Annotated in this window: 95 protein-coding genes, 1 pseudogene and 3 riboswitches (1 of these 99 running past the window's edge); of the genes and pseudogenes, 13 read left to right on the top strand and 83 right to left on the bottom strand. The window is 47.9% G+C overall.

Going from position 1 to position 115,343, the window contains the following annotated elements:
* Positions 1-615: 615 nt before the first annotated feature.
* Positions 616-1,470 (bottom strand): manganese catalase family protein, encoded by an 855-nt coding sequence (locus B1728_RS17150; protein ID WP_079911489.1) that lies wholly within the window; start codon positions 1,468-1,470, stop codon positions 616-618.
* A 623-nt stretch (positions 1,471-2,093) separates the two neighbouring features.
* Between B1728_RS17150 and B1728_RS17155 the strand changes: the two genes are divergently transcribed.
* The gene (locus B1728_RS17155) at positions 2,094-2,435 is read left to right on the top strand and encodes a DUF4367 domain-containing protein (protein WP_256865392.1); all 342 of its coding nucleotides are present in this window, start codon (positions 2,094-2,096) and stop codon (positions 2,433-2,435) included.
* Between the two features lie 213 nt (positions 2,436-2,648).
* Here B1728_RS17155 and B1728_RS17160 read toward each other — a convergent pair whose 3' ends face one another.
* From B1728_RS17160 to B1728_RS17200, 9 genes are all read right to left on the bottom strand, one after another.
* Positions 2,649-3,413 (bottom strand): SDR family oxidoreductase, encoded by a 765-nt coding sequence (locus tag B1728_RS17160; protein WP_079911907.1) that lies wholly within the window; start codon positions 3,411-3,413, stop codon positions 2,649-2,651.
* Between the two features lie 111 nt (positions 3,414-3,524).
* Complete coding sequence (locus B1728_RS17165; protein ID WP_079911490.1) at positions 3,525-4,376, bottom strand: MerR family transcriptional regulator; 852 nt, start codon at positions 4,374-4,376, stop codon at positions 3,525-3,527.
* 36 nt (positions 4,377-4,412) lie between these two features.
* Entirely contained in the window at positions 4,413-4,850 is a 438-nt protein-coding gene (locus tag B1728_RS17170; RefSeq protein ID WP_079911491.1) for a DUF5946 family protein, read from the bottom strand.
* A 251-nt stretch (positions 4,851-5,101) separates the two neighbouring features.
* Positions 5,102-6,478, bottom strand: a complete 1,377-nt coding sequence (locus tag B1728_RS17175; protein ID WP_079911492.1) for an amidase — start codon at positions 6,476-6,478, stop codon at positions 5,102-5,104.
* Between the two features lie 295 nt (positions 6,479-6,773).
* A complete protein-coding gene (locus B1728_RS17180; RefSeq protein WP_079911493.1) occupies positions 6,774-8,171 on the bottom strand; it encodes an NAD-dependent malic enzyme in 1,398 nt (465 codons plus the stop codon).
* 23 nt (positions 8,172-8,194) lie between these two features.
* Positions 8,195-9,115, bottom strand: coding sequence for a DMT family transporter (locus tag B1728_RS17185; protein ID WP_079911495.1), 921 nt, complete (start codon positions 9,113-9,115; stop codon positions 8,195-8,197).
* Between the two features lie 29 nt (positions 9,116-9,144).
* Positions 9,145-10,545, bottom strand: coding sequence for a M20 family metallopeptidase (locus B1728_RS17190; protein ID WP_079911497.1), 1,401 nt, complete (start codon positions 10,543-10,545; stop codon positions 9,145-9,147).
* Positions 10,546-10,550: 5 nt separating this feature from the next.
* The gene (gene aspA / locus B1728_RS17195) at positions 10,551-11,975 is read right to left on the bottom strand and encodes an aspartate ammonia-lyase (protein WP_079911498.1); all 1,425 of its coding nucleotides are present in this window, start codon (positions 11,973-11,975) and stop codon (positions 10,551-10,553) included.
* Positions 11,968-13,206: an MFS transporter gene (locus tag B1728_RS17200; RefSeq protein ID WP_144027905.1), complete on the bottom strand. Its 1,239-nt coding sequence runs from the start codon at positions 13,204-13,206 to the stop codon at positions 11,968-11,970. The genes aspA and B1728_RS17200 overlap by 8 nt, the downstream gene beginning before the upstream one ends.
* Positions 13,207-13,466: 260 nt before the next feature.
* Between B1728_RS17200 and B1728_RS17205 the strand changes: the two genes are divergently transcribed.
* Together B1728_RS17205 and B1728_RS17210 are read left to right on the top strand one after the other, a co-directional pair.
* A complete protein-coding gene (locus B1728_RS17205) occupies positions 13,467-15,548 on the top strand; it encodes a helix-turn-helix domain-containing protein (RefSeq protein WP_079911500.1) in 2,082 nt (693 codons plus the stop codon).
* 150 nt (positions 15,549-15,698) lie between these two features.
* Positions 15,699-16,775: a permease gene (locus B1728_RS17210; RefSeq protein ID WP_079911502.1), complete on the top strand. Its 1,077-nt coding sequence runs from the start codon at positions 15,699-15,701 to the stop codon at positions 16,773-16,775.
* Positions 16,776-16,956: 181 nt separating this feature from the next.
* On the opposite strand, the gene dhaK is transcribed toward B1728_RS17210, so the two are convergent.
* The 11 genes from dhaK to B1728_RS17265 all read right to left on the bottom strand — a co-directional run bounded on the left by dhaK (position 16,957) and on the right by B1728_RS17265 (position 28,731).
* Positions 16,957-18,717: a dihydroxyacetone kinase subunit DhaK gene (gene dhaK / locus B1728_RS17215; RefSeq protein WP_079911503.1), complete on the bottom strand. Its 1,761-nt coding sequence runs from the start codon at positions 18,715-18,717 to the stop codon at positions 16,957-16,959.
* 129 nt (positions 18,718-18,846) lie between these two features.
* Positions 18,847-20,037 (bottom strand): staphylopine family metallophore export MFS transporter CntE, encoded by a 1,191-nt coding sequence (cntE, locus tag B1728_RS17220; RefSeq protein ID WP_079911505.1) that lies wholly within the window; start codon positions 20,035-20,037, stop codon positions 18,847-18,849.
* A 28-nt stretch (positions 20,038-20,065) separates the two neighbouring features.
* Positions 20,066-20,809: an ABC transporter ATP-binding protein gene (locus B1728_RS17225; RefSeq protein ID WP_079911506.1), complete on the bottom strand. Its 744-nt coding sequence runs from the start codon at positions 20,807-20,809 to the stop codon at positions 20,066-20,068.
* The gene (cntD, locus tag B1728_RS17230) at positions 20,796-21,617 is read right to left on the bottom strand and encodes a staphylopine uptake ABC transporter ATP-binding protein CntD (protein ID WP_079911508.1); all 822 of its coding nucleotides are present in this window, start codon (positions 21,615-21,617) and stop codon (positions 20,796-20,798) included. The genes B1728_RS17225 and cntD overlap by 14 nt, the downstream gene beginning before the upstream one ends.
* Positions 21,604-22,518, bottom strand: coding sequence for a staphylopine uptake ABC transporter permease subunit CntC (cntC, locus tag B1728_RS17235; protein ID WP_079911509.1), 915 nt, complete (start codon positions 22,516-22,518; stop codon positions 21,604-21,606). Before cntC ends, cntD begins: the two co-directional genes overlap by 14 nt.
* A complete protein-coding gene (gene opp1B, locus B1728_RS17240; protein ID WP_079911510.1) occupies positions 22,519-23,451 on the bottom strand; it encodes a nickel/cobalt ABC transporter permease in 933 nt (310 codons plus the stop codon).
* 51 nt (positions 23,452-23,502) lie between these two features.
* The gene (gene cntA, locus B1728_RS17245) at positions 23,503-25,113 is read right to left on the bottom strand and encodes a staphylopine-dependent metal ABC transporter substrate-binding lipoprotein (RefSeq protein ID WP_079911511.1); all 1,611 of its coding nucleotides are present in this window, start codon (positions 25,111-25,113) and stop codon (positions 23,503-23,505) included.
* 374 nt (positions 25,114-25,487) lie between these two features.
* A complete protein-coding gene (locus B1728_RS17250) occupies positions 25,488-25,850 on the bottom strand; it encodes a (2Fe-2S) ferredoxin domain-containing protein (protein ID WP_079911512.1) in 363 nt (120 codons plus the stop codon).
* A 126-nt stretch (positions 25,851-25,976) separates the two neighbouring features.
* A complete protein-coding gene (locus B1728_RS17255; protein WP_079911513.1) occupies positions 25,977-26,429 on the bottom strand; it encodes a GyrI-like domain-containing protein in 453 nt (150 codons plus the stop codon).
* Positions 26,430-26,539: 110 nt separating this feature from the next.
* On the bottom strand, positions 26,540-26,944 hold the full coding sequence (locus B1728_RS17260) for a hypothetical protein (protein WP_079911514.1): 405 nt from the start codon (positions 26,942-26,944) through the stop codon (positions 26,540-26,542).
* Between the two features lie 122 nt (positions 26,945-27,066).
* Positions 27,067-28,731 (bottom strand): thiamine pyrophosphate-binding protein, encoded by a 1,665-nt coding sequence (locus B1728_RS17265; protein ID WP_079911515.1) that lies wholly within the window; start codon positions 28,729-28,731, stop codon positions 27,067-27,069.
* Positions 28,732-28,917: 186 nt separating this feature from the next.
* Here B1728_RS17265 and B1728_RS17270 point away from each other — a divergent pair, with 186 nt between their 5' ends.
* Genes B1728_RS17270 through B1728_RS17280 form a run of 3 tightly spaced genes read left to right on the top strand, consistent with a single transcriptional unit; the run spans position 28,918 to position 31,254 of the window.
* Positions 28,918-29,880, top strand: coding sequence for a hypothetical protein (locus B1728_RS17270; protein WP_079911516.1), 963 nt, complete (start codon positions 28,918-28,920; stop codon positions 29,878-29,880).
* A gap of 38 nt (positions 29,881-29,918) precedes the next feature.
* Positions 29,919-30,647 (top strand): YqeB family protein, encoded by a 729-nt coding sequence (locus tag B1728_RS17275; protein WP_079911517.1) that lies wholly within the window; start codon positions 29,919-29,921, stop codon positions 30,645-30,647.
* On the top strand, positions 30,637-31,254 hold the full coding sequence (locus B1728_RS17280) for a TetR family transcriptional regulator (protein WP_079911518.1): 618 nt from the start codon (positions 30,637-30,639) through the stop codon (positions 31,252-31,254). The genes B1728_RS17275 and B1728_RS17280 overlap by 11 nt, the downstream gene beginning before the upstream one ends.
* A 425-nt stretch (positions 31,255-31,679) precedes the next feature.
* Here B1728_RS17280 and B1728_RS17285 read toward each other — a convergent pair whose 3' ends face one another.
* On the bottom strand, positions 31,680-32,621 hold the full coding sequence (locus B1728_RS17285; RefSeq protein WP_079911519.1) for a helix-turn-helix transcriptional regulator: 942 nt from the start codon (positions 32,619-32,621) through the stop codon (positions 31,680-31,682).
* A 105-nt stretch (positions 32,622-32,726) separates the two neighbouring features.
* Between B1728_RS17285 and B1728_RS17290 the strand changes: the two genes are divergently transcribed.
* Positions 32,727-33,899 carry an MFS transporter gene (locus B1728_RS17290; protein ID WP_306293534.1) on the top strand — a complete coding sequence of 391 codons (1,173 nt, stop codon included), beginning with the start codon at positions 32,727-32,729 and terminating at the stop codon, positions 33,897-33,899.
* A gap of 206 nt (positions 33,900-34,105) precedes the next feature.
* Here the strand turns inward: B1728_RS17290 and B1728_RS17295 are convergent, their stop codons facing one another.
* Complete coding sequence (locus B1728_RS17295) at positions 34,106-35,026, bottom strand: LysR family transcriptional regulator (protein ID WP_079911523.1); 921 nt, start codon at positions 35,024-35,026, stop codon at positions 34,106-34,108.
* 116 nt (positions 35,027-35,142) lie between these two features.
* Here B1728_RS17295 and B1728_RS17300 point away from each other — a divergent pair, with 116 nt between their 5' ends.
* Positions 35,143-36,525 carry an MFS transporter gene (locus B1728_RS17300; RefSeq protein ID WP_079911524.1) on the top strand — a complete coding sequence of 461 codons (1,383 nt, stop codon included), beginning with the start codon at positions 35,143-35,145 and terminating at the stop codon, positions 36,523-36,525.
* Positions 36,526-36,611: 86 nt separating this feature from the next.
* On the opposite strand, the gene B1728_RS17305 is transcribed toward B1728_RS17300, so the two are convergent.
* The 12 genes from B1728_RS17305 to B1728_RS17355 form a co-directional block, all read right to left on the bottom strand.
* A complete protein-coding gene (locus B1728_RS17305; protein WP_079911526.1) occupies positions 36,612-37,313 on the bottom strand; it encodes a class I SAM-dependent methyltransferase in 702 nt (233 codons plus the stop codon).
* Between the two features lie 13 nt (positions 37,314-37,326).
* The gene (locus B1728_RS17310; protein WP_079911527.1) at positions 37,327-38,112 is read right to left on the bottom strand and encodes an ABC transporter ATP-binding protein; all 786 of its coding nucleotides are present in this window, start codon (positions 38,110-38,112) and stop codon (positions 37,327-37,329) included.
* Positions 38,060-39,094 (bottom strand): ABC transporter ATP-binding protein, encoded by a 1,035-nt coding sequence (locus B1728_RS17315; RefSeq protein ID WP_079911529.1) that lies wholly within the window; start codon positions 39,092-39,094, stop codon positions 38,060-38,062. Before B1728_RS17315 ends, B1728_RS17310 begins: the two co-directional genes overlap by 53 nt.
* Positions 39,095-39,114: 20 nt before the next feature.
* Entirely contained in the window at positions 39,115-39,981 is an 867-nt protein-coding gene (locus B1728_RS17320) for an ABC transporter permease (protein WP_256865393.1), read from the bottom strand.
* The gene (nikB, locus tag B1728_RS17325; protein WP_079911531.1) at positions 39,978-40,919 is read right to left on the bottom strand and encodes a nickel ABC transporter permease; all 942 of its coding nucleotides are present in this window, start codon (positions 40,917-40,919) and stop codon (positions 39,978-39,980) included. The genes B1728_RS17320 and nikB overlap by 4 nt, the downstream gene beginning before the upstream one ends.
* 1 nt (position 40,920) lies before the next feature.
* Complete coding sequence (locus B1728_RS17330) at positions 40,921-42,516, bottom strand: ABC transporter substrate-binding protein (RefSeq protein WP_079911533.1); 1,596 nt, start codon at positions 42,514-42,516, stop codon at positions 40,921-40,923.
* 147 nt (positions 42,517-42,663) lie between these two features.
* Positions 42,664-42,856, bottom strand: a riboswitch (cobalamin riboswitch).
* A 73-nt stretch (positions 42,857-42,929) separates the two neighbouring features.
* Positions 42,930-43,895: a class 1b ribonucleoside-diphosphate reductase subunit beta gene (gene nrdF / locus B1728_RS17335; protein ID WP_079911535.1), complete on the bottom strand. Its 966-nt coding sequence runs from the start codon at positions 43,893-43,895 to the stop codon at positions 42,930-42,932.
* 26 nt (positions 43,896-43,921) lie between these two features.
* Entirely contained in the window at positions 43,922-46,006 is a 2,085-nt protein-coding gene (gene nrdE, locus B1728_RS17340) for a class 1b ribonucleoside-diphosphate reductase subunit alpha (protein WP_079911537.1), read from the bottom strand.
* A complete protein-coding gene (gene nrdI, locus B1728_RS17345; protein WP_079911539.1) occupies positions 45,993-46,352 on the bottom strand; it encodes a class Ib ribonucleoside-diphosphate reductase assembly flavoprotein NrdI in 360 nt (119 codons plus the stop codon). The genes nrdE and nrdI overlap by 14 nt, the downstream gene beginning before the upstream one ends.
* Positions 46,353-46,491: 139 nt before the next feature.
* Positions 46,492-46,698: riboswitch (cobalamin riboswitch) on the bottom strand.
* A gap of 367 nt (positions 46,699-47,065) precedes the next feature.
* Positions 47,066-49,357 carry a 5-methyltetrahydropteroyltriglutamate--homocysteine S-methyltransferase gene (metE, locus tag B1728_RS17350; RefSeq protein WP_079911541.1) on the bottom strand — a complete coding sequence of 764 codons (2,292 nt, stop codon included), beginning with the start codon at positions 49,355-49,357 and terminating at the stop codon, positions 47,066-47,068.
* A gap of 97 nt (positions 49,358-49,454) precedes the next feature.
* A complete protein-coding gene (locus B1728_RS36840) occupies positions 49,455-49,580 on the bottom strand; it encodes a hypothetical protein (RefSeq protein ID WP_256865394.1) in 126 nt (41 codons plus the stop codon).
* A gap of 157 nt (positions 49,581-49,737) precedes the next feature.
* Entirely contained in the window at positions 49,738-50,346 is a 609-nt protein-coding gene (locus tag B1728_RS17355) for a TetR/AcrR family transcriptional regulator (RefSeq protein WP_079911543.1), read from the bottom strand.
* A gap of 102 nt (positions 50,347-50,448) precedes the next feature.
* Between B1728_RS17355 and cyoE the strand changes: the two genes are divergently transcribed.
* On the top strand, positions 50,449-51,366 hold the full coding sequence (gene cyoE / locus B1728_RS17360; RefSeq protein ID WP_079911545.1) for a heme o synthase: 918 nt from the start codon (positions 50,449-50,451) through the stop codon (positions 51,364-51,366).
* 133 nt (positions 51,367-51,499) lie between these two features.
* On the opposite strand, the gene B1728_RS17365 is transcribed toward cyoE, so the two are convergent.
* From B1728_RS17365 to B1728_RS17410, 10 genes are all read right to left on the bottom strand, one after another.
* Positions 51,500-53,263, bottom strand: coding sequence for a glycoside hydrolase family 2 protein (locus tag B1728_RS17365; RefSeq protein ID WP_079911547.1), 1,764 nt, complete (start codon positions 53,261-53,263; stop codon positions 51,500-51,502).
* A gap of 36 nt (positions 53,264-53,299) precedes the next feature.
* Complete coding sequence (locus B1728_RS17370) at positions 53,300-55,672, bottom strand: glycoside hydrolase family 43 protein (RefSeq protein ID WP_256865395.1); 2,373 nt, start codon at positions 55,670-55,672, stop codon at positions 53,300-53,302.
* Positions 55,673-55,685: 13 nt separating this feature from the next.
* Entirely contained in the window at positions 55,686-57,701 is a 2,016-nt protein-coding gene (locus B1728_RS17375; RefSeq protein WP_256865396.1) for an alpha-L-arabinofuranosidase C-terminal domain-containing protein, read from the bottom strand.
* 25 nt (positions 57,702-57,726) lie between these two features.
* On the bottom strand, positions 57,727-58,620 hold the full coding sequence (locus B1728_RS17380; RefSeq protein ID WP_079911548.1) for a carbohydrate ABC transporter permease: 894 nt from the start codon (positions 58,618-58,620) through the stop codon (positions 57,727-57,729).
* Between the two features lie 13 nt (positions 58,621-58,633).
* Positions 58,634-59,590: an ABC transporter permease gene (locus tag B1728_RS17385; protein ID WP_079911550.1), complete on the bottom strand. Its 957-nt coding sequence runs from the start codon at positions 59,588-59,590 to the stop codon at positions 58,634-58,636.
* Between the two features lie 27 nt (positions 59,591-59,617).
* Positions 59,618-61,201: an extracellular solute-binding protein gene (locus B1728_RS17390; protein ID WP_079911552.1), complete on the bottom strand. Its 1,584-nt coding sequence runs from the start codon at positions 61,199-61,201 to the stop codon at positions 59,618-59,620.
* Between the two features lie 115 nt (positions 61,202-61,316).
* Positions 61,317-62,927 (bottom strand): response regulator transcription factor, encoded by a 1,611-nt coding sequence (locus B1728_RS17395; protein ID WP_079911553.1) that lies wholly within the window; start codon positions 62,925-62,927, stop codon positions 61,317-61,319.
* Positions 62,920-64,716, bottom strand: a complete 1,797-nt coding sequence (locus B1728_RS17400) for a cache domain-containing sensor histidine kinase (RefSeq protein WP_256865397.1) — start codon at positions 64,714-64,716, stop codon at positions 62,920-62,922. The genes B1728_RS17395 and B1728_RS17400 overlap by 8 nt, the downstream gene beginning before the upstream one ends.
* 106 nt (positions 64,717-64,822) lie before the next feature.
* Positions 64,823-66,610, bottom strand: a complete 1,788-nt coding sequence (locus tag B1728_RS17405; protein WP_079911555.1) for a family 43 glycosylhydrolase — start codon at positions 66,608-66,610, stop codon at positions 64,823-64,825.
* Positions 66,611-66,647: 37 nt separating this feature from the next.
* Entirely contained in the window at positions 66,648-68,090 is a 1,443-nt protein-coding gene (locus B1728_RS17410) for a LamG-like jellyroll fold domain-containing protein (RefSeq protein WP_079911556.1), read from the bottom strand.
* Positions 68,091-68,341: 251 nt separating this feature from the next.
* On the opposite strand from B1728_RS17410, the gene B1728_RS17415 reads away from it, so the two are divergent.
* Entirely contained in the window at positions 68,342-69,181 is an 840-nt protein-coding gene (locus B1728_RS17415) for a helix-turn-helix domain-containing protein (protein WP_179136059.1), read from the top strand.
* A gap of 45 nt (positions 69,182-69,226) precedes the next feature.
* On the opposite strand, the gene B1728_RS17420 is transcribed toward B1728_RS17415, so the two are convergent.
* Entirely contained in the window at positions 69,227-70,513 is a 1,287-nt protein-coding gene (locus B1728_RS17420) for an ABC transporter substrate-binding protein (RefSeq protein WP_079911559.1), read from the bottom strand.
* Between the two features lie 186 nt (positions 70,514-70,699).
* Positions 70,700-71,938, bottom strand: a complete 1,239-nt coding sequence (locus tag B1728_RS17425) for an oligogalacturonate lyase family protein (RefSeq protein WP_079911561.1) — start codon at positions 71,936-71,938, stop codon at positions 70,700-70,702.
* A 200-nt stretch (positions 71,939-72,138) separates the two neighbouring features.
* Here B1728_RS17425 and B1728_RS17430 point away from each other — a divergent pair, with 200 nt between their 5' ends.
* Positions 72,139-73,005 (top strand): helix-turn-helix transcriptional regulator, encoded by an 867-nt coding sequence (locus tag B1728_RS17430; RefSeq protein ID WP_079911562.1) that lies wholly within the window; start codon positions 72,139-72,141, stop codon positions 73,003-73,005.
* A 152-nt stretch (positions 73,006-73,157) separates the two neighbouring features.
* Here B1728_RS17430 and garD read toward each other — a convergent pair whose 3' ends face one another.
* A complete protein-coding gene (garD, locus tag B1728_RS17435) occupies positions 73,158-74,693 on the bottom strand; it encodes a galactarate dehydratase (RefSeq protein ID WP_079911564.1) in 1,536 nt (511 codons plus the stop codon).
* 129 nt (positions 74,694-74,822) lie between these two features.
* Here garD and B1728_RS17440 point away from each other — a divergent pair, with 129 nt between their 5' ends.
* Entirely contained in the window at positions 74,823-75,770 is a 948-nt protein-coding gene (locus B1728_RS17440; protein ID WP_079911565.1) for a LysR substrate-binding domain-containing protein, read from the top strand.
* A gap of 80 nt (positions 75,771-75,850) precedes the next feature.
* On the opposite strand, the gene B1728_RS17445 is transcribed toward B1728_RS17440, so the two are convergent.
* The 10 genes from B1728_RS17445 to queC form a co-directional block, all read right to left on the bottom strand.
* Positions 75,851-76,825, bottom strand: coding sequence for a phosphotransferase enzyme family protein (locus tag B1728_RS17445; RefSeq protein ID WP_179136060.1), 975 nt, complete (start codon positions 76,823-76,825; stop codon positions 75,851-75,853).
* Positions 76,826-77,036: 211 nt separating this feature from the next.
* Positions 77,037-77,780, bottom strand: coding sequence for a DUF3892 domain-containing protein (locus B1728_RS36845; protein ID WP_256865398.1), 744 nt, complete (start codon positions 77,778-77,780; stop codon positions 77,037-77,039).
* Positions 77,781-77,921: 141 nt separating this feature from the next.
* A complete protein-coding gene (locus B1728_RS17455) occupies positions 77,922-78,392 on the bottom strand; it encodes a GyrI-like domain-containing protein (protein ID WP_079911568.1) in 471 nt (156 codons plus the stop codon).
* 138 nt (positions 78,393-78,530) lie between these two features.
* A complete protein-coding gene (locus tag B1728_RS17460; RefSeq protein ID WP_179136061.1) occupies positions 78,531-79,706 on the bottom strand; it encodes a Ger(x)C family spore germination protein in 1,176 nt (391 codons plus the stop codon).
* Entirely contained in the window at positions 79,703-80,794 is a 1,092-nt protein-coding gene (locus B1728_RS17465) for a GerAB/ArcD/ProY family transporter (RefSeq protein WP_079911571.1), read from the bottom strand. Before B1728_RS17465 ends, B1728_RS17460 begins: the two co-directional genes overlap by 4 nt.
* Before the next feature lie 22 nt (positions 80,795-80,816).
* Entirely contained in the window at positions 80,817-82,298 is a 1,482-nt protein-coding gene (locus tag B1728_RS17470) for a spore germination protein (RefSeq protein WP_256865399.1), read from the bottom strand.
* A 284-nt stretch (positions 82,299-82,582) separates the two neighbouring features.
* Entirely contained in the window at positions 82,583-83,080 is a 498-nt protein-coding gene (queF, locus tag B1728_RS17475; RefSeq protein WP_079911573.1) for a preQ(1) synthase, read from the bottom strand.
* Positions 83,081-83,117: 37 nt separating this feature from the next.
* Positions 83,118-83,846 (bottom strand): 7-carboxy-7-deazaguanine synthase QueE, encoded by a 729-nt coding sequence (gene queE, locus B1728_RS17480; protein WP_079911574.1) that lies wholly within the window; start codon positions 83,844-83,846, stop codon positions 83,118-83,120.
* On the bottom strand, positions 83,843-84,289 hold the full coding sequence (locus B1728_RS17485; protein WP_079911576.1) for a 6-pyruvoyl trahydropterin synthase family protein: 447 nt from the start codon (positions 84,287-84,289) through the stop codon (positions 83,843-83,845). The genes queE and B1728_RS17485 overlap by 4 nt, the downstream gene beginning before the upstream one ends.
* Positions 84,289-84,957: a 7-cyano-7-deazaguanine synthase QueC gene (gene queC / locus B1728_RS17490; RefSeq protein ID WP_079911577.1), complete on the bottom strand. Its 669-nt coding sequence runs from the start codon at positions 84,955-84,957 to the stop codon at positions 84,289-84,291. Before queC ends, B1728_RS17485 begins: the two co-directional genes overlap by 1 nt.
* Positions 84,958-85,082: 125 nt before the next feature.
* Positions 85,083-85,126, bottom strand: a riboswitch (PreQ1 riboswitch).
* A gap of 210 nt (positions 85,127-85,336) precedes the next feature.
* Here queC and B1728_RS17495 point away from each other — a divergent pair.
* Positions 85,337-85,855 carry a DUF3231 family protein gene (locus tag B1728_RS17495; RefSeq protein ID WP_079911579.1) on the top strand — a complete coding sequence of 173 codons (519 nt, stop codon included), beginning with the start codon at positions 85,337-85,339 and terminating at the stop codon, positions 85,853-85,855.
* A gap of 158 nt (positions 85,856-86,013) precedes the next feature.
* On the opposite strand, the gene B1728_RS17500 is transcribed toward B1728_RS17495, so the two are convergent.
* From B1728_RS17500 to B1728_RS17620, 25 genes and pseudogenes are all read right to left on the bottom strand, one after another.
* Positions 86,014-86,538: a hypothetical protein gene (locus B1728_RS17500; protein ID WP_144027906.1), complete on the bottom strand. Its 525-nt coding sequence runs from the start codon at positions 86,536-86,538 to the stop codon at positions 86,014-86,016.
* Positions 86,539-86,631: 93 nt separating this feature from the next.
* Complete coding sequence (locus B1728_RS17505; protein ID WP_079911581.1) at positions 86,632-87,291, bottom strand: methionine ABC transporter permease; 660 nt, start codon at positions 87,289-87,291, stop codon at positions 86,632-86,634.
* On the bottom strand, positions 87,281-88,303 hold the full coding sequence (locus B1728_RS17510; RefSeq protein ID WP_079911582.1) for a methionine ABC transporter ATP-binding protein: 1,023 nt from the start codon (positions 88,301-88,303) through the stop codon (positions 87,281-87,283). The genes B1728_RS17505 and B1728_RS17510 overlap by 11 nt, the downstream gene beginning before the upstream one ends.
* A gap of 82 nt (positions 88,304-88,385) precedes the next feature.
* Positions 88,386-89,273: a MetQ/NlpA family ABC transporter substrate-binding protein gene (locus B1728_RS17515; protein WP_218672307.1), complete on the bottom strand. Its 888-nt coding sequence runs from the start codon at positions 89,271-89,273 to the stop codon at positions 88,386-88,388.
* Between the two features lie 160 nt (positions 89,274-89,433).
* Positions 89,434-91,371, bottom strand: coding sequence for a polysaccharide lyase family protein (locus tag B1728_RS17520; RefSeq protein ID WP_079911583.1), 1,938 nt, complete (start codon positions 91,369-91,371; stop codon positions 89,434-89,436).
* 153 nt (positions 91,372-91,524) lie between these two features.
* Positions 91,525-92,364 (bottom strand): NHL repeat-containing protein, encoded by an 840-nt coding sequence (locus B1728_RS17525; RefSeq protein ID WP_079911584.1) that lies wholly within the window; start codon positions 92,362-92,364, stop codon positions 91,525-91,527.
* 510 nt (positions 92,365-92,874) lie between these two features.
* Entirely contained in the window at positions 92,875-94,161 is a 1,287-nt protein-coding gene (locus tag B1728_RS17530) for an erythromycin esterase family protein (RefSeq protein ID WP_079911585.1), read from the bottom strand.
* A gap of 162 nt (positions 94,162-94,323) precedes the next feature.
* Complete coding sequence (locus B1728_RS17535) at positions 94,324-94,803, bottom strand: DUF6530 family protein (protein ID WP_079911586.1); 480 nt, start codon at positions 94,801-94,803, stop codon at positions 94,324-94,326.
* A gap of 268 nt (positions 94,804-95,071) precedes the next feature.
* Positions 95,072-95,431 (bottom strand): GIY-YIG nuclease family protein, encoded by a 360-nt coding sequence (locus B1728_RS17540; RefSeq protein ID WP_079911588.1) that lies wholly within the window; start codon positions 95,429-95,431, stop codon positions 95,072-95,074.
* 37 nt (positions 95,432-95,468) lie between these two features.
* Entirely contained in the window at positions 95,469-96,539 is a 1,071-nt protein-coding gene (locus B1728_RS17545; protein WP_079911590.1) for a vWA domain-containing protein, read from the bottom strand.
* Positions 96,540-96,559: 20 nt separating this feature from the next.
* Complete coding sequence (locus B1728_RS17550) at positions 96,560-97,678, bottom strand: AAA family ATPase (RefSeq protein ID WP_079911592.1); 1,119 nt, start codon at positions 97,676-97,678, stop codon at positions 96,560-96,562.
* Between the two features lie 13 nt (positions 97,679-97,691).
* Positions 97,692-98,906, bottom strand: coding sequence for an MFS transporter (locus B1728_RS17555; protein ID WP_079911594.1), 1,215 nt, complete (start codon positions 98,904-98,906; stop codon positions 97,692-97,694).
* Positions 98,907-98,908: 2 nt separating this feature from the next.
* Positions 98,909-99,388 carry a DUF6530 family protein gene (locus B1728_RS17560; protein WP_079911595.1) on the bottom strand — a complete coding sequence of 160 codons (480 nt, stop codon included), beginning with the start codon at positions 99,386-99,388 and terminating at the stop codon, positions 98,909-98,911.
* A 322-nt stretch (positions 99,389-99,710) separates the two neighbouring features.
* Positions 99,711-100,802 carry a hypothetical protein gene (locus B1728_RS17565; RefSeq protein ID WP_079911597.1) on the bottom strand — a complete coding sequence of 364 codons (1,092 nt, stop codon included), beginning with the start codon at positions 100,800-100,802 and terminating at the stop codon, positions 99,711-99,713.
* An 87-nt stretch (positions 100,803-100,889) separates the two neighbouring features.
* The gene (locus B1728_RS17570) at positions 100,890-101,330 is read right to left on the bottom strand and encodes a hypothetical protein (protein ID WP_079911598.1); all 441 of its coding nucleotides are present in this window, start codon (positions 101,328-101,330) and stop codon (positions 100,890-100,892) included.
* 270 nt (positions 101,331-101,600) lie between these two features.
* The gene (locus tag B1728_RS17575) at positions 101,601-102,161 is read right to left on the bottom strand and encodes a cupin domain-containing protein (RefSeq protein ID WP_079911600.1); all 561 of its coding nucleotides are present in this window, start codon (positions 102,159-102,161) and stop codon (positions 101,601-101,603) included.
* A gap of 360 nt (positions 102,162-102,521) precedes the next feature.
* Complete coding sequence (locus tag B1728_RS17580) at positions 102,522-102,986, bottom strand: GNAT family N-acetyltransferase (RefSeq protein ID WP_079911601.1); 465 nt, start codon at positions 102,984-102,986, stop codon at positions 102,522-102,524.
* Positions 102,987-103,068: 82 nt separating this feature from the next.
* Positions 103,069-104,035: pseudogene (locus B1728_RS17585) on the bottom strand (IS1595 family transposase).
* A gap of 170 nt (positions 104,036-104,205) precedes the next feature.
* Positions 104,206-104,769, bottom strand: a complete 564-nt coding sequence (locus B1728_RS17590; protein WP_079911603.1) for a DMP19 family protein — start codon at positions 104,767-104,769, stop codon at positions 104,206-104,208.
* An 88-nt stretch (positions 104,770-104,857) separates the two neighbouring features.
* Positions 104,858-105,358, bottom strand: a complete 501-nt coding sequence (locus B1728_RS17595) for an NUDIX domain-containing protein (protein ID WP_256865400.1) — start codon at positions 105,356-105,358, stop codon at positions 104,858-104,860.
* Between the two features lie 154 nt (positions 105,359-105,512).
* Positions 105,513-106,499 (bottom strand): acetylxylan esterase, encoded by a 987-nt coding sequence (locus B1728_RS17600; RefSeq protein WP_079911604.1) that lies wholly within the window; start codon positions 106,497-106,499, stop codon positions 105,513-105,515.
* A gap of 33 nt (positions 106,500-106,532) precedes the next feature.
* Positions 106,533-111,527 carry an Ig-like domain-containing protein gene (locus B1728_RS17605; RefSeq protein WP_079911605.1) on the bottom strand — a complete coding sequence of 1,665 codons (4,995 nt, stop codon included), beginning with the start codon at positions 111,525-111,527 and terminating at the stop codon, positions 106,533-106,535.
* 98 nt (positions 111,528-111,625) lie between these two features.
* Positions 111,626-112,897, bottom strand: coding sequence for an alpha-L-fucosidase (locus B1728_RS17610; RefSeq protein WP_079911606.1), 1,272 nt, complete (start codon positions 112,895-112,897; stop codon positions 111,626-111,628).
* An 83-nt stretch (positions 112,898-112,980) separates the two neighbouring features.
* Positions 112,981-114,630, bottom strand: coding sequence for an extracellular solute-binding protein (locus B1728_RS17615; RefSeq protein WP_079911607.1), 1,650 nt, complete (start codon positions 114,628-114,630; stop codon positions 112,981-112,983).
* 66 nt (positions 114,631-114,696) lie between these two features.
* On the bottom strand, positions 114,697-115,343 hold the 3' portion of the coding sequence (locus tag B1728_RS17620) for a carbohydrate ABC transporter permease (RefSeq protein ID WP_079911608.1). Its footprint extends 229 nt past the window's final position; 647 of the gene's 876 nt are visible here — the last part of the coding sequence; its start codon lies beyond the right edge, outside the window; the stop codon is at positions 114,697-114,699.

Raw genomic sequence — 115,343 nt, forward strand, 5'->3', positions numbered from 1 at the left:
GTCCTGAGCCAGGATCAAACTCTCCAATAAAGTGTTCCTCCCCAAAAAGTGAAGCGAAGCTGCCGAAGCATATTCCGATTACTTTTCGGGGAACCCCATAACGACTATGAGGCAAATTATCAGAGCTTGTCTTAAGCTCAAAATTCAATGCTAGCGAGAATTTTCATTCTCTGTTAAAACATTCACTCGTTGTTCAGTTTTCAAAGGACAATGTTTCATCTACGCCCTGCACTTCGTTAGGCGGATATTTAATTTAACATAATATCTAATTACTTTGCAAGAACAATTATTTCCATGCTCAGGTTTAACATGTTGCACAGAACATCTCTTCATTCCTGTTCCCCAGCACTTCCATACGGACAACCGGGAGAGATAATATATCATAGTTACTATCGATATAGCAAGAACAGTTTTTTCCATGCTCAGGTATATCACTCAGGCACAGAGCATCTCTTCATTCTTGTTCCTTAGGTCATCTATGTTGAGCACCGGGAGAAGTAATATATCATAATATCCCCCATGCCATCCAGTGGTATTTTGTGGTAATTTAATATCACCTGCTAAAGGCTCCATACATATACCTCCAGCAGGTAATAATAGAAAATGAACTAATCATCAAGCATTTAGATCATATAATCCGGGGCTGTGTTCGTTAGGCAATTCAGGCATGAATGGCAGCGGTGAACCTGCAGGCGGAGGTACGACTTCCAAATTGCCTCCATTTCTGCTCGGTGTCGGGCCGTTAAAAATTTCCCCAATACGGGTATTATCCAACCGGAAATTAAACTGTGCGTTATGGAAGCCTATGTCTACATATTTCCGGCATTCCGGATACTTATTAATATCGTAATTGGGTACAGGAAATAATTTGCCCCAATTGACGCCAAGGGTCTCCAATGCTTTGGCAAACGCGTTTTGATGAGCATTATCTCTTACGATGAGGAAAGCCAGTGTCTCACGAAACGTTTTGTTGGAGCTCATTTCATATATACGGCACTTCTGAAGAACTCCGGTTGATTCAAGGACCAGGTTGTCCAACAGGTCGCTGATCAGGTTTCCATGGTTGTAAACATAGTTCCCCATCCACGGATTCCCTGCCGCATCGACAGGCAAAGAGCTTTGAGCACCTATGATAAAATGATGCGGGTTTGCGTTTTTGACGGCATCATCAAGAGGCGCGCCATCCAGGCCGGCATTACCAGGCATCGGTTCCCCTGAACCGGTTAATAATTGATTGATGGTATGCTGAACCAACTCTACATGGCTTAATTCTTCTAAAAAAACACCGCGAATGAGGTCACGATATTGTGTAGCATTTCCGCGAAAGTTGTTACTCTGGAAGAAAAATTGCATCATGGTCCGCATCTCACCAAATCGGCCGCCTAGAATCTCCTGAATGACTTTAGCTGCCTCCGGGTCAGGCCGATCCGGTACAATCATGTTAATAAGATCTTCTTTGTAGAAATACATGTAAACCCTCCGGCTAACATTTTTTTGTACAACTTAATATCATTCTAACTAGTTGATTTTATTCCCGCCTTCCGCGTAATGGTTTATGATTATTGTTTTCCCATGTGCGTCGGTAAGAAGCGAACCCCGCCTTTTCCTACACAGCACGTAGTTCAGCAGGGGCATGCTTAAGAAACAGTGCTCGAGTCCAGACCGGCAGCGCCTGCGTTTACCCTAGTCTCATCTATAATATTAGGAATGGATCCAAACGCTTTTTGGAACATGGCATTCCCTCCTCTTTTTGATCCTGGTTGATCGGATGGGTTATCTTACAGCGTTTTAATGCAGACATTGCATATCCATAATAGGTGTTATTATCCCTTCTATATATGAAGACTTCGTCAAGTCCACAAATCGCATCCCTCTTCCGTAACAAAATCATCTATACTTATTAAAAAGCAAAACGGACAGAGGCTCCGCTGTTTATCCCTCCCGTTCATCTGCCGGACGGTTATCAGTTCGACTTCGGATATGTCTATCCGGTCTCGCCTTACCCGGGCACTATGGATCGATCAGCCTACGAGAAGCTGACCGACGAACTGATCGGCTAGGCTGAGACCGCTCCGGAAGACGAAACACTGGTCATGAAAAAGCTGAGCTGGGACAGATCTAATTTGACTTTTGCCCGATATGCTAAAGGAAAGGACTATCTTAATATTGAAGCAGTCAAATACGACCCGGCGACCACAAACATAATGGTCATGCAGAATGGCCAGGATACAACTGAAAAGCTGACCATCAATGGAATTGAAGCCTACTACATCCAAGCGGGTGAAGGAGGCCGACCTTTGGCAGGAAAAAATCGGCTCGGATGGCTGGATGAACAGCGTGGTTTGCATTACACGATATCGGATAATCCCAACAGCCCGCTGACCAAGGAAGACTTGGTCCGAATCGCCGAGGATCTGGTAGTGCCGAAGCCGTAATTGGTTCCATTCCATACGGACGTCCCCGGGATGACAGCGGTCATCGGCCGGGGACGCTTACGTTCTCATCATTACATATATACTTGATTAGCTCGCGATTTTCTTGACAAACACTTCGTTCCGCGATGACAGCACTCCGTGAGCCACAGTTTCGATCAATAGAAGGATTCGCTTTATGTTGACAGCATTCGTAATGTTCCAAAAACGCCCCATTCACAAATGTGAGCCGCCGGTGGCGTCAAGCATCTGCCCGGTTATCCAACGTCCATCCGGTGATGCCGCGAACGCGACAATATCAGCGATGTCCGAAGGCTCGCCAACGCGGCCGAGTACCGACATCTCTTCGGCATGCTTGCGACCGTCCGGAGTGTGGAGCCATGACGCATTCACATCCGTGTCGACGATACCGGGCATAACCGCATTCACGGTGATTCCCCGCGGTCCCAACAACTGGGCCAAATGCAGGGTGAATGTATTGATCGCGCCTTTGGTTAAGTTATAGGCCATGAGATGAGGATAAGCAATACGTGTAACCCCAGATGAGATATTAATGATACGCCCGCCATCTCGCAGACGGTCCAGCGACTTCTGAACGAGGAAGAACGGGGCTTTAACGTTAACCTCGAACACTTGATCGAAATCCGCCTCGTTCGTATCTTGAAACGACGAAGAAGTGCCAATGCCCGCATTATTGACAAGAATATCAAACTGATTGCTGCCGGTTCGGCGAATAAGTTCCTCGTCCATACCCTTCAACAGCTGGTAAACTCCATCCAGGGAGTCCAGCTCGGCACCGACGGCGAAGGCTTTGCCGCCTGCCGCTTCGATTGTATGGACCGTTTCGTCTGCAGCATCCCGCCGTCTGCCGTAATGTACGGCAACTAACGCCCCCTCGGAAGCAAGCCGGACCGCTATGGCTCTTCCTATCCCCCTGCTTGCTCCTGTGACGACTGCGATACGGTTTTCCAAACGTTTCATACTCATTACAAATCACTCCTTATTGAATGGTTAACGCCATTCTAAACCCTCCCCTAAAGGGTAGAGTCAAGCCGATTTGTAAAATCATTTTTTTCTAATCGAAAATGGGATTCACACGTCGGACGGCAAAGGCTCCACAGGCACAATAGCCTCTGCAAGACGTAAACGGCCATAGATATCCTTATCCGACGTCAGGAAAACCTCCCGGGTCGGTTCCGCCTCAAGCCGCCGATAGACTTCGGCTTTTATCCAACCTTGCAGTTCTTCCTCTGCTCTGCAATCGTCAAGGTACGGATCACAGAGATGCTTGAGTGAAGCAGCCATCTCTAAGCCTGGCAAAATGCCAACCTTGACCCTATGGCCGTACGGGATAGGCTTTGATAAAGGGATAGCAACCTCTATATCTGAAAGTGAGCTGTTGCCGTCAGCTCGTCGGTGCCAAACAATCATCACCTTATGATCCGCTTGCTCCCCGTACCCTCTGACGTATTGCTTCAGTTCATCGAGCAGTAAGCACAAATGGTCTTTCGGAACCTGCTCACGTATGGAAGCCACGAGAATCGGCTCTACACGGTGCAATGCGAATCCCTCCTCCTCTTCTTTGACCAGCTCCGTCGTTTCGGATATTCGATCAAGCTGCACGAGCCGCTCGTCAATCTCTACGACCTGCCGCTCCATGGCTTGTATTAGACGCTTCAGTTCTTCCCGTTTCTCCTTCAGCATAGATTCCGCATCAGACAGTGCGGCTGAATCGGCCATGAGGGGCCGCATTTGCTCAAGGGTCAGGCCTTGCTCTTTAAAACTCGCAATGCGGCGGACAGTTAGCAGTTGTTCCGCTGTATAGTAGCGGTACTTCGATTCCTCATCTATATGTATGGGCTTTAATAGTCCCAACTGGTCGTAGTGTCTCAGCGTCTTCACCGTCACGCCCGCAAGCTTGGAGAACTCCCCGATCTTGAACATCCCATATCCTCCTTTTTCACCTGTTGATCCCTTTATCTATCCTTTATTCAATATGAGCGGTCCCATTTCTTTCAGTGTGATATGTGCCCATCTCTCAATGAGCTGGCAATAGCTTTCTGCGTCATCCATCTGCGCAGCCACGTCAGCAATGGTCATGGTCCACTCTACCTTGGGCAGAGTCGGATCAGCCTGATTCCGCAGGATATCCTTGGTGCTTCCTGGTCCTTGGGCGGCATCCTGAAGAATCCATTCTATAGTATAGGCTTTCTCCAGGTAGTTCCGTAATGCTGATTGTATCCAGACATACGCAGCATCACTGTAGCGCTCATGTTGAACCATGTAGCAGGCGACAGTGAGAAAGTGGACCCGCCCGTAACCGGGGTCCATGAATTCAAACGCCATAAATTCGTTAAATATCGTTTCGCACGTCTTCCCCTCGAGAAGGACAGCACCGCATACAGTACAGGTCGACATCGCATTGTTCCTCCATTCAATTCAATAAATGATAGACGCAAAGGAGTTGATATGGTTTCGGTTCAGCATGTAAATGAATTATAGCTGTATTCCACCATACTTCGTCAATGACTGTCCATTTTGCTAATCTTAAAAGTCACTCCAGTACCTGATGGATCCGGTGTGTTATTCGCTGCATGCAAAAAAGAGGAACCGCCGGTTCCCCTTTTGGAAGGCTAGATAGCCCTGCTCCGTTCGACTTGTCAAGCATGTTACCCGGCGCAAATTTCGTCCCGAATTCGGTAGAAGTCAGCCAGTTGGTTTTGTTCGTATGCATAACCCGTGCGAATCAGCCGGTCTTCCCTTCCCCAGGCGGCTACCAGCTGCAAACCGACAGGCAGTCCTTCGCTTGTTATGCCGCATGGGATGGAAAGCGCAGGAGTTTCTACGGCATTGAATATTTCGGTATAGCGGGTCATTGCGTCAAAGAGGCTCTCGGTATAAGAGCCGAATTGGACCTGTTCGACCCCGATTTTTCTCGCTGCAATCGGAATCGTCGGAGTTGCTAACACCTGGATTTGTTCGCGGAACAGCCTACCGAATTGCTTCATATAGTCCTCCTTCGCCTTCAAAGCATCAATATATTGTCGGGAGGTGATCATAAGCGAAGATTCCAGCAGCGCTCTTGCATCCGCTCCGTACTGGGACAAGCAACATTCCATCCGCTCGCGATGAACATAACCCGCTTCGGAAGCGGCGATGTTCAATATTTTTTGCTGATAGCCATGGATGAACGAGACGTCCACTTCGATCAAGAGCGCGCCGAGCTGCTCCAGCGCATGTAAGGCAGCGAGATACAGCTGATACGTCTCCGCTTCGATATGCTCGTTGAAAAAGCTCGTTGGGACACCGACGCGCAGCCCGCGTATATCCTGTTTCAGATAAGGCAGGTAGCTCTGATTCGTCAGCGCCTCCATCATGATGGCCAAATCCGTCATATTGGCAGTTAACGGACCGACATGGTCGAGCGTCCAGGAAACGTAAAATACCCCTTGTGTCGGAATTTTGTTATAGGTAGGTTTAAGTCCGACAACGCCGCATGACGCAGCCGGGATACGTACAGACCCGCCCGTATCGGTCCCGATCGACGCCACACTCAGATCTGCAGCTACGGCAGCAGCCGATCCCCCGCTAGAGCCGCCCGGTGTATACTCCAAATTCCATGGATTATGAACCGGCCCGTAATGAGGGTTGTTCGAGGTAATGCCGAGGGCGTATTCATGCATGTTATTTTTCCCCAGAGTAATTGCATCCTCTTGAAGCAGCTTGCGGACTACGGCCGCGTCTTTGTCCGGAACGTTGTTCGCATCGATGGAGGAGCCGTAGGTAGTACGGATTCCCTTGGTATCGATATTGTCCTTGTACGAAAGCGGAATTCCGTACAAAATCCCCGTCTGATCCCCAGCCTTCTCTATAGCTTCAACAATTTTGGCTTCCTTGACCGCTCTTTCCTTCGATACGGTAATAAAGGCGTTAAGTGCCGCTTCTTTTCGTTTGATGCGCTTCAAATAATGCCTGGTTATTTCTAGAGGCGTAAACAGATGATTCGCATAACCATTCTTAAGCTCCTGAATCGATTTACGTGCCATGCTTCCCTCTCCTTTGCTTATACTTGAAGCAAGACTGGTTCCTAGGAATCTAGCAACTGTATGCCCTTGCTTCAATGTGCTATTTTATGCAAAAGTGATAGTTTCCGTATGGGAAAGAAATACGATGGCCGAAAAATAGACTTCCGCTGCCGATTAAGAAGTTAAAGATTAAAAAAAGAGCTAACCCCAAAGGTCAGCTCCTTCATCTTCCAACTGTTTATTGCTAATGCATGGCCGGCAACTGTTTCATGAATCCATCCTCCGATAAAGAAGAATGGCTTTCCCTTTTACGATATTATCTGAATTCAGGCGGGGTCCGCCGTGCAACTCCCGTAATAATCGCCGCTTCGATAACGGCATGTCTCACCTTCGTAACGACTTGCTCGTTAAAGATGCTTGGAATGATATACTGCTCGTTTAACTCTGATTTCGACACGACAGCTGCGATAGCCCTTGCCGCTGCAAGCTTCATCGGTTCGTTAATTGTACTTGCTTGACAATCAAGCGCTCCTCTAAAAATACCTGGAAACACAAGGACATTATTGATCTGGTTAGGATAGTCGCTGCGGCCTGTTGCATAAACCTTCACATAAGGCAGAGCTTCCTCCGGAGTAATCTCTGGATTAGGATTGGCCATAGCGAACACAATGCTTTGGGGCGCCATGCGCTTAATATCAGCTGCTGAGAGCAAGCCGCCTCTGGATACTCCGATAAATACATCCGCGTCAGCTATTAGCTCCTTCAAGCTCCCTTCCTGATTCTCCACCTCAGGCTGATCTGCAAGCCATTGCCACATTGCCTGCGAGTAGCGGCCTCCTCGTACAATAGCCCCTTCGGCATCAATAGGAACAAGACGCTTAACTCCGGCACCCAGCAGCATTTTGCAGATGGAGACGCCAGCCGCTCCAATACCGTTCACAATCACCCGGACTTGGTCCATTCTTTTCCCGACAACCTTCAGTGCATTAATTAAACCCGCTACGACAACAACGGCCGTACCGTGCTGGTCATCATGAAATACAGGAATATCTAGATGCTCCGCCAGCTTTGCTTCAATTTCAAAGCATCTTGGAGAACCGATATCTTCGAGGTTGATCCCGCCAAATATAGGGCTGATTGCCTTTATCGTACGGATTATTTCCTCCGTGTCCGTTGTATTCAAGCAAATGGGAAAAGCATCCACCCCGCCAAACTGTTTGAACAGCATCGCTTTGCCTTCCATTACAGGTGCCGCCGCATAAGGCCCTATGTCCCCTAAACCAAGAACGGCCGTCCCGTCTGTGACCACGGCTACCATATTTCTTTTAATGGTTAACGAGTACGCTTTGGACTCATCCTCATGAATAGCGGAGCATATTCGGGCAACGCCCGGCGTATATACTCTGGATAAATCGTCCCTATTTTTCACGGGGATTTTGGATTCCACTGAGATTTTGCCGCCGATATGGGTAAGGAAGGTACGATCCGAAACATTAATGATTCGGATCCCTTCTATCGCTTTTAACGAATCGATAACTTGAGTTTCCTGTGAATCCCGCACCTCAAAAGTGATGTCCCGGATGGATGACGCTTCGCCTGAACGAATGACATCAATGGACACGATATCTCCGCCGGCTCTGCCTATTGCCGTTGCCACATCTCCGAAGGATACACCTGTTAATTCTAACCGGACCACGATATTGTTATAGGCCATGTCTTTACTCCTGTTCATATGACTCAGTCTAATTTGTTAAAAATCTTATGTTTCCCTGATTTTAACGGGGACGATTTGGGTTTAAGATTGACCATGCCGATACTGATCCCGATAAAAATCAATCCTAGCAATAAATACACGGTAAAGGATTCATGTAAAAACAGCATCCCTGTCAAAACCGATACTATGGGTACTAGAAATGTATACGAAGTCACCACACTGGCTTCGCCGGAATTGACAAGGGTAAAGTACAGAATCCAGGAACCTGTTACCCCAAAGATGCTGCTAAATCCCAGCCCGGACCAAAATATCGGGTTCCATTGAATTGCACTCCATGGCTCTGCCAATGTCCCTGCGATGATGAGAATGATGCCGCCAATCAAACATTGCAATGCGGCTAACCACATGAAATGGACAACAGAGCTGACCTTCTTTACATAAACGGTACCCAATGCCCAGCTGATCGAAGTGCCTATTCCCAACATCACTCCAATAGTGGAAATATGCCCTGCCTCTCCTCTAGTACTTATTGCCGCAACACCTAGAATGCCAAATGTAAGCCCAATTCCCTTCAAAACCGACATATGCTCCCTGAGCCAAATCCAGGCAAATAAAGCAACCAGAACAGGCTGCAAATAAACAAGAACCGAGAAAAGTCCTGAAGACATCATTTTCAATCCGTAGGTCTGCAGTCCAAAAAATAAGACAACGTTAAGTAAGGAAGATAGGATATAAACATGCTTGTGCTGCTTCCATTGGATTTGCTTACGCTTAGGAAGCATTAGCAGCACGAGAAGAATAGCACCTGCCAACGTTCGCATGCCTGCAAACAGCAGGGGCGGTGTGTATTGCAGCATCATTTTATTAATAGGAAACGACACGCCCCATAGGATAACAAGTGCTGCGATCAATCCAGTCTGCCGAATCGGTGATAGCTGCTTCAAAACGAATATTCCTTCCCTGATCAAACGTATTATGCGCGCCGGATCGGAGCCGGTACGGCTTCAGCCGGAATCATGGACTGGTAAGTCTCGCCTGCCAGCTGTTCTTGATGCTCTGCCTTCGCTTGCTCTATAATTTCCGGATGCAGCATAGCCTCAATGGCGGATGAAGCGATAACTTTACCGGCCAGAAGCATTCCCTTGTGAGCAATGGACGAAGTGCCCTGTGCAACCATCTGCCAGCTGTGTGGCGGTGTACCGTATGCGCAGGTCGTTACGTAGACTTGACCTGTTGGAACAATCCAGCTGACATCACCAACGTCTGTAGAGCCGGCAAGGAAACCAGGCTCCGGATTATAAGGATTCACATCGACCGATAGCACCTTTCCATTGGCTTTGTGTACGGGCTTCATCTCTACCTCCGAAAAGCTCGCCTGAATCGATTTGGCAAAGCTGATTTCTTCTTCGGAATAGCTCTCGCCTCCGATTTGCACAAACTGCTTGTGCATCATCGAACCTAGCGTGATGTTAGGAATTAAATCCGCCGAAGCCGCATCGAACTGCATTTCCATCTGCGTACCGGTCATTAGAGCAGCTCCGCGGGCGATATCGATAACTCGCGTGAGAATTTCGCGAACTTGATCCATTTTGGGTGCGCGAATTTTATATAGGACCTCCGCTTCTGATTGAACCACGTTTGGAGCATAACCACCGGTATTGGTAATGGCATAATGAAGTCTTGCGTCCTGAATGATATGCTCTCGCAGGAAGTTTGCCCCTACATTCATCAATTCCACGGCATCTAGTGCACTGCGGCCTAATTCCGGGCTTGCCGATGCATGAGAGCTGATGCCCTTGAATTTAAAATACACTTGGCATGTAGCAAGCATTCTTGCGTTATAGGCAAGGTTCTCATCCCATGGGTGCCAGGTGAAAGCCACATCGACATCCTGGAATAGACCGGCGCGAGCCATGAACGCTTTGCCGCCCCCGCCTTCTTCTGCAGGACAGCCGTAGTAGCGTACTGTTCCTTTTAGTCCTTGCTGCTCCATGTAATGACGTACTGCAATCGCTGCCGCAAGCGAGCCTGTGCCCAGCAGATTATGTCCGCAGCCATGGCCGTTCCCGCCTTCCTGTATGGGCTGTTTAACCGCTGCATTCGCTTGTTGGCTCAATCCTGACAATGCGTCGAATTCTCCTAAAATAGCGACAACTGGTTTACCCGTGCCATACGTACCGACTACAGCGGTCTGAATTCCACCAGCGCTGCGCTCAACCGTGAATCCCTCTTCTTCAAGAGCTCGGGCCATCATCTCCGCAGACTGATGTTCTTCGTATCGGGTTTCACTAAATCCCCATATGCTATCGCTAACCTCAATAAGCTTCCGTTTCTTCTGTTCAATGATCGCTGAGATCTGTTCATGGAAATTCATGCAGTTCACTCCATATCAAGTAATATTTTTCCGGCTATTCCCGGTTCCGTCATTTGGTAAGGGTCCAAAATGAGTTCCAATTCTTCTTCCGTGAGTACGTTGTGAAGCAGGCAAAGCTCGCGTACGGATTTTCCTGTGAGGATGGCTTCCCGTGCAATACGCGCTGCCGTTTCGTAGCCAAGATGGGGATTCAGTGCGGTCAATACGCCTACACTTTTGTCCACATACTCCTTACATATTTGTTCATTGGCTTCGATTCCTTCCAGGCAATGCGTACGGAACACTTGGAACACCTGGTTCATCATGCTTAACGATTGCAGCAGATTGAATATTAATACCGGTTCCATCACATTCAGCTCCAATTGCCCGGCTTCCGATGCCAGCGAAATCGTCAGATCGTTGCCGATGACTTGAAAAGCAACCTGATTCACGACCTCGCACATGACAGGATTGACCTTGCCGGGCATGATGGACGAGCCTGGCTGCCTAGCTGGCAGTATAATTTCCCCCAAGCCTGCTCTCGGTCCGGATGCCATCAACCGCAAATCATTGGCTGCTTTGGACATGTTCAACATGCATACTTTTAAAGCGGAGGAGACTTCCGTGTACACATCCGTATTTTGGGTTGCATCCGGCAAATGCTCGGCATTTACAAGTGGAAACCCGCTAATTTCGGCCAATGCCTCGACGGCCTTGCGAATATAGTGAGGATCTGCATTGAGGCCTGTACCGACGGCTGTAGCACCCAAGTTTACCTCGTACAAATCCTCGCGGGTCCGTTGAATACGCTTTATATCTCTTCCGAGCATTCGGCCGTACGCTTCGAATTCCTGCCCAAGCCGAATCGGAACCGCATCCTGCAAGTGGGTTCGCCCCATCTTGATGACGGCGTCAAACTGGCGTGCTTTTGATAAAAACGTCCCGTGAAGTTCTTTCATGGTAACTACAAGCTTCTCGATCAAGGACAAGACGGCAAGATGAAGCGCTGTCGGAAACGTATCATTGGTTGATTGAGACATGTTTACATGCGTATTAGGGCTTAAAGTGAAGTAATCTCCTTTGGACCCGCCCAAAATTTCGATCGCCCGATTGGCAATGACTTCATTGGTGTTCATATTAATGGAGGTGCCGGCGCCTCCCTGAATCGGATCTACTATAAACTCATCATGCCATTTTCCCGAAATGATTTCTGAAGCAGCTTCCACAATCGCGTTCCCCAGACGAGGATTCAGCTGTTTCATCTCCATATTTGCGATGGCGGCCGCCTTTTTGACCATAGCCATAGCAGCGATCAGCTCTTTGTGAAGCGTATAGCCGGTAATCGGAAAATTTTCAACCGCTCTCATGGTTTGTATTCCATAATAAGCGTGCAGCGGCACGGCCTTCTCGCCGAGAAAATCCTTTTCCATTCTCACCTGTTCATTAAACATGCGGCGTCTCCTTGTTCAATTGCAGACTTTTTTTCGTGTTGATTGTGAACCCGGCCAAGAGCATCACAATGCAGGAAATAACAAGAAACATGAAAGCAACATTGTAGTTGTTGCCTGTTGAACCTATCAGATAGCCCATGATGGTTGGCGATAAAATGGAACCCACCTGAGCGCCTGCGTTAATGATCCCCGTCGCCGTACCGACAGAGTCTTTGGCCATATGCTTTAGCGGTAATATAAATACCGTAATGCTGACTGGATTCAGGAACACATTCGTTAATGTCAAATACGTGAAAGCGAGAGGCACAGAGCTGGCATTAAACATCAAGTAGATGAAAACGGCTGATAGCAAGGCTCCGCCAATGATAATGAACTTCTCTTTTCCAAGCATATACTTGTCCAGCACCCAACCGCTGACTAGAAAAGATACAAAGCCTAGAATCGCCGGGATTGAAGAGTAGACGCCCATTGAAACCATGCTCAAGCCCTTTACTTTGACCCAGTAGGAAGGCAGCCAGCTTTGCAGCCCCCAGAATACGACATTGGCAAAAAAGTAAACGATGAGCAGCTTCCAAACCATGGAGGTTTTTAAGATGGTTTTGACCGGAACTTTATTCACTTGCTTTTCAGACTGCTCTTGCTCTGTCCCTGCTCTATTCTCAGAGGATCTGAGAACGAACCAGACCAGAATCGCGATTAAAAACCCTATGACGGCAAGCGCATAAAACATGATTCTCCAGCCAAGTGACGCTGTCATCGTTGCAACGACAATAGATCCTATGGCAATGCCTACCGAGCTGCCGGACTGAACAACAGACTTGGCACGTGCCCGCTGTTCCTTTGGAAATGTATTCGCTATAGCCACGGAGCTTGCTGTAGGAAAAGAGCCTTCCCCAGCTCCAACCATAATACGGGAAGCAATTAAACTTGCGAAAGAGTTTGCAAACCCCGTGATTCCAGTGAAAATCGACCAGGTGAATATGGCCCCGGACAATACTTTGGTCGCGCCGAATTTATCGGCCAGATAACCGCCCACAAGCTGCATAAGGGCATAGCTCAGGAAAAAGCTGCTTAGGATGAGACCCGCTTTATCAGGCGTTAGCTGAAGGTCCTTTGTAATCGGAATGATGGCAACATTAATGGAAACCTTATCAAAATAACCTACAATCCAAGCAAAAAATAAAACAAGCAGAATGGCGTATTTCTTCTTATTGGTAATATCCTGCCTCATCCTTATCACTCCATTTTTGAATTGTGCAAACCTTCTCATTGCCATTATGATGCTTTCTTAACAATATTTTCGTTCGTCTCGTCAGCCTCCTTATCCCCCTTGTTACTTTTCATGACACAAGCGTAGAAAAATTTAAGGAAAATCGATATATTCAACGCTTAATAAATATTTTATACTATAGTAAAATAATAGCTATGTAGCTTATTAACGAGAAATAAGATGAATAATGTAGGTTTACACTATATAAGGAGCAAACTGTCATGAAATACCTTACATCACTGGAGTCATTCATCTTTCATAAGCTTGGCCGAATCGCATATCAAGTTTGGTATGGACAGCACAACGCATTGGATTTGGTACTGTCGGGCGACAAAGAACTCGAGATGCAAACGCATCCATTTCCTGTTAGTAAAGAGCAGCAGTATCAGTTTACCTATCAACCTGATATTTCTTACATGAATATTACATTTGATGATGAGGTACAAATGGTTGTTTATTTCGCAAATAGCGACACACGGCTGGACGAGCTCGAACTACAGCAGCTGCATCTTCTTTGTCGGGATTATCATCATCAAATGCTCTTAACAACGAAGGACCTGGAATTGGACAAAATGATTGAAGGGATCGGAGCGCTGACTTCTACGCTGGATCTGAATAAGCTTCTCCAACAAATCATCCGAAGCGCTCTGACGGTTATATCCGCGGGCGATGCGGGGATTTTTCGATTGTATGACAGCCAAAGCTCCCTGCTGAATCCTCTGGCTGCCATTGGCTTTGATGATTCCATTGCCCAATATAAAACGAGGAGCGGCGAGGCTATTTCAGGGAAAGTATTCTCCGACGGGATTCCGCGAATTTATCATTCCAGACAAGAAATGGAGGCGGATTATACCAACATTTCCTCGCAAAATGCTAATTTTGTACAAACAAGCGACAAGGCCAACGCCCTTATCATTGTTCCCGTTTCCTCGGGCGATACGCGAATAGGAACCTTAACGCTGCTGCAATTTCACAAGAAAAGAAACTTTACCCATCGGGATATCAAGCTATTACAAGGCTTTGCCTCCCAGGTTGCCATTGCCATTCATAATGCAAAGCTGTATGAGGAAACCCATTTGCGCTTGCAACAGGTGACGGCGCTGAGTAAGAAGTTAGAAGACAACAATCTTTTGTTGCAAAAGAGAATCAATGTTCACGATACGTTAACACAGCTATCTCTTAAAAATAAAGGGATACAGAAAATGATTCACGAGATCAACCTGATCTTGGGTATGCCGGTTGCCTATATTGATTTCCTGGATAATGCAATTTATAAAGAGCATGAGAGCAAAGTGCCGGTCAGCTTTGATATGATATCCGAGTTATTTGCGAACCAGCAGCAGCTCTCGCCTTTGTCTATAAAAATAATGAACCAGGATTATTTCTTATACCCAATCACTGTCGGCAAAGTGCTGCTGGGCTGCATTCTCGTAACCGTTTCTCATCCTCTTTCTCCGATGGATATTATTACAGTGGAACAGAGCGGCTCCGTTCTGGCGCTTGAAATCGTCAAAAAAATATCCGTGACCGAGCTGCAGTACAAAAAAGCGGATGATTTTTTCAACCAAATCTTGAACATGCAAAATCATGAGCAGATTATTGCAAAAGGAAGACAGTTCAACCTTACCTTCTCCTCCTATTCTTTTATCGTGATATGTGAAATTCCCGAGCTGACTGAGCCCTACGAGGTAGAAGCTAAGATCCAACGCTTCATTTCCCGGCTGAATAAAGAGCTTGTCCAAGTTAATAAGTTAATTTATGGGGATTATAATAAAGTGAAATTCCTGGTATCCGTTCATGATCCGGCTGAAGTTGACAAAACCATTCATCTGATCTCAAACGTCATTAAAGAGTGGGAGAAAACGGACCAACTTTTATTACGCGGAGGAATCGGTTCAGCCTACCAAGACTTGGAGGATATTAGTAAGAGCTACAATGAAGCGAATAAGACGGTAGCCTTTGCGAGGAGCAAAAATAATTACGGCCTGATGCGCTATGAAGAAATCGGGATTAACCGTTTTTTTCTTAATCAGCCTATTCAAGAAATCGAGAAATATATTAATGAGATTTTTGCGCCGCTAAGAACAGACAAAAATCAAAGCAAGGAATTGGAAAAAACCTTGATGCTGTACATTTCTTTGAATCAATCTGCGGTTGAAACCGCCAGGAAGCTTCATATACATGTCAACTCCTTTTATCAGCGGATGAAAAGGATTGAAGAATTGCTTGATCTTAGTCTGGACGATCCTGAAGATATGCTAAAGATTCAGCTTGCCTGCCATTTGAAAAATACATTTGTATAGAAGTAACCAGCAGTGTTCATTAGGCATGCAGGATCAGACAGGGCAAGCGGCGATGTCGAAATGAGCTTTTCCTTCTTCGCACTCATGATATAATGGAATCCGAAACTTCTCGTTAATCAATCCATTATTCAAATTCACTTGGAGGAATATATGTCCCAGTATAGTAGTGCATCTGATCACGAACCGGCACATAGCAAAGTGAGACTCGCCCTTTATATCGCGATCTTCATAGCCATAGCTGTGGCTGGATTAACTTACGTCAAATGGCTTCCGTATTATCATAAAGCGTTAGATGCCGCCGTCAAGCATACGATAGGAGCATCTATCATCTCTGGCACCAAACCCATAGCTCCTGATCCCTCATGGACCAGTGCGTGGGAGTATGCCAAAGCTTATTATGCCTCCGTATGGAAGGCCGCCGTCTTGGGTATAGTGCTCGGCTCCTTGCTGCAGGTGTTAATTCCTTCCGGCTGGCTGCTTCGCATGCTGGGGAAAAGCAATTTTAAAAGCACCGCTCTGGCGGGCATGGCATCTCTGCCAGGTATGATGTGCACCTGCTGCGCGGCGCCGATGGCCGTCGGCTTGCGCAGGAAGAATACTTCGGTCGGAGCAAGCCTCGCCTTCTGGCTCGGAAATCCGACGCTGAACCCGGCAACGCTCGTATTCATGACCTTTGTACTCTCGTGGAAATTTACGCTGCTTCGCCTAGTATTCGGATTGGTCCTGACCTTTGGCGTCAGCCATTTTGCCAACCGGTTCGCTGACAGCTCCAATCCGCCGGAGGAAATAAACCGGCTTGCTCAAGAGCAGAACAAAGAGCCCTCCGGCTCCCTGCTCACCCGTTGGCTGCGCAGCGCATGGCACATGATCCTGCATATTGTTCCGGCTTATGTTATAGCCGTGCTGCTGCTCGGCGCCGTCAGAGCCTGGCTGTTCCCGGCAGCCGGTGAAGCGGGAGGCGGCCTGCTGGCCATTATCGGATTCGCCATCGCGGGCACGCTGTTCGTCATTCCGACAGCAGGGGAAATTCCCATCGTTCAGACCATGATGTCCTTCGGGTTGGGAGCAGGTCCCGCTTCGGCGCTGCTGCTAACGCTGCCGGCGGTCAGCCTGCCTTCGCTTCTGATGATTTCCAAATCATTTCCAACCCGGGTCCTGGTCTTCGTCGGCTGTGCGGTCGTTCTTCTCGGAATCGCCTGCGGTGTTGCAGGCATGCTGCTGCTGTAAAGAGGGACCTAATGAACGAATGCTCTCTTGCCTGCAGCGACGATTGTTGCGAAGCGCATATAAAATGCCGCATGTTCAGTCATAGAACATGCGGCATTTTTGTTACCATTATAATACTGCCAACAAAGCAGCTGATTCAGCCCCGAAGCCAAGGCCCTAACTTGTGACGGCGGGCAGCAGCTTACGCTTTGAGCGAGATGGCGAGTCCGCTAAATATCACGCCAAGCGCATAGGCCCCGGCATCCGGATAGCCTATGCTTCGATTGCCTACCGTCCCCGCTCTTCCCATTCGGGCTGCGATGGATTCGGTCTTCCTAGCGCCTTCTACTGCCGCATCGGCTGCCCTTATTCCTGCCGTTATCAAATCGGTTCCGTCTTCGGCCGCCTTCGACCAAGCTTGAGCATAAGGAACAAGAGCATCAATAAGAGTCTTATCACCGACTACCGCCCCCCGGCCAAAGGAGCGTTCTCCCGTAGCCTGGATTCCTTGTACCGCCGCGTTCATCATCCCGGCTATTTCCGGTACTGTCAGTTCCTTTTTCCCTTTCGCGTATTTACCTGCCGCACGGAATCCCGATCCCCAGATCGGTCCGGATGCTCCGCCGCAGTGCTCCATAATAATGAGAGAGCATGCGTCCAGGAAAGCTCCTATATCATTCGCTTGGGAAATGACTTCGTCCCATTCCGATTTCAGCTGCCTGAAGCCCTTGGCCACGCTCATCCCAAAGTCGCCGTCGCCGGCATGGGAATCCAGCTCACAGAACGGTACCTCGTTCTTAATGACAATCTCGCTCATCTTATCGATCAAATAAATCAGGTTGTTAAGGGACAGCTTCCCATCCCGCACCACCGCATGCTCCTCACCGGTTACCATGCCGAAATCTTTGGGACTACGGTGCTCTTTCTCATTAGATAGACTGCTGAACTGCACCGGTTCAATGGGGCCTCTTACGACCAAGGCAGGGGTATCACACTCTTCAGCCAATAGCCGCTTTAGCTGAGCGTCCAGCTTCATGATGCTCAGTGAAGCCCCCGCCATATCGATGCTCGTCATGTAATTGCCGACAAACACCCTATGAACCTTCACCTTTCGTGATTCCAGCTCCCTCATCACCGCGTTGTTAAGCAGATACAGCTCCTGCAGCGGGGTACCGCCGAACCCATTGACCAGCACAGCCACCTCATTGCCGTTATTGCCGCTGATTTCCAAGCTATGCAGCAGCTCAGTCACCATGCGTGCCGCAATCTCGTCCGCCGGGAGAAGCTTTTCCCGCCGAATACCGGGTTCCCCATGAATGCCGACGCCATACTCCATTTCTTGCTCGTCAAGCGCGAAGGTCGGACTCCCTTTAGCCGGTACGGTGCAGGAGGTAAGCGCAAAACCTATGCTTTTGACATTGTCGATGGCGTTCTGGGCCGCTGCCTTCACTTGCTCCAGGGACATGCCTTCTTCCGCCGCCGCTCCTGCGATTTTATGAACCAGCACGGTTCCGGCCACACCTCTTCTTCCGACAGTGTACAGACTGTCCTCAACTGCAATATCGTCGTCCACCTTCACATAGTCGACCTGGATGCCGTCTTCGGAAGCCAGATGAGCCGCATTGTTAAAATTCATCATATCGCCGCTGTAGTTTTTGATAATGAGCAGCGTGCCTTTGCTGCTTGCCGACGCTTTGATCGCCTGATACACCTGAATCTGGGACGGTGAAGCGAAAACATCGCCGCATACGGCGACATCCAGCATGCCCTTGCCCACGAATCCGGCATGTGCCGGTTCATGACCGCTTCCCCCGCCGCTGATCAGGGTGACTTTGTTCGGATGAATCGTCTCTTTCTTGATAAATGTATATTTGCTGTTATACTCCAAGCCCGGATGTGCCATAACGAAGCCGTTTAACATTTCTCTCACGAGCGTTTCCGGCCGATTCATGATTTTCTTCATAGAATCCCATCCTTTTCATTGATTATCGACTCTATCTGAAAGTATGTAAGGCAGTAGTGAAAATATGGATCGGATTCATTGTAACATCAAATATGATGTACAACCAGTTTGACTTCGTTTACGTAAATGTCATGTTCCGTGCTTACTAGACCGCCGCTCGTAAGCAACCCATATCATCGCCGCACCAAGTACCGCGCAGAGCATATACATCATGGAGTAGCTGGACAGGTCTGCCACTGGCCCCATCACAATGCCGCCAAGTGCCACACCCAGATCTGCCATTGCGATAAACAAGCCCATCAATACATTCCGGTTCTCCTTCGGTAATACAAAGCTCAAGTAAGTCGTCAGTGTCGGATAAAGCAGAGCTTGGGCGATACCCATCAAAATCGCGCCTGCATAAAACAGAACAGCCCCGCCTGAAGCAGCTAGACTGACGCTAAGCGAAGCCGCTGCGACCAGCAGCATGGTAGCAGTGATAAAGAATGAATGCCATTTACCGTCAGAAGGGATTTTTTTCCTCAGCGTATAGCGTGCCGAAACGACTACAGCTGCCTGCAGCATGAGATAAAAAGCCGCACTTCCGCCGGTAATCTGCTCGGCATATAACGGAATAAAGGTGGTTACTGTGCCGAAGATCAGGGAAGCACTTAACATCAGGACACTGCTTTTGAACAATAGCCGATTCTTCACCAATTGAGTAAAGGATTGCAGCATCTCTGTTCCCTGATTCGGCACATCCGAATTTCCTGCAGTCTTGACGGACGGATTGTCCAATGTCGCTGTAAAGCCCGCCACCCCAGACAGCACGGCAATAGCGATCATGACGGATGCGAATACATTCGTATCCCCTGACTGCCAAATGCCAATGGCAAGCAAAGGGCCGATTACACCGGGTAGATAGGAGCAAAGGGAATACATGGATATACCTTGTGAACGTTCCTTGTCTGGGAGCGCATCAATAATGCCGAGCTGCAGGGCCATCGAGAAAAAAGCGGTGCATCCTCCCTGCAGTACTCGCGCGACGAAATAGCCACCAAGTCCGGTAAATGCATACGTTACAAGGGCGGCTCCATTGACGATCAAGATGAGACGCAGCAGCTTAACTGGTCCGTAGCGCTGAATCAGCCCGCCGGCCCAAGGGCGGAAAATCATAGTGGTAAACAGATAGGCCCCCATAATAATGCCTATCGCAGTATTGGATGCGCCAAGAGCTTCGCCTCTCAAAGGAATAATGACATTAATAATTGAATTGCCGCTAAAATAAAATAGCGTGAGCAAATACAGCCGTATAAACGGCCAGGATAAGGCTCCCTTCATTCCTTCCGCTCCTCCCCCAATAGCAGCGTTATAGCATGACTTTCCTCAGCAGCTCCCTAGTGTAAGGTGATTGGACGCTATTCAAGTACTTCGCCTCGATAATCTCTTCTATTCGACCGCTTCTAACTATCATGATCCTGTCACATAGATAGGCAGCCGCCTGGATATCGTGAGTGATAAAAATATAGCCCATGTCATAAATCGATCTTAAGCTTTTCAGCAATTCAAGTACTTGCATTTGATTCGACCCGTCTAGCGAGCTGATTGCTTCATCCAGTACAATGCATGCAGGGTGTGTGGAAATCGCTCTCGCGATACATACCCGCTGAGCTTGCCCGCCTGATAGCTCATGGGGATATTTCGTAAGATAGGATGCATCCAAGCCGACTTGCCTCAGCAGGAGTTCGATTGTACTATCGCGCATCTTCGGCTCCGTCTTCGCCAGCCTCAAGGGCTCAAGCATCGCTTGTTTCACCGTATAGAACGGATTGATGGAGGAGGTATAGTCTTGGAAAACGGCGCTGATTCCTCCCCTTCTTGTACTGCGGTCTGATATTGGTTTGCCATTGAATGTAACGGTTCCCCGATCCGGCTTTTCGATACCCAGCAATAGGCGTCCCAACGTCGATTTGCCGCTTCCGCTTTCGCCTATAATGCCAAGGCATTCCCCCTGCTTCCATTCAAAGCTGATGTTATGCAGCACTTGCTGCCGTGCTTTGCCAAACCAGAAGCCTTTTTTGTAGGTTTTGCAAACGCCCTCAACCTTTAGCAACGTGGTTGCCTCCCATCAACTTCATGAAATTGTGATTCAACGCCATTTTGGTTGACACGAGATAACGAGTATACGGATGCCGGGCTTGAGTGAGTATATCCCCCGTCGCCCATCGCTCTACTATTTCTCCGTCTTTCATGACCAACATCTCATCAGCAATTCGTTGGACAACGCCGAGATCATGAGTTACAAAAATCATCGAGCTTCCAATGCGTCTTCGCAATTGCAGGAACTGTTCCACAACTTCATATTGCGTAACGGTATCCAGCGCTGTCGTTGGCTCATCAGCAATGATAATGTCAGGCTCCAGAACGATGGCGAGAGCAATCATGATCCGCTGCAGCATGCCGCCGGACAATTCGTGCGGATAACGGCTCATCACTGCCCCAGGGTCGTTGAGACCAACGCTTTCCAGCGCTTGCATTAATTTTTCTGCCGCCTCTTCCCTTTTCCAATCATAGTGCACACTGAGCGTCTCCCGCAGATGGGCACCTACAGGCCGGGACGGATCGAATGCGCGCATGCCGTTCTGCATAATCATACAGAGCTGCTTTCCTCTCACCTTGCGCATGTCTTTCTCGGAAAGCTCCGACAGATTAACTCCTTTCAGAATAATACTGCCGGATTGGTGCAGCCTCGTTGCATTAAGACGCATCACCGCCCGGCAGGTCAGCGATTTTCCGCTGCCGCTTTCTCCCACAATAGCAAGACATTCTCCTTGTCTAAGGCAGAAGGAGCTGCCTGGAACAAGGACGCTGCCCGTCAGGCTGTCCCATATTTTCAATTGGTCGACTTCAAGCACATTCATGACCTGTATTGGAAGCCTCCTTCCCACGCTGCTTTGGCAGGATTACGCCTGCGTGCGCCTGCGTCCTCGTACTAGCGGTCATCAATTTCGGATCCAATGCGGTTTGAAGCGAGTCAGATAGAAAATTGACTGCGGATACTACTATTATGATCGCAAAGCCGGGAGCCAGCATCAGCTCCGGCCGGGAGAACATGACCGGTCTCGCTTCATTCAGCATCATGCCCCACTCGGCGTGCGGCGCCTGAATGCCCAGACCGAGAAAAGACAAGCCGGATATTTGCAAAATCATGGACCCAAAGGTACTGCTGAAAATGACCGCAATTTCAGGCAGCGCCACCGGTAAAATATGCTTTGTCATAATGCCGAAATGACCGGAGCCAAGCGTTTTGGCGAATCTCACATAATCAGCGTCTGAATACTGCAGGACGGCAGTACGAATGACGCGGGCGAACCATGCCCATTTCATCAGAACAAATGCGATCAATATATTTCCGAGACCCGTCCCCAGCATACCAATGATCGCCAGCGTCATCACGTATCCCGGGAAAGAAAGCATGCAGTCGCAAATCCGCATTAGCAGCGCATCCCATTTACCCTTAAAGTATCCGGCCATAAAGCCAAGTATGGCTCCCATACATCCAGACGCGGCAAGCGCTGCAAGTACCCACAATACGCTGGGACGAATGCCGTAAATAAGCCGGGATAACACACAACGGCCGAGATGGTCGTTGCCTAACCAATAGGGCCAGGATGATCCTGCAAAACGAAGTTCCATATGTACCTCATTCGGATCATGCGGCGCAATGAGCGGCGCGCATATGCCGATTAACAATATGACTGCAACGACGGCCAGCGATGCGGCGCCTAGTTTATCCTTCATCAGTTGCAATAACAGCCTCATCTAAAGCTCCTTCCTTAACTTAGGATTAAGTATCGCGTTGATGATGTCGGACATGGTATTAAACAATACGAAAGCGACAGCCAGCACTAAGACATACGCCTGTATAATTGGAAAATCCCTGCTGAGTATCGATTTGACAGTCAATGTACCCAGACCAGGCCATGCAAAGATGTTCTCCACTACAACCGTGCTGCCCAATAAGATGGGAATCGCGAGGCCGAACACGGAGACTGCGACCTGCATGGAATTACGCAATATGTGCAGCGTAATGCTTCTCTCCGGTAAGCCGCAGGCTCTGGCATACAACACGTAATCTTCATGAAGATTACTCAGCATGGAATTGCGGATCACCCGAAAATATATACCCGCGTAGCCGACAACAATAATAGTAACCGGCAGCACGTAGCTGCTGTATGAATCCATTCCGCTCGTTGGAAACCAGTCCAGCTTAACGGAGAAATACCAAACCATTAACGCTGCAAGCCAGTATGGCGGCATTGAGGCTAGAATAAAGGAGACGCCCCGAACCGAAAGATCAAGTACATTTCCTTCTCTCTTAGCGCAGACGATACCCAGTCCAATCGATACAATTATAATGAATGCCGACGAAACCAGTGTTAGCTTGAAAGTATTAAGCAATGCAGGACCGAGCAGCGACCAAACCGGCTTTCCCGTCACATAAGACCTTCCGAAATCGAGCTGCAGGCAGGATGTTAACCAATCCATATACCGGATGAGCAGCGGCTTATCCATCCCCAGCGAGATTCGCGTCTCTGCGATCAGTTCTTCGGTTACAACCGGCACATCCTGAGCACGCAGGATTACCTCGACCGGGTCCGTCGGTGATAAATGGTTCAACACAAAGGTTATAAATGAAATAACAACAAGCAGCGGCAGCGCAATAAGTATGCGTTTGACGATGTAACTCCCCATAACCGCTTCCCTCACACCTCTCCACCGATAAAATTGTTTTTTGCACCCGCCTTACTCGAAATGCATTCGTTCAAATGGAAGCTCGAATTGGGTCTGCTTGAATGAAATGCCCTTTAGAGATGCCGGCGCCACAACGGTAACGGTCCCGTTCGTCAGCGGAATAAAGACAGCTTCATCGTGGACAATCGTCAAAATGTCAGCATACAGTGCTTGCCGCGTTTTTTCATCCGCAGATACCATCACTTCATCAATTTTGCGATACAGCTCCTTTGCTTGGGGGATTCCACTTGTCGTATAACGATAGGAAGATTCGGCGGCAAAGGCGGTAATGGTACTTTGCGGGTCATAGGCAAGACCCCAAGTTTGGTTGAATAACAGATCGTAGTCACCCTTCGATCTCCGATTTGCAATGGAGCTCGATTGTTCGCCCGCCAATTCCAGCTTCATTCCGATCTTAAGAACCTCATTTTGAATCAGCTCCGCCTGCGCCTTCTGTGAAGATGAGTTAACATCGTAATACAGCTTCATCGTTAACGGGCGGCCGCCCTTCATCCGGATCTCGCCGTCTTTCTCCGCTATCCAGCCTGACTGCTCCAGTAGACGCTTGGCGGCTTGCGGATCGTAGTCCCGCTTCTTTAATCCTATATTGGCGTAGTTCACATTGGAGGAAAAAAGTGTTTCCGCCGCCGTTTCCGTCCCGTTGAAGATCCTTTGACTAACCGACTTGCGGTCAATGGAATGCCAGATCGCTTCACGCACTGCCTTCTCGCTGATGGGACTGTCGGACTTGCTGCTGTTGGCTGCGATCATCTTCGTATTCATCGGCTCGCTGCGGACAACCTGGTATGTACCTGATTGTGTCAGCCGATTTATCATTTCTACATCGATGCTGTCGGCGCCGCGATCGTCGGTGAAGATAAAATTAACCTCGCCTTTTTGCAGCGCCAGCAGGGTCGTCTCACCGGCCGGCAATACTTTGGCTGTAATCCGTTTTACCTCGGGTGCACCGCCCCAGTAACTTTCGTTTGCTTCAAACCGGGCATATTGATCGGTCACATGTTCGACCATTTTATAGGGCCCGGTCCCGCTGTATCCCCTGACCCCGTTCTTCGTTTCCCCATTGAGAAAATCATTTGGCGACACGAATACATAGGGGCGGGTCATCGACAGCTCCAATAAGGTTGGGTAGTACGGCTCTGTCAGAGTTAGTCGAACCGTATACTCATCAATTATGCTAACATCCTTTATCATTGAGGATAGTTTGATCCATGCGTGCTTGCTCGCATTGCGCTGTACGGCATCGATATTTTGTTTAACCGCTTCAGCGTTAAATGGTGCTCCGTCGTGGAAGGAAACGTTTTTCCGCAAATGAAAGGTGTATACCTTCCCTTCGTCGGAGATATCCCAGGATTCCGCGAGCAGCGGCTTAATGCCGTCCTTGGTGTTTTCAACTAACGATTCGTACACCATTCCTTGTGCCGCCATTGAACCGGGATACAAATGAGGATTCATATCGTTAATGTCTTTCGCCGTCGCATATATGAGCTCCCGGGCTCCATTCGTTTTACTCGCAGCATCGTTCTTGCTGCCACTGCATCCGGTTATCAGCAATACGATGGTTAATACCACTGCTAACAGTCCAGTTGTAATTGTTCTGTTCATGTTTTTTTGACACCTTCCCTTAAATAGTAATTATTACTATATATAACTACTGATTAATAGTAATTATTACTATAATTGATGTCAATCTTTTTTTGTTTTCTGTCGTTCCACTTTCCGATTAGTGCGGCTACAAAAAAACGGCGGCACCAAAAGGAGCACATATGTGAAATGCGTCTTCTTTCTTACGGTTTGCAGCTTGGTAAACGTAAACGCTTTTGCTTATAAAAAAACGACAGCCCTGAAATAAATCTCCTAGGCTGCCGCTGTTGCCATTCTATCCATTATCTTGAAAGTTAATCCTAATGGTGCTGTATTGATACGTAAGATTGGTGATATTAATGCTTCGTTGTCAAAATAAGGCCCCATTCCATGTACTAGCACGATAGCTTATCGGTTCCTGTAACGGAACGGCCGGAAGCGATGAAGCTTTGGTCGTACGAGTACACGATATTCTCCTCCAGCCGTTCTCCCGAAAGGTGCATACGAACAAGTAGCCTTCCAAGCTCCGGAGTAATGTCCTTATACCAAACTCCGTCTGGATAGACAATTACGACACAGGCATCCTCGCATCGGCCATTACAGCGGGTGCGTGTTGTATGTATCTGTTTATCCGCTCCGAGCACTTTAATTTCATCCCGGATGGCTTGTGTTACTTCATCGGCCTGCCGCCTCATACAGCTGCCTCCATTACAAATGAGCAGATGGCATCGGGTTTCTTGCAAATTCCATGTCGTCATGGACTGGCTCCTTTCCAGTGACCATTTACAGCCATGGCGGATGACATCGCACGCTATAAATGTAATTATTACCATTATAGTCACAAACCGTGATGTCTTCAATCTTATTTTTCTAGCAGCCCTTTATCATCCGCTAAACGTTTTAATTTGAATAAACATCTTGATTTCACTTCCGCTATCTTCACCCTTAAATCGGTCGTCGTATACCTCGTAACAAACAATATCAAATTGTTCATAATGATTTGTACCGAGCCAATTCATGAGTTTTTCAAACGTTTCGTTTATTTTACTTAAAGGTCCTTGGTGAGTTGCTGCTGCATATTGACCTGCAGGAATTATATACGAAGACATTCCTGCAGGCACCCTGCTTGCTGTTGCAGCTTCAACTCCGGCAAGATAGCCATGTTCATTACGCTTGATTAACCCAATGGTTTCAGATGGATTCATCCTTTCATCTATCTCATCTAACCTGTTGAATAAGGCGTGCCAGACCTCTTTAGGGTCGGCAGGCTGACCGATGGTACCTATGCCGATAATCTTACGTTCCGGAAATTCAACCAATCTCGGTGCAAGGCTCAATGCAAATCATCTCCTCTAATCATCTATCAAAATGGAATCAGACCATAAACGGCTAGCTCCCTGCCACAAGCATCATGCTTCATTGGGAAACTGATTCCTATCGAGCCAGGTTAATTCTTTGATCTTAACAGCTGCTCTATTTGTGCTTTCATTTCATCGTTGTGAATATAATAATGACCGCCAATGCTATTGGGCGTAAATCCAAGCTTCAGTTCTTTATTTTCAAATAATGACACCGCATATAGGAAGCCGCTGCGATCTTCTTGATTTGGGTCAGGAATCAATTCTATATGACGAACGCTATCTATCCATGCCTGTACTTGTTCCCTGTCCGTAAAGGATTTGCGTTTACCGCTTGATCCGTCAGTAATCTCAATGGTATCCACTTTGGAAATGTCACCGTTATAAAATTCAGATAGCTTTTTGACCGATAGATGTTCCTTTTTTCCGCATCCTGCAGCGATAACAGAAAATGAAAGAAGGATCACTACGGTTATTAAACGTATTCTCTTCATAGTACGCCACCCCTTTACATATAAGGACGTTCAAAAGGTAAAATTCGTTTCGAATCTTTCGGCTGCGGGATAAAATAAAAAACCAGTAGAAGATGAATACATTCCTCTCCTGGTTTTCTATATCAAAGCTTTGTATGAGGGACTACCGCTGCTTGAATCTGAACATCGAGAATGCAAGGCTTACGCTGCTCCAATGCGGAACGCAGCTCCTGCTCTAACTGCTGTGAAGTCTGCACTTGCCGTCCCATACCGCCGCAAGCCTCGGCAATCTTCGCAAAATCAGGGTTAACCAGCACGCTGCCTAGCGTCTGGAGTCCCGCTGTCTCCATCCTGTTCTTTTCCATCGCATAGGAACCATTATTCATGATCAAAACAACGATTGGCAGCCCCAGCTGAACCGCGGTTTGGAACTCCATTAACGTCTGTACGACTCCGCCATCCCCCACAACCGCAATAACCTGCCGGTCCGGATACTCTAACTGAGCTGCAATGGCCGCGGGAAGTCCAAAGCCTAATGTACGCCATCGACCGGAAATGAGAAACTCCTGCTGCTTCGCTTGAAACACCCGGTTCAACCAGAGCGTATGGTCGCCGGTATCTACAGCAATGATCGCATTTGGAGCTGCCAGGTTGGAAAGGGTATGAATCACACGCTGCGGAGCCATCGGAGCAGTCTCCTGCTGCGTCTCTTGAACGATTGTTGCTTTCCAGCTTTCCGTTACTTCTTTTATCCGCAGCTTCCATGCGTCACGCGCAGCGCCGGTTGGTACAGCCATCTGCAGCAGTTTGGGCACGATTTGTTTTAGATCTCCTACAAGCCCCATCGCTATTTCATGACCGATTCCCATCTGGACAGGTGACTTGTCAATCTGCAGAATACGCGGCTGCTTGGGAGTATAGCCCTCCGGCCACCAGGTTCCGCCTAATATGACTATCAAATCACTTTCATCCAGAAGTATAGTCGATGCTTCACTGCCTGCCTGTCCCAGCCCTCCGGAGTAGAGCTCATGATTATTTGGAAAAAAGGAGCGCGCTGTGTAGGTGGTGACAACGGCCGCTTGAACTGCCTCGGCAAGCTGTTGGATTTGAGCCGCGGAGTCCTGTGCACCACGGCCAAGCAGGAAAAGAGGACGCTGAGCCCCTTGTAGCATGTCAGCAGCTTCCTTGATCTTCCCTTCAGGTGTCAGAAGCTCTTGATGCAGGTGTTCGGGATAGCCCTTTACCTTCCCTTGAACCTTCAAGGTATACAGATCCTTAGGAATAGATAGATGGGTTACTGCTCCAAACATCTTCGCTCTTATCAAACATTCCTGCAAGATTTCCGGCAGTGCATCGGGATGGGCAAGCAGCTCGGATTTCTCAGCAATTGGACTTATGAGCTGCTGTTGATTGATGTATTGCTTGGTATGCGTACCTATGTGCGGTTCATCGACCTGTCCTGTCAGCACCAGTACACCTGCATGATCCATTGCGGCGTCTGCAAGACCATTGATCAGGTTGGCTATGCCGGGGCCGCTGGTGGCCAGACACACAGCCACTCTTCCCGTCAGCTTGGCTTCTGCGGATGCCATCAGAGCCGCACTTCCCTCGTGCTTGCAAGCAATGTATTGGATCTTGCTCTGCTTGGCCAGAGCATCCAATAAATACAAATTTGCATCACCGATAACCCCGAAGATTCGTTTTACGCCCCATACGGCAAGCTGCTCTAGTATATATTGAGCAACTGTCAGCACGTTGGCAGACAGGGTCTTATTTTGATTTGCAGGATCCAAGACGGATAGAGACATGGAATCACCCCTTCACGATTGTAATTGCAATCGCTTTGTAGGTTTTCCCAACCTGCACACCCCCATTCAATGCTTAGATGGACAAGACAACGGAGTATTTACAGAATTCGTTCAAAAAGCTATAATTTGATCAATTGATCAATATTTTGTACGATTAATCAGTATTTATTTGAAGGAGGATTGGTTTTGTCCAGAATTCGGCGATTTGCTCCTGTGCTTGGTTTACTTTTGTTAGCTCCATGGGTAGGAGAATTTTTACTTGGGACCAGTCCAATTCAAAACATGGCAGCCGCTTTGGTACTGCTTTTGCCAATGTATGGCGGAGGCGCATTACTAATTCGGGAAACGGCTCGCCGATTAGGCCGCGGCTGGCCTACAATGCTCTTTTTTGGCGCAGCATATGGTATTATTCAAGCTTGTCTAATTGATCAATCCCTTTTTAACATCACATATTTCGATACTCAATTGAACAGAATTGCTGCCCCTATTCCCTTAGTTGGGATCAGCGCCTATGACTTACTATCTTATGTCGGAGGCCATGTAATTTGGAGCATGGGCGTGCCTATCGCAATTATAGAGATGTTGACTCCTTCAAGAAGAGTAACACCTTGGTTAGGAAATAAAGGTCTGTTCAGCATCGGTATTTTGTATTTGTTTGGTTGTGCAATTGTATTTTCCTTTACCTACATGGAGCAGAGGTTTATCGCTTCAGTGTTACAGCTGGCAGGTGCTGCCATGGGTGCATTCCTAATTATCTTGATCGGTGTTTTTCTCAAGAAAAACAAAAGAACAGCTTATGAGTCGAAAGCTTTAATAAAGCCACTTCACCTGGGAATTGGGTCATTTGCGGCTTCCAGCCTATTTTTCTCCAAACCGGAAAATTGGGGCGGTGTAATATGGGGTGTTTGCATTCTCTTACTTTCGTGGATACTCATAAGCCGTTGGTCAAGTCATCGGGAATGGAGCATTCAACACCACTTCGCAATAATTACGGGTGCTTTGCTCACCTATGCATGGGGCGGCTTTGCCATGACTTTACTTTTATGGCCGGATAACACTTGGGCTTGGATCGGTAATGTGATCTTTGCTCTGATGGCCATTGCACTACTGACTGTAACGATAAAAAGAATACACAATCCAATCCACTAAATTCAAAAATGCTTCTTAAAAAAGGGGGTAAGAAACTCTTGTTCAAATCTCAACAGAGCAACAAGCATATTACGATTATTGGATTAACGCCGTTTGAACGCATTTTTCTGCTGATTGCTCCACCTGCTGCAGGACTTATTGTGGGGTATTTCTTACCATCAATCGCTGATTGGGCTGCGGGATTGCCTTGGTTTCCCTTTCAGGGGCCTTTGAAGCTGGTCGCTTCAATTCAAGAGATCTGGCTTACCGCAGTAACGACTATTTTAGGTTTTATTGCAGGTATGTGGCTTTCTGCTGAGGCGATTAAAGACAGCCTTATCATCACTGTTTCTGATGAAGAAGTAATTTTGAACATTGCGGATTCGACTCACCGCTATTCCAGATCTGATATCGCTTCGATGTTTATTGACGGCAAGGAGCTTGTCCTTCTTGGAAATGCCGGTCAAGAACTAGCACGAGAACGTTATGAATCGACGCCTGCCAAAATAGCAGATGCATTCGTCAAGCACCGTTATTCATGGTCGTTTGATGGGGACCCATATGAGGCAGAATATCGTCTTTGGGTGGATCATACGCCAGATTTATCGCCAGCCTTGAACGCTCTACTAAGGGCTCGTAATCAAGCATTGCAAAAGAAAGACATGGAATCTGCTAAAGAAATGCAATGCGAAGCTAGTAAACTTGGTATAATAGTAAAAGATAAAGGGAAGTTTCAATACTGGAGAAACCCAGGCAAGACCCACGAGGTGAGGTACGATGAGAAATAACAAAAAAGATGAAAAAAAATCTTTCATTTCCGAGGCCAGGCGCGAGCAAATCTTTGATGCGGTCATTATGACACTGGATGAGATCGGTTATATCCACGCCAGCATGGCCCAGATAGCAAAAAAAGCTGGGATTAGCACCGCATTAATTTCATACCATTTTCGAGACAAAAACGATTTGATGGACTATACCTTGATGAAGCTTCTCTCCGATATGTCTTCCTATGTTCTGGAACGTACGAACGCATCATCGACCCCTAGCGATAAGCTCCGCGCCTATATCGAAGCAAGTATTGCTTATCATATAGAAAAGCCAAAATACAATATTGCTCTGATTGAGATTATATTCCATGCCCGGACGCTCGATAACATACCCTATTATAAGCTGGACGACGATGAAGAGAATCCTTTGGATAGAGAACTGCAACAGATACTACTTGATGGTCAGGAGACAAAGGATTTTGGCAAGTTCAATGTTATGGTGACGGCAAGCGCAATTCGTGGCTCCATTGACGAATATATATTTAATAAGAAGCTGATCGGCACTATCGATCCGCAATCCTACAGTACCGAGCTCGTGAATCTGTTCAACCGTGCGGTCATGAGATGAAGACAGATAGATGTAGACCAACATCACTTCCATACTCCACATGAGTCCATAAGCGTTTAGCGTGGGAACCCCCGAACAGGCCGCGGCTGCCATATACAATAAAAGTAACTTCGCCGTTTGGCAAAACGGCAGCATCTTAGACTATGGCGGCCGCATCGAGGCCCAGACTGAGCTTTAGGTTACTATAAATGGTCAACGATATATTGAAGGATACATGTGAATTTCGAATACTTTGAATCTAGCTCGAAAGGTGGAGCGTAGAATTGAAAGCTTTTTTTATAAAATTGTACTCTGAATATTTACTAATCCCCCGAGCGGTCCGTTTATTGTTTTTATGGGGGTGGATTATTTTATTTATATTTGCTGGTTATACATTCCATTGGTTTATTTTTTAAGTTTCATTCATTATCTGAGGTCCTACTCGTTCATTGGTATCGGGCAAGCAGTTCTGTAAGCTTCTCCTTTATAGCATCCTTTAATTCTGCGGGCTCCTTCAGAACAGCCTCATTCCCAAGCGCAATGAAGAATTCTGTGTAAAAGCCAATATCGCCGCGGGATACCTGCGAATCGAGCACCCCGCTTCCATCCTCCAGCACACGAAGCATGGGAGCGGCCCAAAGCTCACCTTCGCATCGCTGGACACCTGCACGGCTTAACTCCGCATACAAGCGGATCGGCTCTCTAGGTTGGGCATACTCCCGCCGGCTTAGCCGGACTTCACCTAGATCGAGCGGCTCCGTGGTTTCGTCGTGGACTGCTTCGCTAATCCGATCACATCGAAATACACGGAAGCCTTGCCGGAGAAAGCAGTATGCCGTACAGTACCAAAAGCCGTTGTTTGCATAAATACAAACCGGTTGGATCCGGCGGCTGCTCTCGCCCTCTTCCTTCGACTTGTACACAACAAGCAGCACCTTCCGATGAATCGCAGCGTCCAGAAGACTTGCCAAGCAAGGAGCCTCACCTCGCCTTGTCGGCGTAATGAAGTCTACACGGTCCTTCATGCTGTCGATACGGTCTCTGACATCCCCTGGCATATAGTGGTAGAACTTACTTAGTGCCGAAGCCGATTCCGCTTCGAATGGAAGCGAGGAATAATGGCGCAGGGCATGTACGGCAAAAAACATGGCTACCGCCTCCCCTTCCGTAAAGGCGATCGGCGGCAGTACCCTCTCCCTTACCACTTGATAACCTCCGTGCGGCCCTACTTCCGAATAGAGCGGAACCCCAAGCTCGCTCAACTCCTGCAAATCCCTCAAAATCGTACGCTTCGATACGCCGAATTCGTCGGCCAGCTCCTGAACCTTGAATCTCCGCTTTCGGTTCACGGTTAGCATCAATTCCATCAATCTTTTGGATTTGGGCATCCTAACCATCCTTTTTTTCAAATCAAAAAAGTTTATGACATGTATTGTCACTATTATGCCTTAAGATGAACTCAGCATACAACATAAAATCTTTAGGAGTGATAGATGATGCGCAAGTTTACAATGTTATTCTTTTTAATTATGTTCATGATCGGAACCGACACGTTCCTGATCTCTCCCTTGCTTCCGACGCTGCAGAAGGAATTCTCCGTCTCGACGGGCGTCGCCGGCTGGATGATTGGCTCTTATACTCTCGGCTCGGCCATATTTGCCTTGATCGCCGGACCCTTGTCCGACGGCTGGAACCGTCGAACCGTCTTGTTAAGCGGCCTGCTTGGATTCTCCCTCACAACGATTCTGTGCGGCTTTGCTGACAGCTTCTGGATGATGTGCCTGTTTCGCTTCCTGGCTGGCGTCAGTGCAGCCTTCACAGCCCCGCAAGTGTGGGCTTCCATCCCTGCGGTGATGCCGGCATCCAGCATATCGAGAACGATGGGAGTGGCTTTCTCGGGACTGGCTGCTTCTCAGGCTCTAGGAGTACCGATCGGAAGTTGGCTGGCGGTGACCCACTGGTCGGTGCCGTTTTGGACGATTGGGATCGCTTCACTGCTGCTGGCTGCTGCCGCTTTCTTCTTGCTGCCTGCTATGAAGCCAAGTGCGCACCATGGCAGTACCTCCATTCTCGCCCGATATGTCCCTCTAATTACAAGCAGTAAGGCGAGAAGCGGCTTCCTGGCCTACCTGCTCCTTCATTTGGGCAGCGGGACTGCATTCGCCTTCGTTGGAAAATGGATGGCCGATCGGTTCTCACTGCCAGTAGGACAGATCGGTACCGTAATGATGTTTCTTGGCCTCGGCACGTTGGTGGGCAGCTTGGTTAGTTCGGCGGTAACTCGAAAGCTGGGCCATGTAAGGATCGTTATCACGGGCATGCTCTTGCTCGTGATCCTTTACACGGCGGCACCCCATTTAACAAACGTGCCGGTAGTAGCAAGCGTATATCTAGTCATCTTTGCGACGCTCGGAGTTATTTTCCCAATTGTGATGGAAGCTCTCACCTCACTTAACGCCTCGATTCGGGGTACGATCTCGAGCCTCGCCAACTCGACCATGAATGGAGCGAACACGCTCGGGTCTTGGGTGGCCGGCATCCTCTACGTCCAGTACGGCGGATATTCGTCTATCGGTATCTTCGCAGCCGTATGCCTTATTCTATCCCTTGGAACGTTCATGATCGGCGGCTTATTATGGAGGAATGCGGAGAGGGCTGTACAGTAACCGTAATTGTTTAAAAATCGGGGGCGGGATAAAGTTGTTGTCGGTAGTCTTACATGGCAGCAACTTTATCCCTCCTGTCGCTATAAGTTTAAATATCGTAAAGTTCAAGTCCACGAAATGCCCTTGCGACCATCTTCAACTTGAAGTCTAACACCAAATTTAACCCATGACCCCACTTTGTAGGAGAGTTAAAGAGGCACCTTTCTCTATCCCTGAGTTGGTTTCGCCTCTATAGGTGAGCCTGTAGTCTGTTTGGATATCGTATCGAAATACTCTACTACAACCTCACGAAATTCCTGAGCGGCACGTGAAATATACCGCCCCTTGTGCCATAATAAAGCAATTTCCCTTACCAATCCGCAATCCTCCACTTGGAGATAGTGGATGTCCTCCCGCGAATTCCTTACTGTGCTTGGCATGAAGGCAATACCAATTCCGGCTTCCACAAGAGTGCTCAGCCTCGCAGGCTCATTGCCTTCATATACATATTTGGGTTCGAATCCAACCGATTGGCATACAGAGTCCACTAAATCGCGAGTACCGTGGCCCTCCTTTACACCGACAAACCATTCATCCTTTAATTCTTTCAAAGAAACGCTGCTTCGTTCTGCCAGCCGATGCCCCTTTGGAACAGCAATGAGTATGGGATCGTTGTACACCATTTGACATTCAATATCATCTTCTTGTATTGGAGGTGAGGATAGACATAAATCAACCTCTCCTCGATGAAGAAGGGTAACCATTTCCTGTGTGGTCAGCATTTGAACATGAAATTGGATATGAGGCCGCCTTTTCCGAAACTCTCGCAGGATCTGGGGCAGCGTGCCCGCAGTGGTTACCGCCAATTTGAGCGTGCCGTGCTCCGGGCTGGACAAATCGACAATTTCCTGTCTCCCCTGCTCCAATTCAAACAAAGCCCTTTCCGCACGGCGAAGGAAGCGGCTTCCGAATTCATTGAGACGCAGATTCCTTCCTGTTCGATCAAATAGCGGAGCTCCAAGATCCTCTTCCAGGCGTTGAATCGTTTTACTCAGTGATGATTGCGTAACGTGCAGACTTCGTGCAGCCTCGGTCACATGCTCCAATCGGGCTACAGTAATAAAATATTGCAATTGAAGAAGTTCCATTTCCTTGCCCCCTAATTCATTCCCTCAAGTCAATGGAATCATAACATAAAATGCGTTGGAGTAAATAACTGATTTCATGTACGATAGCATTAAAACATTTTAGGGGGAGCTTAATAATGAATGCCCGCAGTTGGTGGTTAATGATTTCTGTAGGACTTGGGATCCTGATGAACCCCTTAAATTCTTCCATGGTTTCGGTTGCTATTCCAAGGCTGCAAAATGTGTTTCAGCTCGACTTTACTACGGTTTCCTGGATCATATTTTCTTTCTACATTGCGAGTGCCATTGCCCAACCCGTCATGGGAAAAGCTAGTGACTTATTCGGGCGCAAGAAGATATTTCTTACCGGGCTATTGATTGCCTTCGCCGCCTCCTTAGCAGCTCCCATATCTCCGAATTTTGGGTGGATCATCGTATTCCGTATTGTGCAATCCGTCGGAACCAGCATGATGGTAGCCGTGGGAATGGCTATTGTACGAATTCATATTACGGAGAAGCAAGCGACTGCGCTGTCCGTATTGTCCATATTCCTCTCCGGAGCAGCAGCCATTGGACCGTTTATTGGAGGGGTCTTGATTCACTGGTGGGATTGGCATGCAATCTTTTTCGTCAATATTCCGTTTGCGGCGGCGAGCTTTTTTTTGGCATGGAGGACGATTCCCGAGGACAGAGCTTCGGCACAGGTTGAAAGCAGCATGTCCTTTCGAAAATGGATGAGTATGATGGATGTATCAGGTATCGTCCTTTTCGCAGCGGGTCTGGTTGCCCTGCTCGTTGGATTATTATCAGCAAATTCCACAGGACATGTCTCATCGCTCAATATCGTTGTCGGATTGATCGGCCTTGTGCTGCTTTTAGCTTTTGTGCGACATGAGTTAAAGACGTCATCCCCTTTCATTCCTTTGCGTACTTTCGCCAAATATCCAGCGATAACTTGGGTCAACGTCGAATTCATGCTCGTTAACGTTCTGTTTTACTCGATCTTCTTCGGGCTTCCCTCCTACTTGCAGCTGGTTCGTCATGTCAGCGAATTCCATACCGGGATTCTGATGCTAAGTTTAGGCTTATGCTCGCTCGTTGTTTCCCCGTTCGCAGGACGATGGATTGATAAATCAGGTCCTCGACCGGCCTTACTAGTGTCCGCTATATTAATGACTTTGGGGTCCATATGGATTGTGACCTTGAATCAAACTTCGCCGGTTATTAGCGTATGTCTGGCATTAGCTGCTTTCGGAATCAGTAACGGGTTGAACAACGTCGGCATGCAAGCGGCCTTGTTTCAAAGCTCGCCAAAGCCAATCATCGGTGTAGCCTCAGGATTGTTTAATACTTCAAGATATTTTGGAACCATTCTCTCCTCATTGTTGATAGGTATCGTTATGGGAGGGAAGTTCAGCTTCGAGGGATTTCGATTGCTGGGGATCATCCTTACGATAGTTGCGTTGTCGTTGGTATTCATGAGCCTGCGCCGCCGGGGATCTGAGCAAGCAGCGGATTAGTGTGATAACCCCGCATCGACAAATCGAATTTTTCGCATTCAGCGACCGCGGATTTCAATTATACTATGCTAAAAACAAAAACCGCCTTATTTCTGGCGGTTTTGATCAGATCTCCAATGGATTAAAGCAACATCGTGGATCATTCCATTCTTTCGCTTTATCGGAAAACGTTCATATGAATGTGAAATATTCAACTCATGCAAAATATCAGATAATGCATCCGCGCGTTCCTTTTCCGTCTCCTTGACTTGAAGCGGACCTGCAAAGGGCCTGCCGATAGACTGGATAAGAAAGACGTGCCGGCATGCAGTTTCGTGCATTTTCAACAGACTTGCCTTCATGTCCCGAATCCGGTAAAAGGCATTCGCACCAAATACGATGTCTGCCTTATGCTCGGTAGCCTCCTCCCATTTGCTGATAATCGCTTTTGGAAAGGAACCGATTCTCGTCGGCCAGCTGCTGCATAGTTCCTTGTACATTGCCTTCGACGGTTCAATCAGGGTGATCTCACCGACATTAGGAGCAAGCAATTGCGTGAACCCGCCTGTTCCCGGCCCGATCTCAAGGAGATGGTCATCCGGCGCAAGGTACTCATAAATAGTATTCATGATCGGCTCCGTATAGGGAGCTAACGGATTCCGCTCATCATAGGCGGGTGCGTTTTCGACCCAATAGCTCTCTTCCTCCGCGTCAATTCCCACCCGGCAGTCTTTGGCTGCCGCCTGCTCCCAGGCTTGAATCCAATATTCAGATGGCATTGCTGAAATAGTCGTATTAATATGATTCATTCGCTGATCTCCTTTACGTCATGGAATAGGAAGAGAAGGCTCTAAACGCCTCTGTTAACTGTTGAGTGTAAGGATGCTCGGGCTGCTCCCATATAGCGGCGCTGTCTCCGAGCTCTACTAAGCATCCCTGATGCATCACCGCAATTCGACTGCAAGTATGGCGAACGAGGTCCAAATCATGGGAGATAAACAAGTAAGACATTTGATACTGCTTTTGAATATGCTGCAGCAGTTCTACGACCTGCGCCTGAACAGAGACATCCAGCATCGAAGTGGGCTCATCCAGGATTAAGAGCTTGGGCTCCAGGGTCAAAGCTCTGGCAATAACGACCCGCTGGATCTGTCCTCCGCTGATCTGATGGGGATACCTGTACAGAAGATCACGATGAAGTCCAACTAACTCCATCAGCTCAAGGACCTTAGCCACGCCTTCTTCTTTATCCATCAAGCGATGCAATGTAATCGGCTCCAGCATGCTTTGAATAATCATTTGACGCGGATTTAATGCGGAGTCCGGATGCTGGAATAAGATCTGCATTTGCCTGCGAAGCGGCTGCATTTGCTTCATCGTGTAATACGTAATATCGACGCCATTAAAAATAATGCTTCCCCCTGGATCGCAAGGAAGAAGCTTTAGTATGAGTCGGGATAATGTTGATTTGCCGCAGCCGCTCTCTCCTATTAAGCCCAAGGTCTCGCCAGACTCTATGTTCAACGAGATATTTTGAACCGCCCTATAACTGTGTTTATGTAGCCAGCCGGTTTGAAAGGTTTTGTTCAGGTTGGCGACTCGGATCATAGAGAAAACACCTCACTTTGCTTACTTCTGCTTGTTCTGTGCCTGTACAGCTGCCCGGGATTGTGACTGTGGACAACGAATACAATTCAGGCATTTCCATGCTGCACTCATGCTTTCTATGCTTGCAACGGCTATAGAACGAACAGCCAGTGCTTGTCTCAGAGACTCCCATGCTTGTACCTGGAATAGGCACCATCCCCCGGCCGGGAATCGATCCGAGTAGCCCTTGAGTATAGGGGTGCTTCGGGTTGCGGAATAGCTCCTTAGCGTCGCCCTGCTCTACTATTTGGCCTGCATACATAACGCCGATCCTATCGCATAACGATTCCGCTATATGCAGATCATGCGTGATGACGAGCATTCCCGCACCCGTTTGTTGAGCGACTGTCCTCATCATTTCCACTGTTTGATATCTGACCATGGCGTCCAAGCCTTTGGTAGGTTCATCCGCAATAATAAGGGATGGATGACCGCACATGCCGATGGCAGCAAGAACCCGCTGCTTCATTCCACCGCTAAGCTGAAAAGGGTAGCTTCCCATTTTACGCTCCGGTTCCGGCATTTGCAAACGCGACAAGAGCTGTACAGCATCCATATGGAGCTGTTTTCTTCTTTTATTTGTCCGGTGTCTGACCATGGCTTCTTTCAGCTGATATCCGATGGTCAGAACGGGATTCAAGGAGGTCGCCGGATTTTGCGGGATCAGCGCGATCTCACTGCCTCTCCATTTGCGCAAGCTTCTTGGATCCAGCTTCAGTACATCCTGTCCTTTAAACATAATGGATCCTGTTACTTGTGCGGTGTCGGGAAGAAGACCGGGAATGCTAAGGCCCAGAACCGATTTCCCGCTGCCGGTTTCACCGATCAATCCCCAGATTTGTCCTTGATGCAGATCAAGGGAAACCCCCTTCACGGCATGAACCATCCCTTCTTTCGTCCGAAAGGATGCTGTCACATTCTGAATTTGAAGTAGCGGGGCCATGATTCACCACTTCCTTCCATTTAAAGTAACGATCTTTCCTGAGACGATTTGGTATCGAGCTTGTCTCTAAGATGATCCCCTATCCAATTGATGCATAATGACACGACTGCAATACAAAGTCCGGGTGCCAGCATGAGGTGGGCATAGCTTCGAAAGTACGGCCTTGCATCATTCACCATAACGCCCCAATCGGCTGCGGGAGGCTGGAGCCCCAGACCGAGAAAGCTTAGAGAAGCGATAGATAAGATAACCCGGCCTATCCGAATCGTAAATAATACGAGTAACGGCCCTATCATATTAGGAATGATGTGACGGACGATGATATAGTGATGTCCAGCTCCTAAAGCACGAATGCCTTCGACATAAGACTCCTCGCGAATCTTCATGACTTCCCCACGGACCACCCGGGAGAACTCCGGCCACGAGGTTACGATAAGGGAAATAAACAGGCTCTTAATCCCCGGCCCTAGGGTCCCTGCTATAGCCAGCATGAAAGCAAGCCCCGGCAAGCCTTGAAAAATGCTCACGATGCCCTGAATGAGATCATCGATCCATCCTCCCCAATAGCCCCCTATCGTTCCAATGATAAGTCCCAACGCCATGGTGACAGCCGTTACCGCGATGGCAAGCAGTATGGATACCCTTCCTCCATAAAGAAGCCTGCTGAACACATCTCTGCCCAATGTATCCGTCCCCAGGATATGCTCGGGTGAAAGAGGTGCCAGCCGTTCTGACATATTCACCTGATTGGGGTCATACGGTGCGATCCACGGCGCCAAGAAGCTGCATAAAAGGATAAATAAAAGCACTGAGCACGCGAGTCCGGCAGACCCCTTCAGCATCACCCTTTGGCCTCGTAGCCTGATAGAGGCAAACTTCAGCTTCATTGAAGCTTCCCTCCCAATCTCATTTGCGGATGAATGACAAGGTAAGACATATCGACTAGCAGATTAAAAGCCACATAAACAAGACCTGTAAATACGACATACCCTTGAATAACGGGATAGTCCCTGCGAAATATTCCATCCATAGCAAACCTTCCAATACCCGGTATGGCAAAAATCACTTCCACTATGACCGATCCGCCAAGAATAGCTCCGAAGTATGATCCGATGACGGTAATAAGCGGAATCATCGCATTTCGCAAAGCATGAATGATCAATATGCGTGTGTCGTGCAGACCTTTGGCTTTGGCTGTTACCATATATGCCTGATTCCATACCTCAAGCAGTGCCGCTCTGGTTAAGCGCATCAGGACTGCACTCGTTCCGGCTGCCAATACGATGGCAGGCATAATGAGATGCTTAAAGGTTCCGTAGCCGCTGGTAGGCAGCCAGTGAAGCTTTTCGGAGAATACGGTAATCATCAGAATAGCCAGCCAGAAGCCTGGGATTGAAACCAGGGATAAAGCCAATATTCGCGCCGTATGGTCAAAAGATGTGTTTTTCTTCATGGCCATGAGCATTCCCAATGGGATTCCAGTGCCTACTGCGATGACCAAGGCCATCCCCGAAACACTCAATGTTACAGGAAGCCGGCGCAGCAGCTCTCCGCTTACGGATTCCTTCGTCATATAAGAAATTCCAAGATCCCCATGACTCGCTTTCCACAGCCAATGAGCATATTGGACGATCATCGGATCATTCAATCCAAGCTCTGCCCTTTTCGCCTCAATTTCTTGCTCTGTCGGCTCCTTAATCCCATTCATGCTTAAAGCTTCGACCGCAGGATCTCCGGGCGAAGCTACACTTAGTGCAAAAGCTATAAAAGAAATACCCATAATGACCGGAATGGCTGCTGCTATCCGTCTAATGAAATACATCATGTTACGATACCCATTTGAGCTCGGGAAGCGTAGTTCCGTAAATCGTTGCCTTATAACCGGTAATTTTCTTGTTGTAAGCAATCAAGCTCGCATCGTTGAACAAAGGAATCGTCGGCAAATCGGATGCCGCTATCGTTTGAAGCTCATTATAAATGCCTTTGCGCTCGTCCATGCTCAAGGTGGCTTTTGCTTGATTCAGCAGCTGGTCCACTCTGTCGTTTTTGTAGCCAAGGCTGTAGCTTTTATTGCTGGAGCCTGTGCTGGATAAATAGTTGGTGAATAACGTATACGGGTCTCCGTTCGGAAGACCTTGCGTAGCCAATGCCAGGTCATAATCTCCTTTGGCCTGGGCATCTTTAAAGGCGGCCCCATCCAGAATGCGGATATTCACATCCAGCTGCAATTCCTTCAGCACGGATTGGAATAGCTCTGCTTGCGCCTTATAAGGATAACGGTCCAAGCCGTAAGTCGGCACGATCAACTCGATGCTTTTTCTTTGATTGCCCAGTACTTCAGCTGCCAATTTCTTGGCCTCTTCTGGCCGATAGTCCAACGGGATATCCTTATAAAACGGCGAGGTATTGCTCAGAAAATTAACCGTTGCCGCAGGATAACCCAAGTAGAGCTCCTTCACTAATTGCTGGCGGTCTATCATCATGCTAACGGCTTGACGCATTTTGGGGATGTCAAAAGGCGCTTTTTTTCCATTCGGATGAAGATAGTGAGAGATGGTTGATTTTGTAGCCGAAAGTTCGAATTGCGAATCCTTCAACAGTTCTTTGGCCAGAGTCGGAGGAATAGCACCGAGGTCCATAACTCCCATAATCTCCCCTGATTTCAAAGCAGCAAGTCTGGTATCAGGATCCGGAATGACGCGAACACGTATCCGTTGGCTGGCAGCCTTCTGACCATAATAGCCGTCGAAAGCTTCGAGCAGCGCAAATTGGTCCTTCTTATGTTCGATCAGCTTGAAAGGGCCCGTACCTTGGGGAAGGCCGTTAAAATCGCCTTTCTCGTTAAAATTTTTAGGGCTGTAGATCGGGCTTGAGAAATTCACCATCGAATACAGTAAAGTCGGCTGTGGATTCTCGAAGACGAGCTTGAAGGACATATCGTCGACCTTGACGACATCCTTTAACCCAGGATAAGAGCTTTTGATATCCAGAGTATAGAACGGCGAGCTCTTGGGACTTACTCGCTTGTAGCGGTTAAAGTTAGCGATGACCGCATCAGCATTCAGCTTCTCTCCATCATGAAACTGAACATTCTCCCGCAGCTGAAAGGTCCATTCCTTGCCGTCCTCGGACATCTTCCAAGACTTTGCCAGCTTGGGGGCAGGCTGTCCATCCTCGGAGGCTGCAATTAACGGCTCCCAAACATAAAGAATTGTACTTGTGTAGTAGGCATCCTGAGGACCCGGAGCCAGATCGCGAGGAGCGGCCAGCACGACCTCTTCCGGATGTACGCTGCCGGAGGAAGCAGATGAATTAGCCTGAGGCTGCGCAGACGGACTGCACCCGGCCAATGTAAGCAGTACGCAAAGCGTCAACAGGATAAGCTGAAGTGCCATTTTGCTCCGTAAAAATGAAGGATGCATAATTATCAATTCCTCTTTCTTTCTAAAAATGAAATACAAAAAAGACATCTTTACCCAGACGTGAAGCTAGAAAGGTAAAGATGCCCCGGTTGTTGAGGAACAAACGACAAGCCGTCTTTAACACTTCCCTATCAGCCGTAGGTAAAAGCAGTGCTGTCAGAACAGGCAGGTCTCCTGGCTCTGGACTCCTCATCATCAGCAGCCTTCCCGGTCTATGGCTAGACCAGTGGCACCGTTGCTGTGACTCCTCCATTACAGTGGCGGGACCGCGTCGGTATTGCACCGAACTTCCCTATTAAGCTTTAGCATCTGCTAAAGCACCTTGTTCCCCTTATATGCAATTTGTATGAAGCTTATCTGATCATATAGGATAATTCGATTTTGGGCAAGCGTGAAGCATCCATCATAAAGCATCAGTCACCAAACAGGAAATCATCATCCGTCAAAGTTTCCACGTTAACCGTCCGAATATACCCGTTGCCTTTCTTGGAAAAGAAATCATGCTGCTTCGTACGGGTATTAATCCCGTTAAGGACGATAGGATTGATATCCTCTTCCGGGAACAAAGGCTCCAGCCCCAGGTTCATCATGGCTTTGTTTGCATTATAACGCAAGAAGGCTTTCACTTCGCCCGTCAGCCCTACTGCGGTATACAGTTCCTCTGTATATTGCTCTTCGTTGCTGTGCAAGTAGCGAAGAAGTCCTTGCAATGTCTCATAAGCAGCTTGCTGTTCGTCCTGATCCAATTGGGCATACACCTCTTGAGCCAGCATGCCGACATACAACCCGTGAATGCTCTCATCGCGCAGAATCAGGTTAATGATCTCCCCGCTGCTCGTCATTTTCCCTTGCCCGGCCAGGTACAGCGGATAAAAGAAGCCGCTATAGAACAGATAGCTCTCGAGCAGTACGGAAGCTGCCATCGCCAAGTACAAATCTTTGCGTGAGTGAATGTTGTTATAATATTGGGATATCGTCTCCGCTTTGACCTGTAGGAAACGGTTGTTTTCAATCCATTGAAAAATGCTATCGATCTCTTCCGTCGATGCCAATGTGGTAAAAATACTGCTATACGATTTGGCATGGATTTGCTCCATCATCCCCATAAAGCCGAGGACCGCTTTACGCTGCAGCCCTTCGACGAGCTCGAGAATTTTGGGCATTCCGACGCCGCCTTGTACCGTATCGAGCAGCGTTAAACCGCCAAGTACCTTCATGTACAGGTCCCGCTCCGCATCGTTTAATGTCAGCCAGGACATTTTATCATCGGATAGCGGAATCTCCTCATCCGTCCAAAATTGCATAATATTTTGCTTCCAGAATGTATCCGTAAAATCGTCATCTGGACGGTTCCAATTCACGGCTTTCCAAACACTCATTGCTGCAACTCCCTTTCCAGCTTATCTTATACGGAACAACTGATGCACTCTTCAACGGAAAGATGGTTCGTCCGAGTGTAATAAAGAGATTTCAGTCCTTTTTTAGCTGCGTAAATATAGTATCGTGCGAGCTGTCTCGTCGTCACATCGCTGTTGACGTGCAGGACCGTGGATATTCCCTGGTCCACATGCGTTTGAATTTCGGCAATCAAATCCAATACCTTGAACTGATCCATCTGATAAGCCGATTTATAGAAGAAGTAGTTATCTCTGCTCAAATACGGCATCGGATAGTAGGTAGTCGAGTTGGCATAGGTGCGCGTTTCGATTTGCTCGACAATCGGCATTACGCTTGACGTTGCATTCTGGATATAGGAAATGCTCTGTGTCGGCGCAATGGCAAGCCGGTAAGCATGATATAACCCGTAAGCTTGTACAGCGGACTTCAGGCTCGCCCAATCTTCGGGAGACGGGATCGTCATGTCCTTGAACAGCTCTTGTACCTTACTTGTAACGGGTCTGTAGTCCGTTTCCAAATAGCGGTCGAAGTAAGTGCCGTTCGCATAGTCGGATTGCTCAAAGCCGGCAAACGTAACGCCGCGTTCTTTAGCAATCTCCATGCTTCTTTCCAACGAATAAAAGTTCATCATCATAAAAAAGGTGCGAACGAAATCTTTGGCTTCTTCGCCTTCATAAGCGATTTTATTTTTGGCCAAGTAGCCATGAAGGTTCATCGCTCCAAGTCCGACCGAGTGCATCTCTTGATTCGCTTTGGCAACGCCAGGGGCATTGGCGACGGTCGTCATATCGCTGACCGCTGTCAGTGCGGTAATCCCTTCCTTAACGGATTCCTTCACTTTATTCAGCTCCATCACGTTGGCAATGTTCAAGGAAGCAAGGTTGCAGCTGATATCGCGGCGGATTCTATCCGGCTGGCCGTAATCGTTGATTTCCGATGTCTCCTGCAGCTGGAAAATTTCCGTGCAGAGGTTCGACATTTTTATCGCGCCCAGCTGCTTCAGTGGGTGTACGCGATTGGCATTGGTTTTGTTCATAATGTAAGGATAGCCTGATTCCAGCTGAATCATGGAGATCTTGATCATCATATCGCGTGCGCTCATCACGACTTTCTTACGCACACGATCATTAGCCAGTAATTCATCATACATAGCATCAAGATCCATATCATCCAAATGGGTTCCATACGCTTTATAAACGGAATAAGGAGCAAACACGTGCAGAGGCTTGTTTTCTTCCGCCAGCTGATAGAACTTGTTAGGGATGATCAACCCGATCGATAAAGTCTTAAGGCGTGTTTTTTCATCGGCATTGATCTTCTTGCTGTCGAGCAGCTCCATAATATCCCAGCCGAAAATGTTATAATACGCAGCTCCCGACCCTCTGCGCTGCCCCATTTGATCGGCATAGGAGAAGGCATCCTCCATCAATTTGAGCACCGGCATAATGCCTTTTGCCGCACCTTCTACATCTTTAATCGGTTCTCCGCGGCCGCGTAATTTGGATAAATTGACCGCCACCCCTCCTCCGATTTTGGAAAGCTGCATGCATGTGCCGAGAACATAGTTAATCGAATTCAGAGAATCGTCCATTTCCAGCAAAAAGCACGAAACCATTTCTCCGCGACGGCTCTTGCCCGCATTCAGAAATGTCGGAGTCGCCGGCTGCACACGTTGGTCCATCATGGCCGTAGTCAGTGTTCTAGCCGTATTCATATCTCCACGAGCCAGATGCAGCGCTACAATCGCCACTCTATCCGGGTAATGCTCCAAGTACATCGTGCGGTCATTGCTCTTCACTGCGTAATCCGTATAAAATTTGGATGCCGCCATGTAGGAAGGAAATTCGAAGCGATAGCTATGCGCGATTTCGTAAATTTCCTCAACGTCAGCCGGTGAATACTGCTGATATACATCCTCGTAATAGTCGTTATCGATCATATAGCGCACTTTCGCACTCGTATCCGCGAATTGTACGCTTTTGCTATGTACTTCTTCCATAAACGCCTTTACGGCTTCCTTATCCTTTTCCAATTGAAAAAAGCCGTCCGTATCTCTTTGCAGCAACAAATTGTTCAATTCAATATGCAGCAACCAAACGCACCTCCTGTTTAAACCGCTCTACATCCTGCTTCGTTCCTGAAAGCTCAAACTTGCTTACTACCGGTACCTTATATAATTTCGCGATAAGATCGGCGCTTCGGGCAAAGCCTTCTCCCCAATTCCGATTACCGCTAGCTGAAACTCCCATGAGATTCGCATGATTCTTTTGAAGAAAGGACATCACTTTCTGAGGCACTTGACCGAAGCCCGTAGTATAGGTGATTAGAACGAACGGTTCATTCACCGTCATCATTTCCTCTATTTGAACCACTCGCATATTCAGCTTTTCGACAAAACGGCGAACATTTCCCGTCTTGGAGTCATAAGCGATCAACATGCATTTCTTCCCCTTCCTTAGTCCCCGCGGAGCAGGCATAAAAAAGCGCGTTCGGCTAACAGGGCCGAATGCGCTGAAACGAGCATGCAAATGTACATACTTCATTAAAGACGTAACGGACACCTTCCTGTTCTCCGCAGGCCGTGTCAATGATCAGGCAGGTCTCCTGGCTAGAGAATCATCATGATCGATCTGCCTTCCCAGCTTGTTTGGCTCCCAAGCCAGTGGCATACAAGACCGATCCTCCTCTCTTACAGTGGCGGGACCGCGCCGGCTTCTCACCGGACTTCCCTATTAAGCTTTCTCGTTCTATTGAACGAAAAGCACCTGTCACAACAATATATAGTTGGCAATAAATAATCTATATCAATATATGGTATTTGTCAATGGATAGGATGGCCCTTGTTTTAGTATTTTTATAGACTTCAGCCTATAGCTGACTGTCATTTTCATGCATATAAAATGCCGCTGAGACTTGCTGCAGCAAGCCTTTTGTCGATGACAAAAAAGACCTGGCGCATGCTGCGCAGGTCCTAATTAGCCGAAAAATTAGTTATTTAGTCCTGGGTACAAAGGAAATTGTATGCTACATCTTTCACTATTCCGCGAATCGAATACCGCTGGTCACCATCGACTTGGCCAGATCCAATGGAATTGCCTTTCAATTCAAAGTAACGTCTGTCTCTGTCTTATTACGGCCTATACCCTGCTTCTTATTTTGCCGCGGACTGCTCGTATTTGGCACGCGCCGTCTTAGTCGCCTCCACCATATTGCGAAGGGATGCAACCGTTTCTTCAAGACCGCGTGTCTTCAGACCGCAATCCGGATTGATCCAGAACAATTTGGGATCTAACACACGCAATGCGCGTTCAATCATACCCGTCATTTCCTCTACGCTCGGAATACGCGGACTATGAATGTCATACACACCCAAGCCGATTCCCAGCTTATAGGTATTCAACTCGAAGCTGTGGATTAATTCACCGTGGCTGCGGGATGTCTCGATGGAAATAACGTCCGCATCCATCGCTTCAATGGAATCTATCATGTCATGGAACTCACAGTAGCACATATGGGTGTGGATCTGCGTTGTTTTTTGAACTGTGCAGGTGGCAATGCGAAAGGCTTTGACAGCCCATGCAAGATAATCTGCCTGCTCCGACTCTTTAAGCGGTAATCCCTCTCGTACTGCCGGTTCATCCACCTGAATCATGCCAATGCCTGCCTTCTCCAACGCCTCTACTTCTTGTCTGAGAGCATAAGCCAATTGGTATGCAATCTGCTCGCGCGGGATATCCTCACGGACAAACGACCAGTTCATGATGGTGATAGGTCCTGTCAGCATTCCTTTTACAGGATGGCTCGTCTGCGACTGGGCGTATTTGGTTTCTTCAACGGTCATTTCACCAATGAACGCTACATCTCCGTAGATCACCGGCGGCTTGACGCAGCGGGAACCGTAGGATTGCACCCATCCATTTTGGGTAAATGCAAATCCCGCAAGCTTTTCGCCAAAAAACTCCACCATATCGGTTCTCTCAAACTCACCGTGTACAAGCACGTCGATGCCGATTTCTTCCTGGATCTTGATCCAGGTATCGATCTGCTCGCGGATAAATTCAGCATACTGCTTGTCGTTCCATTCCCCTTTACGCCATAATTGACGTGCTTTACGCACCTCAGCGGACTGCGGGAAGCTGCCGATGGTTGTCGTCGGAAATAGCGGCAATTGCCATTTCACCTGCTGAGCTGCATAGCGTTCTGCAAACGGAGCGGAACGTACTGGTTCTTGAGAGCCGACAGCTGCAACGGCGGTCTGAATCTCGCTGCGGTTTCGATCGGCGGATTGCTGAAGCGTTTGAATGGCACGATCATATTGCTCCAATTCTCCTTGAACTGCTTCCTTTGAGGAGAAAGCTTTGGTCAATAGGACGAGCTCGTTCAATTTTTCATCGGCAAACGCGAGAGCACCTTTCAAATCGGAGGTAAGCTTCGTTTCCCGCTCTACGGTTACTGGTACGTGAAGCAGGCTGCACGAAGATTGAACAATCAAGCGGTCAGCAGGTACTGCCTTCGCAAGATCTTTCAACAACTCCAGCTTTCCGGTTAACGACGCCTTCCAAATACCGCGGCCATCAATGACTCCCGCACCCAAAACCTTGTCCTGCGGGAAGCCAATTGTTTGAATGGACTTCAGATTTCCGTCGTATCCATGAACGAAATCAAGGCCTATTCCTTTAACTGGAAGCTTGACGATGTCACTGTATCGTTCTACCGATTCAAAGTACGTTTGCAGCATAAGATTCAAGCCGGGTACTGCTGCGGCAAAGGTCTCATAAATATGCTTCAATCGCTGTACGTCCTCATCGGATAGCTTGGTTACAAGAATCGGTTCATCCACCTGTACCCATTGAACGCCTTCCGCCGCAAGCTCCTGAAGTAACTGCACATAGAGCGGCAGCAGCTTATCCAGCCAGGCGTCCGTTTCCGATGCAGCGTATCCTTTGGAAAGCTTCAAGAAGGTCAACGGCCCAACGATAACCGGTTTTCCTTCAATACCAAGCTTCTCCTTCGCTTCACGATAAGCTTCAAGTGGCTTATTCTCCGTAAGCACCGGCGACGCTCCTGAAAGCTCAGGAACAATATAATGATAATTCGTATTGAACCATTTGGTCATTTCACTTGCGGCGGCACCCTCGGTCCCGCGGGCTACCCCGTAATATACGGACAAAGGAACGGCTCCGCCTGTATACGAGAACCGGCTCGGAATAATGCCGAACATCGCTGCCGTATCCAGAATATGATCGTAATAGCTGAAGTCATTGACCGGAATGAGGTCAATTCCTTTCTCCTGCTGCTTGCGCAAATGACCCAAACGAATGTTCTGCAGCTGACTGCGAAAATCTTGTTCTTCCAACCTGCCTGACCAGAACGCTTCCAGAGCCTTCTTCCATTCTCTATCAGCACCAATACGCGGATAGCCTAATACGCTGCTTTTTACCATGTGAAAAACTCCTCTACAATTTGGTTATAAAGAAATTTACCACAGATTGGTTGCTATAAAGTAATTGGATTATACTATATCTAGTTATAGCCGCAGGCTATACCGCATAGGTTGGGCTATCGTTTGCTTCAAGGCTTCCGTTCATGGTCTCCTCATCCGCATAAGGAATATCGAACGCAATGGATGATTCATTAAGCTCCAGACTTTCGCCGCTAAGCTTCACGCCAAGCTTGGCATCCTCGTCATAATCACCCGTAATCCGTGAGGCAATCTCTTTGGATGGATTGACCCAATGTCCTTTTCCATCATTGTCAATGACAAAGTACCAATGATCGATCTTCCCAATGGCATGTACGAATTCTTAACCACCAGTAGCTTGTTCACAGAGAGCAAGGGGGCATGAACATATTTTTTAATGCTTTTCCGAATAAATTAGGTGGAACATTATCTTGACTAATATAACTAAATATAGCCATGCCGTTTTCTAATGAAAGAATAGTCCATGCAATTTCTTCTGACGAAAGACCAAACTCATAATTCTCTTTCTTCATCAACTTTTCAATAGATTGGGATATTTGTTCCACTGATTGGGTTATCATGTTCGACCATTTATATCGGACTGACTCATCTCTCATCGCAAAAAGAAGAAATTCCATATTAAGCATACTCCACGTTCGATTTTCCCTAATATAAATGGGGTATTGGTCCAATTTTTCTATAAAGTGTGAAAGTGGATGCTGTTGGTCTATTACTTGATGGATCTTGTCTACATGTAATTGCATTTGTTTTTCCAATAGAGCCAGAAAGAGCTCTTCCTTGGAATTAAAATTAGCATAAAAAGCCCCTTTACTAAATCCAGCATGCTCTGCAATTTTGTCAACAGAAGCCCCATGAAAGCCAAACTCGGCGAAAATTTGAACAGCAGACTCTAAAAGCAATTTCCGTGTTTCCTCTTTTCGCTCCTTTTGCGATAGTCTTCGTCTAAGCAAGCTCCTCTTCCTCCTTTTCTTGACAACCATACCATATAGAATTAATATACCATATAGTATATAAATTCTGTTAAGTATCCGCAAATAAAGGAGAAGAAAACAATGGGAGAGAAGGAAAACCTTATAAGCCAAAGTAAGTCTTTAACCAATATTTTGGCTCAAACAGTTAAAACAGGGATTATAAAATCAAATCTGATTCCAATGTTTGCTGGATTAACATTGTCATTGTATACATATAAAATCAGTATAATTGAAAAATTGCCTGAGATACTATTTGCTTTCATAGGTTCTATTTTAGTAATAGGAGCAGCAGGAGCTTTTAATAATTTGTATGACCGAGACATTGATTCCATTATGCAGAGAACCAAAAACAGACCAACCGTGACGGGAGAAATAAATCCTAATACAGTATTATGGCTTGGTATCTTCATGTCTATTTTCGGAATTATTTCTTTAGCATTAACAACTCATTTAGCTGCAATCCTAGGGTTCGCTGGTTTATTTTTTTATATTTTCCCCTATACGATGTGGAGCAAGAGAAGAACTGTTTACAATACAGAAATTGGAAGTATATCTGGAGCGATGCCGCCTCTCATTGGATGGGCTGCTATTCATCCAGACATCACACATCCCGCGATCCTCGGACTGTTTGTCATCACCGTTATTTGGCAAATGCCACATTTCTATTCAATAGCTATTAGGAAACACAATGAATATAAGGCTGCAAAGGTTCCTATGTTGCCAGTTGTAAAAGGAATCAAGAGGACATATTTACAAACTAACATTTATTTAATTGTATTAATTATAATAAGTTTTCTTTTTAGTTCTTTAAGCATTGGACTTATGTTAGTGGCACTCCTTTTAAGTCTTATATGGCTTGGTTTAAGTATTTTCGGTTACCGGAGGATGGATTCGGAGAAGTGGGCAAAATCAATGTTTGTATATTCCCTGATCTATATGACAATTCTTTTTTCAACTGTCATTATTTATTCCCTTATGGGTATTATTTTTGATTTATAAAATTGCTGTTACGGATAGAGAGAATGATGAAAATCAATCAAGTAAGCCTCTTAGAGCGAAATCACCTCCCTCTGTACCGTAGGTCAGAAAAAGGTGATTTTGCAGCTAGCCCATTAGAATCGGTTGTTACTCGTTAGGAAAGGTTAATTTCCCTGATCTTCTCCATCGGCACCTTCGGCTTACGCTCCTCCGTCAAGAGCCCGTTCACCTCTTGTTGGACGTCGGTAATCTGGGTATAGCAGTACCCTACGATATAATCCGTCTGTTTGATCGCTTCGTGAATGCCGCGGAACCGTTCCAGGAACGCCTCCTCCGAAGCCACCTGCCCGCCGTAGCCCCAGCCTTTGTCGGACTTGAAGGCGATGCCGCCGAATTCACTGATAATAATCGGCTGCCCTTGATAGCTGTAGCCGTCCGCGAAAGCGTATTTCCAGCGGTTAAACGTTTTCCGGTTGTTGACGATGTCATCCTTACCGGCATAGCGGTTCAGGAATTGCTCCTTCCTCTCAACATAATCATGCAACGTCAAAATATCGGACACGGTATGCTCCCAACCGTCATTCGTTACGACCGGACGGTTCGGGTCGAATGCTTTGGTCAGATGATAGATCGCCTCGGTAAACTGCTGCTGCCGGCGGTCCTTGAATATGTTCATGATGCCCCAGGATTCATTGAAAGGAACCCAGGTAATGATGGAGGGATGATTATATTGCTGGCGGACAACCTCCATCCACTCGATTGTGAAATTTTGCACGGCTTGATCGTTAAACTCGAAGGTTGCTGCCATCTCCGACCAGACCAGCACGCCTTTGACATCGCACCAATACAGGAATCTTGCGTCCTCCACCTTCATATGCTTGCGGACACCGTTATATCCCATCTGCAGAAGGAGATCGATATCTTCAATTAGTGCTTCCTCGGATGGAGGCGTCAAATGACTGTCCGGCCAATAGCCTTGATCGAGCAGCAGCCGTTGGTAGATCGGTACATTGTTAAGCAGCACTTTGTCCTTCTCAATGGAGATCTTTCTCATGCCGAAATAGGAGTAGACATGGTCAATCACTTCGTCGTCGCGGTACAGAATAAACTCCACATCGTACAGATTCGGATGAGCGGGCGACCAGTAGCAGCGCTTCCACGGTCCGTTCATTTCATGAACGAGGTCAACCTCTAGCGCCAGCCAATGGCGGTCGATCGTCAGGCTTGCCTGTTTGACCTGCCGGCCTTTCATGGTGATGATCGTTTCCAGCCGAAGCGCGCTATCTGCTCGCAGCTCTCCTTTGACCTGATACTCGAATTTCACAGTATTGGAATCGAGGTCCGGTGTAATTTTCACCGAATCGACGTATTCCTGCTCCACGTATTCAAGCCAAACGGATTGCCAGATCCCGGTCGTCTGCACATAGAAGCATTCGAAATTATCATCCACCCAGCGCTGCTTTCCGCGCGGCTGCGTAGCGTCCTTACTATCCTCTACCTTAACCGTAAGCTCATTCGGCGCCCCGAACGTTACGTATGGCGTGATGTCGAATGAAAATGCCGAATAGCCGCCCTGATGCCCTCCGACGTATTCACCGTTCACCCATACTTTGGCTATATAATCGACCGCTTGAAAATGCAAGAGGATGCGCTTGCCTCCGGCCTCCGTCGGAATATCCAGCGTTCGGTTGTACCAGACGCATGGGTGATGAGCTTCTTCACCGATACCGCTCGCCTTCGTCTCGTATGTGAAGGGGACGATAATGGATCGATCCCCCTTGAAGCTTCGCTGCCAGCCCTCGGCTTCACCGGAGAGTGTATCGTCGAAGCCGAAGCGCCATTCACCGTTCAGGTCGACCCAATTCTCTCTCACAAATTGAGGCCTTGGATAATTTTTTATATACTTTTTGGTTGTCATCTGCTTTCTATCGCTCCTTTAGCTCAAGCTGTTATGTTATTGGTTCTCTGTAACGGTAAGCGGCGAGACCGTCCAGGCTGTCGCAGCGCCCCGCAGCCCTACCCGGCCTACAAGGAACGCATTCGGGTCCGTCCACTTCAGGATCGGCTCCTTGCTGTCGTCGGAGTAAACCGCAATCGAAGCTCCCTTCAGCTTTACGGTAACCCGGCGGGTCTGTCCAGCCTGAAAGGCAAGAGCGCCGGACGCTTGTTCCGCTGAATTCTCGTAGCTCACGCGTGTCAGAACGACCCTGTCACTCCGAAATACGAGGGCATAGCCCATGTAAGCATCTTTAACCTGATCGCGGAATTCAGACTCGTTGGACGTTCGCAGCAGAACTCCCAACTCGTCCTTTGCAGCTTCTTTAAGGGTTACATCGAAGCTTACCGTATAGTCCGACCAACGCGGATTCCCGCCGAATCGGTTGACCATGCCGACTTCCGACGGCTTGATAACAGACTGCTGCTTCGGTACAGGCTCCGTCAGACTCGCTTCCGCATACCTTAAGGCCAACTCGCCCTTCTTGAGGCGAAGGATCATCCATTGCGGCCCTGCTTTCATCTCAAGCTTGGTTAGCGGCACCTTCGTCCATTCCGAATCCTTTGCGAATAAGGAAGCATCCAGCTTGATTTCCTGTGTCGATTCGCCCGCTTCAATCACCAGCGTAGATCCCGTTGAGGATCTGGAAGCGTTAACGGATAGCAGATAAGAGCCGTCCTGGCGCGGATTCACCGGGAACGAGAGGCTGTCGCCCTTGTCGGTCATGATCACAGCATCGCTGCCATCGGATGTTATCCCCGAACGAACAACTGCATTGCCTTCTCTTACGCCATGAACAGTCTCCAGCGTCCCCGGCAATGGCTTGATCGCCTTCGAATCGCTGCTGCCGCCCGCTTCGTTAGAGAAGGCGGTATAGTGCAGCTCCGGCTTCGCTCCACGCGGCCAAGCATAGCCGATGCGGCCGGGCTTTGCGGCCATTACAGCTTGCTCTATCTTCAGCAGCCCGTCCCAGTAAAGCTTTGTGCCGCTTGAATCCGATTCGATACGAACCGTATGCAGCTTGGTCAAGTCAGTACCCTTGGGCAGCGGAATCACAGCAGAAGCTGACTCGACACCGTTCACACGATCGATTAACGTCAGCTGCATCGTCTTCGCATCCACCCGGGCCATTCGGTAATTTGCCGAGTCCGCATAAGCAAACAATACATCCAACGAAGACGCTGTCCCTGTATTCGGAGTTTTCTCCAAGCTAAAGCTGTATTCCGCAGTGTAACGGCTGCCTGTGCTAGCTCGGCTCACCAGAATCTCACCGCCACCAGGTTGAGCAGCCGGCTCCCACTTATCTGGGGAAGGCACAGCACCCGGCCGATCCTGGAATACCGGAGGTTCCGGAGCCTCCTGCGGGGTTCCATGTGTCGGCCCAAGCACCGACATCTTATCGCCGTTGAATACGAGGCGATCCATGTTCAGCTTGCGTACCGGCGGACCTTCCGCAGAACGTCCGATCAGATTATGGTAAACCAAATAATAGGAATCAAGGTTCGGGCCCATGACGGTTGCGCTGTGGCCGAGACCATTGAAGTCGTTGTCCGTGGAGATCAGGATCGGATTATTCTCCGGTATCGTATAGGTTCCTGTCGGAGAATTGTGAGACACTCCGTAGTTAACGCGGTATCCTTTGCTGAACACGTGATTACCGGTGTAGGTGATGAAATAGCGTCCGCTGCGCTTAATAATCATCGACCCCTCGGTCCAATGCCCGAGCGAAGCGTTTAACTGCTTGCCCGGTTCGATCGTGTACGGATCGGTCATTGAACTCGCCATGATGCCTCCGAATTTGGCATGAGTGAAATACCATTTCTCATCGTCATCGATAAAGACGGAGCCGTCGATCGTCAAGCCGAGATTATCCGTCTTCTGCACAAAAGGACCCGTCGGCTTGTCGCTTTGCAGGACGTAATGGCCTTTGCCCGCCGGAGACGTGTACATATAGAACGCGCCGTTCCAATAGACAACCTCCGGCGCATAGGCGCCAACGCTAACAGGCTCTTCCGTCACCAGGCCTTCGTAGCGCCAATTCACAAGATCATCGGAGCTCCATGCCTTGATCCCGACCCTCCGGTCTTTCGTGCTGCAATATAGATAATATTTGCCGTCATAACGGAGAACATAGGGATCGCCGATCCCGTAATCCTCCCATTCCTGATCCAATGTGAACGGATTCTCATACATCCGCTGCATGGATATAGGCATTCGATCCGCTCCTTTCTTTTCCCAAGGCTGAATCATCATCATCCAAATTAACAGAAGAATGACAACCGCAGCTCCGATAATGAGCCCTGCTTTCTTGATCCGTACCATCCTTTCCATGGGTCACGACCTGTTAACGTGATAGTTCCAAGACGTAGACGGAAGACGCCTTCAAACGGCAATTCACTTGATTGTTAGAAAATGGTATTTCATGGGTCGCACAGACAACGTGATTTGGATTGTGCACACTATTGATGCTTTCATAATCTTCCGCGGTCAGTTCCAGCAGCTGAGCTGTCCCCGATGCCGCAAATCCGCCCAGCTGCACCTCGGTGATCGTCTCCTCGAGACTGCGGTTAACGATAAATACCGTCAGCTTATCCTCCTCGCCATTCACACAAGCGACAACATCCAAATTTGGCAGGCCGCTCAGCCGAGGTGCTTCAGATAGAGGGCTATGAACCTCAAAGCTGCCGCATTCCGTATGGCTCTCTACCACATAGGCCAAGTCTCTGTTCGCATACATAGTCATAACATAATAGCTTGGCGTCCCGTACACGGTCAGAGATTTACCGCTCCAGCCCGGAGCTTTGCCGCGAAACTGATCCGCGAAGGTATCTCCTACCCGGATACATCCTCCGAGCCAGCCGTTGACCAGATCGGAGAAGCTGCCGATTTCGACCAAATCGCAATTTCGAATAAATTCGTTCAAATTGGCGGCATTCGCGACAGCAGCCTCCAAAGTGTGTTCATTCGGGAGCCCTTTACGGACGGTATTCGGATAATACATCGTGTTGTATTCCGTGATCGCCACTTTCAGGTGGTGGTATCGATCAGAGGAGCCGAGCAATTCCCTCAATTTCTCCAAAGTATCTCTCGTCCATTCCGGATAAGTGACCATTGCCTTATAACGTTCTTCCTTTGGCGTACGTTCATTCATCCCAAAACGGCCATAACCGTGATATAAATGCAGCGTGATGATATCGAAATGCTCGGCAGCCCGTTCGAGCAAAGTCCGGTTCCAATCCGTCTTGACATCTCCGCATGCCAAGAGCGTAATCTCGGGATCTGCGGCCTTCATGGCTTGGGCAAACCGCACGCAGCGTTCCGCGAATTGGTCTGCGCTGCAATGACCGACCTGCCACGCTCCCCATACCTCGTTGCCGATCTCCCAATACTTCACCCCATACGGCTCGATGTGACCGTTAGCGGCTCTCAGTCTACCCATTGGCGTATCTGCAGCTCCGTTACAGTATTCCACCCACTGGGCCGCTTCCTCCGGCGTACCCGATCCGTCGTTGACGCAAATTAGCGGCTCCACGTTCAGCTCGCGGCAAAATCGGATAAACTCATCCGTGCCAAAATATTTATTCGTCCATCCGCCCCATGCTTCATTGATTATACAAGGCCGCTCATATACAGAACCGATCGCCTGTTGCCAATGGTAAGCGCTAATATAATTGCCTGCGAGCCGCATCATGCCGGCATTCAAGTCCCTGGTCATATCGATAACTTCCTTACGAACATTGCCTACACTGTCCGAAGGTAAAAGCGATACATGGTCGATCCACAGCATGCCCGTCGATACATGATCCATCCAGCGCTCATGCTCCGAAGGAACGTACAGCCTGAACTCCGCTTGCTCGCAATCACGTGACACCTTGATGTTAGACTCATAGTGCGCCCAGTTATGGCTGACCAGGTCCAACCGCGTCGAACCGAGCACTTCTTCACTCCGCTTATCCACGATCTCGGCTACGAGCCATTTGATCTCGATAGAAGCTCTTGCATACAGCTTCAGATGATAACCATTCCGATCTTCTTTCACGGCAATGCTTTGGCTTATGCCGGCATACGCCTGGTCATCGCTAAAGCTTCGCACCAGCTGACTATGGCCAGAATGACGGGCAGCAGCCGGTTCAAGAGCGTAGACCGTGCTTTTCCCGTTCGTATAAGGACGCCAGCATCCGGCAAGCCCCCGGTATGTAGCATCCGTACTTTCAAAATCCATATCCGACAAAGGATACGCCAGCATGGCATCCATATGATCACGAATGTCCTCTACAAAATGACCGAACAAATACGGATTGATTCGATCTTTGCCGATTTGATTTGTATCCAACTTTATTTTAGCTTTTGATTGCATCATAGAACTCCATTCATCCTTCCTTCCATTATCCTTTTAAAGAACCGATCATAACGCCCTTGACGAAATGTCTTTGCACAAACGGATACATCAACAGGACCGGCAAGCTGGAAATAATGATGACCACATATTTTATGCTCTCGGCGAGCAATACTTTCGATTCCAATCCTACATTGCTGTCCACGGCATCCGCCTGGCTAATCAGCAGCACCTCGCGCAGCACGAGCTGTAACGGATACATATCCTTACTGCGGATATAGATGAGGGCATTGAAAAAGGAATTCCAATGACCAACAGCATAAAACAGCACCATCACCGCCAGAATCGGTTTGGAAAGCGGCAGGATGACATGGGTCAGCAGCTTCCAGTTCGAGCAGCCGTCGATATGGGCGGCTTCCTGGATTTCCCAAGGGATGCTGGATTGAAAATACGTTCTCATGACTATCAAATTATAAGTGGCGATAGCCCCCGGGATGATCAGTGCCCACATCGTATCCACCATGCCGAGATTTTTAACTAGGAGATACGATGGAATGAGTCCCCCGCTAAAAAACATCGTCAGCGTGACAAAAAACATAATGACACCCCGCCCGGGGAGGTCCGGTCTTGATAACGGGTAGGCCGCTAACGTCGTCATAACAAGATTGACCGCCGTACCTACCACCGTATAGAGAATGGTATTTCCGTATCCGTTCCATATTTGATCGTTCTGAAGTACATTCCGATAGGCCTCCAGAGTCACCTGCTTGGGCAGCAAAAATACTTCCCCATTCAGTACCAATGCAGGATCGCTAAAGGAGGCGCTGACAATAAATAACAACGGATACAGCACGACAATCAATATGAGTGCGGCCAACAAGTTGACGACAATATCGAATATGGCTTCATCCGAGTTCCTTTTCTTGCGTACTAGTTCTCTCACCGTATGCACCTCCTTACCATAAGCTTGTCTCCGCCTTCTTACGGGCAAAGCGATTGACGAGTACCAGCAGCGCCAAGTTAACGACGGAATTAAACAAGCCGATGGCCGCCGTGTAACTGTATTCTCCTTTTAGAATCCCCGTTGAGTAGACGAAGGTTGAGATGACATCGCTCGATTCCAGATTCAGATTATTTTGCATTAACAAAATTTTCTCGAAGCCGACATTCATAAAATGCCCTACATCAAGGATCAGCAGGATCACGATGACAGGAAGAATACCCGGAATGGACACATGCCATATCCGCTGCAGCCGGCTTGCTCCATCCATCTTGGCCGCTTCATATAACTGCGGGTTGACCCCGCTCAGAGCCGCAATATATATAATCGATTGCCACCCCATGTTTTGCCATATATTCGAGCCGATAAAAAGAGGCTTAAACCAAGCAGCCGAATCCAGAAATCGAACCGGGTCTCCTCCGAACGCCTCAATGATCGCATTCACAGGACCTCCTCGCGGAGAAAAAAACAGCATCAGCATGCCCACCATCACGACGACGGAAATAAAATGAGGAATGTAGGTGACGTTCTGCACAATCTTGCTGTATGCTTTGCTGCGGATTTCATTAATCAACAATGCGAGTAAAATTGGAATTGGAAATGCAAACAGCAAGGAGAATAAGTTGATCGACACCGTGTTCCACAACAATCTCCAGAAATAGTAAGATTCTATAAAACGCTCGAAATGATCTAGCCCCACCCATTTGCTGCCCAAGATCCCCTTCGCAGGACTGAAATTCTTAAATGCGATTTGCAATCCGTACAGCGGCCCATAATGGAACACAAGGTACCAAAGGATAGGAATGAGCAGCATAAGGTAGAGATCGTATCGGCTCGCCATAGCTCTCCAGAGGCTGGAGCGCCTCGATTTGGATCGAGACGCAACGCCGGCTGTATTGGCTGTAGTCTTCATCTGTAGCCCTCCAACCATCTTATGAACTTATTTTTGCTTTTTGAGGTTATCGTAAGCGTCCTGATACAGCTTTTGCAGCTCGTCAATCTTCATTTTCTTCAGCGTAGCCTGGAATTCTCCCCACTTGTCGAAGCTTAGGGCGCCTGCTATGAACTTGGTGCTCTGCTCCTCGTAATATTTATCGATATCATTGCGCAGCACGTTGATTTTTTGAGCGGTATCCTCGTCGAACATCGGCGCAGCGTAACGAATCTTCGGCATGTACGGATCCAGCTTCTTCTGAGCCTCCTGTACCTGCGGCGGGTTAATGTAGGAAGCGACCTTTTCACTGATCAGATGCGGTGCCCCGCCCCCGGCATAAGGGGTGATTTTGGATTGATTCCCAGTAGCCAAGAAAGCATCCGTGTAGAAGGGAATCCCGTCCCTCAGCTCATAATTGTCGCCTTTACGTCCGAAGCGCAATAAAGTGGAGCCCTCGTCACCGTAGAAATAATCGATCCAGCGCATCGTTGCTTCCGGATATTTGTTAACCGAGGTAATGGCAAAAGCTCCAAAATCCCGCGGTACGGGAGCGGCCAGCTGCAGTCTATCCCCGTGAGGCCCTTTGACCGGAGCTATCCCGATATATTGATCCGCCACTTTGGTATCCAGCATAGGGTTGTTCGTCTGATCAAAGAAGAATCCGGTATTCCCTGTGCCCTGCTTGGCAAGATATTGAGCCTCCTTCTGCGTAAAGAGCTCCTGATCGAGCAGCTTTTCCGAATACAGCTTATTCAAATACATCAACAGCTCTTTATTCCGGTCATTCCCCATCCAGATGTTAACCTTGTCATTCTCCAGGTTGATGTTATAGCCTAGCTGGAAATCCAGGCCAAAGGATCCCGCCATAATAGGGACGATGCTTAAGCCGTTGCGTGCCGTCATTGGAATCTCGTCTGGCTTACCGTTGCCATTAGGATCTTTATCCCGGAAAGCCTTCAGCACCTCGTACAGTTCATCTGTGGTCTCAGGCTCCTTCAGATTCAGCTTCTTCAGCCATCCTTGATTCATCCATCTTTTATCCGTCCTGGCAGAGTTAACGGTTACAATCCCAGGGATGGCATAAATATGGCCTTCAGGCGTCGTAATGGCTGAACGGATCTCCGGATACGTGTCCATCAGCTTTTTAAGGTTTGGAGCGTACGAGTCGATCAGCTTCTCAAGCGGGATTAGTTGTCCTCCGGAGCCATAGCGAATAGCCTCTAATGGAGTTAGGCCTGAGCGATAGAAAGCATCCGGGAGCTCGTTCGATGCGAACAGCAGGTTCTTTTTCTCATTAAACCCGTCTGTCGGCGCTTCGATAAACTCCACCTGAACATTGCTCATTTTTTCATAATCCTGGAACACCGGCATCTCCTTGAACGGCCCGTTGGTCGGCGCAATTCTTGTGAACATTTTCAGCTTAATCGGCTCTTTCACTATAGGAAAACCAGCCGAAGAGACGCCTTTCGCAGCATCTGCGTTGGAGCCATCCGCTTTCTCTTTGCCCGGGGCATCCGAGCTGCATGCAGTCAGTGTCAATCCGGAAACTACTAAGGTGGAAAGCACTACCGTCCCCCAATTTCTTTTCATACCTTTGTTCCTCCGATCGTTGATTATCACCCTAGATAAGTAAGCGCTTTCTAGGTCTGATCTTATTATAGTGCCTGCTCTTCACTCGGCGGTTCCAAATATATGACATTCCATTCTACTTATTTGACAGTTTGAGGCTATCCATGTAAGCTTGAGGCGTCATTCCTGTTATACTTTTAAATACTTTAAAAAAGTAAGTATAATTCAAAAAACCTACCTGTCTGCTAATTTGTTTTAATGAATAAGCGCCGGATTCCATAAGGACACAGCTTGTTTTGATTCGAACCCGGTTCAAATACTCCGTGAACGTCATCTGCGTTTCCTCCTTGAACAATCGGCTCAGGTAGGAGGGATTAAGCACAAGGGCATCCGCCGTGACATCCAATGAGATGTTGGAGGCATAATGGTCCGTAATGAATTGGATAGCTTTTACAACATGACGAGAGTAGGTTCCTCCGGTATGCTGCTTCTGCTTCTTAACCTCCTCAACTCCGCTAGAGTAGTAATGTTTCATCCATTGCTCCAGCTCGGCAACGCTTCCTATGCGTCCAAGGCCGCTGCGTGACGGAATCCGCTCGTTGTCTACTGTTGATGGATCAGGAACATGTCGTTTTCTAAACCTTTCAACGATCCGGAGGAGCTCGCTGACTGTCATTTGTACCTTCATGGAGTAAACAGGCAGGCTCTGTAGCGAAGCGAACACAGTGCAAAGCACATGGTCAATTCTCTCCGCGTCTAACTGCTCCAGAAACAGCTGCAATTGCTTCTGCTCCTCCATCCATAGAGTCTCCCTCTGCGCGGATACGTTCATGCCCGAATATAACAGACCGGTAATTTCTTGGTTGGCCTTGCTGTAGCTGGCACCTAGCTGCCGTAACCGGCCGCAAAGCGGTCCTATGGTATAGAGGCATTTTAAATTCAGAAATTTTTCTAATGAATGGGATAGGCTGCTCATAGCCTGGCTGATCTGGGTTGTAACCGTATGCTCGCTTCGGTCCTCAGAGGCAAACAGGACAATAAATTGCCCCTCTCCCACATAGCCTACCGTCCTCTTATGAATGTCTCCGATAGCCATTTGCATCACATCCGTCGCTTGCTGCACGAACCGGTTTTTCTGAATATCCGTGAAGGATTCCGTCAACAGAAGGAAAGGAATGATCTGCACTGCTGCGCTTCCGTATACTACAGAATGAGCATAAAGCTGATGGTCCCTCGCATAAGCCTCCAGCTCCTCACCGGCCTCCCCTGCCCCTCTTGCCAAATTGGCAGCAAATTCGCGGTAAATGACGGGACTTAATCGCTCCATCATTTTGGTCTGAGCGCTGCGGGCTACGTTCTCCCGTTCTTCAAGCTGCAAATCTTCAACCGCTTTATTCAGAAGCGCGAGAAGCGCCTCCGGCGTCAAACGATGTTTAAGCAAGTAGTCCATAGCTCCATTCTTCAAGCAATCCCGGACATAATCGTAATCGTCAAAGCTGCTTAACATAATCATCTTGATCTTGGGAAAGCGTTCCTTAATGATGCGGGTCAGCTCCAAGCCATTCATCGTCGGCATGCTGACATCCAGGATCGCAATATGCGGAGGATGCTGCTCGATCATAGATAGGGCCATTGCTCCATTTGCCGCTTCGCCGCAGAGGGTGAATCCGTGCTTCTCCCAGTTCAGCATCCCTTTCACATCATTGCGGGCCAAGGCTTCATCGTCGACCAATAGGACTTCAAACATGCTTCATCCCCCCTGTTACACAATCCGAGCCCGGAAGCAGCGGAAACCGAATCTGCACCTTCGTATACATGCCAGGCTCGCTTTGCACGGATACGCCATAAGGCTCCCCATACAGCCGAACTATGCGTTCATGTACATTGCGGACCCCCATGCCGCTAAAGCGTGAGCTTGCCTGACCATCCTTAGCCTCAAAAAGCGCGTCTATTTGCTCCTTCGACATGCCTTTGCCGTTATCCCTGACTTCGATTCTCAGTTCTTCATGCTCCTCATCCTTATATACTCGAATCAGGACAATACCTACATGCTCCGTGGAAGTTATTCCGTGAATAATGGCATTTTCCACAATAGGCTGCAGCATTAGCTTAAGAACCTGGTATTGTAATAATTCGTCCCTTTCAATCTCAATGGTCAAATGAATAGGCTCCACATATTTGTATTTTTCGATAGTGACGTAGCTGCGGACATACTGCAATTCTTCCTGAAGAGTGAGAGACTCATTCGAGTTCCCCAGCACACCGCGTAAAAGCTCGATCAAGGACCCGGACACTTCTACAATATTGGGTACACCGTTAAGCTTGGCCAAATATTTCACCGTGTTCAGCGTGTTATACAAAAAATGCGGACGGATTTGTGCCTGCAAAACCGCGAGCTCCGCCTCCCGCTTCTCTCTCTCGGTGGTCACGATCCCTTCCATCAGCCGTTTTAACTCCTCCACCATGCTTTTGAATACGTGATAGAGCTGTCCTATTTCGTCCTTGGAACGAATTTCTACGTGCGGAAGGGTCATGTTGCCATCCATCACATGCATCATCATGGATCTTAGCTTGCGAATGTTTCTTGTTATTCTTGAAGAAACCTGCAAAGTACCGATAACGATAATTACAAAGACGATGATGGCTACTTCAGCCAGTACATTACGAATGCGTACCGTTTCGCTCAATAGTGATTCCATAGGGACAAGCGCCAGCGTGGACCAGCCCGTATTCGCCGATTTCCGGCTTATCACAAGGTAGGATTTTCGATCGATGATCCTTTCCACCGATGTGTCTGAACCGCCCAGCTGCTGATTCAGCTGGATGATCGTCTCCTGATTAACACCCCCTGTTCCGGGCTGGTAGATGAATTCATTCTTCTCGTCCAAGACGAACAGCATGCTGTCCGAAGTGGGCTTGACATCGTAAGTCTTCTTAATAAACTCATAGTTGAGATCAAACATGACAAGCCCGATAAATTTACGGTTATACCGAAGCTCACGGCCGGTTACAATGGTATCGCTGGAGCCCGTATGATGAAAATACGCATGCCCGGAGCCGTTTTGAAGCAAGTAATCTATCACCGGCGAATGCATCACGCTCTTGTCCAGCCACGGGGAGCCGACGAAAAACACCTTCCCGGTCAATCCAATCACGGAAGCCCGTGAAATATAGGGCTTGTACGCAATCAATGCGGATAAAAACTCCTCAACCTGCTTTTGCTCCTGGAACCATTCGTAGCTTGGCTCCTCGGTATCGCTTTGCAGCGTATTCAGTACGGTTTTATTCGTAGCAACGACCGTATTTAAGCGGCCGATTTCCTCCAAGCGAAGATTTAAGGACTCGTCAGCCTGCCTAATGCTGTCCATAACAGAAGTAATCGCATTGTTCTTGACGGTTTCCCTCATGTACAGGTAGACGATACTCGTGACGGCCGCGATGCCAAGCAGGGTGACTAGGCTAAATGCAACAAAGATTTTGCCTTGAATGCTTAGTGTCGGGGAAATCAGCTTTTTAATAGAAAAAAATCTTATCATGAGGCACCTCCTTTCTACCACTAATTCTATAATATTACTTGGTATTTGACGAGTTACCAAAAAAACATGAATCCAGCCCTCGGAAGAGCTTGATCCATGTTTTGGTTTATTCGAAGCACGGCTCTATGAGCAGCCCCTGTCCAGCTTCTTCACCTTGAAGTAGGACGATACCCACTCGGGTCCGGAAGGGAGCGGTACGATCGTTGCCAAATAAGGTGGACCGGAGCCTCCCCTCACGATCGATAAACATCGTTCCGTGCCCTCCATGAGGAACCGCCACCCTCCTCGGGGTGTAAGGTCCGTACAGCTCGTCGGCAACGGCATACATCAAGTCGTAGGTGCCGTCCACCCGTTTATCGCCGTTCCATTCCGCCGCACCCAGAATATACTTGCCTTGATACTTTACGATAAATGCGCCCTCATAGCCGACACGCTGTCCGTCCGAGCATAACAGCTTACGGGGCTCTTCCGCAAAGCCCGTCATATCCTTCTTCATTCTGGCAATTTTGCCGTCCTGCCATACAAAATATACTTGACCGTCATCGTCCAGGAACAGACTGGAATCAATATCCGTATTCGTCATTCGCCCCATATCGATATAGGGTCCTTCTGCTTGCCCGGACACGCTTTTAATAAGCCCGGTACCTCCGCCTTTAAGCGAATAGGTGATCCAGAAGGTGCCGTACAAATAAATCATCTCCGGAGCCCAGAGGCATGGATGCTCATAAATGTTGTTCTCCCAAGTGCCATTCTCGGCGAGGTCCCATACTTTAGCCAGATGAGTCCATTCCTTAAGATCCTGGGATTTCCATAAGTGGAGCTGATTATTCCTGTCCCAAAAATTTCGGTGCGGCTTATCTGAGGTCCCCGTCAAATAGTACGTCCCATCCGGCCCTACGCTAATATGCGGGTCCCGAATCAGAAAGTCTACGACAGGTTTAAGGCTTCCCACAGGTCCCTTCTCAAGCACCGCTTCCTCAACAGGTCTAATGAATCCCGGGCCAGCAATGGTCATGGGTATAACAGCAGGAAATTGCTCTACAGGGGAGTAGCTCCCGCAGCCGGAGAACGAGACATACAGCCGTTGGTCCCAGCCGGTAAATAGTGAGACCTGTCCGCCATGCGGAAGCGCCAAATACCGTCGGCTGTAAGGACCGTAGATCGATCGGCTGACCGCTACAAAAGTATCTACACTATCGCTGTCCATTCGCTTAAGCGCGTCGGCGCAAAATAGATAATAATAACCGTCCAGCTTGGCTAAAAAAGCGCCGTGCGTTCCTACCTGAAGGTTCCCTGAATAGGACGGATGATCCTCACGTCCCGCTGCCTTCCAAGGCTGCACCCCTACTGTCCGGGGCGTTTCCTCCAGACCTGTCATCTCCGCATTCATTCGTGCTATCTTGCCGTTTCCATATACCCAATATACCGCCTCGTCATCATCCTCAAATAAAGAGGCGTCTTGTCCGTCTGACGTCATCTTTCCCATATCACGGTAAGGGCCATAGGCTGAAGCCGACAGGCTCTGCAGCAAGCCTGTTCCGCCTTGCTCCAGCCCGTATGTGATCCAGAATGCTCTACGCATAAAATGGATTTCCGGTGCGCAAATCCCATGGGAGCCTTCACCCTCTATTTGCCACGTTCCATCCTGCTCCAGGCTCCATACGACCGCTGGCCCCGTCCATGTCGTTAGATCGGGAGAAGACCATACCTGCACGCTCTTTCCGTCCGTCGTTCCGGTTAAATAGTACATGTGATCCGGCCCGGCACAAATGCTTGCATCCTTCAACGGGATGTCCATTATGCTCTTGACGAGTGCGGCCGATTCGGAATATCCCGTGCAAGCAGACCATTCTGTTTCCGGATGAGGCGGCTGTATCAGAAAAATATCACTCATGTTGCGGCTCCTTTCCCTGTCTCGGCTTCATAATGTTCTATTCGGAGGCAGTCGTTGCCCTAATATCCTCTAGCTGTAACGGGACGGAATAGATCCGCACATTCTTAATGCCTCCGTCAAAGGCAGCTTCGGATCCTTGATCGCCAAAGGCATCCGTCCCAAATCTTCCCCCGTAGCCCCCTGCACTATCATGGGCTCTAACTAGGGCAAACGATGCGCTGCCTTCCCCTGCGAGGCCGCCGTTTATATATAGGCACAGCTTTCCTTCATCATAAGTCAATGCGACATGATTCCATTGCGTCAAATTTAGCTGCAACGGCTCACTGGAAATAAGGAGCCGGTTCCCGTTCGAGCACACTGCTGCCTCCAATCGGCCATCCCGGATACGAAGAGCTAACCCGTTCATAGCATCGCCTTCATCGATCAATACCTGGGTGCCCGAATCAGACTGCGGCCGAACTTCCAGCGTAATAGACCTCATGGAGAAGGCATCATGAAAAAAGCCCTCCGCTCCTTCTACAGCAACTCTGACAGGAGAATAAGTTCGTGTGCGGTACTGTGCCAGCAAAGCATACCTGTCCAACAAACGGAAAAGTTCCTTTTCACTGACGGGAAACATCGTGCCGTGCCTTGCGCGGTAAGGGAACCGAGTCTTCTCCTCCTCCAATTCCTTGGACCAATGAACCATATCGATAGACTCCATAACGCCAAATTTTCCATAAGCCCAATAATCGTAATACAGCAGCCACTTTTTCTCGGTCTCGATCCATAGAAATTCCGGGCCTTCCGTATAGTCCGGCGTTTGAACGCCAGGAATTCTTTCATACGGACCTTCCAGCCGATCGGACACCGCCAAGAAGTTCATAGGCGGATGCGGATATTTTAACGGCTCGTAGACATGACTTTCATCTTTGACAGCCATGTAATATTTTCCCTCATGCAAAGCAAGACTCGCATCGATGGTTTGAAAACCCGGATCATAGAATAATTCAGTCTTGGTAAAAGTCATCCAGTCTTTCGTTCGCACACAATAGTGCTTGCTATTGCTTAAATCTTTCCCTGTGCTGGAAGCCCAATATACCAAAAAATGCTCTTGAACGGGATCATAGGTAAACTCAGGCGCCCAGCTGTTGACTGTATTCGGGATATCCTTCATGACAGGAAGCGCTTGTTCTTCTGTCCAATGAATTAAATCATCCGAGGACGCGTATCCGAGCAGCGGCCCTCGAGGGCGCATGGTAAAGACCAAATGCCATTTTCCATCCGGCCCTTTACCGATAAAAGGGTCCCTTAATATGCCTTCTCCTAAACCGGTTTCCCAGACCGGCTCGTTTCCGTTCAGTTCGTACCACCGGAGTCCATCCCGGCTGTAGGCGTAATGCAATTTTTCAGCCAAGTGGCTTTGTCCGGGACCTGAACGGAAGTAGCCCATAAGATAGGCATTCTTATGATTCTGACGCCCGATGCTTGATTCTGTCACTTGTATCTTCCCCTATCTTCGTTGTGAGTTATGTTCATTGTATCTTGATGGCTCTGACTACTGAATAGAGAAATCGGTGCTACAGGTGAGGAAAAAGGACACCCAAGCGCCTATATTATTCCATCTGCTCAAAAGATATCCAGCGCTCCTATCTATGAGCGACATGTCCTATTACGCCATGTCCTATTACGGCAAATCATGATAAGATAATAGGAACAAGGAACCACTTCATTAAGGGAGCTTTGATGAACATGATGAACAAACCCGGCAAGCATGGCCCCATCTATCACCTGCCTCCGTTAGGAGACCCTCCTCCTCTTAGCGTGCAGTTTCTAGGCATCAATTACTGCGATACGGATTACCGCAATATACGAAAGCTCGCCCAAATTACCGTTGTGGGCTTCGTACTATCCGGTCAAGGCAGTGTTAAGGTCAATTCGCATTCCTATCTCGCCCGTCAAGGAGACGTGTTCATCCTTCCGGCAGGCTGCTATCATGAAGTTGCCTCCGACCCTAACCACCATGAGCAATGGTCCTATATATGGCTAAACATCAGCGGCAACTGGGTGTTGAAAATGCTTGAAGCTTACCAACTGCTTCCCCATGTCGTCATTCCGCATAGCGGGACGGGAGTTTTTTTTGATGAAGCCATTGAAAGCGCTAAACTTAAATCGGTCGAGGAAATGCAAAGCGAGCAGCAGGTCATCCTTATGCGGATAATTGTCACTCTCTCCGAAGCATTGCGCAAAAGAGGGGAAGCGCTATCATCCACGGTGCAGGCTATAAAGCAATTTTTGGATAACAGCATTCTTCAACCTTTCGACTCGAACCAGCTCGCTTCGCATATGGGCATTTCCACCCGGCAAATGAATCGGTTGTTCAATAGAGAAGTCGGAACGACCATCTATAACTATGTCATTACCAAAAAAATTGAATCCGCCAAGCTGATGCTGCTCGACACCCAACTCTCCATAAGCGATATTGGCTATAGGCTCGGCTATGTAGACCCGCATTATTTTTCGAACCTGTTCCAAAGTAAAACCGGTGTAAGACCTAGTGCTTTTCGCAAGCTATTTAGTAAAATTCAATAAAAGCTTAGCTGACATGAGTACCACAGGCTAGGGAACCGAAAAGAGCTATCTTTTGGCTTCGGCTATTTTTTTATTAGCATCATCCTCTGCCCGTCTCAAGATCGAATTGACGTCCACACTCCCCTTCAGGTACTCGGTCATGGATTTATTGATGACGTCTTTAATAATTTCTTCATACTCCGTCGGCTGCGGATTTTGCCCGATTTTCATCTTCAGCAGGGCTTGTACATTCTTCCCTTGAAGAGATGACAGGTCCGCTCCGTATTCCTTCGTCACCTCCGGATCGTTAATGACCGGGATAAGACCCCTTCTGGCCATTCGTGCCTGGTTTTCCTTCTCCGCCAAAAATTTCATCACTTGGAATGCCTCTTCCTTATGCTTGCTATTGGTAGATAATAAGAGGCCGGACACATCGGTTTCTTTAACCAATGGCGCTTCCTTGCGGCTCGGGAAGGTCACGATGTCCCAATTCGGCGCGGTGCCTGCCTTGTGCAGCTCCTCGAGCTGTGTTAACCGGTTATAGGCGACCATCATAGCCAGGTTTTTATTTTTTTCAAAGTCGTTGAATATTCCTTTCGTTTGGTTGCCGGGAATATCCTTAATGGACTTGTACATCTCGAAGTACGATTTCCAACTGTCGGTCGTAAGAACCACTTTGCCTGAGCCCGGATCCCACAGCGGAAGCATCATCGATGCCGAAATACGCGGGGCGGCTATCAGATCGAGACCGTAATACGGCTGGCCTCCATCGGTTCTGCTTAATTGGCGCGCGAGGCTGATCACTTCATCCCATGTGATCCCATCCTTCGGATAAGGGACCCCGAAGCGGTCAAAAATATCCTTGTTATAGTACAAGGCCGCAGGATTACTGTACAAAGGCAGCATATACAGCTCGCCCTTTGCTCCATAGCTCTTCAACGTTTGAATGATATTCGGGTCAAACCGCGACAAATCGACATTGTTGTTCTTCACCAGCGAGGTTAAATCCTCGGCTAGTCCGAGCGTCGTATATTTATAAATATCAAAATTAGCTTGAAGCATCAGATCGGGAAATGTCCCGGCTGTAAGCATATCTTCAAAGGATTGATTGGCCGGTTTTCGAACCAGCTCCATCGTGATGTGCGGAAATTTGGCTTTAACCGGCTCCGCAATCAGTTTGTTGAAATCCTCATCCGTCACCGTGAGCAGATATTGAAGAACCGTCAGCTTAATCGGCTCCTTCTTCTCCTCTTCTTTGGCCCCCTGCTGTGAGGGATTGGAACCGGAACAAGCAGTAGTCATCGCTACCATACCGATCAATGCAAGGCTCAGTGCTTTATTCCTATTTTTCATTCTGAAACCCCTTTCTTCTATTTATTCCAATCATACATTGCGGTCTATTGAGTTTGAATACAATTGTGAGTATGAAAAGTGAGTATTTCGGACAACCGATCTGATAACGCTGAAAATAAAAATCGGATCAAGCCCGTGTCAGAAAAATTTCACACGAGCTTGATCCGATTATGCTTCTAATTAGCTTTAAGTTGGTTCATCCTCCTGTTTCAAGTCAACCAAGTAAAGATTCCCCTTCTTTTGTTCATTGTGAGAGTCAGAGGTAAAGAGAATATGGCGATCATCGTGACTGAAAATCGGATGCGGATGCACATCCTGTGTCATGAAACTGCTGTTGTGCTGACAAACTTGAGTGATGGACAACCGTCCTTCCTCCCAGTTGGGCTGACACAGGTGGATGCTTTTATTATCAATGACTCCGTCGGTCACTAGAAGATCTCCACGGGAAGAGCTTGTGAAGTGTCCGTATGAGTCCATCTCCGGAGAAAACGACAGCTCCGTCGCTATGCCGCTTTCCAAATCTATCCGCCCGACAAAGCTGATAATGTCATCTTTCTTCTTGCCCTCATCCTTCATGGCTGGATCGTTAGGTACTCCTTGAGTGCCATGATACAAAACGGCATTTCCTTGGTCTATCCACATTTCATGACAAATCCATAATTCGGATGCGGCATCCGCTTGATCTCGTACCTTGCTGACTACGCCCGAACGGTTATCAAACAGCCACATCCGTTGTTCAACCATACCTCCTTCATGGTTAAACAAGATCCGATCCGGATTCAGCGGGTGGAATTGTACATGAGTGACCCACCCTACGTGCGAGCAGCGAATTTCCGATGATCCCGTGTGCGTATCAATCACCAGCAGCCTGGATTCTATAAGCTTCCTGTACACCTTGTCCCGGATCAGAGTAAACGGATTGCCTTCCCCGACTTCAAATGCGCTCGCGTCAATATAAGGGATGCAGACCCATCGGCCATCCGCGGATATATGGGTAAACCCGGTCATGACATGCATTGGCAGCGAATAGATGACTTCGTCTGAAAGTGTGTTAAGATCCATCAAATGAACCCTATTATGCTGAATGTATAGCAGCTTGTGGCTGCCCGGGTTATAGCTTGGACTCGCTTTGGCTAACCCGCGGTTTAATTGACCATCATAATAGACGTAGCTTTTCATATAGCCGTCCCTGTTGTCGGTTAACTGCACAGCTATACCGTCCTCGAGCGACATCTTGAACAAATTCGGATGTCCCCCCGACTGATCGCTGATGAACAGCACTTCTTGGTTATCCGCCGTGAAGCTGCTGCTCGTAAAATAGAGATGATGGTGATTCCCAGGCAAGGAGGTAAGCTGTGTCACGGTCTTCCCCGTTGCTCCGTCTCTGCGCTGAACGAATTCATGCCGGAAAGTAGAACCTTTCATTATAGCACCTCTGATTCAATTAATTTCTTCTATATCCCATCGTTTTCGCAATATTGGCGAATAACCGGAATGGTCTTCTCAGCTTCGCTGTACTCATATTACTTGCATAAAGCATAGCTCAGCTGCCGAAAATCATCTTCCTTTATATTGCAGAAATTCACGTATATTGCTATTCTTTTTTTTGAAGGGGATGGTTTGAATTGGATCCGGATTTGTATAACGACACGGGGCAGTTCCTTTTTAGCTACTTGAATGAGAAAGTTGTACAACTGAAGCCGCTCCAGCACTATCATAACTCGTTTGAGTTTGATTTTTTCATTAAGGCGGACCTGCACATTTTTTTAAAGGACAATACCTATGCGATTCATGACGGGAATTTTTTCTTTATTAACGAGTACGAAATCCATCGGCTGTTTTATAACCCCAATCGTCCCTATGAGAGGTACGTCATCAATTTTAGCAAAGATTTCATTAAACGATTGTTGTCAGAAGCTGAATTGGTTTCCGTCTTGAAGTGGATCGTGCATGGGGGGCCGCGAAAGGTTGAAACCGATTTAGCGCAAAGAGAAAGCTTATTATCGCTTTTTTCTAAAATCGGGTATGCTTATTCCCGTTATACGGCCGATCAAGACGCCATTTCGCTGTCCGAAATAAGACTGAACCTGCTCTTGCTGCTTATCGAATATCACCGGATAGCCTCCAAACAGCCCGGCGTTCCATCCTCTAACCCTCATATTCAGGCTCTCATCCGATACATCGACGACAACTACATGAATCCCATTACATTAGAGCAATTGGAGGTTACTTTCGGTCTAAGCAAATATTATATTTGCCACTTGTTTAAAGAAACGTCCCGATTTACCCTATTTGAATATTTGCTGAACCGTCGTGTGATTGAGGCTAAGAAGCTGTTAGAGAATACCGATCAGGATATCATACAAATCGCTTTAAGCTGCGGATTTCAGAATCTGCAGCACTTTTACCGAATCTTTAAGCGGTCTGCCAAAGTGACTCCGCTTCAATATAGAAAAATACGATCAGCGAGAAACTACGAGCAGGGTCAATAAAACTATTTAGGGCTTGTCCTCATTCATGAAACGAGGCTGCCGATTTGCTATCGGCGGCCTCCTCGTTTCAACATGTTCAAATTTTCATAAAGAATCCAGCGGGATAATGTTCATCATCTTCCGGACAATCCTTTCTCTGCTAACGAGATTACTTAGGTAACAGGTGCCGGATTGAATAAAGCCAAATCATTGTGCAGCCCCCAATGGTCCGCCCATGTTTTCTTCCTTCCGCTAGCGATATCCAGAATGAGACGGAACAGCTCCCAGCCCACCTCTTCAATGGTCGCTTCTCCAGTCGCAATGGTTCCCGCATTCAGATCGATCAGATCATGCCACTGCTCCGCCAAAGCATTTCTCGTAGACACTTTGATGACAGGAGCGGCAGCTAAGCCATAGGGTGTGCCGCGGCCGGTTGTAAACACCTGCACATTGATACCGGAAGCCAACTGCAATGTACCGCATACGAAATCACTTGCAGGCGTTGCCGCGAACAGCAGACCTTTACCGACAGCTCTTTCGCCTGGTGACAGTACGCCAACAATCGGACTCGTGCCCGATTTCACGATGGATCCGAGTGACTTCTCGACGATGTTGGCTAGCCCGCCTTTTTTATTACCGGGTGAAGGATTCGCGCTGCGATCGACCCTGCCGTTCTGCAGGTAATCGTCATACCATTGCATTTCACGGATCAAAGCCCGGCCGACCGCCTCATTAGCGGCTCGCTGTGTCAACAAGTGGATAGCATCCCTGACTTCCGTCACCTCAGAGAACATTACCGTAGCCCCTGCGCGCACTAATAAATCTGCCGCGTAACCGACGGCCGGATTCGCGGTAATCCCTGAGAAGGCATCGCTTCCGCCGCATTGCAGGCCGACAACCAGCGCTGATGCGGGACAGGTGACGCGCTTTCTTCGATTTAATCTATCGAGCCGTTCCTCCGCCATCGTCATAATCATGTTTACCATAGGAATAAAACCGTGATTCTCCTGTAAGGTAATGATCCTGCCGGAATCTTTGTCAGGCACCAAGCGTTCGGGCAGCAGCTTTTCGCATCCGAGCCCTATCACCAGCAGTTCTCCGCCAAAGTTCGGGTTCAATGCGATATTCTGGATCGTACGAATGGGAATGATAGCGTCCGGCGCATCGATCGCCACCCCGCAGCCGTAAGTGTGAGTAAGGGCTATAACATCCTCGACATTAGGATATCGCGGCAGCAGCTCTTCTTTAATCTTCTTTACTGCATAATGAAGCACGCCGGCCACGCATTGCACACTGGTTGTTATTCCCAAAATATTTTTCGTTCCAACGGTACCATCCTTATTCAAATATCCCTCGAATGTATACCCTTCCAAAGGTGGAAGCGCTTCCGGCACGGCGCTTGCTATCGGTAAATCCTCCAATCCCGGAGGCTTAGGCAATCTCACCATCGTTTCTTCGATCCAGCTGCCCCTTTTAATCGATCTCATCGCATATCCGATGACCTCGCCGTAGCGAATGATGCCTTCATCTTGAGCGATATCTGTAAGAGCTACCTTATGTCCTTGCGGAACCTGTTGAAGAAGCTTAAGGCCGCATGGGAATACGGTTCCTTCCGGTAAACCTCGTGTGTTGACAACAATAGCAATATTGTCCTTTGGATTCACTTTGATATACAGCGGCTCCTCAGCTTCCGAACGTTGTCCAGCCATGATAACGATCCCCTCTCAGCATAGCACTTGTTCTAGAATTAATCTCATAGTAATCTGTTATTAGCAATTAGTAAAAGTGATATAAATTAGTTTACTCTTAAAAACATTAAGAGCTGCGAGGCGTTGAACATGGACTTGAAACAGCTGGAGTATATGATCCAAATTGCGGAGGATAACAATATTACCAAGGCTGCGGATAAGCTGTACATGACACAATCCGCTTTAAATCAACAGCTCCTGAAGCTAGAGAAAGAATTGGGGGCACAGTTGTTCGTTCGTTCCAAAAGCAATTGGCATCTGACGCAAGTTGGAAAGATCTATATAGAGAACGCCAAAAAAATCCTATACATCAAAAAAGAGACCTACAGACAAATCCATGATTTGCTGGACCTTCAAGAAGGCAAACTATCGATCGGCTTGACCCCGGAACGAGGTACCGACATGTTTGCTTCTATTTATCCGGTTTTTTACAAAAAATATCCCAAGGTTACGATCGAGCCCCTGGAAATGCCCGTAAAAAAGCAGCAATATGAAATATCCCTAGGAAATCTGGATATAGGCTTTGTCACGCTCCAGGATTTTCAAAAAACGAAGGATACTTATATTCCTATATGTTCGGAGGAAATCATTCTGGGTGTTCCCAGCTCCCATCCACTTGCATGTCGCGGAGGCAAATTAGGTGAACGGCTTCCCGTGACTAATCTGGAGCCTTTCGAGCATGATTCATTTGCCGTCATGCAGCAAGGTTCCACGCTTAGGGAAATCTACGACCAGCTCCTGGCCGAAGATAACATCGCACCTCCCATTTTATTGGAAACCAGGAGCTGCAAAACTTTGTATGAAATGATCGCCGAGGGGATATGCTGTTCCATAATTCCCATTAGTTACGCCAAGCCTGGACCGAATGTCTCCTACTTCTCCCTTCAACAGAATCCGGTTTGGGACATCGCCGCCAGCTACAAAAAAGACAGTTATTTAAGTCAAGCGGCTAAAGATTTGATCGCGATGTGTACCGATTATTGGCTGCAAAAAATGAATAAGCTGAGGGGAAATGAAAAAGCCGGTTATCGTGGATAGCCGGCTTGATATCTCTTATATGGAACATAATAAAAAATACTATGTTTTCCATTACAATAGATATGATGATCCTAGAATTTTTAGTTTATAGAATTCTCTTCGCACCACTCTCTCAGAAACTGGAGGTTCTTATTAAAGTAGTGATCATCTTGCCACGCTCCCCAAACTTTCGAGTTGCCCGTATGTAGTCCCATTAACCAGATCTCTCTGATTGCAACAAAAGTAGGAACTGCTTCAAGCTCACACTGAGAAAGCTTTTTATTTTTCTGGTAAGACTCTAGGAAAAGATCCCATAATTCATTCTTAAACTTATCTTTTTCTCGTCCTCGGACTTTTGCCCATAGGAAAACGGATATATCATAGGCTCTCCAGCCAGGCCCGGCACAATCGAAATCAAAATGCATCAAGCCGCCATCATGGAAATGCACATTCCCTCCATGAAGGTCCCCATGACATACTCCCCAGCTTAGATCAGAAGAAAATCCATGGATACGGTTCTTTAGTAGCAAAGACAATGATTCCAGATATTCTACATCCTCCGGTCTATGGATTAACAAAGGTCTAATCGATTGAAGAGGCTTTGTCAGCAAATGATCCAGATCTAATTCAAATCTTTGGTGACCGCTGTGGAATTCATCCATAACCACATGCATCTTGGCAACTTCTTCACCATATAATGAACAACTTTCTTTACTATTCGAATATCCACCCTCAGCATAGGTAAATAACACCGCGTAGCGCGGCCCTTCCGGGGCTTTCAATTCTGTATGGTAACCGCCATCCTTCTTTTCGACGGGAAAAGAAACCGGGATTCCATTTGATAGTAAGTGATTTAACAAATTAATCTCAAATTCAATGTCACTTATAGATCGCCAGTTAACTTTGTATATTCGAAGTATGTATTTCTTGTCATTTGCGATTACTATATAAGTATCATTAAGCCCATTACTGATAAAACGGCATTCTAGGATATCTCCAATATTATAAATATCATGAATGAATGGCACTAAAGCATCTGAAGATACGACAGAATGACTAATTGCCAGTTTAACCATACTCATCCCCCTACCCTTTTTATGTGTACTTCCCGAAAGTTCAGGGATTAATTTCCAGAACTTATAGTAATAGTATCACTATTTTACGTTTGATAGTAGGGAAAGAAATATTATACTTATCATTTGTTAAAAATGTTTGGAATCAAAACTGCAAGATAAATAAGCAGCAGCCTCTCCCCTTCGGGAAAGGCCGCTTGTTCAAAGTCATCATTTAGAAGCGAGGCAAATTCGACAAGTTGTTGGAAGGATCGCCGTCAGGGTAGGATCTCAGCGTTTTTTGGCCTTCCCGGTTTTTCCCGGTGTTGACGTCCTCGATCAAATCCGCTTCAGCCATTGCGATCGCTTGTGCGATATCCGCCACCGAACCATCCTGGAACTTCACGGCGCTGATGCCGCCGTCGCTGTAGCGAACGGCCGCGATAATCTTTTTGTTCGGGTCGATAGTATGCGGCCCTTTGCCGTACTGGGTACCGTCGCGCATAAACGTCCCATATTGGATGGGCTGACCGTTCGGGCCATAACCCGTATAGCCTCCTTGAAACCCGACATTGCGGGCATCCGCATTATTAATTCCGGTATTTCTTTGGCCGTACTCCGCCTGCGGGTTTCCGGATGAGCCAGGCACGGGCATTGGGCTGCCCGCAAAGGTTTGAGTACCAACATTGCTGGATTGAGGCATATACGAACTACTACCGTTGGTTTGCCCATTTGGGTTGAAGCTTGCATATTGCGGGATAGGCTGGCCATTCCAGGCAAAATTGCCATTGTGGGTCGGCTCAACGGCATTTTCGTAATCGCGGTCAGCACCGTACTGCGTGCCGGAAGGCCAGCTGGATGTACCTGATGTCATTCCGTTCCAGGCAGTAGTTCCGCCTGTCATGCCTGTTTCCATTACGTTTCCTGTGGACATAGCGTTGTCCATCGGATAAGACGAACCTCTTCGACGTCTTGGCATAATAGATCATCCCTCCTCTTTAAGGTATACCCATAGCATGTCTCCTTTTTTACAAGCTATACCCCTATGTCCTTCCCTTTCCCAATTTGTTAACCAATTGAAAAAAGCCCTGACAGAATGCCAGAGCTCCCCGCTTTAATCCTAGCCCTTGGATGGAAAATAGATGTCAATTTGGGAATTATCATTCTCTAATGCATGAATATCCGTCCAATATTCGATATCGATCGGTCTTTCGCCATGGGTATTATTGATATATTCATAAGTCGCACTGATCTGCGACTCGGGTCCTTGATGGACAACCTTCGTATAACGGCCGGGAAGCAGAGTATGAGTGATCATGCCTTTGGGTATTTCGCCGTAGGAGGATACTTCATAAGCGACTACATGCCGATAAGGGACGTGAGGAGTCCATTGACCTTCATGACAATAATCCTGAAGCAAATAGATTCCGTCCCCTTCCCGGTTCTCGATTTCATTCCTCTGAGCAGCCAAGCTTTCACGCAATGTCATGACAATCTTGGTCTCTAGAACATTGTGCAGACTTTCCATGATTGAAAATCCAACGAGCTTGATCTCTTCTCTGTCCAATACTTCGTCTTGATAGGTTTGCATATTCACATTCCTCCCGATTGGTTGGTAAATATACCCATATCCAGAATAGCGAATATATGTTCTCTTGTAAAGCTATATTTGGCATAAAAAAAAAGAGCCGCGTCCTAGCCAATGATCCGGCCCTACCCTATTGAATTGTTATCCCTTCTTGGTCGCTGTCGTACCGAACTCAAGTATTTTTACATCAACCTTAACGCTGATCACCGAACGGCTGAAGATGTCATCCCAATTCTCCTTAACCTTATTCCAAAGCTTTGGATTTTGAATTTGAAGCTTCTTGCCAAAATCCGCCACATCGGCTTTAAATGTTTTTTGTGTTTTGCTAAGCGCCTTTTGAACCAATTTTTCAACGGATTCCTTGGCTGCAAGCTCCGCCCTTGAGATGAATTCCTTATCAAAAGCATTACCGGGATAAACCCAATCCTCTCGGAGACGACCTTCTATATTCAGCTCGACAGCAAAATCAATCTTGTCGCCAAGAGATTGCGGCGAAATGGTTCTATTTAATTTATGGACCTCAAAGACGATGGCGTTCCCGCTTTTCGGGTCTATTCCTTTAACTACACCCTGTCTTTTATGATCCGGATAAAGGAAGTTTAGCCCTGTTGTTTCTTCCTCGGTTAACCAGCCAACCATTTTTCCAGTTTTTCCTTTAATTACGGCGGCCCCTGCCAATTTGGCCTCTCTTTCCGTTGTCGATACTTTCTGAATGACAAAGCTATTTTTTCCAGTCAGCTTTTCCGACAGATCCCCTAGTTTTAAGGATGGCGGCATACTTAAAGACTTATGGTAATCTTCCGTCATGCCCTTTAATTTAAGCGCGGGGTTGGTCGCAATCCCTTCCTTTTCTAATACTTGGACGGTCGGTCCTTGAGCTATCAACACGGGCATCGACCTTCTTGTCTCACTATTTCGCAATAAGAAATTAACGATATTTCTCAAATCAATCGATTTGGCCACTTCCTCGTTGATAACTATAATTCTTAAATGCTCGTAGCTCGGGATACGAGACAAGCGCGTCGATATCTCGTTGACGTTTTCAAAAACTTGTTCCCCAGTACTGGTCAGGTTTACATATGATTTTTTCGACTTCACGCCTCCCTTGGAAGAGAATTGTTCGGGAATGGCAAAATGATGAGTCATGGAAATCCTCTGCCCCTCCCTTCCGGTGGTGTCCGTTTTTTTATCAGCCATATCAAATCCGATACCGAGAGTGATCCCTACTTCTTCGATTTCTACCCGGTCCCAGCATCCAATTAACGTCACCAGGCTAAGGAAAGCGAAGGCAATCCGTATTATACTAGAACCTCTCAAGTGCCTAGCCTCCTCATCTTGGCAATGATCCACAGGTAGAGGGGAATGACAATCATCGTAAATATCGAGTAATACGCTACGACGTCACCCAATCGGAATACGGCATCCAAATCCTTCGGATACATGGCGATCATATAAATAAAAGGAAGCAGCAAGTAAGCAAAGGGCCGGTAGCTCTTTTGGAAAAGCTCACCTAGACCCAGGCTGGCCACATAGTGATAAGGGACAAACGCCGTATACATACTTATGACCCAGAGCACGGAGAAGAAGGATTCGAACCGTTCAAAGAATCCACCGGGCAAGTCAATATCTTTGGCAACGGACATGGTTGGCCAGGTTACGGTTTTCACTTCGTCAACAGTTAATGTTCCGATAGAAATAATAACTACCATTGTGTATAAAAAAATCACGATACTGATGCCTGTTAGAGCCGATTTCACAGCCTTTTCGGGCTTCTTCACATAGGCAGCCAGGATCAGCATGATCTGATAACCGCTGAACGAAAGGGCAGAAGGAACGATGCCTTTGATTATAGGGGATCCTCCCTCTCCAAAAATAGGCCGGATATTATCCGGTTCAAATTCCCGAAAGCTAAGAGCAATTAATGAAAGCAGAATGACAATGATAAGAGGAAAGAAAAATTCAATAAAACGCGCGATGGGCTGGATTCCTCCCACTGTCAAATAAACGGCGATGGTTGAGAAAGCGATCATCGTTACCTCCATCGGGGTTTCTTCCAACAGATACATACGAATAACCTCCCCTAATACCCGCAGTAAATATCCCGATGAAAGAGTAAAATAGGCAATGACGATAAGGGTGTGAAGGACTCCCAGGTATTTCCCTACTATGGTCTTACCGTACTGGAAAATAGTTTGCTTCGGGAATAGTAAGCTTAGTTTCATAACCAAATATCCTGCAAGCAGCGTTAGTAAACCGCTCAAGATGACTGAGATCCAGCCGTCCGGAGAATCTGTGCTTTTCGCTATTTCACGAGGTAAGATAAGAATCCCCGTCCCAATCATACATTTTGCTACAATCGAGGCTATCTGAGTCGATGTAATCTCCTCTAAACGATTCGTAACCATACACTCTCTCCCTTGCCCTTCTTTATTTTCGAGAGCGATCCATGGGCTTAACCATTTCCGGACGACGCTTCATCGTTTGGAGCGGCAGTCTGATGATCAAATCCTTCCAGTTGCTCAAGCGAATAGGAACAAACGGCTTCATGTAATCGACTCCGAAGCTCTGCAATTTCATCAAATGAGCGGTAATGAAAAGAAACATCAGAATGATCCCATAAAGCCCCAGCACCGATGCGGCAATCATCAAGGCAAACCGGAGCATCCGAATGGCTAATCCAGCCGCATACTGGGGAAAGGCAAAAGATGATATTGCTGTTAAAGCAACAACGATGACCATAATTGGGCTCACTATGGCTGCCTGCACGGCAGCTTCCCCGATTACCAAACCGCCTACAATACCTACCGCCTGTCCGATTGGCTTCGGCAATCTTAAGCCGGCCTCCCTGAGGATTTCCAATGTAACCTCCATAATTAACGCCTCGATCAGAGATGGAAAGGGAACCCCTTCTCTTCCGGCAGCGATGGACAAAACCAGCTTGGTAGGAATTAGCCCATGGTTATAAGAAATTAAAGCAATGTAAAGCGCCGGCAGGAATAATGCTATGAACGCCGCCCCATATCGTAGTAAACGTATCAACGAGGACGGAAGCCAGCGCTCGTAATAATCCTCCGAAGAGGTCATTAACATGGCAAAGGTAACCGGCACGATTAAAGCAATTGGCGTCCCGTCGATGATTAACGCTATTCGCCCTTCCATTAAAGAGCTGGCCACCCTATCGGGGCGCTCTGTGTTTTGTACTTGAGGAAACGGGGAGAGGAAATTATCTTCGATAAGCTGCTCGATAAATCCCGACTCGGGAATCTCATCGATATCGATTTGTTCGATCCTGCTCTTCACTTCTTCGATCAGATCAGGGTTCGTTATATCATTTATATATAATAAGGCAATGTCGGTTTGGGAACGACGACCGATTTTATAATTGAGAATGGTCAATTTGGGGTCCTTGATCCGGCGTCGAATCAGCGATATATTGAGTCTGAGATTTTCTACGAATCCTTCCCTTGGACCTCTTACTACCGCTTCGGAAAAAGGCTCATCTATCGAACGGCCTTCCCACCCGGCCGTACCAAGAATAATTACACCTGCAATGCCTTCTATAAATAATGCAGCATTCCCCTGCAATACTTGGGAGGTACATTCGTTCACGTGCCTAACGGCTTGTACGGAAGAAATCGAAAGTATGGAGTCGGAAATATGCTGGACGAGCTGCTCGGGATCCTCGGCAGTTAGTATCGGCATCATTGACTGCTCTTGCAGCAACGGCTTGATTACTTGCTCGTTCATAACGTTCTTATCAACCAACCCGTCTATGTATACGACCGCCGCTTTCCATGAAGTACGGCTAATAGTAAGGGAACGGACCATGAAATCCATACTGCCGCCCAAGATGTCTTTCATGATTTTTACATTATCCTGAAGGCCGGATGCAAATAGATCTTGTGACAACACTCTCACCTTCTCCGTCTAGAATTGGATATGAAGTGAAATATCCGGTCAATGCTATAGGGGATCAAGAAGGAGATGAATGCCCCAATCCAGACAGACAGCTTTGGTAAGTAACTAATGAAGCTGTGCCACATAAAATTTCCTCTATTCTCAACAAATACATAAGACTAGATTGCCTAAGTTATACAATTTTATTCATAACTAGCAAAAGCTGATTGCTGCGAAAAAAACGGCGGCATGACAGTTTTTATCTGCCAGCCGCCGCGCCGTTCATTGCGTCTATTCTATCTATTATCGACTTTCTCCGGATACAGGTCGTGATTCAACAGACGATGCTCCGCCATTTGCACGTACTTGGTGCCAGGACGGCCCCAGTTGCAATAAGGGTCGATGGAGATCCCGCCCCGCGGTGTGAATTTGCCCCATACTTCAATGTAGCGAGGCTCCATAAGCTGAATCAAATCGTTCATAATAATGTTCATACAGTCCTCATGAAAATCGCCATGATTGCGGAAGCTGAACAAGTACAGCTTGAGTGACTTGCTCTCGACCATCTTGCGGTCCGGAATATAGGAAATATATATCGTTGCAAAGTCCGGCTGCCCCGTCATCGGGCAGAGACTCGTAAACTCGGGACAATTAAATTTGACGAAATAATCGCGATCCGGGTGCTTGTTATCGAACGACTCGAGTATTTCCGGCGAATATCCAAAGCGGTATGCCGTCCCTTGATTGCCCAGCAGTGTGACGCCGGTTAGTTCTTCTTGACTTCTTCCAGCCATGTTCATCCCATCCTTTACATTTGTTGCCGTTAACGTGTTATACGCCCTTCTTGTTACCCCAAATCCACGTATGAAGCTGGGGCAGCACGTGCACTTTCCGCAGCTTGTCATCCGCCATCACGGAGCTGACCAGCCACTCATATTGCTTCAGTAAATAAGGAAGCATCCGACCCGGCTCCTTCTCCTCCAGATTGCCGTTTCCAGCCTGCAGATAGAAAGGAACCGTTGGATACCGCTCGTGAACGATTGCAGCGAAGGCCAAATCCGCCTCGTCGAATACGACGACTTTGAGACTAAAGCCGACGCGGCTATGCTCCAGTCTTCGAACGATATCGTCGAGTACTCCCCAATCAGTAACCATACCTGAGCTGGGCGGCTTGGGGGATAGCGTTAAGTCGTCGATGCTCAGGAACCAATCCTGCCACCTGCTCCCTTGCGTCTCCAATGCAACCTCCATTCCCAGCGCCCGTAACTGGTCGATCAGCCCCCCAAGTTGGGGCAGCAAGGCTGGGTTGCCGCCGGAAAGCGTCACATGGTCGAAGCCTTCGCCGCCTTTCTCCTTCAGCTCCGTGAGCACCTCTGACGGTGTCATAAGGCGGATATCGTCTCGTCCCGAGCCGTCCCATGTAAAGGCGGAATCGCACCAGGCACATCGGTAATCGCAGCCCGCAGTCCGGACGAACATCGTTTTACGTCCGATCACCATGCCCTCCCCCTGCACGGTCGGGCCGAAAATTTCCATAACGGGGATCGTACTGCCACTCATCGTCCGTCCCCCGCTTTCCTCTTCGGCCGATATACGACGTAGCTTGTCGGCGTCTCGCGTAAGAAGACCTGCAGGCAGACAGGCCGATTCTCGGTTTGGTCCAGATAGTTCTGCACGATCCGACCGATCGTTCGTGCGACGACTTCGGTCGTCGGGAACAGGCACGGATTTTCGTCGTCGAAGTTATCGGTATCCTCGTTAAGTAAGGTGTGGTCGAAACGATCATGAATGAGCCGCTTGATCTCCGCGAAATTGACGAGAAAGCCGGATGCATTCAGCGTGTCGCCGGCTATCGTCACATTCGCATAATACGTATGACCGTGCATGCGCCTGCACTTGCCCGCTTCCTCGGACGGGACATAGTGAGCTGCGGCGAACTGCATATCTTTGTTCAGTTCATATTCGAAATTGTGAGAAATGGTCGGGTATATTTGCTGCAGCATCAGATGCGAGCCTCCCTGCCCGGCGACGAGGACAAGTATTCGTCCAGCCCCCGCTTGCGCAGCTTGCAGGCGGGACATTCACCGCAGCCGTCAGCCATAATGCCGTTATAACAGGTCAACGTCCGCTTGCGCACGAAATCGAAGGCGCCGAGCTCATCGGCAAGTGCCCACGTTGCTTTCTTATCCAGCCACATCAGCGGCGTCTCGACCACGAACGGATAGTCCATCGCCAGGTTAAGCGTGACGTTCAGCGATTTGACGAAGATGTCCCGGCAATCGGGATAGCCGCTGAAGTCCGTCTCGCAAACCCCCGTGATGATATGATTCGCTCCGACCTGCTTTGCAAGAATAGCTGCGAAGGTAAGGAAAATCATATTGCGACCGTCGACGAATGTAGTGGGAAGCGCTCCCTCTTCATGCTCTATGGCGATGTCACTGCGCGTTAGCGCGTTCGGAGCCAATTGGCCTAGCAATGACATATCGAGCACATGGTGCTTGACTCCAAGCTCTTCCGCTATGCCTGCGGCTACCTCCAGCTCCAGCTTGTGCCGCTGACCGTAGTTGAATGTAACGGTCTCTACTTCGTCGTAACGCTTCAGCGCCCAGAACAGACAAGTGGTACTGTCCTGCCCGCCGCTGAAGACCACGACGGCTTTGTTCTTGTTCATACTGCATCTCCCCTTCTTAGTGCGAAGAGAGAGATTCTCGAATGGGTCCCTAAAGAATTCGGCGCGATCCGGTTGTCCCGTTTCGCGCCGAACGCCAAGAACGACCTGCCTGTAGAGGCTGCCGCTCATGGATAGTTTTTTATAGAGGGAGTTCGCGAACCTCTCCCGGCTCCCAGCCGATCTTTCAAAAGAACGGCTGCTCTGCCGGAATTTCTTCTTTAGTTGTCGTACCTTGATACTATAGCACAGCTGCGGCCGGTTTAGAATAGGAAGAGCCTGAGTCGGCACAGATTTACATAAACCTTCTGGTATAAGCAGCCTTACATTGGTCACAATAACTTGCGTTGCATCATGATTAACTACAAAAGGAGCTGTTGGTGTGGGTATTTTAAGCGGAAATCCGAAGGACGAACCGTTGCATTACGGGGAAATTCATGATTTATGGCAATTTTCCATGAAAGCCAAAGGATGCGTATCGGTTTGTCGAGCATACCAGTATCACGCGGGAGATAAAGATCTTAAACGTCTTTTGAGTGACATCATTGACCAGGCAGAATTAGAAAGCAGCGAATGTGATGCTATTCTAACGAAAAACGGAATCGCCCCTTCACCGGCATTACCGCAAAGACCGGAGGCTAAGCTTGAAGATATTCCTGTAGGCGCAAGGCTGACGGATCCAGAGATCGCATCCTTAATAGCAGTGGAGAACTCCGCGGGATTAGTCGCTTGCAGCCAAGTTATGGGAACCTGCATCCGGGAAGATGTTGGAGCATTATTTGGAAAATACCATGCTACCAAAGCCTTTCTTGGCTTGAAGATTTTAAGAATGAGTAAGGAAAAAGGCTGGCTCGTTCCGCCGCCGCTTCAAGTTCAAAGACCTGAGCTCGTAGAAGCCTGATTAAAATAACCCCACAAAGTGGGGCCTTGGCTTCGAAGCTTATTCAGGTACTTTGCGGGGAGCCCCGAAATTTATAAATACTGTTAAAAAGGTTGAACCCTCTTCTTATGGGAGAGGGTTCAAGTTTGATTTCGAGCTTACTAACGAAATGCATAGCCTTATAGGAAAGCATGGATCAAAAATAAAACGGCAAACGCAAGGCCGGAGCGCAAATGCCATTTGCGGTCCAGTTTTTTGTATCTAAACACCCCTGAAACGGGCACAGGCAGTAATACAATCAGGGCAAGCAATCCTGTGATGTTACTAAAGTTCCATTTAAAGCCGTACATAAACACGGCCACCGCATGCAATAGAATGAGGGCAATGGCAACTACCGCCACAGGAGTATGCCACCTGCGTACGAATCGAAGCAGGACAGCAAGCCATTTCTTTATACTTCTGAATCGTTCCCCCAAACGCTGCTTCATTGCAGCCATGAGCACATAATTGGCCAGCACAAAAAATAAGGCAAGCCTTGCATACGACCCGAAATTTTTAAAAGTATGCTCAAACCGGCGGTTATGCACAGCTTCAGACGGAAGATGAAATAGACTCCATAATTCCCAAAGCACAAGGAGCACAGATAGCAGGATTACAAGAACAATCCCCAGTTGTTCTCTGGGAGGAAACAGCGATTTTTTCATGGATTGAGCTTCCCGCGATGGCATGTCTACATCCCCTTTCGTAATGATGTACTGTATTATAACCTGCCTAAATGAAAACCAAATGAAATTTCGCTACTTCCTCAGCTTCTTGGATAGCCAATCCCCTAACATCTGAACGATCTGAACGATCACTACTAACAAGAAGACAGAGGTATACATCACATCAGGCTCCCATCGCTGATAGCCGTACCGAATAGCCACATCCCCCAAGCCCCCGGCTCCCATCACTCCTGCCATTGCGGATGCACCTACCAGACCGATCGTGGCGATCGATAGCCCAAGAATCAAAGACGGCCGGGCTTCTCTTAAGATGACGCGATAAATAATCTGCCATTTGGTAGCGCCCATAGCCTGATAAGCCTCGATGACACCGGGTTCGACCTCCAGGAGTGCCGCTTCCACCAGCCGTGATATATAGGGAGCCGTATAAAAGACTAATGGAACGATAGCTCCTTTTACGCCGATTGTCGTTCCAACGATCCATTTGGTTAAAGGTATAATGGCCACCATAATAATGATGAAAGGGATAGAACGCAGAATATTGATGGTTACATTCAGCACATGATGCGCGCTTGTATTGGCATATAGATGGCCGGGCCGAAGCACTACCAGGAGTACTCCCAGAAGCAATCCAATTACACTTGAAATCACTAGAGAATAACCGGCCATAATAAGTGTTTCATTAATGGATTTCAAATAAAAATCGGTTTTATCCAACCATCTATCGAACATCCTGAATGACCTCGATTCTTAGACCATGTTCCTTCAAGTAGTGCATTCCGTGCTCGATAGCATCGGACTCTCCGGCAATATGTACGACCAAAGCACCGAAGATATTGTCCTTCAACTCTGTGATATGACCGAATAAGACACTTGGCCGCACATCGAACTTTACTGTTACATTGGCCAGAAGCGGCTCCATTATGGACTCTCCTCTGAACAAAGCTCGAATGATTATGCCCGGTTGCTTTTGTAATAGAGACTGAAGCTTGGCGGGTAAGTCCGTATCCAATACGCTCTTGATAAACTTCGCGGCAGTCTCGGTTTTCGGCGCCTGGAACAGGTCGATGACCGTGCCCTGCTCAATAATACGGCCATTCTCCATGACCGCTACGCGATCGCAAGCTTTTTTGATAACATGCATTTCATGTGTAATCATTACTATCGTAATGTTGAATTTACGGTTTATATCCATAAGTAAATCAAGAATCGAGTCTGTCGTTTGGGGATCCAATGCTGACGTAGCCTCGTCGCAGAGTAAAACCTCCGGATCGTTGGCAAGAGCCCTCGCAATCGCGACCCGCTGCTTCTGCCCGCCTGACAGCTGTCGCGGATAGGCCTTATCCTTATCCTGAAGTCCAACCAGCTCCAGCAGCTGCCTAACCTTATCCTTGATTTGCTTCTTGGGAACTTTCGCCAGCTCCAAAGGCGCAGCAATATTCTCATACACGGTTCCCGATGAAAGTAAGTTAAAATGCTGAAAAATCATTCCCATCTTTCGCCGCATCATCCGGAGCCCTATCTCGTTTACTTGCGACATTTCCACCCCATTGATCCTGATGCTGCCGGACGTTGGCTTTTCTAAAAAATTGATACAGCGAAGAAGTGAGCTCTTTCCGGCTCCGCTATATCCGATAATACCGAATATTTCCCCTTTCTTGATACAAAGGTCTACCTCCCTGACTGCTTCGATGCTCGCACCCTTTTGTTCAAAGGTTTTGCTGACATTGATCAACTCAATCATAATACGTCACCTCTCTCAATGATGAATAAAAAACGAAAGACAACAGGCCCCTTTCAGTTGGAAAGAGACCCGTTTGTTTTTCTCACCAGGAAGGTACGATGAAACTTCCGTATTTGTCCAGCACAAACTGTTTCACCTCTTCAGAATGGTAAGCCTTCACCAATCGTTGGAATACCGGCTTATCTTTATCGGCTGTACGAACAGCTATCAAATTTACCCAAGGGGAATCCTTCGGCTCTATAAAAATGGCATCCTTGGTAGGCACAAAACCGTTATCCACCGCATAGTTCGTATTAATGACCGCTGCAGTAAGATCCGGTAATGCCTTTGGAATGAACGGCGCCTCCAGTTCCTTGAATTTGAGCTTTTTCGGATTATCTGCAATATCGCGAACGGTGGCTTTCACCCCGACACCTTCCTTCAGCTTGATCAATCCTGCCCGTTCAAACAAAATCAAAGCTCGTGCGCCGTTAGTCGGGTCATTCGGTAAACCAAGCTCATCCCCCTCTTTAATTTCCGAGACGTTTTTGATTTTCTTGGAGTATAAGCCGATAGGAAAATTCAATGTATTGGCGAGCTTAACGATATCGAGCTTGTTATCGGCCTTGAATTGATTCAGATAAGGCTCATGCTGGAAAGCATTGGCGTCCAGTTGGCCATCTGCCAACGCCTTGTTTGGCAGTATGTAATCGTTAAACGTGACAATCTCTATATCCAGGTTGTCTTTCGCCGCTGTTTCCTTTACTTTCTTCCAAATTTCTTCCTCCACACCCGCCGATATACCAACCTTCAGCTTGGCCTTCTCACTAGTCGAAGCAGGAGCAGGTGAGGGAGATGGGGTTGCAGTTGAATTACTTGTCGTTGTCGAGGGTGCGCCTGGCGCCGGTTTCGTCTCTGCAGCTTTCCCGCATCCGCTTAGCATTAATATCAAAATCAAAGCAATAATCGGCATAAAATTCGATGGTTTCATCTGTCTTTTCCACTCCTCCGTATTCTAGTTCTCCATTTTTTTAACGATTTCATTTCCTCACCAGGCTCCGGTATAAGTTGCCGGGGGCGTCAGGCTGCACTCCAGCTGTTTCGAAGCTACACAACCAGAATGATGCCAGAAAAAAATTGTCTGATCCTGCTCAGGGGGCAGTTTGTGAATCCACTTCCAGGCGAATCGCGTCATACTCTATGCTGGTATAGAGATCGCGAATCCGATTGCCTTGTTCGTCGAAGATGTTCTGAGCATGCTTAAGCTCTATCACGTTGGACCCGGACTTAAGGAGCGAGGCGTCGAAGCGAATTCGAATCTCCCTGTAAAATCCGTGAATAGCGCTCCTCGGCATGGCGGAGTCGCTTTTGGGACCCGGCAGTGCAGTCAAGTTCGCTATGGATTGTCCGTTAAGGGCAACTTGCAATGATCCGTTGCGAGAGCTGGCCAGACCAATTGTGAGTGTGGCCTTGCCCGTTAGCGGTTTATCGAGATCGAAGCGGATCCTCCAAGGAGTGAGCGATTTGTCATAGGGTACCTTCACCTGACTCGGCTCTCCTGGCGTCGCATTGACCGGATGCGCATAATTCCAGTCCGTTCTTTCGTTGCTGCGGCCGATGTAAAAATCGACGCCATGAGGGAAATCGAGCGGATAGTCCAGCCAATTCCCCCATTGGTGATAATCATCGCCATGGCGGTATTCTCCAGCTGTCCGATCGGGTATTCCAATCTGCCATAAGGTAGTGCCGTAACGCTCTGGCGTCCAGACATAGGTAGGCAGCCTCGTTCGCCCATGCTCCTTAACTTCAACCCCGTCCTGCCTGAACTGCCCGAACTCTCCTTTCACTACAGCAAACAATGTGTATCGCCCCGGTCGGACATTCGGGATCTCGAATCGCCCCTTCTCGTCCGCCCGCGCATAGTACAAGTAGTCCAGATTCTGATTCTGGAAATCTTCATCCTGCTCCCCAAGAATCACCCAAGCATCCTTGGCGGACGTCCCGTCCGATACCTTGAGCTGTCCGCTCACACTTCCACGGGAGTCGGAAGCATAAAGAGGATCATTCAGCCAGCGATAAGGCCATTTCTTCTGTTCTGAATCGGCCTTCCGTTTGGCATCATTCCAAAGAGCGTCCAGCCCATCGCCTTCGTGGATATAGAAGAAGGTGGGACCATAAATCTTTTCCCAACCCTTCGTCGGGGTGAGGGCATCTCTGCCCATATGCGATTCATAATCATGCCATAGAAGAATGGGAGTGGTCTCAGTCTGGTGCAGCGTATTTCTTTGCTGCATGGGGCCTCCTCCGGCAAACTCGTTACTTGGACGAATTTGTGAAATCCCGATTTGATCGCCGTACAGGCCGGTTACGTCAAAATCTCCGACGTAAACCATATGATTGTACTTGGTATATACTTCGCCATTCGGCAGCTTAACGGTCGCATCCATCACTTCCTCACCATTCTTGAGATCCTCTGGTCGAGGCAGTGCCCCTTTGCGCTGGTCATCCACCGCATAGTATTTGAAGATGTTCGGATCGACTCGGATCGCGTACCGACCTTGACCGATAGAGGCACCTCCCTCAACCTCTTCCGGATACCTTAGAATTTCGTAGGTATATAAGCCGGGATCGTTCTTCACGAGCACAAAATGCATATCATATTCAAATGGGATGACGGCCGGGTCCTTGACGGACAACGAGATGTCTACGTGCTGCGAATCCCAGGCGGTCAAGGTATACTTCAGCTCGCGGGAAGGTGCGAATTTGAGAGCTTTGCCGTTTTTGCTGTAATTCAAAATATAGTACCCGCTTCCGCCGTTCGCCAGCAGGTTGGGCCCGCCCTTGTAGCTTAAGGAGGTCAATTGAGCGCTCCCTTTGTTTACAGTGGCCGTTACGATTCCATTGCTGATGGTAACGGTCTGTTCCTGCTCATCCACCGATAAAGCATTTCGGGAATGAGCTGCGCTTTGTATGGTTTCATTTTCCTGTGCGGAGACGGAGGCGATCGGCATAAGAGCTGCAGCAGCCGCCAGCGTTAGTGTTAGAAAGAAGCGCCCGGTGCGATATAAAATTCTTTTATAAGAAAACATGATATAGTGGGCTTCCTTTCTTTTAATATATTGTATTCATATGTATATAGTAGGAATTAAACCAGGCATCCCCCCTTCCTTAAAAAAATATCGACATCACCAAAATGACAGCCTTCCTGGCAGGCGCTCTACTTAGTTATTTCTGTCGCCTGTTTAAGAAAGCGGGACCAGCCTCAAAATAAGATTCGGCGATAAATCCGCCAAGTAAATGATGCCGTCGGGGTCTACAGCGACACCGTGAGCTAACGAGGCCGGTTTGTTTCTCGCTACCAATTCCCCTTCGGGAGAATATACGCTGAGACGCGGAGTTTGATCCGTAACGTATACGAGTCCCTTCCGGTCGATAAAAATGTCCATCGGATGGTACAAATCGCCAATTTCCTTTACGTAGGCACCCTCCTGATCAAATAGTTGTACGCGATTATTTTCGCGGTCCGTGACCCACAGCCGTCCCTGCCCGTCCAAGGCAATCGCATGCGGCGTTGAAAACTGCCCTGGTCCCATGCCCGGGCCTCCCCAAGTTTTGATGTGGTTGCCTGCGGCATCAAAATGATGCACATTGGAATTACCGTAGCCGTCTGAAATGAACAGTTGACCGTCATCCGTAGTAGCGATATCCGTCGGATGATTAAAAGGTGCGTTAAAGCCTGGCAAACCGTCCCCGATCGCTTGCAGCAGCTCCCCTTGCGGGTTGTAGACAAGAATACGGTGATGGTGCCAATCCGCGATGTAGATATTGCCTTGCGTCGAAACATGTACGTAATGGCCGCCATCTGTATCCTTGTTTCGCCATTCGTCCAAAAGCGTGCCATCCGGAGCAAAAATAAGCAGAAAAGGATCCTCGCGCCGCAAAACATACAACCGTCCACTCTCGTCCACCGTAAGATGACTGATGGATTGGATTGCAGCATGATCCGGCTTCAGAAGGGACCAGGGTCTTTCAATTTTATATAAAATATCACCAATGCGAACGAGTTTATCAGGCGATGCCATAGGAATGTTCCTCCCTTATATTCAATATTTGCAACGGAATGCGGACTAGCGTACAGCAGTAAACTTACGGTTAACGGGCGGCGATCGTGCAAACCCGAGCTGCCGGCTGAAGTCATACCCCCTGGCCAGGCATTTCTGGTTATTACTGCTCAACCCGATTCACCTCCTTGTCGGTTACATGTCATCATAAGGAAACAACACAAAAAGACCCTTCGGCAGGCACAGCCATACATGACTGTTTCCGTGCTTCAGAGTCTCCAAAAGAATGGTCGACACGACCTAATACACAGTATTTTTATTGGAATAATTTACTTATTTCTATATCATATCACTTGAATCTCATTTTGTATATTGAAAATATCGTACTCGGCATTTGCCGTATTGACACCTTCCAGGATTGAACTCATCTCAAGCCAAGAAGTTGATCCATTGTATAAAAGCCCCGCAGTTGATGAATCGCTGCACAACGGGGCTTCATTCTCACATACGGCATTCAACCACCTGCCGGATTCACGATACCGGCACAAGAGCTAGCGGCTGTACGGCCTTAGTCTCATCGATAAATAGAAATGCATCGTAACGCTTCGGTAACTTCGTCGGCACATAATTACCGCGTTCATATTGCGGGTGGTACACCACGCCGATTGCGCGATGTCCAATGACGGAGTGCATGAGCTCCGACGTTTCCTCGACATCTCGCAGCATCAACATCAGGTCTTTGCCCGAACCGCTGCGGTGCAGCAGATCCTCCCAGCTGTCGCGTATTCCCTCGGGAACCTCCATTACTTCTGCGTCTTCCCCCCAAGCGCGGCCAGCCATGACCGTTCCGTGATGCGTGCCAAAGCCGACGGCGAACACCTCGTGCGGCCCGTACTCCTCGCGAAGCAGCTGCCCCACGTTGATCATGCCATCCGCTGCCATATCGGTTGCCCGGGCATCCCCGATATGTGTATTATGCTCCCAGACTATGGCCTTCGCATCAGGACCATAAAATGCAGCGATACGCTTTAGCGCCTCGACCATGTGACGGTCGCGGATATTCCATGATTCAACATCCTTGGTAATCATCGCTCGGTAGTACTGTTCGGCATGCACGGCAACGAGGCCGTTGATTTCCGCGTCAAGCGCCGCTTCCTCAGGGTCCTGCGTTCGGCTTCGTTCCGTCCTGAGCTTGGCCAGCAGCTGCACGACCTCCTCCTCGCATCCTTCAGAGAACAGCGAAGCCGACATGCCGTAGGACTGCCCTTCCCTGCCGTACGGGTCGAAGCATTCAAACGCGGCTTTGGCCTTCTGTACATGAGGCGAACCGGTACGCTCCAGATAGCTGACAATCTGCTCCATCGATTCCCACAGGCTGTATACATCCAATCCATAGAAGCCGACCCGCTCCGCAAGCGGCCTTTCCGCATTGAAGCTCTTGAGCCATTCTACCAGCTCCAGAATCTCCTGATTTGCCCACATCCACGCCGGCCAGCGGTGAAAGTCCTGCAATGCCTCTTCCGCGTTAGAAGCCGCACCCGGCAGTCCTTTAATATAGCGGTTAACGATAAAACAGGAGGGCCAGTCTCCTTCTACGGCAATGAACCGGAAGCCTTTGTCCTGAATAAATCGCTGGGTCAGCTCCGACCGCAGCTTATAAAATTCTGAAGTGCCGTGGGATGCTTCTCCCAGCAAGACAAAGCGGCTTGCTCCCGCGGCTTCTATAATCGGATTCATCGCATCCGGTCCGGCGAGCGGCCGGGACAGCTTTTGAATTTCTTCGATGATCTTCGTCCTGTTGGCTTGTATCGTTGGCATAAGCCGAGTGCCTCCTTCTGCCCTACGTCGTGACCAGGTTAGTATTTCCGATCATGGCGGATTATGTACATGAAGCATGGCATTCGGTTTGCCTTCAATAGAAGATCAAACGGCTAGGCGTTCATTTCCGGCTCAAACCTGAACAGTCCCGTTCACGGCCTATTAATATCCCAAATCCTTTAAAAGCTTGGATAATGTGCGCAGACGTTCGCTGATCATCTCATCGTCGTCGCTCAGAGCTTGGCTGAAGAGCTTAATATCTTCATTGATTCTCTCATTATCCGTACAAATCTCTACGGTCATCGCATCCCCCTGCAGACCGATCCGGTCGATCACGGGCTTCTGAGGGTCATATAAATGCTCATATCTGTAGGCTTCACGGAAATGCTCCAACGACCGGCAGATCAGGATGGATAAATCCAGAACACGATGAAAAGGCAGTTCCTCTGATTGTCTTGACCATTTTTCCCCTGTATATCTCCAAACCTTGGCAGAAATGTCGACCTTCCCTCTATCATTCCATTGGGCTAGTCCCAGGGAAAGACCTTTGGCATCCGTGTTCCCGGCCAGCCGGCCGTCAACCTGCTCATAGTTTTCCGATACGACAACGGGCTTATGCTTTAAAGTCGTAGGTATTTTCATATGTTCCCTCTTTCCATAACTTCATTTACTCGATTACTTATTTACTAAATCAATGCATAATTGTAGCTTGCTTTTCTTCAATAGTCAATTCGACAGGTTAGCATGAAAGGAAAGTAAAAAAAGGAACAGCGCAGCATCGGATGTTGAATAATCCCAAGCTACGGCTGCTCGCATTCCCTCCCTACATGAGATAAGAGATGTACCTAAGTCTCCTTCATCTCCTAATATGGAATTGGGTCCCCTTCCTGCTTTGTCTTTACATATAATTTTAGCTCTTTAGAGGCTTGTTATATCCCTTATCCCCGTAGGGCTGCAGCTTCTCGAGCCACTGCTTGAGTATTTGCTTTTGCTCCCAACGCATATCGGTTACCTTATCGGCTTCCTTCTGCTCCAGCACCTCATATTCGAACGCATTGGCTCCAAATTCCTTCCAGTCCTTCTGAAGCTCTGCATTCGCAAATCGCCCCATGTCCAATTGCATTTGCAGGGTAAACCATTTATTTTTCAAATTAGGATAGCTATCGATAAAGATTTTGCCGTTGACCTTGTTCTTGATTTGTGCTACTCCCATATACGTCTTCATCTGCTTATAGGCCTCAACAAGCTCCTTGCGCTTATTCATATCCATTCTTTTTCACTCCTTGTCATAATGAAACCATACATTGTTATAAAAATCTCGAGATCATTCGTACTAGCTGCTCCGGCAATGTCTGCAGATTGGAAATATCCAAATATTTGTCATGACCATAAATTTCACTAATAATATCCTTGTCCTGACCTATTGCAGCCGCGAAAAATCTAACGCCTTTTCTTTCATACTCTTCTATAGTTTGCTGCATGTCCGCAGCTGCGTAATCTCCGGAATAAACGTCCATTGCTTTAGGTTGACCGTCGCTGATGCTAATCAACAGCTTAGTCTGCTGCGATGAAGCGGCCAGCCGTTCCGCCATAATTCTTAAGGCCATTCCATCACGATTATTGCTTCTGGGCCGAATCCCCATCAATCTGAACCGGTCGTTGGAATCGGTATGATCCAAGTCGGCATAAGCAAAGATGGACATTTGCTCCAGCTTGGACACGTCCGCAGTATCCCCGTAGATCATGATGGGAATCCTGCACATTTGACAAAATTCATATACCGCGATGACTGCCCGCTTGGCTGCTTCTAATCTTTCGAAAGCCGACATAGATGCCGATTCATCAACTCTTAATCCAACCACAAGAGAAGGGGATTCGGTAGGCGGACGTTTTTTGGCAAAATACCGATAATCCCGGTAAGCAACACTATTTGCTTGAAATTTGCTGCCATAATAACGGTTTCCCGCAAATTCGGACGATACCTCATGCTCTAAAAGCGGCATCGTCTTTCTGGCAATTTCCCTTACAATAGACTTTAGTCCAGCATATAAACTGTCATATTCCTGCTGGTTTTCCTGATCGTAATCCGGGCGGTGCACGATGAGCTTGACCTTGCTGTGAATAGAATCCGATACAGTTTCCCTGGCAGCTCGATTCAGCTTTTTCCGGAAATCACGTTCTTTTTGTTTTCTCTCCTCCGACTCTTGCTCGGGCTTGGCTTGATGATAGATGGGAGAGCCATTTTCCAGGAAATCGGAACGTTCCATATGAGTAGAATCATTCATTGCATCAAAAGAGCTTTCCTCACTGTCAGAAGACTTTTTAAGCGTGATCCCTTTTTCTTCCGTCTTATCATTGTCCAAGTCCGTGCTGCCCATTTCTCCATCTGCACTGATCTCTATGGCCTCGGAGCAATTTCGTTTTTTTTTACGTCAGCTTCTAATTCCTCTAAGCCGGACAGCAAGCCATTGCTTTGGAGCGCTTCTTCCAAGAGCTTGATTTCCTCGGAATCCGTCGTTATTTTGTAAATGACTTTATAATAAAGAGATTCCTTCGCGGAGTCTCCGCCAGCAACTGCATCCGCCCAATAGAATAAGGAACGCATCCCTGCCACACCTTTGATCGCATTAGCGCGGGCTGTTTTGTCCAAAGTAATAATGGTGTCCGCTAAAATGCTTAGTACCTTTTCATCCTGGTAACCAGTCTTTGCCTTTGTACGTTCCACCATGACTTGTTTGGTCGGCAGATCCATCTTCTCCGTATGCTGGACTCTGTCGCGAAGCGCTTCGTTTAGCGGCCTGGTCCCTGCGTAACTCCGGTTGGTGGTGATTACAGCTACGAAGTCCGGATGTCTGTGAACGATTTCCGTGGGAAGGTTGATGCTGCCATCCAGCTCCAAGGCCGAGTTCAATGCCATCAATACCGCAGCGTCGCGAATGACGTTAGGCTCTTGAATCTCCAGAAGATAACCATTCTGATAGGCTCTAACGATCTCCGATGGGTAAAACCGGTACTCAACCGCATCACCATCCGTGTATTCTGAGGCTTGCTTCAGCAACTGCTTCATTTTCAAGGCAGCCTGTTCCTCGGTGATACCCAATGCCGCCGTCAAAATTTCGGATAAGCCCCGAAATCCATCGCTCTCATACATCACTTTTAACATGGTTCGCTCTTCAGGCTCCATCTTTTCTAATCGTTCGGAGGATAGGACAGGTAATATCGCACCAATTATATCGGATTTGTCCATATCAGCAAAGCAGGTGACTTTCGTATAAGGGAGCCCAAAATTAGCGGATAATGCCTTAGCAAGCTGCGTTTTCCCGGAACCGGCATCACCTTCTAATAAAATATTGGCGATTTTCATTTCCCCGCGATTCCAGTTGCGCTTAACCTCTTTAGTGATTCGCAGCTCTTCATCACTAGCCTTATGGGTTATTGGTTTGTTCCAAACCAGCTTTTTTTCCGCATCCGTCAGCCGCCTTCCAGGCGACAAACAGAATTCTTCATAGTTATCCATTTCACTTCATCTCCTATCCGTTACTGCGCTGAGCACTCTCGTATTGGCTTTTTTTCTTAATGATGATGGGCAGCAGAAGCATTGCACCGAGAATAATCAAACCACCGCTCACCGCATAAATAGCCAGCAAGGAAATGGAATGCTTCAAGTACCCTGAAATAAACATACCGATAACCATCATTCCCATAAAGACAGGCGTGATAGCCCCCGAAACCCGGCCCATATAAGCTCCTTCTGTGTTCCGCACGATTAATGTCTGGATTCCGCCTTGAATACAGGGGTAAAATAGACCGCTGATCACCAAAAGAACGATGGACAGCCAAATGATCTTCGACGCGCCTATTCCAATCGTACAGACGGCAGCGACAAGCAGCCCTACCATGAGCAGCATCTGGGGCTTTACCTTTTTGGCTATCCCCATAATGGCAATTCCCCCTGCCAGCATAGCTGCGCCATTGGCCATGACGAACCACTGCAAATAGGATTTATCCAGTCCCAAATTTTCAATGACCAGAAAGATCTGAAGCGGTTGAGTCAGTCCTGATGCCAATCCGACAACCGAGAAGGTCAAGCTTAACGTTCTTAAGGATGGATTAGCCCCAATATAACGCAGCCCGGCTGTCAATTCCTTTAAGAAGCCGCCGGCATCGTGAGTTTTCGGTTCTACCAAATCACGGGGAAGCGATGTAAGCACTATGGAAGACCCCAGGAATAGAATGGCTGTCAGTATGAGAGAGGTATGAATTCCAAACTGCAGGAAAATAAAGGTACCGATTACCGGGCCTAGCACGGTAAAGATAGCGACAATCGTTTGGGATAGCGCCATCACGCCCTGCAGCTGTTCAACCTTCACATACCGCTTATACAGCTTCATAGCCGATGGCTGAGAAAATTGAGACAAGCTGGCGGAGATAAAGGACCCAATGAGAAGTGCCATCCACCCGCCATTCATGACGGTTAACAGAACAGCCCCAACTGATAAGGCAGAAAGAAGATCACTCCATACCATGGTCCGTTTCGGCAGCCATCGGTCGGCAAAGGTTCCTCCAATCAGGCCGAAAAGAAAGATCGGAGCGAATTCCGCAACCGAAATCAGGGAAACATAAACCGGATTATTACTAGTCAAATTAGTCACATATAAAAGCACTGCATAATTTCGTATCCAAATCCCCAATTGCAGCAAAATTCGGGACAGGATAACCGTTCGAACATAACGATTAGACAACATGTTTAATACCCCATATCCGTTAATATTGTTGATAACGCACGTAATCGTTCTCCGATGATTTCATCCTCATCGCTTAGAGCCTGGCTGAACAGCTTTATCTCTTCATTGATTCTTTCATTGTCAGTGCAAATGGCTATAGTCATGGAGCTCCCTTGCAAACCAATCCGGTCGATCGTCGGCTCCTGCGGATCATAGAAATGCTCGTATCTGTATGCATCGCGAAAATGCGCTAAAGACCGGCAAATCAGTATGGATAAGTCAAGAATACGATGCAGTGGGATTTCTCCTGTTTGCCCTGACCATTCTTCCCCCACATCACCCCACACTTTAGCTGAAACATTAGCCTTTCCGCTCTCCTTCCACCGGTGTAATCCCAGCGAAAGACGTTTCACATCCGTGTTCCCGGCGAATCGGCCGTCCACTTGATCGTAGTTTTCTGTTACAACAACAGGGGTGTGCTTCAAAGCAACTGGCAATTTCATTGTATTTCCTCTTTTCGTTAGTATATTGCTGTCTTTTTATAATTTACTAAATTACTAATTTACTAAATTACTGCTTCATTTTATCTTGAATGCTTCCTTTCGTCAACCCGTTGTTCGCCTTGGTCGAACTTGAAGCCCAGATTAGCCCCCTGGAGAAGCTGCTACGAATCCGTTCTGATGTATAAAAATAAGCATGCTGGTAAATAATAACGCGATTAGATGAACGTCCACCAAATAAAAAAACCACCGCTATTAGCGATGGTACAAAATTTGTGTGTAGAGCTCCTATATTTATGTAACCTCTGGACCTACTTTCTACGGACTACGGACTCATCTCCGCTGACGATATTAGCTTTGTAAATTCATTATCCATAGTATTCATGATTACAACCAGTTTTACCTGTTCATTTATTTGTTCCAAAATATGTGATGCCTCGTCCAAGTTTCTTACAAGCTCATGATATACATTGATCTGAAGCTGATTTTCCGTTACTTCCATGTTATCTAACTGTCTTTCCAACGACATGGAGCCTGCTGTGGAACTTAAGGCTGAACTAAAGCCTTCTTGATTAGCGATCTCATTATTTATGGACGTGACTTGGGCAGCAGGAATAGGACTGTCTGCTATAGACGCTACAAGGTTAAAGCTGTTGCTTGTCTCTGCCGCATGTTGAGGCGCTGCCTGCATAGGAGGCTTCGACTTCTCTTCAAGTTTAGGCGATACAGATTGAATCGGGCTTTTTGTTTTCTCTTCTGCTTTAGGCGGTGCAACCTGCATTGGACTTTTTGCCTTCTCTTCTGCTTTATGAGATACGGTTTGAGCCGGGCTTTTTGACTTCTCTTCTGCTTTTGGCGTTACAGCCTGGACTGGACTTTTTGCCTTCTCTTCTGCCTTATGAGGTACAGTCTGCGCTGGACTTTTTAGCTTCTCTTCTGCTTTTGGCGGTACAGCATGGACTGGACTTTTTGCCTTCTCTTCTGCTTTTGGCGGTACAGCATGGACTGGACTTTTTGCCTTCTCCTCTACTTTATGCGGAACAGTCTGCACTGAGCTTTTAGCCTTTTTTCCAGCTTTATGAGGAATAATCTGAGCCTGGCTTTTTTCTTTCTGTACGCTTCTTTTTGTTACGGCTGGCATCGTTTTTTTGTCCGGTTTTTCCACTTTGTTAGGAACGACATTGAGCTGAGCTGTTGCTTTTTTCGTTTCTTTCCTGTTGTTTTTATCATAATCTTTGATTACTTCAAATGGATGAAATTCTTGAGCAGCTTCAATATTTACGGCTTCTTTTAATTTTTGGCGGTGCTCCAAATTGTCCTTATGATCAATGGTTATGTCTTTTTTGGGGAAGTTTATCCAAGCTGCAATGCCAATAGCGAGAGTAATCAATAGTAAGACAAAAGCTGTGATCAGCATAGCTAATGTTCCCTTTCCTCTTCACCTTTATATTAAAAAAGAAGGCTTACGCCGAAACGCAAGCCGCGTGAATGGTCAAAATCCTGATTAATGCATTTGATTCATGCCCATATTGCTTTGGTTGTTGAAGCCTTGTTGATTCATTTGGTTAGCGGATTGTTGGGATTGTTGAATAAGCTGCTGCATTTGGCTCAGCATTTGGTAGGATTGAACCGTTTGATTGGCTTGGTTCAAAGTTTGGCTAGCTTGCTGAATCGATTGCTGAAGCTGCTGGAGAGCTTGCTTTTGCTGGTTTTGAACTTGTTGGTTAAATTGATTCATTTGAGTTACAAGCTGGCCAAGCTGCTGCTGGTTTTGAGAGGAACCCGTGGAAGCAGAGCCTTGGGAAGGGTTTTGGACTTGGGTTAAAATTTTTTGAATCTGGTTAAGCTGATTTTCCAATGGGGTCAACTCACTAGCAACTTCAGCCTTTACTTTATTTGCGATTTGCTCTTGAGTTACGATTTCTTCTTTTTTGGTTGTTGTCATGATCATATCTCCTTAGGAATAAATGTTGTTCTAAGAACACAAAGCATATTGTGTCTGTTTTCTCAACCTCTATCCCCTAAGCAGGATTGTTGTTAAATGGAAATGAGCTTAAGTCACCTAGCGTTTCAACCTTCTATTTGGTGGTACATGTTGTGAAAGGTAAAGAGCTAGCAGAATCAACGGAATCCACTGGCTGAATTATGCTGTTGCTCACACACAACGTGTCAGTTGCAGCATCAGATTACAGGTAATATCTGTATGAAACGTATTTTATTCTGCGGCCATGGCATCTGCTTTTGTTCTATGAACCGTACCAAACGGATGTTGAGGGGGTGCGTAGATAGTATATAATTTAAGTGGTGTGTTACCCGTGTTGATGATGTTGTGCCATGTTCCGGCAGGGACCATGATTGCGGAGTCACTTTGGATCCTTTTTTCCATATCCAGGTTATCCTTTGTCTTGCCCATGCGAACCACACCTTGCCCCTCTTCAATACGCAAGAATTGGTCAACGTTCGGGTGCACCTCTAATCCGATGTCCTCACCTGGCCGGAGACTCATCAGGACAACTTGTAAATGTTTTCCTGTCCATATGACCGTTCGAAAAGTGCTGTTTTGCTCTGCTGCTTTACTAATATCTACAACAAAGGGTGCGCTTCCGTTATCCTTTAGCTCGATGTCTCCATTCATATTCGATGATTGCCGATATCCCGATCGGTACGGAAAATCTGTGCTGTATGGAACTGCCCAATACATAGGCGGCCTAGCATAGTTATACATTGGAGCTCCAATATAGTATGGATATGGATAAATAACCCTGGCATTATACATCCTGGTACTCATTCCCTTCGGAAAGTATAACATAGGCTATTCACTATGGCTTGGGAAGGTACTTTGATTTGATCTATTACAATATATAACGAAGTGCTTCTTGGGCAGCTATCTTACTGCTAGCCATAGCCGCATCGGCGAGCCTTCCTTCCGGACCGACCCAATCGCCAGCTACCAGCAGACCTGGATACTTTAATGTTGGCTCTGTTATATTTTAATGTTAATAATTTATAAAAATGGCTATGTTAAAGCATAATGTTGATTTTCGACTAAAAGAAAACCGTCCAAACGAAAGGACGGTTGATTAAGATATCGATCTCCGTTTAACCTGTTTTGAGAAGTTTCGTAAAAAGCGTGATGCTACTCAGTTTCATTATTGGTATTCAATTCTACTACCATAGACATGTAAATGTCTATGGTATCCTCGCTATCCACTTTAAAACCAAACCGTTCATAAAGACGTTGAGCAGGGCTTCCTTGAAGGACATTTAATGTCACCCGTTTTCCTATTACATAATCTTGTTTAAGAAGATAGTCTAATACCTGACTTCCAATGCCTTTACCTTGGTAATCGGGATGAATATAAAAGTGTTCCAAAAGATACCCATCTAATATCGGTTTAAAAGCTATGCAACCAATAAAGGAAGAATCTGCATTAATGATCCATGTATGAACTGGGTCAAATGCGTCACGAAAGCGTTGGCGAACCTTCTCTTCATTAAATCTTCCTAATCTCGTTAAATCGTCACGTAGTACAATTGCCCGTAAATTAGCAATTGTCTCAACATCGGAATTCTGGGATTGGTGAAGAGTAATCTGTTCCATCGAATATAACACTCCTTTTCTTGATCTGCATCTTATGGCTTTCTGTCAGGGGCATCCAAATTTTTTGAGCTAACCTGCCCGTTCAGCCCGAAAAAGCTGTAAGTCGAAGTTCAGTGTTCGTGTCCGACACATTAAAAAGGCAAGATTCGACCAACATTTGTTTCTTGTTCGACGACGTATTTTCATATTCCTTGCTATCTAAGTAACGAAACCACGCCATATAATTCTGCAAATACTTTGTAGCAACACCATTAAAGCGGTCCATCCATTTCTTCAAACGGCTGTGGTAGCTGTTAACGTTTTGGATATGGTATACGCCTTTCACACGCTGTTTCCCATCGGATTTGAAACGGTAATGATTCAAGCCTTTCGCATTCGCGTATGAACTGAATGCTCTCCACGAATCGGTGCAAAGCACGTTTGTATTTGATAAATGGCTACCAATAGCTTCATCCAATTTCGTTGTTCGAATACGTCCACGCCCAAGAACGCCTGAGTAAGTCGTCTTCTGACGGTCGCGGGCAACTAATACACAAACTTGGTCATTGCTGATGTCACGATACTTGGCTTTGCCACCGCGTTTACGAGGCTTGCGTTCGGTGATATTCCTTTTGCCCTTTTCAGAGAACAAGAAATATGTTTCATCCATTTCCACGATTCCCTGAAATGCTTCGGTTGGAATCTGCTTAAGGGCAGAAAGAATTTTATGCCTCCAGTAAAACAAGGTTACGTGAGTTACCTCGTCATGCAACTGCTCAGCACATTTCCTTAGCGAGTAGCCCTCAATCATACATTCAATGAATCGTACCCAGAGGTGAGGTCTTCGGGTTCTTTGTAGAGGGGTATAAGTATTTGCCGAACCGCACAACTGAATGAACTTTGCAATGCGGACAAACAAGCCCATCTTTATGCTTCTGCTCTTGAATTTCATCTATCGCTCGTACTGGAGCCTCCATCCCCTTAGTTCGAGACTGCAAAAAGTAAATAAGCTCTCTCTTCCCGCTATCATCCAATGCATTAGCAAGCCTCTTCAATTCCTTTAATTCCATGGGCAATCATCTCCGAACCAAAGTGTTACCCTAATTATAGAACAAGTGTTCGTAATTATCAAATATCAACAACATGCTCTAGCATAGCCATAAAAATAAATTGGAATCAATTAAATTTGATTCCCGTCTTATCTTCAAGGAAGTTCCCCTAAAAATCATAAGCATTCTACTTATTTATTAAGCTCTCCTATTAAATTGTTTTTGTTTGTATCAACGTATTTTATAAGGTAATCAAATAAGTTTCTATCCCCGTCATAAAGATAAAGTTTATCAGCTACTTCAATAATTTTTGATACCATATCATCATATTTAGAGCTGTGAGTTTCAGAAAAAGTAGTTATAGAGTATTCCATTTGATTATCAACATTATTTCTTAAATCCTTTGTCGATACATTGTTTTGTTCCAGGATAGACTTTATTCCCTTCAGTATTTCGTAATCTTCTTTTGCCTTTATTCGTTGTAAAGTTTCTATAGTATCATCTAAGAAAAATCCTGTTGAATTCTCTAAGAAGCCCAAAATACCTTGCATATTCAGTTCTGTATCTAAGTTAATTACAAGTATTATATCTCTTATTACAACAGGCAACTTATAAAATGTATCCCTTTCGAATAAATGATAATTCTCTTCATTATACAAGTTTAATGCAATCTCATTGATGATTTCTTCGCCTGAGTTCTTCGTTAGAAGATATAGTTGAATTAAGTTCTTAATTATTTCACGATATTCATTCATAAAATAACCTCAATTTCTAATTGCTATCAACATTAATAAGATTCAATATCAACATTTACCTTTAACAGAACTTTAATGTTAACTATAACTAGAAAGATAAAGTGGGTTTAGCAATTGACCATTGGATGGTTGGAAGCTGTTCATTGCTCTCCGTTACGGTCCCTACAACAATTTGATTTTCTGCAGGATTTTCCAAATAATGTTGAATGGTGAACCGGATAGCTTTTGAAGTTTTTAAGTTTAATAGCTCGTTCTTGTGAATCCAAAATAATTCTCCCTCATCCGAGGGAGTAAAGCTTCTGTGTGTGGTCTCTCCAAAATAAACATATTGCTGCCTGATTTCGTCGATGCTATTTTCTATCAATATATATTTCAGAGTGAAATTTTTAATTTCATCCTTTTTGAAGCCGGTTTCCTCTTCTATTTCCCTATAGCTTGCTTTCATCGGGTGGTTCAACTCTTCGTATTCAAGATGTCCGCCAATGCCTCCCCAAAATTCGAAATTAAATATCTTGCTGCGAGCCTTCTTCATCATTAGAACATGCTCTTGATTTATCAAGAAAGCTGTTGCCATTTGCCTGACTTCCACCCTATCGCCCTCCACAGAATTAGTCCTTTTCTTCTGATAGTTTATCTCACTTCATTCTTAATGGGAATACCTTCCATCTTGTTTTCCTATGGCAAAGGAAAAGCAGCCTTACAGGGCTGCCGCTTCTCCAAAACATATTTTGTACGAGATCCGCTTATGACTCTTCTTGAGTTGTATTATTTGGCAACTTCCCAACCTTTGTTAGGGCAAATTCAAGTACCTTTCTTAGATGCTTCTCCCATGTGGAATGTCCCCTAAATGGATAAATATGCAGCTGCTTCTCGGAGCGGATACGGTTGTATGCAGCAAATACGGTCTCCGGCATGCATACCGTGTCTTTCAGGCTTACCGAAACGAGGATCGGAATGTCGATCCGTTCGGCCAGATTCATGTTATCGAAATAGCTGAGTGTTCGCATAACCCTCTTCAGCCGTTCGGGATAACGCGAGACATAATCGGCCGCTTCGGTCAGCGACCCCGTAGAATGAAAGATTCCCCAATCCATATGGCACATATTGGGAATGTCCGCTATTGCAAAGGAGGGCTTGCGGCTAAGCGCACTCACAATCATCGCTAAACCTCCCCCTTGACTAACCCCCGCTACACCGATCCGTGCCGGGTCGGTCTCCGGCTGCTCCGCCGCCCAGTCTACTGCTCGCAAGCAATCCGCCACCAAAGCCTTATAATAACAGGTATCCTTATCCTCGATGCCTTTCGTGATCCAGCCTTTGGTCATGCCGCCGGCTTGCGGCAGCAGATCCCCGGTCCCGCCGGATTGTCCCCGCAGGTCGATTGCGAATACAGCTATTCCCGCAAGGAGCCAGGGAGCATAGCTCTCCGGCAGCCCGCTGTTCCCGGCATAGCCGTGGAAATGAATAACGCAGGGGTAGCGCCCCTCATTCCAAAGAGTCGGCACTAGGTACCAGCCGGTAATAGGTGTAAGATCGTACCCTTGAAACGACACACGATAAGCATCGACTCCACGCATGCTGGTAAGCGTGTGACGCCTCTCACAGGGTATAGTCCCCTGGCTGGCTGCCTGATGTAACGTCCGGCTCCAGAATAAGTCCAGATCGTCCGGAGCTGTCAGCTCCGGATTGTATGCATGCAGATCCGATATCTTTCTTTCCAAAAAGCTCATAGTAATAACTCCCTTATCCTGTATCGTTCCTTCTCATTTCTGCTTATGATTATCATGCGGTACGATGACATTGGCCGAAGCTGTCGTCCGGTTACCCGCTTCGTCCGCTGCCAAATAGGTTACGGTATAAACTCTGCCCGATCCGCTGCCTGCTCTTTCCGCACGAAGCAAGAAATGGCTATCCGGAGTATTCCACTCTGCATCCTGAATATCATTAGAGGTGCTGCCGTCACCGATGCCGTCATCCGGCTCATTGCTGACGATGGAGAGAAGGACAACACTAGCTACACCGGAGCCCCCATCTTGTGCATAGGTCTCCGCCGTTACCGTAACCAAACGATGGTTTGCCGGGACGAGGACGGTTTCCGATAATTGGAGCTGAAGCGCAGGAGCGGTTTTATCGATTCGAATCACAGCTTTCTTCGGCGTCTCCCGGTTACCTGCCTTGTCGATGCTCCAATATTGGAGATTATGGATACCTTCCTCAGTCACATGCACTGTGGAGCCCTTCAAAGCTTCTCCCCCGTCGATGGAATAATAAGTTTCTGCAACGCCGGAATCCGTATCCTGCGCTGTCAGCTGCACTACCACGTCCGACTTCGCCCAACCTGCTGGCGCATTATCCGACGTGAGCGGAGCGGTCTTATCGTGTGAACCGGTGACCGTTAACGGATAGGAGCCGGATACCGACTGGTATGTAGCGACGATGACAGTTGAACCCGGACTTATAGCTGTGACTAAGCCTTCTACGTTAACGGCGGCTACATTCGCATATCGGCTGCTCCACCTAACGCCGCTTTCCGGTGACAGCCTCCCGCTTTCCCCATTGTCGTATACTGCTTTGACCACGGACGGGACGTAAGCCCCTGCTTGTATGGTTCCGGGTAATCCTTCGATAGCTACTGCCACCACAGGGGCCGATCCCGTGTCTCCACGGCCTACGGTTATGCTGCCTGTTCGGGAAACGAGACCGAAATAACCCGGCCCTCTTAACGCATTTTCTGCCGTATCCAAGTAGTTGAATACCTCCTTGCCATCGACCTTCAGGATCAGCCGTACCCCGTTCGCTTCCTCGAAGGAGCCGAGCTGAACCCGATGCTCTTCATTTAATGGAAGCATCGTGTTAGGCACCGCATCCCCACCCAGACTGGTGTAGCCTGCAATGTTTCCGTAGATGACTGTTCTTGCGCCCTCATTAAACCGCTGCAGCTCCAGTGCCCCTGCGCTAACCGTAACGAGATAGGAGCTGCCATTGCTGTAGCCTCTCTCCTTATCCTGGTTGCCGAACATCAGCGCATACCAGCTTCCCGTGCCGTTAATCTTGAGTCGAAAATCAAGCATTTCGTTCTGGAACGTGCGGCCTTGATACACCGCATGACCGCCGGGAGTAGATACGGTAATATACTGTCCATCCGTCCCCTTCCCTCCGCTGCCGGTTGAGCTTACATACCACGGCTCCGCCTGACTCAGCTCACTGCGCAGCACATAATCATCCTTGGTCTCGTAATTCCACACTTTTATCAGCACATGGCTCTCCGACCGCATGCCTAGGAACTCACCCTGCAACGTCAGGACGGCGGAGCCGGCCCGATGGGCGGCAAGCACTCCATCAGGTGAGACCGATGCTATTTCGGGCACACTTGTGCGGTAAATAATTGGATCCAGCTTGATTTTATTTCCGAAGGCAGTACTTCCGTATCCTTCCAGCTTAATGGAGGCTCCTTCCTTTACATAGATAACCTTGCCGACTTGACCCTCCAACCGAAGCTCAGACAAAGTATCTCCTACATAGACATCAGCATCCAGCGTTCGAAGGATGGTTCCATTAATAATAGAAAGCCGGACCTTGGTACTGCCTGCAGCAATCCCTGTTACGTTCCCGTCTTCATCCACTTGAGCTACGGCCGGGTTGGCGGAGGTGTAGTACACTTTGCTCTTGCTCTGGGTCACCGTCTCATCCTTACCGTTCTTTGACACTATCCGGATTTTGCCGCTCTCTCCAATGTTTAAATTGACCGCTTCCGTTGACCAATGGCTTACCTTGCTGTCGGCAAGTGCTGCATACTCCGGCTGCAGTCCTGCATTGGCAATAATTTTCCGAGCCTCGGCAGGCCAATCTGCATTCGGATAGGCATGCGTATTCTCGAATGTGACGTTGTTACCGTTATTAGTGAAATCCTCTCCAGTTGTATAGTTATTATAGAAATCCAGATCATGGATGGTCTTGGTCCACACAAGCGCCCAGCGCTTCGGCGAATGCCAAGGGGGAGTATCTTTGAGGTCAATGACGTTATTCTCATACCTCCAGTACGCCGAGGCCTCGTCCGCATACAGCGCTCCGTTCGCGTCCATTTGATTGCGGATGTAATTGCCTGATACGAGGTTTTTGTTCGCCGGTGAAGCACCCGTTACCCCTAGACTGTAAATGGCGCCGCCGTCACGAAGCCCCTTTCCCATCAAATCGTAGATCAGATTGTTCTGGATCTTGACGTTTTTGGTAACAGGATCGAATGCTTTGGCCCATCCGTAGCCGATATGGGTCCCGCTGTACGGAATGCTATAGATTTCATTATGGCTAATATCCATATCCTCCGGATATCCTGCGGAAATCGCGGCAGCCGACTTGTAGTCAATTCCGATATCATGAATCAGGTTGTTCAGGATATCGTTATTTTTCATCACTTTACGGTGATCTGCCGGATTGAACACTTCACGGTCGTTGGAATCGGGCTGTCCTATGTTGACCGCACCGCCTGATATATCATAAAACTCATTGCCCCTTATAAGACTGTTCTGAACCCCGTTGTCCATGCGCAGCGCTGTAATACCAAGCTTCGCAAAATGATTCCTCTCAAAGTTCACCGTATTGGCAAGCTGAACCATGACGGCTGCATCAGCCAAAGTGTCCGGCGTACCGGGATACCGCAAGTAATTATTTTGCGCGTCTGCATGGCCTGCGCTGGTGCTGGGACGCATCCAAGTCGTGTACATAAAATGCAGTCCCTCGAACTGCAGATTTCTTACCGGCTCATTCGCCGAATCGCCCCGTATAGTCATTAGCTGTTCCAGCACCGGCGCCACGACGTTTGCTTCAGAAAGCTCTTCCCAAGGACGCGGCTTATAGTACAGCGTCCCTTCTGCCCGGTCGAGATACCACTCGCCGGCTTCATTCAATAATTCATAAGCATTCTCATAGTGAACGGGAACCGTAGCCGAGGTCATCCCTTTGTTAGTCACCGCAGTCCAGCCCGGCTCCTCCATGAAGATGTCCGCTTTACCGTTCTTGACCGTAACGGACGCAACATTTGCTCTCGGATTCGTCCAAATTTCGTTATAAACGAATTCCAAGTCATCAGGATGACGCCAACTGGCAATGACGGTATCATCCGAAGTGTAGCCGTACGACGTTTTGACCGCATTCGTTAATCCGCCTTCGCTTCGCGCACGAACGGCGCGAACCCCATTGACAAATAGCTGTCTGGTCTGGAATTCGGTGCCGACGTAAGCTTTGAATATTTGTCTTGAATCATCTTCAAGAGTCCATCCGGTAACAGTACGTCCTCCACTGATGACCGCCTGCTCCCCGGGGTAGCTGCGGTAAGTGACGAAATACCCGTTCTTCCCCGAGTCGTCCGGACCAAATCGCAGTGTTTCCGGAAGCACGTACGTTCCTTCTCTCAGGTTCACTACGATATCGCCGCTCATCGTCCCATTTCGTACCCTGACGGCCTCTTGGGCTCTGGCCAAAGTTTGAAACGGTTCGGTCAGAGTACCCGAATTGGCATCATTGCCGCTTGGAGACACGTAAAGCTGATACTGGACGGTGCGTTCAATGACGGTAATGACGGCTTCTCCGCGTACGGAACCATCCGCGCTGACCGCATACACCTTGGTGCTTCCCTCATGGAGGCCTGTAACTTCCCCGTAGTGGTCTACGGAAGCCACATGCGGATCATCCGAAATCCAGGTCAGCTTCTTGTTCGTGCTGTTGTCAGGCGTAATGGAAGCCTGAAGCAGCAGCCGGCTGCCAACGGGGACGGTTGAGGCCGGGGGCGTGACTACGATACCCGTTACCGGTACTTCATACACCTGGACGGTTACACTTACCGGGGGAATGCTCTCTGAAGGAGCGGCCGTGATGATCGCTTCCCCATCGGCAATCCCCGTAACGATGCCGCCAGTCGAAACGGTAGCGACAGAAGGATTGTTCGTTGTCCAAACGGCCGTCTGATCTGTGGCATCGGCCGGCTCAAACACAAGAGGCAGCTTTTCGTTCGACCCGGCGGCAATCGTATAGATAGCCTGCGGGAACGAAGCGCTTACAGTCGGCTTATAGGCATTCACATGGAAATCATCGTAATATACGCCACCGATGCTATCCTTATAAATGCCAATGTAAAAGGAGGTGAATGGGCTGCCTTCCGCCATCGGTTCGTGGGCAAGCTGCAGCTCGTTATCGATGTACAAATCGAAGGTGCCGGCTTCAGCATTCAGAGCAAGCTTGACCTCATACCAAATATCGCGGTCGTGAGGCTGAATGTTCGTCCAGCTAGAGGCTCCTTTTTTCATGTACGCGAATTGGCCGTTATTAAGAGCAAACTTCGCTATCGCCGTAGTCCCGCTTTTCGGCGAAGGTAAATAAAGGACCGCATCGGTCTGCTCCGGACGCACCCTGTAGGTCATGACGGATTTGATCGCAGCAGGTTCGGGCAGCATCCGTTCCAGCTGATAGGTTGCAGTGGATTTCCCGTTTTTCTGCATGTGCAGCAGCCGTCCGGGATGTCCCTCCAGCTCTTCTACAACCGCCTTCGTAATATATGGGTTCGGTGCAGGTGAAGCAGCCGCAGGCGGGTTGCCGCTCCAGGACGGTGGCTTTTGGCCGAGCGGGACCTCATCGAACGTGTCAGTTAACAGCTCGCCTTCGGCAGCCAATGCTTTGCTTGCAGTAAAGGGACTCATCGAGCAGGCTGCAAGAGCAGTAATTAAGAAAGCGCATACAATCCGAGACTTCCAAAATCGTAAAATCATTGTTCCACCCCTTTCGATTCATGCGATTCGTGCATAGAATACGGCCAGTCAGGGTTTAAAAACAATATTCAATTTTCGTGTATATCGTCCATTTCCGGCTAATCGACCGCCGATTCGTCGAACTCAAGCCGTATGACCATGACAGTCCCAGTCATTTCGTTGACAGGGATATTTTTGATACGCAGGTAAGGCTTTTCCTTCCAGTACCAGGGCAGCAGCTCGACGCTGCATTGAAGGTCCTGGCCGTTATTCAGAAGGACTGCCCGCTTCGGCAATTTATCCAATGGGCGCAGGACGATGCAGTCGCTTTGCAAATCCTTGTATACATGAACGTAGAGATCGTTGCCTTTGCGGGTTAGCAGTACGTGATCCCTTGTCACGACATGGTGCACTTCATCAGACGATACAATTTCGTCACGCCCCATATGGGAAGCAGGTTCCGCATCGATAAACGCCTCCTTGACTGACTTATACCAAGAGCCTATAGCATGGAGAGTTTTAACGCTGCCAGGTTCCAATGAACCGTCAGCTCTCGGACCGACGTTCAATAAATAATTACCGCCCATGGCGAGCACCTTATCCATGCTTTGCATTAAAAATTTGTGGCTATAATAGTCTTCTTCCTCACGATAGCCCCAGCTTTCCCGTCCCAACGATTGGCAGGCCTCGGTTGGCGTGTGAAAAGCTCCTCCCTCCGGTACATGCCTCTCCGGCGTGCTGTAATCGCCTTCTCCCGGCCCGCGATTATTAATGAGGATTCCGGGCTGCAGCGAACGAATCAGGTTATTGATAGCCGGATTATGATACTCGGCGACGTTGATGTCCCAGAACCATTGATAAATCGGACCGTATCCGGTCAACAGCTCCTGAATCTGCGCGGTGACATATTCATAATACTTATTTATATCCGGTTCATCACCGGGACGCGGTCCGAACATTTCATGGTGTCGTCCTGCATTCGGATAATGAGGATGATGCCAATCCGGACAAGAGTAATAGAGGCTCAGGGGCATGTTCCTCTTCCGGCAAGCCTCCGCCAGCATGGCAAGCACGTCCCTGCCATAGGGGGTATTCATGATGTTGTAGGATGTCAACGATGTGTCCCACATGCAAAACCCGTCGTGATGCTTCGCCGTGAAGCAAACGTACTGCATCCCGGCCGCCACGGCCGCGTCCAGCCAAGCCTCCGGATCATAATTCACCGGATCGAACTGATGTATCAGCTGCTCGTAATCCTTTCGTTTCATATTCCCTCGCCAAAGCAGCTGCTCATGCCAGGCAGGGATAGCATACAGTCCCCAATGAATAAACATACCGAAGCGAAGGCCGAAAAATCGGTCGCGGGCATCGTTGAATGTTTTGCGATTCATACTGCCTCTCATCTCCTCTCAGGATATAAGGAAAGCGCCCGAAACGAACTCAAGGCGCTCCCTGTCCGGATACAACCGGAATGCTATTTGGCTTCCATTTGGTACAGATCCTTCATCAGGATAGCCTTGTCCTTGTTCTCCTCGTACCATTTGCTGTAGAACGCATCGACCTTGGCGCCTCCCGCCTTATCCCAAGCAGCCTTGGCCTCCTGGATAAACTGGTCTACCGTGTACGACTTGCCGCTCACGATCGATTTGACGGCCAGATCGATGATCGTCTTGTTGGCGTTGGCATTGATCGGTGCCAAATCCTGCGGAAGATTGGGCAAATAGCTGCTGTGGGTGATCCCTACCATCGGCTTGCTCGGGTCCATGTACGCTTTTTTGGCCATATTGACAATTTGAATCATATCCTTCTCGGCTGGGGTCGGATTTGATTTATTTTCCAGGCCGTAGCACTTGCCGAGCAGCGGTGCCAGCATGTTCATATCGCCGGCGTAGCCAAGCTCCTTCTTGTTCTTCTCCGCGTCGATCGGCTCCGGGCATCCATTTGCCCCTATCTTATGATGAACCCCTTCGATGCCGTTCATAATCGTGCCCGTATACTTCTCGCTTGCCATTAAATCGATCATTTTGACCACAGCCAATGGATCCTTCGCTGCAGCATTGACCATCCCTGTCATTTGGATCGGTGTGGAGAGCATCGGGCTGTATTGCCCGAAAGCCGTTTTCGGTAGCTCAATCGGGATAACTTCAGCATCCGGTACGTTTTTCTTCAGAGCTTCGTAGGTTTTTACATCCGCGCCATTGCCTCCGTAGATGCCCAGCTTGCCGGTTATCCACGCCTGCTTCTGCTTCTCCCCGTTCTTGTCCGTAACGAAATCCTTGTCCGTAATACCCGCGTCGTAGATTTGCTTCTGAAATTCCAGCGATGCCTTCAGCCGGTCCCAATCGTGTACGACCTTATCATGCTCCAGTATCCATGGATATTGCCCTGTGCCGAAAAGCGTGAAGCCCGTTCCAAACATATGATTGAGGATGATGCCGGATACGAAGCTTAGTCCTATGCCTTGTGTATCCGCTTTGCCGTTGCCGTCCGGGTCCTTGGCTGCGAAAGCCTTTGCCGTTTCAAGCAATTCCTCCGGCGTCCTCGGCACTTGCAGATTAAGTTTTTTCAACCAATCCGCCCGGATAAATAGATAATGCTGCGGTGCGAATTGCATCGGACGTCCAAGCAGGTACATTTTGCCGTCGGGCATGGTACCGGCTTTTTTGATGGCCGGGTATTTCTCCAGCATTTGCTTATATTCCTTGCTGTGCTTGGCAATGAGATCGTCTAGGGGCATCAGCTGCTTTTGGCTGTACAGCTGTCCCTGATAAGCGGTATCGAATTCAAGGATTAAATCAGGAGCCGTTCCCGATGCAAACATGACATTAAATTTTTGAAGCGATTCAAACCGCGGCACCGTAACGTATTTGACATCAACCGGACCGTTTTCATTGACCCATTTGGTCCAGCGGTTATTGTCCATCGTTCCTTCATCCGCCGGTACGCTGCCCCGGTCATACAGGGATACGGTAATCGATCCGCGCTTTGCAGGCTCCTCCGCAGCGTTCCCGCCGGTGTCCGCAGAACTTGTCCCTTGGCTGCCGCCTTCACAGCCGGCTGCAATTAACGAAAGCGCCAGCACGGTGCCATAGGCGCGCTTCCATGCGACCTTATGTTTTATCATGAAATCTCGACCTCCCCATTGTATTGTACATGATTTTGACAACTATAGGCCTGCCATTGTATAGCGTTATCCTTTGACTGCGCCAATCATCACCCCTTTGACAAAATACTTTTGGAGCAGCGGATAGACAAGCAGCATCGGGATAATGATGATCATGATGCCTGCTGCCTTCATGCCCTCGGGGGTAATATTAGGGACTTCCTGCTGGTTCATGCTGTTAATTTCCTGCAAAATCGTTTGACTGCGCACCATCTGTTGAATCAGTACGGTTAGATTGTATTTTTCTGGACTGTTCAAATAGATAAGCACATTGAAAAATGAATTCCAATATTGAACGCCGTAAAATAAAGCTATCGTTGCCAGCATAGGAAGCGACAGCGGGAGAATAATCCGGATCAGCAAGCGCCACTCCCCGCAGCCGTCCATTCGAGCGGCTTCATCCAGCTCCTCGGGAATATTCTCGAAGAAGCTGCGCATGATGAGCATATTAAATGTACTGATCAGCCCCGGCAGCCAAAGCGCCCCGTAAGAATCGATCAGCCCTAGCTGCTTGATGACCAGATACGTCGGAATCAACCCTCCCTGGAACAGCATTGTGAAAACGATGGCAAGCGTGATGAAGCGTCGGCCGTAGAAAGCTTTTCTAGAAAGCGGATGGGCGGCAAAAACCGTAAACATCATACTCAATGCAACGCCTACTACCGTTATTAAGA

The organism is Paenibacillus sp. 32352 (genome assembly GCF_002042965.1).
In the GTDB taxonomy this organism is placed as follows: Bacteria; Bacillota; Bacilli; order Paenibacillales; family NBRC-103111; genus Paenibacillus_S; species Paenibacillus_S vulneris.

What these genes read in the sequence shown, in the direction of transcription:
- B1728_RS17150 (WP_079911489.1), bottom strand. Translation starts at nt 1,470, where the DNA reads ATGTATTTCTACAAAGAAGATCTTATTAACATGATTGTACCGGATCGG.
- B1728_RS17155 (WP_256865392.1), top strand. Translation starts at nt 2,094, where the DNA reads ATGAAAAAGCTGAGCTGGGACAGATCTAATTTGACTTTTGCCCGATAT.
- B1728_RS17160 (WP_079911907.1), bottom strand. Translation starts at nt 3,413, where the DNA reads ATGAAACGTTTGGAAAACCGTATCGCAGTCGTCACAGGAGCAAGCAGG.
- B1728_RS17165 (WP_079911490.1), bottom strand. Translation starts at nt 4,376, where the DNA reads ATGTTCAAGATCGGGGAGTTCTCCAAGCTTGCGGGCGTGACGGTGAAG.
- B1728_RS17170 (WP_079911491.1), bottom strand. Translation starts at nt 4,850, where the DNA reads ATGTCGACCTGTACTGTATGCGGTGCTGTCCTTCTCGAGGGGAAGACG.
- B1728_RS17175 (WP_079911492.1), bottom strand. Translation starts at nt 6,478, where the DNA reads ATGGCACGTAAATCGATTCAGGAGCTTAAGAATGGTTATGCGAATCAT.
- B1728_RS17180 (WP_079911493.1), bottom strand. Translation starts at nt 8,171, where the DNA reads ATGGCCTATAACAATATCGTGGTCCGGTTAGAATTAACAGGTGTATCC.
- B1728_RS17190 (WP_079911497.1), bottom strand. Translation starts at nt 10,545, where the DNA reads ATGAATTTCCATGAACAGATCTCAGCGATCATTGAACAGAAGAAACGG.
- aspA (WP_079911498.1), bottom strand. Translation starts at nt 11,975, where the DNA reads ATGTTTAATGAACAGGTGAGAATGGAAAAGGATTTTCTCGGCGAGAAG.
- B1728_RS17200 (WP_144027905.1), bottom strand. Translation starts at nt 13,206, where the DNA reads ATGAGGCAGGATATTACCAATAAGAAGAAATACGCCATTCTGCTTGTT.
- B1728_RS17205 (WP_079911500.1), top strand. Translation starts at nt 13,467, where the DNA reads ATGAAATACCTTACATCACTGGAGTCATTCATCTTTCATAAGCTTGGC.
- B1728_RS17210 (WP_079911502.1), top strand. Translation starts at nt 15,699, where the DNA reads ATGTCCCAGTATAGTAGTGCATCTGATCACGAACCGGCACATAGCAAA.
- dhaK (WP_079911503.1), bottom strand. Translation starts at nt 18,717, where the DNA reads ATGAAGAAAATCATGAATCGGCCGGAAACGCTCGTGAGAGAAATGTTA.
- cntE (WP_079911505.1), bottom strand. Translation starts at nt 20,037, where the DNA reads ATGAAGGGAGCCTTATCCTGGCCGTTTATACGGCTGTATTTGCTCACG.
- cntD (WP_079911508.1), bottom strand. Translation starts at nt 21,617, where the DNA reads ATGAATGTGCTTGAAGTCGACCAATTGAAAATATGGGACAGCCTGACG.
- cntC (WP_079911509.1), bottom strand. Translation starts at nt 22,518, where the DNA reads ATGAGGCTGTTATTGCAACTGATGAAGGATAAACTAGGCGCCGCATCG.
- opp1B (WP_079911510.1), bottom strand. Translation starts at nt 23,451, where the DNA reads ATGGGGAGTTACATCGTCAAACGCATACTTATTGCGCTGCCGCTGCTT.
- cntA (WP_079911511.1), bottom strand. Translation starts at nt 25,113, where the DNA reads ATGAACAGAACAATTACAACTGGACTGTTAGCAGTGGTATTAACCATC.
- B1728_RS17250 (WP_079911512.1), bottom strand. Translation starts at nt 25,850, where the DNA reads ATGACGACATGGAATTTGCAAGAAACCCGATGCCATCTGCTCATTTGT.
- B1728_RS17260 (WP_079911514.1), bottom strand. Translation starts at nt 26,944, where the DNA reads ATGAAGAGAATACGTTTAATAACCGTAGTGATCCTTCTTTCATTTTCT.
- B1728_RS17265 (WP_079911515.1), bottom strand. Translation starts at nt 28,731, where the DNA reads ATGTCTCTATCCGTCTTGGATCCTGCAAATCAAAATAAGACCCTGTCT.
- B1728_RS17280 (WP_079911518.1), top strand. Translation starts at nt 30,637, where the DNA reads ATGAGAAATAACAAAAAAGATGAAAAAAAATCTTTCATTTCCGAGGCC.
- B1728_RS17285 (WP_079911519.1), bottom strand. Translation starts at nt 32,621, where the DNA reads ATGCCCAAATCCAAAAGATTGATGGAATTGATGCTAACCGTGAACCGA.
- B1728_RS17290 (WP_306293534.1), top strand. Translation starts at nt 32,727, where the DNA reads ATGATGCGCAAGTTTACAATGTTATTCTTTTTAATTATGTTCATGATC.
- B1728_RS17295 (WP_079911523.1), bottom strand. Translation starts at nt 35,026, where the DNA reads ATGGAACTTCTTCAATTGCAATATTTTATTACTGTAGCCCGATTGGAG.
- B1728_RS17300 (WP_079911524.1), top strand. Translation starts at nt 35,143, where the DNA reads ATGAATGCCCGCAGTTGGTGGTTAATGATTTCTGTAGGACTTGGGATC.
- B1728_RS17305 (WP_079911526.1), bottom strand. Translation starts at nt 37,313, where the DNA reads ATGAATCATATTAATACGACTATTTCAGCAATGCCATCTGAATATTGG.
- B1728_RS17310 (WP_079911527.1), bottom strand. Translation starts at nt 38,112, where the DNA reads ATGATCCGAGTCGCCAACCTGAACAAAACCTTTCAAACCGGCTGGCTA.
- B1728_RS17315 (WP_079911529.1), bottom strand. Translation starts at nt 39,094, where the DNA reads ATGGCCCCGCTACTTCAAATTCAGAATGTGACAGCATCCTTTCGGACG.
- B1728_RS17320 (WP_256865393.1), bottom strand. Translation starts at nt 39,981, where the DNA reads ATGAAGCTGAAGTTTGCCTCTATCAGGCTACGAGGCCAAAGGGTGATG.
- nikB (WP_079911531.1), bottom strand. Translation starts at nt 40,919, where the DNA reads ATGATGTATTTCATTAGACGGATAGCAGCAGCCATTCCGGTCATTATG.
- B1728_RS17330 (WP_079911533.1), bottom strand. Translation starts at nt 42,516, where the DNA reads ATGCATCCTTCATTTTTACGGAGCAAAATGGCACTTCAGCTTATCCTG.
- nrdF (WP_079911535.1), bottom strand. Translation starts at nt 43,895, where the DNA reads ATGAGTGTTTGGAAAGCCGTGAATTGGAACCGTCCAGATGACGATTTT.
- nrdI (WP_079911539.1), bottom strand. Translation starts at nt 46,352, where the DNA reads ATGTTGATCGCTTATGACTCCAAGACGGGAAATGTTCGCCGTTTTGTC.
- metE (WP_079911541.1), bottom strand. Translation starts at nt 49,357, where the DNA reads ATGGTAAAAAGCAGCGTATTAGGCTATCCGCGTATTGGTGCTGATAGA.
- cyoE (WP_079911545.1), top strand. Translation starts at nt 50,449, where the DNA reads ATGGGAGAGAAGGAAAACCTTATAAGCCAAAGTAAGTCTTTAACCAAT.
- B1728_RS17365 (WP_079911547.1), bottom strand. Translation starts at nt 53,263, where the DNA reads ATGACAACCAAAAAGTATATAAAAAATTATCCAAGGCCTCAATTTGTG.
- B1728_RS17370 (WP_256865395.1), bottom strand. Translation starts at nt 55,672, where the DNA reads ATGGAAAGGATGGTACGGATCAAGAAAGCAGGGCTCATTATCGGAGCT.
- B1728_RS17375 (WP_256865396.1), bottom strand. Translation starts at nt 57,701, where the DNA reads ATGATGCAATCAAAAGCTAAAATAAAGTTGGATACAAATCAAATCGGC.
- B1728_RS17385 (WP_079911550.1), bottom strand. Translation starts at nt 59,590, where the DNA reads ATGAAGACTACAGCCAATACAGCCGGCGTTGCGTCTCGATCCAAATCG.
- B1728_RS17390 (WP_079911552.1), bottom strand. Translation starts at nt 61,201, where the DNA reads ATGAAAAGAAATTGGGGGACGGTAGTGCTTTCCACCTTAGTAGTTTCC.
- B1728_RS17395 (WP_079911553.1), bottom strand. Translation starts at nt 62,927, where the DNA reads ATGTTTGAAGTCCTATTGGTCGACGATGAAGCCTTGGCCCGCAATGAT.
- B1728_RS17400 (WP_256865397.1), bottom strand. Translation starts at nt 64,716, where the DNA reads ATGATAAGATTTTTTTCTATTAAAAAGCTGATTTCCCCGACACTAAGC.
- B1728_RS17405 (WP_079911555.1), bottom strand. Translation starts at nt 66,610, where the DNA reads ATGAGTGATATTTTTCTGATACAGCCGCCTCATCCGGAAACAGAATGG.
- B1728_RS17415 (WP_179136059.1), top strand. Translation starts at nt 68,342, where the DNA reads ATGATGAACAAACCCGGCAAGCATGGCCCCATCTATCACCTGCCTCCG.
- B1728_RS17420 (WP_079911559.1), bottom strand. Translation starts at nt 70,513, where the DNA reads ATGAAAAATAGGAATAAAGCACTGAGCCTTGCATTGATCGGTATGGTA.
- B1728_RS17425 (WP_079911561.1), bottom strand. Translation starts at nt 71,938, where the DNA reads ATGAAAGGTTCTACTTTCCGGCATGAATTCGTTCAGCGCAGAGACGGA.
- garD (WP_079911564.1), bottom strand. Translation starts at nt 74,693, where the DNA reads ATGGCTGGACAACGTTCGGAAGCTGAGGAGCCGCTGTATATCAAAGTG.
- B1728_RS17440 (WP_079911565.1), top strand. Translation starts at nt 74,823, where the DNA reads ATGGACTTGAAACAGCTGGAGTATATGATCCAAATTGCGGAGGATAAC.
- B1728_RS17445 (WP_179136060.1), bottom strand. Translation starts at nt 76,825, where the DNA reads ATGGTTAAACTGGCAATTAGTCATTCTGTCGTATCTTCAGATGCTTTA.
- B1728_RS36845 (WP_256865398.1), bottom strand. Translation starts at nt 77,780, where the DNA reads ATGCCAAGACGTCGAAGAGGTTCGTCTTATCCGATGGACAACGCTATG.
- B1728_RS17455 (WP_079911568.1), bottom strand. Translation starts at nt 78,392, where the DNA reads ATGCAAACCTATCAAGACGAAGTATTGGACAGAGAAGAGATCAAGCTC.
- B1728_RS17465 (WP_079911571.1), bottom strand. Translation starts at nt 80,794, where the DNA reads ATGGTTACGAATCGTTTAGAGGAGATTACATCGACTCAGATAGCCTCG.
- queF (WP_079911573.1), bottom strand. Translation starts at nt 83,080, where the DNA reads ATGGCTGGAAGAAGTCAAGAAGAACTAACCGGCGTCACACTGCTGGGC.
- queE (WP_079911574.1), bottom strand. Translation starts at nt 83,846, where the DNA reads ATGAGTGGCAGTACGATCCCCGTTATGGAAATTTTCGGCCCGACCGTG.
- B1728_RS17485 (WP_079911576.1), bottom strand. Translation starts at nt 84,289, where the DNA reads ATGCTGCAGCAAATATACCCGACCATTTCTCACAATTTCGAATATGAA.
- queC (WP_079911577.1), bottom strand. Translation starts at nt 84,957, where the DNA reads ATGAACAAGAACAAAGCCGTCGTGGTCTTCAGCGGCGGGCAGGACAGT.
- B1728_RS17500 (WP_144027906.1), bottom strand. Translation starts at nt 86,538, where the DNA reads ATGAAAAAATCGCTGTTTCCTCCCAGAGAACAACTGGGGATTGTTCTT.
- B1728_RS17505 (WP_079911581.1), bottom strand. Translation starts at nt 87,291, where the DNA reads ATGTTCGATAGATGGTTGGATAAAACCGATTTTTATTTGAAATCCATT.
- B1728_RS17510 (WP_079911582.1), bottom strand. Translation starts at nt 88,303, where the DNA reads ATGATTGAGTTGATCAATGTCAGCAAAACCTTTGAACAAAAGGGTGCG.
- B1728_RS17515 (WP_218672307.1), bottom strand. Translation starts at nt 89,273, where the DNA reads ATGAAACCATCGAATTTTATGCCGATTATTGCTTTGATTTTGATATTA.
- B1728_RS17520 (WP_079911583.1), bottom strand. Translation starts at nt 91,371, where the DNA reads ATGTTTTCTTATAAAAGAATTTTATATCGCACCGGGCGCTTCTTTCTA.
- B1728_RS17525 (WP_079911584.1), bottom strand. Translation starts at nt 92,364, where the DNA reads ATGGCATCGCCTGATAAACTCGTTCGCATTGGTGATATTTTATATAAA.
- B1728_RS17530 (WP_079911585.1), bottom strand. Translation starts at nt 94,161, where the DNA reads ATGCCAACGATACAAGCCAACAGGACGAAGATCATCGAAGAAATTCAA.
- B1728_RS17535 (WP_079911586.1), bottom strand. Translation starts at nt 94,803, where the DNA reads ATGAAAATACCTACGACTTTAAAGCATAAGCCCGTTGTCGTATCGGAA.
- B1728_RS17540 (WP_079911588.1), bottom strand. Translation starts at nt 95,431, where the DNA reads ATGGATATGAATAAGCGCAAGGAGCTTGTTGAGGCCTATAAGCAGATG.
- B1728_RS17545 (WP_079911590.1), bottom strand. Translation starts at nt 96,539, where the DNA reads ATGGGCAGCACGGACTTGGACAATGATAAGACGGAAGAAAAAGGGATC.
- B1728_RS17550 (WP_079911592.1), bottom strand. Translation starts at nt 97,678, where the DNA reads ATGGATAACTATGAAGAATTCTGTTTGTCGCCTGGAAGGCGGCTGACG.
- B1728_RS17555 (WP_079911594.1), bottom strand. Translation starts at nt 98,906, where the DNA reads ATGTTGTCTAATCGTTATGTTCGAACGGTTATCCTGTCCCGAATTTTG.
- B1728_RS17560 (WP_079911595.1), bottom strand. Translation starts at nt 99,388, where the DNA reads ATGAAATTGCCAGTTGCTTTGAAGCACACCCCTGTTGTTGTAACAGAA.
- B1728_RS17565 (WP_079911597.1), bottom strand. Translation starts at nt 100,802, where the DNA reads ATGCTGATCACAGCTTTTGTCTTACTATTGATTACTCTCGCTATTGGC.
- B1728_RS17570 (WP_079911598.1), bottom strand. Translation starts at nt 101,330, where the DNA reads ATGACAACAACCAAAAAAGAAGAAATCGTAACTCAAGAGCAAATCGCA.
- B1728_RS17575 (WP_079911600.1), bottom strand. Translation starts at nt 102,161, where the DNA reads ATGTATAATGCCAGGGTTATTTATCCATATCCATACTATATTGGAGCT.
- B1728_RS17580 (WP_079911601.1), bottom strand. Translation starts at nt 102,986, where the DNA reads ATGGAACAGATTACTCTTCACCAATCCCAGAATTCCGATGTTGAGACA.
- B1728_RS17590 (WP_079911603.1), bottom strand. Translation starts at nt 104,769, where the DNA reads ATGAATGAATATCGTGAAATAATTAAGAACTTAATTCAACTATATCTT.
- B1728_RS17600 (WP_079911604.1), bottom strand. Translation starts at nt 106,499, where the DNA reads ATGAGCTTTTTGGAAAGAAAGATATCGGATCTGCATGCATACAATCCG.
- B1728_RS17605 (WP_079911605.1), bottom strand. Translation starts at nt 111,527, where the DNA reads ATGATTTTACGATTTTGGAAGTCTCGGATTGTATGCGCTTTCTTAATT.
- B1728_RS17610 (WP_079911606.1), bottom strand. Translation starts at nt 112,897, where the DNA reads ATGAATCGCAAAACATTCAACGATGCCCGCGACCGATTTTTCGGCCTT.
- B1728_RS17615 (WP_079911607.1), bottom strand. Translation starts at nt 114,630, where the DNA reads ATGATAAAACATAAGGTCGCATGGAAGCGCGCCTATGGCACCGTGCTG.